Raw genomic sequence first — 115,343 nt, forward strand, 5'->3', positions numbered from 1 at the left:
CCGCGCAAAAAAATCTGGGTAACGCAAAGCTGGGCGTACGCATTGATGACGTCAGCACCCTGACCTTACTGTTTAACAGCGTTCATATCGACGCGCAGGACCCGGGTGGGTTAACGCCTGACCAGTGGCGCGCGAATCCCCGTCAGGTTGTTAGTAATGTCTCACTTTACAACACCCGCAAAACCGTCGATCAAACCCAGGGCGGCCTGCACTATCAGCGTCGGATGAGCGAAAACGACGACCTGAGCGTGATGATGTATGCCGGGATGCGTGAAACGACGCAGTTCCAGTCCATTCCTGCCAACGTGCAGCGAAGCCCATCGCATCCCGGCGGCGTGATCGCGTTGACCCGTCACTATCAGGGCATTGATACCCGCTGGACACACCGTGATGATCTGTTTTCGGTTCCGGTCACGCTGACTGCCGGGCTGGATTACGAAACCATGAGCGAACAGCGCAAAGGTTTTGAGAATTTCACTACGGCCAACGGCGTGACGCAGTTCGGTGAGCAGGGAAATATGCGGCGCAACGAACGTAACCTGATGTGGAATCTTGATCCCTATTTGCAGACCACCTGGCAGCTCAGTCAAAAATGGTCGCTGGATGCAGGCGTCCGTTTCAGTACGGTCAGTTTTGACTCCAACGACTTTTACATCACGCCAGGCAACGGCGATGACAGTGGCGATGCCCGTTATCACAAATGGCTGCCCGCCGCCGCGCTGAAGTATGCGTTTGACGACAGCTGGAATGCCTATTTATCTGCCGGCCGTGGATTTGAAACCCCGACGATTAATGAGCTGTCCTATCGTTCAGACGATCAGTCCGGCCTGAATCTGGGGCTGAAACCCGCGACCAGCGACACGGTTGAGTTAGGCAGCAAAAAACGTCTGGGCAATGGCCTGCTCAGCGCTGCCGTTTTCCAGACCGATACTCAGGATGAAATTGTTGTCGACAGCAATAGCGGCGGACGCACCACATACAAAAATGCCGGAGAAACCCGTCGGCGTGGCCTCGAACTGGCGTTCGATCAGCAGGTTAACTACGACTGGCGACTGAAAATGGCCTATACGCTGCTGGATGCGCGCTATCGCAGTAATGCCTGCGGCAACGCCAGCTGCGACGGCAACCGTATTCCGGGCATTGCGCGCAATATGCTGTATACCGGGCTGGCTTATGCACCTGAAGAAGGCTTTTATGCCGGAGCGGAATGGCGTTATATGAGCAACATCGCAGCGGATGACAGCAATGCGGTCCGTGCGCCTTCCTATGCCATCACCTCGGTCAACAGCGGCTATAAGTGGCTTGTCGATGCCTGGACGCTGGATTTGTTTGGTCGGGTGGATAACCTGTTTGACCGCAACTACGTTGGCTCGGTGATCGTCAATGAAAGCAACGGTCGCTACTTTGAACCCGCTCCGGGGCGCAACTACAGCGTGGGCCTGACGGTCAGTTACGCTTTCCAGTAGTGAACATGGCCGCCGCGTGAGCACAACGCGGCGGCGCAGCGTGGCGACCTCTCAGGTTATTCTCGTCGCGCCTGGCACAATCCCCTGACGCATTACCCTCTTTCGCCGTCAACGTCGGCCTCCAGAATACCTATTTGCGAAAGCGCTCGAATTTTTGTTCAAAACTCGCTCAAACAAAGTCCACGCCCCTAAAATTCATGTAGTAACGACATCATAAGGAGCACGCACGTTGAGCAGCAAAATCTGTTTCAGTCGTGCCTTTAATCAGGATGTTACCAAGGCGAAAAAAAGGGCGGAGGAAGGTCCAGTGTACATCACCGATCACGATAAACCCGCTCATGTCCTGTTAACGGTTGAGGCATATCCGAGGTTAACGGGCGGTAAAAAAATCTGGCCATGACGCTGGCAATGCCTGAAACGGCAGATACTGATTTCGAACCTGAACGGCCTGTCATCACCGGCCGAGATGCCGGCTTCTGATGCGTTATCCGCTGGATAACCCGATCCTTTCTGAGTTGCGTAAGGCAGGCACGCCGCGTGTTGATCCCCATGTCCTGGCATGGGCTAATGCTATTGACCTTGACAGCACGTTCATTTCAGCCCTGACGCGGCTGGAACAGAGACAGGTATTTTGCGTCTTGAAGGGCGGGATGGGTAGCAGGCATAACGTTTGCACCACGAGTATCAGACGCAGGAGCTTGAGGCGGATCGCCAGAGAAGGTTGCCGATGGTCCGTTCGCAGGCCGGTGCGCCATGCTGCACCTGCCCGACTGACGTTCCGCAACCGATGCGCTGATTGCGGCAACGGCGCTACAGCACGATGTCATTCAGGTCACGCGTAACCTGAACGATTTCCAGGGACTGGGCGTGATGCTGCTCAATCCCAGGCCTGCCTGACAGGGTTTACAGCGCGTTCAGTTTGGCAATCACATCATTATAGCTGCCCGTTTCACCCAGGCGGGGAAAGACGCGCTTGATGCTGTTTTCGTGCGTATCACTATTGAGATCGGTCATCGCATCCACTGCAAGCGTGACGTTGTAACCTGATGCGTACGCCTCACGCGCCGTCGATTCCACGCCAATACTGGTGGCAATGCCGCAAATGACCACCTGGGTAATGCCACGCTTTTGCAGTTCATCATGCAGCGCGGTGTCATGAAACGCGCCCCAGGTTTTTTTGGTGATGGTCAGATCGTTATGCTGCGGTGTCATGGCGGGCACCAGGATCGCCCAGTTTGCAGGCAGCTCGCCTTCGTGACGCGGCTGTTCATTGCGACCAGGCGCACCGCCTGCCACGTTGACGAGCACGACGGGCAGATCCTTTTCACGAAAAGCGCTGGCAAGTCGCGCGCAGCGTTCAATCACCGGCTGTGGCTCGTGCACAACTGGCAGCGCAACAATCCCCTCTTGCAGATCGATGACGATCAGAGCGGTTTTCGCATCAAGTGTGGTTATAGCCATAGTCATTCCTCACAAATCGGTAACAGATAAAGCGTCAGTATGGCGCAGACGGCGGGCGTTGAGACAGCCTGCAAAGCGCGCCATACAAGGGAAATGAAGTATACAAATGCCGGTCGGGCCTGAACAGACGCGGCTGGTTTCAATTTGTAAGCTCAGGTTCGGCCCAGATAGTGGATCAGGCTGTGAAACCGCAGGCGGCGGTCAAGGGGATTACGATAGCTGTGAGCGACGTCGGCCCGGAACTGAAAGGCTTCGCCCTGTTTAAGCCGTCGCCAGGTCTCTTCCACGCCTAACAACAGTTCCCCTTCCAGTACCACCACCTGCTCAATCACCCCTTTCTCATGGGCAGTGGAGTCGCTTTGCGCACCCGCTGCCAGCTCAACCGCCAGTAAATCAAAACGCAACCGGGCGTCGTAAGGCAGCAGCGGCGTAACCGCCATCTGCGCATTCTGCTGCCGGTAACAGGTCACCTCGCCTGCGGAATGTGTCCCGGAATGAACAAAAAATGAGAACGGAACGTTGAAGCCGGTCGCTATTTTCCACAAGGTCGCGACCGTGGGGCTGGACTCGCCGCGTTCAATCTGGCCCAGCATCGCCTTACTGACGCCCGTTTTTTCTGCGGTTAAGCTCAGGCTCCAGCCATTGGCCTGGCGCAATTGTTTTAGCCCATCGCCAAGATATTGATGCAAATTTTCCATGTTATCTCCTGCTTTACCGCTTCAGTGTAACACTTGTGCGTTATAACGCCCTGTGCGAGGATGTGCGCTATAACGCACAAGAGGGTTACACCATGTCAGCACGCCGCGCACCCTTTCCCGTTACCCTGCCCATGGCCGTTTCCGGCCTGGTGGCGGTATTAGTCGGCTACAGCAGTACCGGTGCGATTATCTATCAGGTTGCCCTGTCCGCGGGCGCCTCATCCGCGCAAATTGCCGGCTGGCTTTCCGTCATTGGCCTGGCGATGGGCATTGCTTCAGCGGGGCTCTCTCTGGCGTACCGGATGCCGATTTTAGCCGCCTGGTCCACGCCGGGCGCGGCATTACTCGCCACCAGCCTTCAGGGCGCATCGATACACGAAGCCGTCGGCGTATTTGTTTTTGCCAATGCCCTGATTGTGTTGTGCGGGGTGACGGGCCTGTTTGCCCGACTAATGAACTACATCCCTGCCTCGCTGGCCGCCGCCATGCTGGCCGGGATTTTACTGCGCTTTGGCCTGCAGACGTTTAGCGATTTAGCGGTAAATTTTACCCTGGCGGGCGCAATGTGCTGTGTTTGGCTGCTGGCACGCCGGTGGTTGGCTCGCTACGCCATTCTGATCGCGCTGCTGGCAGGTCTGGCTGTCGCATACGGGCAAAACAGCCTCTATTTTCCCGCGCATGCGGCGAGTTTCAGCCTTCCCGGCCCTGTCTGGCCGACCTTTTCATGGCCTGTGCTTATCGGTGTGGGTCTTCCCTATTTTCTGGTGACCATGGCGTCACAAAATGCACCGGGCATCGCCACATTGCACGCCCATGGCTACCGCCCCCCGGTCTCCGCGTTGATGAGCTGGACAGGACTGCTGGCCCTGGTCTTGTCACCGTTTGGCGGGTTTTCGGTTTGTGTGGCGGCGATTACGGCGGCCATTTGCATGGGAGAAGATGTGGATGTCGATCCCCGTCGCCGTTGGATAGCTGCCGCGCTGGCCGGTTTTTTTTATCTGCTGGCTGGCTTTTCCGGCGCGTTAATTGCCGTGTTGTTCAGCGCACTGCCTGCGGTAATGGTGCAGGTGCTGGCGGGGCTGGCACTGCTTGCCACGCTCGGCGGCAGTCTGCAACGGGCGCTTGAGCAGCCCGAGGAGCGGGACAGCGCCCTGATAGCCTTTTTGATCACCGCATCCGGGGTAACACTCTGCGGCATCGGCGCGGCGTTCTGGGGCCTGGTCGGCGGTGTGGTTGCACATCTGTTATTAAAGCGTAAAACAGCGTAACATCATCTGGGCATTGGTTATTTTCCCGCCAGCGGGTCAAAAAACCACGCATTTATCCCCTTTTTCAGCGGTTTGATTTGCCATTGTCCCACGTAAAATCACCGTAATCGACGATAACACGCGATCTTCTGCCTCAGACAACGACCGATAAGGGCTTAACAGGTGGCAAAAACTTTTCTGCGCAGCGGCAATCTGGATGCGGTTCTGGCTTTGGGCGAGAACGGCCAGCCTGTATATGCGTCCGCCCTGCAAATCCGTGAAACCCTGCGTTTGCGCCGTCAGAGCGCGCTGGCAAATTGCCTGGCGATTCCACAAACGAACGAACGTGGCGACCGGCTTGACTGGTACTCGCCCTTCCCGGGCAAGGTTAAGTCCTGGATGGGCGCCAGCGATTATGAACGCCGCCAGGCTTTACAACATCTCACAGCTTGTCAGCAGGATCTGCAAGCCATCAGCGCCAGCGCCAGCGGTGCGGCCAATCCGGCAATGCGCCTGTTCGGCGCGCTGTTAGGCAAAAGCTTGCAGTTTCCCAATCAGCAATATGTTTATCTGGTCAACGGCAAACCCGTCATTACCTTTTGGGGATTTGTTGACGCGCAGGAGCGGAATCGCGACGATGCGCTGGCCTGCCTGCGAGACAGTCTTGAAGAGTCGCTGCCAACCGTGCTGGTTGAACCGCCGCCCGAACCGGTGACGATCCCTGCCGCCTCCGAACCCGAACCTGTTATCGCACCGGAGCCGGAGATCGTGACGCCGCCGGTCCAGGAAAGCGCGGTTCAGGCCCCAGAACCTACGCCCACGGCGACAGCGCGTCGTCGGCCTTTTCGCCTGTGGTATTTACTTCCAACCCTGGCGGTTGCCGCCGCGGCAGCGACCGCTGTGATCTTGCATCTGCCTCAGTCAGAACCGGTGACGGTCACGCAACCGGTCGCGCAAAACACCCCGGTTACCGCCACTAAGCCACCGGCGGTCGTCGCGTCTGCTGAAAAACTGTCTGCCACGCTGCCGCAGAAACCGGCGGCGGTGGTCGCAAATGCATCAACTGCGGCTGCGCCAACTTCCGCTGCGCCCGCGCCCTCATCAACCCTTACAAATGTGGTGGTGCCTGCTGTGCCCGCCAAACCCGACGATCTGGTGGTGACGCCGGATGCCGTGCGCGATGGACAGGTACAGGTCATTGATGGCCGCTGGCGTGTGGATATTGAACAGATCAAAACTCCGACCGGTAAACCGCCGGTGATGCGTTTCCAGTTCAATAAAGGGAAAGGCAGCGTGCAGATCAGTCAGGGCAATACCACCTGTAAGGCCGACGTGACGGCCGCGATGACCAGCGCAGGAAACCTGGTGATTGAGAGCCGCTTTACTGCCCGGTGCGCGGACAAATCCCGTTACCGTATGCCATTGTTAGTGTGTCATTCCAGCATTGGCGCGGCCGTCTGTGAAGCGCAGTACAGTGCGGATCGTGTGTATCCCATTACGATTAAGCGTGAGAGTAAGTAACTATGTTGGCTCCCCTGATCGATGATAAGCAGAAAATTTCTCTGATTGAGAACAGCGGCGTGCAGTTCCTGGATTTTGGTCTGCAGCTTTCCGCGCCTCAAGCGCGTCGCCAGTTTGTGCGCCAGACGGCAAACGGCCCATTGCTGCGACTGAACGTGGACGGCAACAGCGGCAAATTTTTACTTTACCCACAGGACGGTGGCGCGCCTGAAGTGGTTCGCCCTGAAACCGACATCGCCCTGTCAGACTCGCTGACGCTGCTGGAAGCCTGCTGGTTGCCCCTGCCGATGCTGCGTTGCGCATCGGGCCGCCGCTTTATTGGCGGCCCTGAAAACTGGGCGCGCATGCGTCTGGTGGCCCTGGATAAACCCGACAGCACCGGCAATACGCACCGCGTCACGCTGGCTTTCGATACCCGCTGCGTCGCTGATGAAGACGGCGGCGAGCAACTCGGACTCACGCCTTCCGATGCGCAGAACGGCGTGACCTTTGCGCTGGCCTGGCATAACTACGAGCTGGGCGAATTCCTTGACCATACCTGGGTTGATGGCTGGTTGCGTGAGTCCTTCACCGACCGCGTAGCGGATCGCCGGGAGCAGGCCATCAGCCAGGCACTGCGCGAGTTTGAATATCAGGCGCATTACCTTAACCTGCTGGAATTACTGGGCGAGCAGCTTAACCTGACCGAGATCCACATTCAGGCCGCCACGCTGCAAACCCCGGCGGTCAACGTCGATATTATTCTCGACGTAGGGAATTCCCACACCTGCGGCATTCTGGTGGAAGACCATCCGGAAGAGAGCAACGGCCTGAAGCAGACCTATGAACTGCAAATGCGCGACCTGTCTCAGCCGCATCGGGTGTATAACGAACTGTTCGACAGCCGGCTGGAATTTGCCGAAGCGCGTTTTGGTAAAGCCAATTTTTCACTGGAAAGCGGCCGCGAGCAGGCTTTTATGTGGCCCTCGTTAACCCGCGTTGGGCGTGAAGCCAGTCGCCTGGCCCTGCAACGCGCCGGTCTGGAAGGCAGTACCGGCCTGTCCAGTCCACGCCGTTACCTGTGGGATGAAGCACGCTATCAGCCGGGCTGGCGCTTTAATCAGCAGAGCCCGCAGGGGGAACCTCAGGCCTGCGCCGCGCCGTTTACCTCGTTGATGAATGATGAAGGTCAGCCGCTGTACGCCCTGCCCGTGGATGAACGCTTACCGGTGTTCTCCGCCCACTACAGCCGCAGTTCGCTGATGACCTTTATGTTGTGTGAGTTGCTGGCTCAGGCGCTAATGCAAATGAACAGTGCGGCACAGCGCCAACGTATGCCGCAAAGCCATGCCCCGCGTCAGCTGCGCCACGTTATTTTGACCCTGCCGTCTGCCATGCCAAAACCTGAACGGGAGATCTTCCGCCGCCGCATGCAGGAAGCCATCGCGCTGGTGTGGAAAGCCGAGGGCTGGCACCCGGCCGATGAGGATTTTACCGAGCAGAGCCAGGCCCAGAGCAGCAAGCCCGTTCCGGATGTGCAGATGGAGTGGGACGAAGCCACCTGTGGCCAGATGGTGTGGCTGTTTAATGAGACACAGGTGAACTTTGCCGGACGGGCAGAAGATTTCTTTAGCAGCATGGCACGTCCCGACCGCCCGCGTGAGGCGGATGAACTGCCGGGCAAGAGCCTGCGTATTGCCTCTATTGATATAGGCGGCGGCACCACCGATTTAGCGATTACCCAGTATCGTCTTGACGACGGCCAGGGTAATAACGTCAAAATCACCCCGCGCCTGCTGTTTCGTGAAGGCTTTAAAGTCGCCGGTGACGATATTCTGCTGGACGTGATCCAGCTGTGGATTTTACCCGCTCTGCAACAGAGCCTGCAAAAAGCCGGGCTGACCCTGGCGGAGCCGCTGATCAACAAGCTGTTTGGTCACGACAGCCGCATGGACGGACAGGCCACGTTACGCCAGCAGGCGACGCTGCAGCTGTTTATCCCGCTGGCTCAGGCGGTGCTGGAGCGCTACGAAAACTGGGATCCGCTGGAAAGCCACGCCGAGATCAATGCGCTGTTCGGCGAACTGGTCGATCAGCGCCCTGCCGATGCGGTGCTGGCGTTTGTTAACGGTGAAATTCAGCGTGAACTCGGTGGCAACAGCCGTTTTGATCTGCTTGAGGTGCCGCTGGTGGTCAGCATGGCTCAGTTGCACGGTGAGTTTATGCAGCATCGCATGGCGATCATTCCGGCGCTGCGCTCTATGTGTGAAGTGGTGTCACTCTACCAGTGTGACGTCCTGTTGCTGACCGGACGTCCTTCGCGCTTCCCTGGCATTCAGGCGCTGGTACGTCATCTGCAGCCGCTGCCGGGCAGCCGTATTTTATCGCTTGAGGGCTATCACACCAGCGACTGGTATCCGTTTAATAAACATGGTCGCATTGATAACCCCAAATCGACCGCCGCGGTCGGCGCAATGCTGTGCCTGCTGGCGCTGGATTTGCGTCTGAGCAGCTTTTGGTTCCGTGCAGGCGACTTTGAGCCTTATTCAACCATTCGTTATCTCGGTATGCTGGACGAAAATCAGGCGCTGACGGACGAAAACCTGTGCTACAGCGAAATCGACCTCGACGATCAGCAGTTTTCGCTGGATCGCAAAACCAGCTTTCGTATTCGCGGCAACGTGTGCCTGGGATTCCGCCAGTTAGATAATGAGCGCTGGCCTGCCTCGCCACTCTACAGCCTGACGCTCAATGATGCAGCGCTGGCGCGTAAGGTTGCGGGGGAAAGTGTCCTGCGCGTCAAGCTCGCCGTGAAGGCCGGTCCGGGTGCGCCCGGCCCTGAAAATCTGGTGTTAAGCGAGGCTAAACTGGATGATGGCACGCGTGTTCCGCTTGAACATCTGAGCCTCAAACTCAATACTCTCTCCGCCACGGGCAATGCCAATGCGCAATACTGGATTGACAGCGGGAGTGTGTGTAAACGATGAGATCGGTAAAACCCCGCCAGCCGCAGACGCTGGCAAAACGCCTGAGTTTATTGCAGGACGCCCTGAACGGCAGCCTGGCCTGGATTGAGAATACCCGCGAGCAGTCGCCCCGTCTGGCTCTGGAAGCCGAAACCCTGACCCTGCAGCTACGGCAGGCTCGTGTACAGGCCCAGGCCCTGGCGCAGCAGGTTGCGCGCCCGGTGACGCTGGCGCTGTTTGGCCAGTCCCAGGCGGGTAAAGCCTGGCTGTTGACGGAAATGGTGGCCGATGCACAGGGCCAGTTGATCACCGCGTTAAGTGATAAACCGGTGAATTATTTTCAGAATGTGAATCCCGGCAATCTCGACTTCGCCACCGCAACGCGTTTTACCCACCAGCGGGAACCCCTCTCTTCAGAGTGGCCCGTTGAGCTGACGCTGCTAAGCGAGGCCGACGTGCTGCGCCTGGCCATCTCCTGTGGTGGCGGTGTCACCCAGCCCGACACCGCAAAAATTGACAGCGTGTTGCAACGCCTGCAACGCCATCGCTTAACCACGCCACTGCCGGGTCTGGAGAGCGACGCGCTGGTCACGCTCTGGTCCTGGTGCCGTCGTCATCACCTGTATGACGCACAGCTGGATCGCCACTTCTGGCCACAGGCTGTTGAACTGGCACCCTGGCTGAGCGTTGACGACCGCGTGCAGCTGTTTTCACTGCTGTGGCCAGCCGAGCCCGCCCTGAATGAGCTGGTGCGGAGTTTACTGCATCTGCGCCATCAGCTTCGTAACAGCACCCGGGTACTGGCTCCGCTTAGCCTGCTGACGGATAACGCCCTGTTGCCCGCGGAGCAGCTGATTGTTCCCGCCAGCGAGCAGGATCAGTCGCTGCCAATCGAGGTTTGCCCGTTAAACGGTAACCGTCTGGGTAAACCGCAGAACGTGGCGTTGGGATTACTTGCCCTGCTCACGCTTGAGGTCACTATTCCCCTTAGCTCCACCCCGCGCACCGCGCTCTATGATGACGCAGACATGCTGGAGCTGCCCGCACCGGGTACGCCCAGCGATCCGGCCCTGCGTGAAGAGCGCCAGCGCCTGCAGCAGCAGGATGCACTACGCGCACGCCTGCTGGAGCACAAACGTACACTGATACCGGGTATTTATGCCGCCCGCCAGAGTATCGATTTGCTGTTAATCTGCACCGCCGCCAGCCAGCGTCAGGATGTTGACGTCGCCAGTCAGGCGTTACGGGAATGGCAGCGTCACCAGCCAGTCAATGAGGCGGGCGAGAAACCCCGTCTTATTTGGGCTATTACCCCTTACGATGCGCGGCATCAGCAGATCAACGTCGACGAGGCAGTGCAGCGTCAGGTGGGGCAGCCGGGTCAGCAATGGGGTTCCATGCTGGCACTGGATCGCGCAGGCGTGGACCGGATGTCTGACTGGCTACAGGAAGAAATGCAGCCTGAAGCCCGTCGCGATATGCTGATCGCACAACTGGCACAAATTCAGCACACCGTTGTCGAGCGTCGGCTTCAGCCCTGGACGGAAGCGGGTGCATCGCCCGACCAGGCGGCACGCAAGCAAAGCATCGCCGATACACTGCTGAAGTGTTTACAACACCGCACCGGTTTACATGGCGAACTGCTTGAGCGCTTACAGCCCTCCCGCGAGGCCCTGCGTCAGCTCTGGCTCAACCAGTCCACCTCATCCGTTCCGGCGGCGACGTCCAGCATTCAGGCCCCGGAAAATCAGTTTGGTATTGGCTTTGAATTTGATTTGTTCAGCGATAACGAAGTTGAACAGCCCGCCCCGAAGCAGACCAGCTTCGGTCAGGGCTCGGCACAATTCCCGCGTCAGGTGTTTAGCCTGTGGCTTAACCACCTGCGTCAGCTGCCGGAAAATCAGAGCCTGCTGGCTTTACTGAATATTGATAAAGCCACGATGGAGTGGTTGATCGAAGAGTTGATCACGGCCAGCTTTCGTACCGGTATTCTGCAGTCCCTGCAGCAGGCGCTGCATGAACCCGATGCGCAGAGCATGACGCATGAATCACGTGCTGACCGTCAGGTCACGCGCGCGATGACGGTGCTGGGGGATTTTGTGGCCTGGCTGGGCTTCCTGCAGCGTCCGGAATCGGAACGTCCTGGCAGCCGGGTCAATCGCGGGCAGCCTGTTTTCTCGCGCCCGCCGGCACCCAGCGTTAATTTCAGCGCAGGACAGCGCCTGACGAAGCTTTCCGCCGCGCCAGCAAACCATACGGCCTATTATATTTACGACTGGCTGGTGGGGCTTAACACAGTGATTATCGAAAACAATGGCTATACCGGTGGGGGCGACCTGCCGGTTGCAGCGCGAGAGTCACTTACAGCCCTGCTTAAGCCACTGCGCCACTAACCGTAAATCAGGCGCAGCTCGCCCGCCAGCGACTGCGCCGCCTCTTCCAGCAACGCCACCACGGGGGCCAGTTCCTCATTGCGCCGTTCTGCATGCAGCAGATGAATCGTGGCGGGCAACGCCATCCCTCCGGTCAGCCAGTCCCATAGCGCATCCAGATTATTGCCAAATCCGGCAGGACAATCGCTCTGCGCCGCAAACGCATGATAAAAAGCCTCGCGATCGATGAGCTGGCGCAGATCAAAGCTTAAGGTCAGCATGGTTACTGAACCGGCTTAAAGGTGCGATAGTGGTCGGTCGAGAGGAAAACCAGACCATCAGAGGAGTAGACCAGCCTGTCAGCCTCACGGTGACCACAGCGGTAGTTCACATCCGCCTCGAACCACTGGCGATCGGCGCGTTCAGGCAATTTTCGTTCCCGGTTGGAAAAGCGATCGCCGCCGATAGCCCGCCCCGGCAACACCTCACACAAGTCCCCTTTCGCTGGATTCCAGCCAAGGCGACGCGCCTGCTTTTTGGTAATGTAGTAATCGGGCAATTGCTGATGCTGCAGCACCCAACGGGCGACCGTTCGCACATCCGTTAAGGCAGCGATATCCGAGGCCGACGTTTTGGCTGGTGCAGACGTCAGATAAGGTCTTAACCCCACCCAACAGAGAACAAGGATTAGAACCAGTCCAACCCACAGTTTTTTTGACATGATGGCATCCCTTTAAACAGGATGCAGATGATAACAGCTTTAGCGGGCGATAAAAAAGCGCGGGCCAGATTGCCTGGCCCTGGCGGTAAACTGCTTTTACTGCATGGCTGACTGCGAAGGCACAGTGTGACGGCGCCATGCACCCGGGGCAACACCGTACTGACGCTTAAAGCTGCGGTTAAAAGACTGTTGCGAGTCAAATCCCAGCGATATCGCTACATTCAGGATAGGCTCGTTGGTGCTGGTCAGACGGTCGGCCGATTTTTTCAGCTTCTTCATGCGAATGTATTCACCCAGTGGATAGCCGGTGTGCTCTTTAAACATCCGTTGCAGGTGCCATTTTGAATAGCCAGCGCGCTCAGAAACGGTGTCGAGATCGAGACGTGCTTCGATATTGTTATCGATCCAGCTAATCAGGTCGTGAATAAAAGCGTTACTCATCATGTTTATTCTCCCGTCGCGGTGCGAACAGTATTAGTATCAGTTGCAGTTACACTTAAAGCGTGGCTGACAATGCCATTTAATGCAAGTTTAATTAATACATTAAATGCCGCACTTTTTATGGGGCTTATTTTTGGCTGCTGTCATGCACCGATCGCGGCGTTGAAAACCGCACATAAAGTGTATCAGTAATTCTTGCAGTTCTTAGCCGCACAAGCCTACACTCCTCGCGATAAATTGCAACCATAGAAGTTGCAAATATTGGCCTTCGGGCCTTATTTCACTGTCATCGCGGGATCACAAAAATGATTACTCACTGGGTTCGTCAGGGATCTTCCCTGCTGGGAATGGGGCTGCTGGTTAGTCTGCTAAGCGGTTGTGACACGGGCCAGGCTAAAAATGCCCCGCCGCCGCCGCCCGACGTCAGCGTTGCGGATGTGTTGGTGAAGCCTGTCAGTCAATGGGACAGCTTCAACGGGCGCGTGGAAGCCGTAGAAAGCGTGCAGCTCCGGCCTCGCGTTTCGGGTTATATCGACAGCGTTAATTATCATGAAGGCGACGAGGTCAGGAAAGGTCAGGTCCTGTTTACCATCGACGATCGCAGCTACCGTGCCGCACTGGAACAGGCAAAAGCGACGCTGGCCCGCGCGCGCAGTCAGGCCAGCCTGACACGCAGCGAATCGGCACGCACCGAGAAGCTGGTGGGTACACAGGCGGTGTCACGCGAGATGTGGGAACAGCGACGTTCGACAGCCAGTCAGGCTCAGGCTGATGTCCTGGCCGCCGAATCCTCTGTCGACATGGCTCAACTCAATCTGGATTTTACCCGCGTCACCGCGCCGATTGACGGACGGGCCAGCCGGGCCATGATTACTGCCGGTAATCTTGTCACCGCAGGCGACAGCGCCAGCGTACTGACCACACTGGTTTCGCAGGACAAGATGTTCGTCTATTTCGACGTCGATGAGACCACCTTCCTGCACTATCAGGCTATGGCACGTCAGGGACAACAGCGGCATGCCCTGCCCGTTGAAATCGGCCTGGCCGGCGAACAAGGTTATCCACATCGCGGCAACGTCGATTTTCTTGATAACCAACTTAATGCCAGCACCGGTACGATCCGCATGCGCGCCCTTCTGGACAACCGCCAGCGCACCTATACGCCCGGCCTGTTTGCCCGCGTTCGCCTTCCCGGTAGCGCGCAGTTTAATGCCGTGTTAATCGACGACAAAGCCGTGCTGACCGATCAGGACCGCAAGTATGTCTATGTGGTCGATGCACAGGGTAAAGCCCAACGTCGTGATGTTCATCCCGGCGCGATGGCGGACGGATTACGCATCGTTACCACCGGTTTACAGGCGGGCGATCGGGTTATCGTTGCCGGCCTGCAAAAAGTGTTTATGCCTGGTATGCCGGTAACGGCAAAAACCGTCGATATGGCCGCGACTGCCGCGCGATAACCTGAGGTTGTTATGGATTTTTCCCGCTTTTTTATTGATCGGCCTATCTTTGCCGCCGTGCTGTCCGTCTTGATTTTTATGACCGGGCTGATCGCCATCCCGCTGCTGCCCATCAGTGAGTATCCGGACGTGGTGCCGCCCAGCGTGCAGGTGCGTGCCGAATATCCCGGCGCTAACCCGAAAGCCATCGCCGACTCCGTGGCAACGCCGCTGGAAGAGGCGATTAACGGCGTTGAAAACATGATGTACATGAAGTCCGTGGCCGGTTCTGACGGTGTGCTGGTGACCACCGTGACCTTCCGCCCGGGTACCGATCCGGATCAGGCCCAGGTTCAGGTGCAAAACCGCGTAGCCCAGGCCGAGGCGCGGTTGCCGGAGGACGTGCGACGTCTCGGGATCACGACGCAAAAAATGTCGCCGACCCTGACCTTAGTGGTGCATCTGTTTTCCCCTAATAACACCTACGATTCGCTCTATCTGCGTAACTACGCCACGCTGAAAGTCAAAGATGAGCTGGCCCGTCTGCCGGGCGTGGGGCAAATCCAGATTTTTGGCGCGGGTGAATACGCGATGCGCGTCTGGCTCGATCCCAACAAAGTGGCGGCGCGCGGCTTAACCGCCTCGGACGTTGTGAAAGCGATGCAGGAGCAGAACGTACAGGTTTCTGCGGGGCAACTTGGGGCGGAACCGTTAAAAAAACAGAGCGATTTTCTGCTGTCCATTAATATGCAGGGACGGCTGGAAAACGAGCAGCAGTTTGGCGATATCATTCTGAAAACGTCAGAGGACGGCTCACTGGTCCGGCTGCGTGACGTGGCGCGCATTGAAATGGGTTCAGGCAGCTATGCCCTGCGTTCGCAGCTCAATAACAAAGACGCCGTCGGTATTGGTATTTTCCAGGCACCGGGCGCCAATGCTATCGATCTGTCAAACGCGGTGCGTGCCAAAATGGATGAACTGGCCACCCGTTTCCCCAACGATGTGAAGTGGGCTGCGCCTTACGATCCCACCGTGTTTGTTCGCGACTCCATTAAGGCTGTGGTGCAAACCCTGCTGGAAGCGGTGTTTTTAGTGGTGCTGGTGGTGATTCTGTTCCTGCAAACCTGGCGCGCTTCCATTATTCCCCTGCTGGCGGTTCCGGTATCCGTGGTCGGCACCTTTAGCGTGCTGTATCTGCTTGGGTTCTCGCTCAACACGCTAAGCCTGTTCGGACTGGTGCTGGCCATCGGTATCGTGGTGGACGATGCCATCGTGGTGGTGGAAAACGTTGAACGCAATATTGAGATGGGACTGTCACCCAAAGCCGCTGCCCATCAGGCGATGCGTGAGGTATCCGGCCCGATCATTGCCATCGCCCTCGTGCTGTGCGCGGTGTTCGTGCCCATGGCGTTTCTGTCGGGCGTGACCGGCCAGTTTTACAAACAGTTCGCCACCACGATTGCGATTTCAACCGTGATCTCCGCCATCAACTCACTGACCCTTTCTCCCGCACTGGCCGCGATGTTACTGAAGGATCATCAGGCCCCCAAAGATATGCCGACGCGCCTGATCGACAGGCTGTTTGGCTGGATTTTCCGCCCGTTTAACCGCTTCTTTCAGCGTAGCGCGCACGGCTATGAATCGATGGTGGGGAAAACCCTGCGTCGTCGCGGCGCGGTGTTTGGTGTTTACCTGGTGTTACTGGCTGGCGCGGGCTGGATGTTTCATGCGGTGCCGGGCGGGTTTATTCCCACTCAGGACAAGCTTTACCTGATCGGCGGCGTCAAAATGCCGGAAGGCTCGTCGCTGGCGCGCACCGATGAAGTGATTCGTCAGATGAGCGAAATCGGCCTGCAAACGGAAGGCGTGGCCTATGCGGTGGCCTTCCCCGGCCTGAACGCGTTGCAGTTTACGAATACGCCGAACAGCGGCACGGTCTTTTTTGGCCTGAAGCCGTTCAGCGAACGTAAACAAACGGCGGCGCAGATTAACGCGGAGATCAATGCGAAAATTTCCCGCATTCAACAGGGATTTGGCTTTTCAATTATGCCACCGCCTATCCTGGGGCTAGGCCAGGGTTCGGGCTATTCCCTTTACGTTCAGGATCGGGCCGGACTGGGCTATGGCGCACTGCAGACCGCGATTAACACCCTCTCGGGCGCGGTTATGCAGACGCCGGGCATGCACTTCCCGATCTCCTCTTATCAGGCCAACGTGCCACAGCTGGAGGTGCAGGTTGACCGCGATAAGGCGAAAGCACAGGGCGTAGCGTTAACCGATCTGTTCAGTACGCTACAAACTTATCTGGGTTCATCCTACGTTAATGACTTTAACCGTTTTGGGCGCACCTGGCGCGTCATGGCGCAGGCCGACGGGGAATTCCGCGACAGCGTTGAGGACATCGCGAACCTGCGTACCCGTAACGACCGCGGTGAGATGGTGCCGATTGGCAGCATGGTGCACATCACCACGGCCTACGGCCCCGATCCGGTGATTCGTTATAACGGCTATCCGGCGGCTGACTTGATCGGCGATGCCGATCCACGCGTGCTCTCATCGGCCCAGGCGATGCGTCAACTTGAAACGATGTCGGGTCAGCTGCTGCCGAACGGCATGAATATCGAATGGACCGATCTCAGCTATCAGCAGGCGACGCAGGGTAATACGGCCCTGATTGTTTTCCCTGTCGCTGTCCTGTTGGCGTTTTTAGTGCTGGCTGCACTGTATGAGAGCTGGACGCTGCCGCTTGCGGTGATCCTGATTGTGCCGGTGACCATGCTGTCTGCCCTTGTGGGCGTCTGGTTAACCGGTGGGGATAACAACGTATTCGTGCAGGTTGGACTGGTCGTGCTGATGGGGCTGGCCTGTAAGAACGCCATTCTGATTGTGGAGTTCGCCCGCGAACTGGAGATTCAGGGCAAAGGCATTACAGAAGCGGCGCTGGAAGCCTGCCGTCTGCGCCTGCGTCCTATCGTAATGACCTCTATCGCCTTTATTGCCGGCACGATCCCCCTGATTCTGGGTGAAGGTGCGGGTGCTGAAGTGCGTGGCGTTACCGGCGTTACCGTGTTCTCCGGTATGTTAGGCGTTACGCTGTTTGGCCTGTTCCTGACGCCGGTGTTCTACGTGACGCTGCGCAAGCTGGTGACGCGTAAAGCCGCTGAGCAGCGCTTACAGAACGCGCCATAACGGAGTCGACAGCGGGCGATTGAACACCGCCTGCTGTCATCCCTCCGGCTTCATGCTTTCCCACCTGCTTAGCGCACCGCTTTTGCTTTTAAAAATAAAACCCTGTTAATGGGCGAGGCAGAATTTCGCCGTCGCATGCATGACATAGTTATGGCTGATAATGTGACGGACGCGATATCCCGCATGATTGATAATCTGTCGCCCGCTCCTGTGACCTTCAAAAGCAAAAAGCAAAAGGAAATGTTCAGAATGCCGTTTCGTTTTCAGCGCAATATGATGATTCTGTGCCTGCTTGTGATTTCACTTCCTTCCATTAGCTTGCCCCTTTCGCCATACCAGCAATTTGATGGACTGATAAGAGCGCCCCTTACCTTTGAGGTGACGCTGAGCAATGGCCAGTTCGCTGAGCTTGATGCCTTTGTCACCCGACCCAGCGGAACCGGTGCCGCACCGCTGGTCTTGATAACTAACGGGACTGAAGGCTCCCGGGCCTTTGATCGCGGCATCATGAATCCAAACCGTATGTCAGGCACGGCTCTGGCGTTTGCACGCCACGGCTATGCTGCAGTGGTGGTGTTACGCGAAGGCTATGGCCACTCAAGCGGAAACGCAGAATATGCGGGCGGTTCATGTGAACAGCCGCGCCATCAGCTGGCCGGGCAGCGAGATCGTATGGATCTGCTGGCCGCGCTGGCTATACTGCAAAGACAGCCCTGGGCATCGCGGGAAAACGCGATTCTGGCTGGCATGTCTTCCGGCGGCTTTGCCGTTCTGGCAACCAGCGCGGCGAATCCGCCTGGCGTTAGCGCGGTCATTAATTTTGACGGCGGCCGGGGCGCGAATAAAGATAAATCGCTTTGTGATGGACCGGGTCTGCTTACCGAATTCGAACGCTACGGTGCAACGGCACGTCTCCCCTCGCTCTGGCTCTACTCTGCCAACGATCAGGATTTCTCGCCTGACATGGGAAGAACGTTTTATGACGCCTATCGACGTCAGGGCGGCAGCGCTGAATTTCGTGAAATGCCCCCCTTTGGTAAGAATGGGCATGTTTTCATGGATAGTGCGCCTGAAGCATTTTGGTGGCAGACGGTTTCCGCGTTTCTACAGGCGCATCATCTGCCTTACCAAGAGGTTGTCTCTCTTCCCGACACCACCTTGCCCGTGCCTGCGGCGTTAAATAAAGCCGGGGCGGAGGCGTTTAAACATTACACCTCGTCCCGTCTGTATGAAAAAGCCTTCGCGATCGGTCCGGAAGGCGCATGGGGAAGCGCCTATTGGGCCAGAACCGGCGACGATGCGGCCAGCATCGCCCTTGAATATTGCAATACCTTTAACCGTGGTGATAAAGGCAGTTGCAGGCTGTATGCCATCGGTGATGCGGTTGTTTTACGCTAAGCCTGCACGCTAAAAAAATGATGGGCCGGGCAGAAAGGACAGTGCCCTGTAACAGGGGGGATAATCATGGTGACGGCAAAATGTGACGCGCGGCAAAGCGCTGTTTCCTTGAGGGACAATCAACACATAAAAAAAGCCGCATCAGCGGCTTTTTTTGCACTCGCTTTCAGGCTCTGCCACATCCGGTTCCGGTACGGCTGTGCAGTTGCTGGTATCGTGGGTTTTCAGCTCATTTAAGGCATCGGCCACCGTGCGTTTGGCCAGGACCGCGAGTGAGGCCTGCTCGGCTTCTTCTGCGATGGATTTAAAATACCAGCACAGGTTGGCGCTGACCAGGCAACGCGGCGCGACGTCCGGGCGCGCAGCCCAGAGTTTTTTATCATCAGTGACGGAAACATAAATATCACGCAGGGTGATGTCTGCCGCCGGTCGGCCAAGATGAATGGAGCCGGTGCGTCCCAGCGTAGACACAATAATGCCGTCACGCGTTAATGGCACCATCAACTTGCGGATAAAACTCGGGTTTGCTTCAAGCCCGTAAGCGAGAATCGCGCTGGTAGAGCGTTTTCCCATTTGCTCCGCCATCGCCACGCTCAGAACCATTTGCAAAGCTGTCGGGAAGCGATAATCAAGCATCTTTGTATCCTGAATTGCGGTGCGTTTTTGTTGTTGTATTGCCGCATGAGTGAACAATGAATCAGCTGTAAATATAACAAAGGCGGTGGGTTTTTAGAAGCAAGAGGCCCGCGACAAGGCACATATTCACCACACTGAAGCCTTCAACAGCACAAGGTGCTTACCGCCATTCTGCTTGCCGATTCGCTTAAGGCGCTGCGTTGACCGGTGCGGGAAGCCGTTTTTTTAACGCCACCACCAGCAGCAGGTTCAGCACGGCGAGCGTGCAAAGCAGCCATAAGGTGGCATCTGCGCCCAGGGTGGCAAACACATAGCCAAACACCAGCGGCGTTATTGCCTGGCCCATTAGCGCCGGACGCGCCATTCTGCCTGCGAGCACGGCATAGGCTTCCGGTTTGACCATTACCAATGGCAACGTGCCCCGCACTATCGCACGCAGGCCGTTGCCTGCACCGTAAAGGATCATGCTGAACAACGCCGTTTGAGGAAACAGCGCCAGCAGCACCAGGCCCAACGCGACGAATCCAACAGAAAAAAACGTGGTCCAGATGGGATGACTCCCTTTGAAAACCATATCGATAATCCGCGAAGCCACCTGGCACGGCCCCAGTATGGTGCTGATCGCCAGCGCCGATGCCAGGCTGTAACCGCTCGCTTCCAGCAGGGTAATAAGCTGCACGGAGATGGCCGTCATGATGACCGATGCCAGGGTGAAAATGGCACACAGCAGGCGAAACAGTACCACAGGCAAATCGGCCTCAGCGGGAGGCAGGCTTTGACGTTTAACCGCTACGGGCAGACTGCTCTGCGGCAGTGCAAAGAGATAAACGGGCAGAACGCAAACCATTAACAGTCCGGCGATGGCAAAACAGGCGCCGCGCCAGTCAAGCCAGTGGATCAGCAGTGCCGTTCCCGGCCAGACCAGGCTGGTGCAGAAACCGGAAATAAGCGTTATGCCGGTTATCGCGCTGCGCGCATGTCCGCCATAGCGAGTGCCCAGGGTGGCAAAGAGCGCATCGTACAGCCCCATCGCCATGCCCACGCCAATGATGACCCAGGCCAATAAAAACACAGGTAAATGATGGCTGAACCCCATGAGGATCAACCCTGCCGCCATCACAAAGCCATTTAACGCCAGCATCAAACGCCCGCCGGTCCGGGCAATCATGTGCCCACAGCGCGGGGCCAGTAGCCCGGAAACCAGAATGCCTAACGAGAGCCCACCATAAACCCACTGTTGCGACCAACCGGTCTCCGCCACGATGGGCGCGGCCATCACCGCCATCAGATAAAAGGATCCGCCCCAGGAGAGGATCTGAACCAGCCCCATAAGGACAATGCTGAATGAACCGGGCTTTTTGATTACGTCCATGTCGGGAATCCGTTAGCGAGCGAAGCGTTTTTATAACATGTTAATGCAATGGAAAAAACGGGGGCCACTTTTTCCTGCCTGCGCCGAATGGCGGCACGGTTTTAACAACACGACTAATAGTATGTTGTAACTACATTCGCTATTGCAGCGCCTTGCGACTTCTGCCACATTGAGCATGTTGTAACTATGGAGAACAGAATGGCGCGCTACGATTTAGTGACTGATATGCAGCAATGCGTAAAAGATCTTGAGCAGGCGTTAGGTGCCTTGCGGCAGCAGATTGAGTCGCTACCGCTATTGATTGCCCGGGTCTTTCGTTTACCGCCCGTCGAAAAAGGTCATGAGCACGATCCTGTGACGCAACTTGCCGTTGAGCAGCTGCTTGGCATTCAGGCGCGAGACATGGCCATGAATCACTACTGCCGGCTGTTTATGCAACATCAGTCGGAAAAGCTCAGTACTAAAGCCGCCGTGCGCTTGCCAGGTGCGCTTTGTCTTGCGTGCAGCGAACAGGAAGAAACGGAGCTCACTGAGCGCATCGCGGGAATCAATCACCTTAAAGCCCGACTGGAGCACCTGATTACGGTGGAGTCCGGCCTGCCCTCTGAAGCCCGCTTTGAGTTTGTCCATCAGCATTTGCGAGGGCTAATCACCCTGAATGCCTACCGGACCATCACTGCGATCCCGGCACCGGAAAGTGTACGTTTTGGCTGGGCCAATAAGCAGGTGATTAAAAACGTGAAACGGGAAGAGATCGTTGCCCAACTGGAAAGAAGCCTGAAAGCGGGCCGCGCCCAGGCGCCCTGGACACGAGAACAGTGGGCAGAAAAGGTTCAACAGGAGCTGGCAGATGTCCGCGCCCTGCCCGCCTCAGCACGTCTCAAGATTAAACGCCCGGTGAAAGTGCAGCCTATTGCGCGCATCTGGCGCGCAGAAGAGAAAAAGCAAACCCAGCTGGCCTGCCCGTCACCGATTCTGGTGCTGTGCCGCGACCGCAGCCAGGTGCCGCAGTTGGGTGAGCTGCTGAATTATGATGCCGACAATATTACGCATCGTTATAAGCCAGCCGCCGAACCGCTGTCTTTGCTGATCCCCCGGCTGCACTTATGGGTTGATTGTCTGGTGTGATATCAGGGCCGTGAAGGCCCTGACGTGCCTGACTCACTGCTTCATGCTGCCAACCATCTCTTCCGGGCGAACCCAGGCATCAAACTCGTCTTCAGTCAGATAACCCAGTTTCAGCGCCGAGGCTTTGAGCGTTAAGCCTTGCTTGTGAGCCTGCTTGGCAATTTCCGCCGCTTTGTCATAACCAATGTGGGTATTTAACGCGGTAACCAGCATGAGCGATTCGTTGAGTAACTGTTCAATTCGCTCACGCACCGGCTCGATACCGGTCGCGCAGTGGTGGTTAAAGCTGTCCATGCCGTCGGCCAGTAAACGAACCGATTGCAGGAAGTTATGAATAATCATCGGACGATAAACGTTCAGCTCGAAGTTGCCTGACGCACCGCCCATGTTAATCGCTACATCATTTCCCATCACCTGGCAGCACAACATTGTCAGGGCTTCACACTGGGTTGGATTCACTTTGCCCGGCATAATGGAGCTGCCCGGTTCATTTTCCGGAATAGCGATTTCACCGATACCACAACGTGGGCCCGATGACAGCCAGCGCACGTCGTTGGCAATCTTCATCAACGACGCCGCCAGCCCTTTAAGTGCGCCGTGCGCATGCACCAGCGCATCGCAGGTTGCCAGCGCTTCAAATTTATTGGGCGCGGTCACGAAGGGTTGTCCGGTCAGGTCAGCCAGTGCTTTAGCCACGCGAACGGCATATTCAGGATGCGTATTCAACCCGGTTCCTACCGCCGTTCCACCCAGCGCCAGTTCTCCAAGGTGCGGAATGCTCTGTTCGATGTGCCTGAGGTTATGCTCAAGCATGGCAACCCAGCCCGAAATTTCCTGGCCCAGTGTTAACGGCGTGGCGTCCTGGAGATGGGTACGGCCAATTTTAACGATGTCTTTAAACGCCTCAGATTTGGCGCTCAGCGTTTGTTTAAGCACGTTCAGCTGTGGGATCAGATGTTCACGCACCGCAATGACGGCCGCCACGTGCATGGCGGTGGGAAACACATCATTCGAACTCTGGCTCTTGTTGACATCGTCGTTAGGATGCACGAGGCGCGCCATACCGCGCGCTCCGCCGAGCAGCTCACTGGCCCGGTTAGCCAACACTTCATTCATGTTCATGTTGGTCTGGGTACCTGAACCGGTCTGCCAGATTGCCAGGGGGAATTCGTCACTGTGCTTGTCCGCTAACACCTCATCGGCGGCGTTCACGATCGCTTCCGCCCGCTCGGCCGGTAATAAGCCCAGATCCCGGTTAACGCTCGCGGCGGCGCGCTTGGTCATTGCCAGCGCATGAACCAGCGCGACAGGCATTTTTTCTGTCGAGATGCGGAAGTGCTCCAGTGAGCGCTGTGTCTGAGCGCCCCAAAGTTTCTCAGCCGGTACATCAATTGGCCCCATTGAATCTTTTTCAACGCGATTGGCTGCCATGATTCTCTCCTTAGCACAGTTTTAGATAAGACTTAGCGTCATCGGTTGTCGATTAGCCCCTGTCTGACGCGGTTAAACTTACACAATTTTTTAACATCCTCCGAGCTTAGCATCCTTCTTGCGCGGGATATGTATTTTCCATGGCGGTTTCTGGTTTAATAAGCGCAGTCTTTTTCCGCCAGTAAGGCAATTAAAAAAATGAAAAAAATGATTAACTCCCTGCAAAATTATGCATGGGGCAGTAAAACCGCTTTAACCTCGCTGTATGGCATAGCCAATCCAAAGCAGTTACCGATGGCTGAATTGTGGATGGGTGCGCACCCTAAAAGCCCATCGACTGTGGAAGAACATGGCAAGCCCCGTTCGTTACGTGATGTGATTGCGGCCAATCCACAGCAGATGCTGGGCGATGCCGTTGCTAAGCGCTTTGGCGAGCTGCCTTTTTTGTTTAAAGTGCTGTGTGCCGATCAGCCGCTGTCCATTCAGGTGCATCCCAGCAAACGCGCCGCCGAAGAGGGGTTTGCGCGTGAAAATGCCGCGTCAGTCCCTCTCAATTCCGCAGAACGCAATTATAAAGACGCTAATCACAAGCCCGAACTGGTCTATGCGCTGACGCCCTTCAAAGCCATCAACGGCTTTCGCGAACTGAACGAAATGGTTTCGCTGCTGAAGCCGGTAGCCGAGGCACACCCGCAGATCGCCCAGTTCCTGCGCCAGCCCACTTTGGCGAATCTTGCCCAGCTGTTTTCCACCCTGCTTTCCCTTGAGGATGATGAAAAAACGCAGGCGTTGCGCGTACTGATGACCGCCGCACAGCAGCATCATGGCGAGCCATGGCAGACTATCAACGACATTGCGGAAGTGTATCCGCAAGACAGCGGCCTGTTTTCACCGCTGCTGCTTAACGTGATCACGCTGCAACCCGGCGAAGCCATGTTCCTGTTTGCCGAAACCCCGCACGCCTACCTGCACGGCGTCGCGCTGGAAGTCATGGCCAACTCTGATAACGTGTTACGCGCGGGCCTGACGCCGAAATATATCGATATCCCAGAATTGATGGCCAACCTTGCATTTAAAGAAAAGCCGGCCAGTCAACTGCTCACGCAACCCGCGCAGCACGAAAACAGCCTGAATTTCCCCGTACCCGTGGAGGATTTTTCGTTCTCTATTCATGCGCTTACTGATAAGCCGCTTTCTGTCCATCAGGACAGCGCTGCGTTGCTGTTTTGCGTTGAAGGCGAGGCGACGCTCGTCTGTGGTCAGCAGCAGCTGGTGCTCAAACCTGGCGAATCCTGTTTCGTGGCAGCCAGCGATCCGTCTCTGACCATTGCAGGTCACGGCCGTGTTGCACGCGTATTTAATGAGTTAAGCTGAGACGGCTGACGTCACCGCGCTTAACTGCTATTATTTCAATCTATTAGCTAAAAATGCCTGTGGGCGCTTTTTCATCCGCCGTTTGGCGCGGTCTGTCAGGCGGGTGAAATCAAGGATAAGGACGATTCAGCAATGAAAAAGACTCAAGTTGCCGTTGGTGTGGTAGTTGCTCTGGGCGTAGTCTGGACAGGTGCGGCATGGTTTACCGGCAAAAAGCTGGAAAGCAATATGGATCAGATGATCCAGAACGCCAATGCCCAGTTGACGGCGATGGCCCCGAACAGTCGTCTTAAAGTGAGCTATCAGGATTATCAACGCGGCATTTTCAGCAGTAAAATGAATGTGGTTATCCAGGCGAGCTCGCAGACGGAGGACAACCCGCTGCTAAAACCCGGCCAGAGCATCATTCTGAATGAACAGATCGATCACGGTCCTTTCCCGTTTGCCCAGCTGAAAAAATTCAACCTCATTCCCAGCATGGCCTCTGTTCACACCACGCTGGCAAACACCGATGCGGTAAAAAAACTGTTTGAGCTGACCAACAACCAGTCGTTTATCAATGCTGAAACGCGCGTGGGATACAGTGGAAGCACCGATACCGCGGTAAATATTCTGCCCATCGATTATCAAAATGCACAAACGGCGCAGCGCGCGGCCACCAGCGGCGGCACGGTGAATATCAGCGCAGATAACAAAGGCGATAAAGTTTCGCTGGACAGCGACATCGACAGTATTGCGATCACCAGCAAAAACCAGGTCGATCAGCCGGTCATGTTTACGTTAAACGGACTGAAGCTTAAAGCCGATACGCACCTGACCAGCGAAGGCGTTCGCATTGGCGATCAGTCAATCAGCGTGGATAAACTGGCTGCCGCCGTTAACGGACAGGACGCGGTGATCCTGAATAAGATGGTCGGTGATTCTGCTTTTGATAATAAAGCGGGCAAAATCAGTGGCGACATCAACTATAAAATTGATGGCGTGGAAGTGCAGAAACAAAATCTGGGCCAGTTCGCATTAAAAATGAAGCTGTCTCAGTTCGATGCGCAAAGCGTAAAAACCTTCTCTGACAACTACAACGCACAGCTGACCACGCTGATGAATCAGCCGGGCGTGGAAGATGATCCGGTTCGTTTCCAGAACGGTGTTCGTGCCATTCTGCTGAATAATCTGCCTACCCTGTTAAAAGGTGCGCCTACCGTTAGCGTTGCACCGCTGAGCTGGAAGAACGATAAAGGCGAAAGCACCTTTAATCTGAACGTTAATTTTAACGATCCGTCGACGGTAACGGGCGAGCCGCAGACGCTGGCCGCATCGGTTGATCGCGTGCTGAAAACGCTGGATTTAAAACTCTCTGTGAATATGCCAATGGCAACCGAAACCATGCGCCATATTGGCCTGGCTGAGGGCTATCAGGCGGACGACGCGCAGAAGCTGGCGGATCAGCAGGTCAAAGGCCTGGCAGCGATGGGACAGATGTTCCGTCTGACACAAACCCAGGACAACAATATCGTCACCAGCCTGCAGTATGCTAACGGCCAGGTAAATATGAACGGCGACAAAATGACGCTGGAACAGTTTATGTCTCGTTACATGCTGGGCGTGCCAACCAACGAAGGCATGCCAGAATAAGCGTTATCTTCTGGAATCAGGCGGCCTTTGGCCGCCTTTTTTATGCCAATGCCTGGCGGGTGTGCCGCTGCTGGTAAATTCATTCAGTGCCCATCACGCAACTTTGCGCAATTTATCAGCACCTGACTCACTTGTTGCGCAAATTGCTGGCGTTGTTGCGCAAGATATTTTTATAATCCTCTGCACTTTACAGATACCCGGACGAGTGCACTCCATGATTGATTCAAAACTTCCGCTTACCGACATTCATCGCCACCTTGATGGCAACATCCGTGCACAAACCATTCTTGATTTAGGCCGCCAGTTTAACCTGTCCTTGCCCGCCACTACGCTTGAAGCCCTGCGCCCGCATGTGCAGGTAACGGAAACACAGCCGGATCTTGTGAGCTTTCTGCAAAAGCTGGACTGGGGCGTAAAAGTGCTGGGCGATCTTGACGCCTGCCAGCGCGTGGCGCGGGAGAACGTGGAAGATGCCGCCAGAGCAGGCATTCATTACACCGAGCTGCGTTTCTCGCCGGGCTACATGGCGATGACCCATAATCTGCCGATTGCAGGCGTGGTCGAGGCGGTCATTGATGGCATAAAAGCCGGATGCCAGCAGCATGATATTGAGGTGCGTTTAACCGGCATCATGAGCCGCACGTTTGGCGAACAGGCCTGTCTGGATGAGCTCAACGGTTTACTGGCCTTCCGCGACCATATCTCCGCCGTCGACTTAGCCGGTGACGAGCTGGGTGCGCCGGGGAGTCAATTCCTCAGCCACTTTGCCCGCGCGCGTGATGCCGGTTTTCGCATTACAGTTCATGCTGGTGAAGCAGCAGGCCCGGAAAGCATCTGGCAAGCCATTCGCGAATTAGGCGCTGAACGTATCGGTCACGGCGTGAAAGCAATTGAAGATCGCGCGCTGATGGATTACCTGGCTGAACACGCGATCGGCATCGAATCCTGCCTGACCTCCAATATTCAAACCAGTACCGTGTCCTCGCTGGCCCAGCACCCGCTGAAAGTCTTCCTGGAGCACGGCGTTCTGGCTACGATTAACACCGACGATCCTGCGGTACAAGGCATTGAGCTGGCCCATGAATACCTGCATGCTGCCCCGGCGGCAGGGTTAAGCCAGGCTCAGATGCGACAGGCCCAGGAAAATGGCCTGACGATTGCCTTCCTGAATGAGGCGGAAAAAGCGGCCATTCGGGCGAAAGTGCAGTAAACAACAAGGCCGCTGATTCAGCGGCCTTTTTTTTGCGTATTGACTATTTTAAAGACACCGTCTGGCGTTTTTCTGCCGACTGTAGCCCTCGCTCAATCAGCTCCATCACCTGAATTGCCTCTTCAGCAGTGACCGGGTTCGCGCCTCGTCCGTTAATGGCATCACGGATCCCCGCATAGTAGGCCGGATAGTTGCCGGGCTGTGTCAGGCAGGTTTTCTCGGTCATGCTATCACCCTCAACCTGCGTTAGCGTGCCATCGCGCATATCGTAGCCCCACTCTTCGCTCGGCGGAAAATCACCGGCTTTGAGACGATCTTCCTGCGGGTCCAGACCGTATTTCACATAGCTGCCTCGCGTACCGTGAACCGTATAGCGCGGTGATTCTGCCGCCGCTAACATGCTGGCGTGGAGTACCACACGTCGCTGCGGATAGGTTAACGTGGCGTGGAAGTAGTCGGTCGTTTGTGCGCCGGGACGCAGTTCAGCTAAATCCACATTGATCGCCACCGGTGGTCCAAACAGCTGCAGCGCCTGGTCCAACAGATGCGGGCCTAAATCGAACCAGATACCGCTGCCCGGCCCTTTCATTTCACGCCAGCGTTGGCGAACCTCCAGCCGGAAGCGGTCAAAGTGCGATTCAAAATAGCGCACTTCCCCCAGCTCGTCCTCGGCAAGTAAGGCTTTTAGCGTCAGGAAATCGCTGTCCCAGCGGCGGTTGTGGAACACAGACAGCAACAACCCTTTGGCTTTGGCTAGCGCATCCAGCTCGCGCGCCTGTGACAACGTCACGGTAAAGGGCTTATCAACGACCACGTGCTTGCCCGCATTCAGTGCCGCTTTGGCCAGGGGAAAATGCGTATCGTTGGGGGTGGGGATAACAATCAGTTGTAGGGTGGGATCGTCCAACAGCGCCTGAGGATCGGCCACCACCTTTATGGAGGGCCAGTCGGCATTGACTTTGCTGGCATCGCTGCTGGAAATGGCTGCCAGCTCAACATCCGGCGTTCCCGCAATCAGCGGGGCATGAAATGTTTTACTGGCAAAGCCATATCCAATGAGTCCAACTCGCAGTTTCTCGCTCATTCCTTTTCCTCTCTATTCGCTAACCAGACTGATTTAAGACTAATAGTCTCGTCAGGACAAGGAGGATTCCCCTTAAAATCAGGAGACTGTGCTGCGGGCGACCGTCCAGGCGTGCTGACTGGCTAAATTATCGTGCACGTCCTGATTACGTCGACGAAAATCACTGGGGCTGACGCCCACACGTTTACGGAAGACGCGCGAGAAATAAAGCTGATCGTCATAGCCCACTTCGCGACCAATGCTGGCAATCGGCTCCTGCGTGGTCTGCAGCAGCAACTTGGCCCGTATCACCCGCTGATCTTCACGCCAGCGAAGCAAATTCACGCCCATCTGCTCACGGAACAGGTGCGCCAGCCGCGAAGGCGATAAGCAGACGTGGCGAGCCACTTCTTCAATTTTCACCTCGCTGGCGAGATGATTGTTCACATACTGGCAGGCTTCGATGATGCGCGGATCGCGAATTTGCTGGTGATTCCGCGGATCTTCCTCCACCGCACGCAGCAACAGGCGCTCCAGCAAATTCATCGCCAGTTCTTCGGCAAAGCGGCGTGAGGAGTTATGGGTTTGTTCAATGGTGGCAAACAGGCGATCGAATTCGCCACGCAGGGATTCGGGCAACCGCAGGCGCCCTACACCTTCCTGCTCATCCTGCCAGCGCAGCCAGTCATGCCAGTAAGCGCGCGGCCGGAAATAGACCCAGCGGTGAAACCACTGCGGGCTGTCGGGGGCACGACCGTAATAGTGGGCGGTTTTCGGCTGAAACAGCAGCATTTCACCGGGTTCACAATCAAAGGCTTTTTCGCCATCGAATACCCGGCCTTTGCCTTTGATGGTCAGGTTAAGAATATAGCCCTTCATGCCGTGCGGGCGATCGATAAAGAAATCCAGCGGACCATCCGCGGTGATAGGCGTTAACCCCGCCACCAGCCAGGCATTAAACGCGTATCCGGGCAGCAGGGGATTTTGCTGCTCTGCCGGTAATTCACGGTGATACATAATGTCCTCACTTCGTCGTTGAGTGATCACCCGCGGACGCCTTTCGCGTCCGCGGGAAGGTTTCACGCCAAATCAGACTTTATTTTTTTGTTTGTAGCGGTCAAATATCACCGCGGCTAACAGTATCAAACCACGCACAACATACTGTGAGAATGGCGAGATATTTAACAAATTCATCGCATTCTCGACGGTGCCAAGAATAAGCACGCCCGCCACCACGTAGGAAATTTTACCGATTCCGCCCTTAAGGGATACGCCGCCCAGGACGCAGGCAGAAATGACCACCAGCTCATAACCGATGGAGGTCATCGGCTGTCCGCTGGTCATACGGGACGCCAGAATGATGCCCGCCGCGGCGGAAACCAGACCTGAAAGGATAAAAATAATGATACGAGTCCGCACTACCGGTACGCCTGCCAGTCGCGCGGCTTCTTCATTGCCGCCGATAGCCAGCGTGTTGCGTCCAAACGTGGTTTTATTCAGCAGGAAGGCAAAAATCACCATGGTGGCCAGGGTGATCCAGATGGGGGCAGGCACGCCCAGCCAGTTGGCGAAGCCCAGCACAAAGAAGCGCTCGTCTTCGATGCCGACCGCTTTGCCATCGGAGAAAATGTAGGCCAGACCACGCACGATCTGCATTGTCGCCAGGGTCGTAATCAGGGCGTTAATCTTCAGTCGTGCAATCACGAAACCGTTGATAAAGCCGGTCGCCATTCCAAGCAGCAGCCCGGCCCCCACGCCAATCCACAGGCTTTCGGTCATGTTAATGACCACCGCCGTTACTACGCCTGCACAGGCGATAACGGAGGCAACCGAGAGATCGAAATCGCCGGATGCCAGACAGAACAGCATGCCGCAGGCGACCATGCCGGACATCGACATGGCCAGCCCCAGGCCTTTCATATTGATAAAGGAGCCGAAGTTGGGCACAAACACAGCACAGGCAATAAACAGCAGTGCAAAGACCACCAGCATGCCGAAATTGTCCCAGATGCGACCAAAATGCAGACCACGGCGTGGCGCTGCTGGCGGCGTATTAGATGTCGTGGATGAAGTCACGGTACTCTCCTGTCAGGCCACGGCGGCCGCTTGTGTCGTTTTAGGCATAGCCAGGCTCAGCGTCTGCTGCTCCGTAGCCTCGTCATGCAGTATTTCTCCGGCGATAGCCCCTTCACGCATGACCACAATGCGGTCAGCAAGGCCCATCACTTCCGGAAGATCGCTGGAAGCAAACAGCACCGCAATGCCCTTGTTTGCCAGCGCATAAATCAGGTTATAAATTTCGTGCTTGGCCCCAACGTCAATGCCGCGCGTGGGCTCATCCAGCAGGATCACTTTCATCTCCTCTGACAACCAGCGCCCCAGAATGGCTTTTTGCTGGTTGCCGCCAGAGAGGTTCATGATCAGCTGATCGGCACTCGGTGTTTTGATGTTGAGCGAACGAATATGACGGTCAGCGTTCGTGGCTTCCCAGCCGTTTTTAATCAGGCATCCGGCGGTCAGGTTATGGCGACGGGCGCTGATGTTGATATTGTCGCGGACCGAATGTACCGGAATGATGCCTTCGGCTTTGCGATCTTCCGGGCAGAGCATCACGCCAGCACGGATAGCATCGATTGGGGCACTGAGCTTCAGCGGTTTGCCATCCAGCAGCACCTGACCGCCACGCAGTCGCGTTGCGCCAAACAGCCCTTTCAGCAGCTCGCTGCGCCCTGCGCCAACGAGGCCAAATAAGCCGACAATTTCGCCCGCGTGCACATTGAGCGAAATCGGCGTTCTGACGCCCTTCGCTTCCACATTTTGCAGTTCGAGCCGCACGGCGCCTTTTTCACGCGGCGAATACCCATAAATGTCGCCCAGATTACGCCCGACCATCGCCTGAACCAGATCGTCGTGATGCGTGTTGGCCATGTCGGTAAAGGTTCGAACATAGCGGCCATCTTTAAAAACGGTGATGGCGTCGCTGAGGGCAAAGATCTCTTCCATACGATGCGAAACGTAGAGCACCACGCGCCCTTCTGCCCGCAGTTGACGGATAACCCGGAACAGGTTATCGATTTCCCGTGCAGACAGTGAACTTGTGGGCTCATCAAACGCAATGATGCGCGCATTCCGCGCCAGCGCTTTGGCAATTTCCACCATCTGCCATTGCCCCAGAGACAGGTATTTCAGCGGCATGTCGGGATCAACGTCCATTCCTAAGTTTTTCAGTTGCAGTCCGGCTTCGTAACGCAGCAGTTTTCGGTTGACCAGCCCGCGCTTGTGCGGCAACTGACCGAGATAAATATTTTCTGCCACGCTCATTTCGGGGACTAAATGCAGTTCCTGGTAGATAATCGCCACGCCCGCGTCCAGCGCGTCAGTGGTGTGCTGAAAATTAACCGGCTTTCCTTTGATACGAATTTCACCGCCGCTCGGCAGATAGCTACCACTGAGGATTTTAAGCAGTGTCGATTTACCGGCACCGTTTTCTCCCATTAGCGCATGCACCTGACCACCGTGGCACTCAAAAGAGATGTCCTGTAACGCTTTGACGCCGGGAAAGGTTTTACTGATGCCATGAAACGACAGAAAGGCTGAATCAGTGTTCATGGTTTCTCCAAAAAATGGCGTTGATGATTCGGGCCACCGGCAGTTAAGGATTTATCCTGTTACCCCATTGGGTAACGCTGTAAAACCCCTGCTTTCTCTGTGGCCCGATAATGACTTTACCTGTGCTGCCTCAGCAGCCTGTTGTTACATCAACCCTTTCTTCGCCAGCTCGGCTTTAAAGTTGTCGCGGGTGATTAACACCACGTCGGTGACTTCAGTGAATTTCGGCGGTTCCTGACCTTTGCTCACCCAGTTGTAGAGCATCTGGCTGCTCTTATAACCGTGGATATCCGGGCTTGGCAGCAGAGATCCATAGAAGCCGGTTGCGTTGGCCTTCGACAGTTCACTCACCGCATCCACACCGTTAATACCGATACCGATGACGTCAGCGGCTTTAAAGCCCTGTCCTTCGGTTGCGCGCACGCCGCCCAGCACGGTGTTGTCGTTCATGCCGACAATCAACCAGTGTTTCACTTCCGGGTGCTGAACCAGCAGAGAGTTACCCGCATCGAATGCACCAGGGATATCATTGGACTTGGTAGGCACCTGGTAGATCTGTTTTTCCGGGAATCCTGCGGCTTTTAGCGCATCCATCGAACCCCCGGTACGACGACGGGCGGTATCCAGCTCGTTCGCCGTAATCGCCATCACCGCCGTGTCTTTTGCGTCCCAGCCGCGTTTTTGCATTTCTTTATAGAGTTCCTGACCCTGACGCTCACCTATCTTGGTCGCCGCCATCATCACTAACGGCACGTTATCCATGGGTTTGCCTTTGGCGTTGACGAACTGGTCATCCACCGCAATCACTTTCAGTCCGTAGCCCCGTGCTTTTGCCATAATGGCCGAGCCCAGCTTGGGATCCGGTGTACAGATAACAAAACCTTTCGCGCCGCTTGCCGCAAGGCTGTCTATCGCATTGAGGGTTTTCTCACCATCCGGAACGGCAATTTTGATGACCTCGAAGCCCAGATCTTTCCCGGCCTTATCGGCAAATTTCCATTCCGTCTGGAACCACGGCTCCTCGGGTTGCTTGACCAGAAAACCCAGCTTCATGGTCTCGGCGATAGCTGATTGTGACATAACCGCTGCCAGCCCAATGGCTGCCAACGCTTTAGTGAATTTATGCATGATGCTCTCCGGCGCTAGTTGTTTTATCGCTGTTAAAAACGAATTGGTGTAAACGCTACCAGTTAACTTTCTTTTAGGGGTACAGAAGTAAATCAGGACGTTAGCGCGAGCCGCGATGGTAGCCTGCTTAAACGTTGGCCTATTTTTAGCGGGAATGGAGAAGAAAAATGTAGAGCGGTATCACATCTTAAAATCACGACAGAATGATCCATATATTCAGCGAATTTAACCGTCTCTTAACTTTTGCAATGGATCACAATTTCACTGCTGATGGCAGAAAAGTGCATATTCTCAGCCAGCCGTGACTAACCGTTATTTCTTACACATCACAGGATAAGGAGGTTTATTCATAACAGGAGATTCAAATGCGTACTGAAGCCATCACCCTGGGACTGGACTTTGGTAGTGATTCGGTGCGTGCGCTGGCGGTGGATTGTCACTCTGGTCAGGAGCTGCAAAGTGCCGTGGCAAACTATGCACGCTGGCAGCAAGGCCTTTACAGCGATCCTCACAGCAACCGCTTCCGTCACCATCCACAAGACTATATTGATGCCATGGAGCAGGCGATGCTCGAGGTGTTAAATGCGTTGAGTGAAGAACAACGCGCTGCCGTCGTCGGTATCGGCGTTGACAGTACCGGCTCCACACCCGCGCCTGTTGACCGTGACGGCAAGGTTCTGGCGCTGCGGCCTGAATTTGCTGAAAACCCGAACGCGATGTTTGTGCTGTGGAAAGATCATACGGCAATTGAAGAAGCCGAAGAGATCAATCAGCTGTGCCGTAGCGGCCGCTTTACCGACTACAGCCGTTACATTGGCGGTATTTACTCTTCTGAATGGTTTTGGGCAAAAATCCTTCACGTGACGCGTCACGATGCAGCGGTGCGCGAGGCCGCAGTCTCCTGGGTTGAACTGTGCGACTGGGTACCGGCATTGCTCAGCGATACCGTTGCCCCAGAAAAACTGCGCCGTGGACGCTGCGCCGCAGGTCATAAAGCACTGTGGCACGGCGACTGGAACGGCTTGCCGGATGTGGAATTTCTGAATGCGCTCGATCCCCATCTTACTCAGCAGCTTGACTCTCCCCTGTTTAAAGACACCTGGACCGCGGATTTGCCGGTGGGCACGTTGAGTCCCGAGTGGTCACAGCGCCTGGGATTATCCCAGAAGGTGACGATTTCAGGCGGTGCCTTTGACTGTCATATGGGTGCAGTGGGCGCAGGCGCACGGCCCTACACGCTGGTGAAAGTGATTGGCACCTCCACCTGCGACATTCTGATTGCGGATACTGAGAAGGTGGGCGACCGCGCGATCAAAGGCATTTGCGGACAGGTAGATGGCAGCGTGGTGCCGGGCGCCATGGGTCTGGAAGCCGGACAGTCGGCGTTTGGCGATATTTATGCCTGGTTCAGTCGCCTGCTCGGCTGGCCGTTACAGCAGGCGGCGCAGCACCATCCTGAACTAAAACCGCAACTGGCAGAGATGCAAAAGTCGCTGATCAAAAACCTGACTGACGCCTGGGCCGCCAATCCGCAATTGGATCATCTGCCGGTGGTGCTGGACTGGTTCAATGGCCGCCGCACACCGAACGCCAATCAGCGTCTTAAAGGCGTGATCACCGACCTTAATCTCGGCACCGATGCGCCAGCCCTGTTTGGCGGCCTGATTGCGGCGACCGCATTTGGCGCCCGCGCCATCATGGAGTGCTTCGAGCAGCAGGATATTCCGGTTGAGAACATTTTGACCCTCGGCGGCATTGCCCGTAAGTCACCCGCCATTATGCAGGCCTGCTGCGACGTGATGAATCGCCCGCTGGATATCGTCTCTTCAGATGAATGTTGCGCCCTGGGCGCCGCCATCTTCGCCGCCGTGGCCGCCGGTGTTCACCGCGACGTCGAGCAGGCACAGAACGTGATGGCCAGCCCGATTGACGTCACGCTGCAGCCCGATCCGCAGCGCGTCGCGCGCTATCAGGAACTTTATCAACGCTATCAACAATGGTGCGTGACGGCAGAACCTCATTATGCCGCACGTTCCGCTTCCGCTAAGTAAAGGAGTGGTTTATGCAACAGTTCAACGTGTGGTTTGTCATTGGTACACAGCACCTCTACGGAGCGGAAACGTTACGTCAGGTTGAGCAGAATGCCCGTCAGGTGGTGGAAGGTCTGAATCAGGCGGGACTGCCTGTGCGCCTGGCACTCAAACCGCTGGTGAAATCGCCAGATGAAGCGCTGTCGCTGTGCCGTGACGCCAGTCACGATCAAAACTGTGTGGGCATCATTACCTGGCTTCATACTTTTTCGCCGGCCAAAATGTGGATCGGCGGTTTAAACGTATTAACGAAACCGTTATTGCAGTTTCATACCCAGTTTAATGCCGAAATTCCGTGGGACAGCATGGACATGGACTTCATGAACCTGAATCAGACCGCTCACGGCGGTCGTGAGTTTGGCTTTATCGGCGCACGTATGGGCCTGCAGCACAGCGTGGTGACCGGCCACTGGCAGGATAAACACAGCCAACAGCGCGTGGCCAACTGGATGCGCGCCGCGCTGGCCAAACAGGCCAGTCAGCACCTGAAAGTGGCCCGTTTCGGCGATAACATGCGTGAAGTGGCCGTAACGGAAGGCGATAAGGTCGCGGCACAAATCAAATTTGGCTATGCCGTTAACGGCTGGGGCGTGGGCGATTTGGTCGAAGTGATTAACGGCGTCAGCGATGGCGATGTTAATGCACTGGTCGATGAGTATGAGAGCCAGTACCGCTTTACCGATGTCGCCGCCGTCGGCGGTGAAAAGCGGCAAAACGTTCTGGATGCCGCGCGCATTGAGCTGGGCCTTAAGCGTTTTCTGGACGATGAAGGCTGTATGGCATTCACCACCAACTTCCAGACGCTGCATGGCATGACCCAGCTACCCGGCCTGGCGGTACAGCGCCTGATGGGCCAGGGCTATGGTTTTGCAGGCGAAGGCGACTGGAAAACGGCCGCCCTGCTGCGCATTTTCAAAGTGCTGGCGGGCGATCGTCCCGGCGGAACCTCCTTTATGGAGGATTACACTTACCACTTCTCACCGGGCAACGATTTAGTACTGGGTTCACATATGCTGGAGGTGTGCCCGTCCATCGCGCTGGAAGAGAAGCCGCTGATTGACGTTCAGTTCCTGGGCATTGGCAACAAAGCCGATCCGGCACGACTGATCTTCTCAACACCGGCAGGCCGTGCCATCAACGCCAGCGTGATCGATATGGGTGACCGCTTTCGTCTGCTGGTGAACGTAGTGGACGCCATCGAGCAGCCTAAACCTCTGCCAAAACTGCCCGTGGCCCGTGCGCTGTGGAAAGCTCAGCCATCGCTGGCAACGGCCTCTGAAGCCTGGATCCTGGCGGGCGGCGCGCACCATACCGTGTTCAGTCAGGCACTGAGCCTGGATGATATGTATCTGTACGGTGAGATGCACGGCATTGAGGTGCTGGTGATTGACGAACATACCCAGTTGCCTGCGTTTAAGGATGCCCTGCGCTGGAACGATGCGTACTACCATATGAAGCGTTAAGATTGCTGAGACGTTGCGAACGGGTCAGATTGCTGGCCCGTTTTTTTATGGCTTGCCGCCGACCTTATCAACTCAGGCGGTCAACCGTGAATCACCCGAGGTAATACAATCGGATCAGTACGCCTTGAGTCACGGCTTTGCTTCTTCTTTTTTATCTGTTTCGTTATGAGGTTCTGCGTCAATTCGAGCCTGTTTCTGTGCAGTCAGTAGGCTGATGCAAAAGGGTTATCTGGCAGCAGAAATTAACATACGGGCTAGACGTTCTTTGTACAAAGGGCACAGGCCTGGATCACTCATTGCCTGCCACGTTACAGCGGCAGGCAGATCTGGATTTATTTTTTCAATAAACGTGGCAGTTGATTATCAAGCTCAAGAACACAGGCATCCATCATCTTTTGCGTTTCCTGGGTCACTTTAGCGTAATTGTTGGCCTTCCAGTCACTGAGCGGTGCTGTCGCCGGTTTCGGTGCACACTCTGATACCACATAGGCGCTGAGAATATTGCCGCCTTCCGGACGTTTATAGAACAGCACGCGGTAAGTTAAATCGTAGTTGCTGTTATTGGCCGACATATCGCTATAAACCAGTGACCATTGCGCCGCGGCAATGAACAGCGGCTGTGTATAAGCATATCCGTTGCCATTTTTATCGAGCCAGCTTTTTATTTTCACTACGGCTTTTGGGGTAAAATAGTGCGCCGTAGGTTCGGGCAGCGCATCAACAGAGGTGCCTTTATAACTGTTTTTGTCAAAAGAGCCGGTGCTGATTCCCCCACCTAACACTGCCGTTAGCACAGACATGCCCACACCCGCACCGGTACTCACCGGTGTGACTTCGCGCAGTTTTACGTCTGAGTAATGATTGTTATTCATATCCACTGGCGCATAAATCGTCTCAACAGTCAGCGTGCTGCCGTTATCGGCCTTAACGACCTGAGCATTATTTTTACCTGCGCATCCCACCAGAAAGACTAATGACAACGTACCCGTTATTAATAACTTGCTCATATTTATCGCATTCCCTTTACGTAAAAAGCCCTTGTTTCCGATTATCTCTTTAAGGATTTCCAACCGGATTCCAGCTTCTATAACGGGTAAAAGGGAAAAAGCTTTAGGATTTTTTCATTAATTTTTGATGAATACTCATGGCTTAGTGTCGGTCAAGCATGATGGTGCGCGGGAACCTTCAGGCAGCTGACGGGTACCTGTGGTTCAGCAAGCGCCCACGGATGCCCTCACAGAAGAGGCCTGAATATCACCCTTTCCATCACTGAATGGCGGTTTACCACGTCACCGGCTTGCCAAAGCGATCCAGATACTCCAGCCCCGGTCGGCCCCGCTTGTGCTCGATGACGTTCACGATATCAGGCAGGGTTTCCTCAAGGCTAAAGGCCCCCTGCTCACCGCCCAGAGCCGTGCGAATCCAGCCCGGTGCCAGCAGTAATAAAGCCCGGTCCGGATGAGAGCGCGCCTGCCGTGCCGCATAGCTTCGCATATATTGATTCAGCGCGGCTTTAGAGCCGCGATACACTTCTCTTCCCCCTTTCACATTATCCCCCACGCTACCTTGACCGGATGACATGACGCCAATCAGTCCGTTGGCTCTGACTCGATCCTGACAGGTTTCAACAACCCGCATTGGCGAAAGCGCATTCGTTACCATGACGTGAATAAAATCTTCGGTACTGACCTCTCCAATCGTCTCACTCTGGTTGGGATTCGCCGTTCCGGCATTCACAAAAAGCGCGTCATAGCAACGATGCTGCAACCGCGAATTAAGCTGAGAAATTTGATCGGTATCGTTGATGTCCAGTTGTTCAATGGTAAGTGCATGCGGATAACGTGCAGACAAATCCTGCATAGCCTCGGGATGGCTGTTACGCACCGTTGCCGTCACTTCCCAGCCGCGGCTGAGCAGCTCAATGGTCATGGCCAACCCGATACCTCGTGAGGCACCTATTAATAACATTTTGGGCTTGTCGGCCTGAGATGAATAAAGCGTCATAAGAGTTACTCCTGCTGGTTGCGGAAATAACGACTTTAATGCGCAAAGAACAGTTGAGCCAGACGCACAGGATGCAATAATAGATTGCGTCTGATGCAAGGGTCTGACTTTATGCCTGATATTGATCTGAATTTACTCACTGCGCTGGATGCTTTGCTGACAGAGTGCAGCGTGACACGCGCAGCGAAACGGTTGGGGCTCAGTACCTCAGCCATGAGCCGCACGCTAGGCCGCTTACGCCTGGCGACCGGCGATCCGCTACTGGTTCAGGCCGGGCATAATATGGTTCCAACGCCCTATGCCACTGAACTGGCCACGCGCGTCCATGAGACGACTATGGACGCGTTCGCCCTGCTGCGCCCCGCAGATAAACGTCTCGATCTTTCTACAACCGCGCGCAGCATCGTTATACGGGCGAATGAAGGATTTATCGATTTAACCGCCGCCGCGCTGCTTAACGAGCTTCGCCAGACCGCGCCCAGGCTACGACTCATTTTCGTCAATAAATCAGATAAAGCGCCGCAGGCGTTGCGTGAAGGCAAGATTGATCTTGAAATTGGTGTGCTGGGTACAGATGCGCCGGAATTCAAGACCAGGCTGCTATTCAGCGACCACTTTGTGGGCATCTGCCGACGCGATCATCCGCTGCTGGATAACCCAGGCGTGACGGCAGAGCGCTATGCCAGCTTTTCGCATATCGTCATGTCCAGAAATAATGCCCGCTCTGGGCCTGTTGACGCCGCGCTTGATGCGCTTCAACTGCGCCGGGACATTCTGATGTCCGTTCCGACTTACAGCAGCGCCATCAATATTGTTTGTCAGACAGACCTCATTGGGCTGGTACCCTCATCCGCGCTGGTCGGGCCCAATCGGCGCGCCGACCTGGTGCATTTCGACCTGCCGGTAGCTACACCGGTGATAAAGGTGCTGGCTATCTGGCATCCAAGACTGCACGCGGACCCGGTGCACCGCTGGCTTCGTGATACGATCGTCGCCGTTTGCCGCCGGGAACAGGGTAAAACCAGATGAATAGCGCGATGTGATACCGAGTCGACACAGAGACTCGCGATCTTGCAAGCCGGTATCAGACTTTTTTCCTTCCCGGGCTGACGCTTATAGCGCCCCATTCGCCTGGGGGGTGAAAATTCGTTATCATCAGCGCCTGTTCACGCCCCAGGCCCACTGATGTCTACGATCGTTGATACTTTTATTGCCCCGCCGTGCCATGAGAAGATACGCATTCTCTATCAGGACGACCATCTGGTGCTGATCGACAAGCCCAGTGGGCTGTTGAGCCTGTCAGGCAAAAACCCCCAAAACCTGGACTCGGTACACTATCGCCTGGTGACGATCTTCCCCGGCTGCACACTGGTGCACCGGCTGGATTTTGGCACCTCCGGGTTGATGGTTGTGGCGCGTAACAAAACCATTAACGCGGCGCTCAGCCAGCAATTCAGCGCGCGCACGGTGGCTAAGCATTACAGCGCCCTGCTGTGCGGGCATTTACCGGATGAAGAAGGCATCATCGATGCTCCCATCGCGAAAGACCCAGCCCGGTTTCCACGGATGTCTATTTGCGCCGAATGGGGCAAGCCTGCCCGTTCCCGTTATCGGGTTGTTGAGCGTTTTAACTTTAAACGGGATGACGCCAGTGTAATTCCCCTGACGCGCGTGACGCTGATCCCAGAAACCGGTCGCACTCATCAGTTGCGTATTCACTGCCAGCTGCTGGGCCATCCGATTTTAGGCTGTGACCTCTACGGGGGGCTTTTGCTGCCGGGCACGGAACAGACGCCAAGGTTAATGCTTCATGCCAGTGAACTGCAGTTTGTTCATCCCGTTACCGGTGAGCCCTTTCACATCGTCAGCCCCAGTCCGTTTTAACGCAACGCCTTTACATTGGCGCCAGGAACACGGCTGACATTGTTGTGCCAGGCCGCTTCAGCCCGCAAACGCCTCTTGTTGTCACGGCTCACGGCACCGGTTTACTTCAGGTGCAGGTTATTCAGAAAGTCGGTAATAGCCGCAGCGATCGCCAGGCCGTGCGTTTCCAGCGCAAAGTGTCCGGTATCATAGAAGCGAATCTCCGCATCGGGCAGATCCCGTTTCCACGCCTCGGCACCAGCCGGCAGGAAGAAGGGATCGTTTTTCCCCCACACCGCCAGCAAGGGGGGCTGAAACTGACGGAAGTAGTTCTGAAACGCCGGGTACAGCGCCACGTTTGATGCGTAATCCAGCAGCAAATCGAGTTGAATCTCCGCGTTACCCGGCCGAAGAATGTGCAAACCCTCAAGCGTGTAACCATCCGGTGAGACACGACTTTTATCGGGCACGCCCTCAAGATATTGCCATTTGATCGAAGCTGGCGTTGGGAAGTCTCGCAGCGCGTCACGGTTTTCCTGGCTGGGCTCCTGCCAGTAGCGCTGGATCGGTTTCCAGCCCTCACCCAGTCCTTCCTCATAGGCGTTACCGTTTTGAGAAATAATGGCCGTAATCCGTTCCGGATGACTGACGGCAAGCCGCCAGCCGACGGGGGCGCCATAGTCATGAACCATCAGCGCATAGCGCTCCAGCTTAAGCTGTTGCGTTAACTGTTCAATAGTGATTGCCAGCTGGCTGAAGGCGTAAACGTATTCGCCTCGTGCCGAAGATTCCGTGAAGCCAAACGCAGGCAGGTCGGGTGCAATCACGTGGTAGTGCCCGGCAAGATGCGGGATCAGGTCTCTGAACATAAATGAGGATCCCGCAAAGCCATGTAACAGCAGTATTGTCGGCCTGTTGGGATCGCCCGCTTCGCGGTAAAACACATTGACGTCGCCAACCTGTTCGTAGCGGTATTTTACGCCATCCAGTTGCTGTGCATCGTTAACGTCTTGCGTACGCAAACTGTCTGTCGTCGTAATGGATTTTGAAACCGCCATGATGTTTCCTTATGATGTAACCGTTAAATTTGTTATTTGCAGGTTACGATCTTATTTGCTAACCTGTCAAATATATTTTTAACAGTTACAGGCAGCTATGCATCCCGATCTCAACACCCACGACTTCCTTTTCCTGGCGGATAACCTCGCACTGGACTTTATCAATAGTGAATACGGCGTGGACGAGCAGCGACATGACTGTTTCAGCGACGATCGACGCGTGATGCTCTGGCTGGAGATGGCAGGGATCTTGCCGGATGGCGCGCCTTTGCAGGCACCTGATGGGCTGTTACATGAAGCGCGGGCGCTGCGCGACAGTGCACGTGCACTTGTCGATGCTGCGATGAATGGCTTATCTGCGGATCTGACTGTTCTTAACAGGCTCTATAAGGACGGGCGCCCGACGAAGCGACTGGCGTGGGATGATGACGCGCAGCGATACCAGATCGCGGTTAGCCACGAGGAGATAAGCATAGCCATCCTGCTTTGGCCGGTGGTCAACGCACTGGTCGAGCTTGTTGTCAGTGACAGCTTTACGTACGTGCGCCAGTGTGAAGCACATGACTGTATCCTGCTTTTCCATGACCTCAGTAAATCGCACCGCCGCCGCTGGTGCAGCATGGCGACCTGTGGCAATCGCATGAAAGTCGCGGCGTTTCGATCCCGAAAGCGATCGGATCAGGTTTGATTATGGCTGCAAACGGCACGAGCCCTGCGGCGAGAGTGCGCAGCACTTTGCAGCAAGGCTCATCGGTTATCCCGCCTGATTGCAATCATTACCACATCAGATCATCGGGTACTTTGAAATCGGCATAGGGATCGTCTTCATCCTGGGCTTCCTGACTCAGCGCACTGTTTAAGACAATACTGTTGGCATCACGTTGGGCAATTTTATCAGCAACGCTCGCGGGAATAATGGCGTAATGGCTCTCTTCGCTGTTATCCACCTGCAAACGTGCGATCGCCAGACGGCCATTGATAAGTTGTGCCTGGGTGGGCTTATCCACCATGATTTTTTTAATCAGGTTGTTATCTGTGAAGTTAAAACCGATATCACCTCGGGAAATGTCGATTTTGTTCATGTCAATCAGCTGCTTCACCTGCGCCTTGTACTCTTTTGAAAGCACAGCCTGCCGTTGTTGTTCATTGAGCTGCTTGTCACGCTCTTGCTGGGCTTTTTTGTTCTCTTCTACAGCTTCGCGCGCCTCGCGGGCCTGAACACGCGATTTTTTGGCCGTTCTCTGGACCTTGTCCATTTTCTTACTGGTGACTAATCCTGCTTTTAACAGCTGCTCTTGTAAGGTGAGTTTTGCCATCTTGTTCTCTGAATCTGATGAGGAATGGGCGGGATTATACCTGAGGCGATAGCAGATTGCAGACGCTGATGTGGTGCGCACTTAAGATTCGAGCGGACGTTGTATGCGCGATGTCGTGAGGTTCCCACCGTTGGGTCCGGTATCCGTCAGTCGCTCATCCCCGGGTTAGCGTCCTGTAGATGCTGGCTGAGAGGGAGCCGGTGGTTCGCTAACGCAATCGGCTATGCGCAACAGAGACGACGTTGAAGGAAGTCTGTAAGCTCATCAAGACGCGCACTGGAATATAACAAACCTTTTAGTCACAGGCGGGAAGGCGCGAAGAGAGATAAAAAGAAGGCATAAACGCCGCCAGCGCCCTGTCTGGCGAGCACTGGCAGACAGGTCTGATGATGTCAGACCTTGAGCATTTTTACCGTGGCATCAATGTCTATCTCATCTTCAGAGAAGATTAAGGTTGCGCCCTGAAAGGTGGTGATGGCCAGTTTTTTCAACGTACGCATCTCATCGGCCTGGGCTGCGGATTTAGGTTTGATATTGTTCATTAAGATGCCCACAGACAGCACCGTATTTTCTTTATCGATACGGCTGCTGGCAGGCACTTCCTCGCTGAAGACCACATAAGACTTGATGGCAGTGAGCTTGATTCGCTCACCCGCGATAAAAATGTATTTGCTTTCGGGCAGGACTTTCACCGCAAAGGCCGACAGCCCTTTATTGTTGGTGGTGGGTTCAAACGTCACCGCCGCATCTTTCTTAATCAGATCAGGGTTGGCGACCTTAATCACGTGAAAATACCGGTTATCACCGTTTTCATCTTTGATAAAGCCAAAGCCTTTATCCTGAAACCAGGTTGTGATTGTTCCATTCATCGCCATTACCGCCTACCTAATCGTTTATCTACTCAATTTTTTCAGCGCGCAGTGTAAAACACAATGCGGGTGCAAACTACGTCTTTGGGCTAAGTGTGGCCGATAAATTTCTGCTCTGCACCTAAGCTTTTCGGGCAGAGAGGTCGGGAAGACCATGAGGGCGTGGCTGGCGGCAGATGAATAATGCCGCCCCCCACTGTGAATTGAGCAAAAACCACTCCGTTACCGGGTCAATAAGAAATTATCTGTTCGGTCACAGCGATATACTTCTTTAAAACAAATTAAAGAGGTTAATCGCATGATTTATCAGCCAAAATTTATCAGCTTCGACTGCTACGGAACGCTCATAAACTTTGAAATGGGGCCGACCGCTAAGGGGCTTTTTGCCGACCGGATTGCAGAACAGCGAATGCCTGCGTTTCTGGACAGCTTCCGTTTCTACCGGCTTGATGAAGTGCTGGGTGACTGGAAGCCGTTTTTTCAGGTCGTTGAAAACGCTATTCAGCGGGCCTGTAAAGCGCATGATGTGGCGTACCGCGATTCTGATGCACTCACTCTCTATAACGCGGTGCCGACCTGGCAGCCACATCCTCACGTTGTGGAAACGCTGGAATTGATCTCTCAACATATTCCGTTAGTGATTTTGTCGAATTCGATGGTGGATCTTATTCCCCACAGCGTCGCCCATCTTAAAGCGCCTTTTCATGCGGTGTACACCGCTGAAGCGGCTCAGGCTTACAAGCCGCGTGCACAGATTTTCGAATACATGTTTGACCAGTTGGGCTGCGGACCCGAGCAGATGATGCACTGCTCCTCCAGCTTCCGTTATGACCTGATGACGGCATCCGACCTTGGCTTTATGGCCAAAGCGTTTATCGATCGTGGGCATGAACCCGCCTTAGAAGGTTATGGCGTTGATCGGCTCACCGACTTCCGCCAGCTTGCCGGCCTGCTTGGTCTTTAATGCGTCTCTGGGTGCGGAGAAACGAGGAAATATGATGCCTGATGAGCAGAGGCCCAAGGCGGTCGCACTCAGCACAGCTGCGCCAGCGCTTTCGCTGCCGGCTATCCAATCTTTAGTGTCTGAAAAATATGGCATTGAGGGCACCGTCCTGCCGCTGGCCAGTGAGCGCGATCAGAACTGTTGCATCGAGCAGGCCGACGGCACGCGCTATGTGTTAAAGATCAGTAATCCCTCTGAAGCGCTGTCCATCGTGGATTTTCAGATTGCCGCGCTTAATCACATCGCCGAGGCTGCGCCCGGGCTGTCCACGCCGCGCGTCGTGCGAACGCTAGAGGGCTCCCTGCGTGACAACGTCACTCTTGACGGAGGAGAAATAACGACCGTCAGAATGCTGACCTATTTAGACGGTATACAGGTTAAGGATACGGAGAGAACCCCAGCACAGCGTTGCGCGATGGGCACCTGTCTGGCCCGGCTTGACCTGGCTTTACAGGCATTCAGCCATCCCGCTGCCAGCCACGATCTTCTCTGGAACGTTTCAGCCGCGCATCGCCTGATGGATAAGCTGGAAGACCTCGTGGATCCCACCCGTCGCAGGCTGGCTGAAAAATTTATGACGCGTTTTATCACCCATATCCTGCCGCGCCTTCCGGCGCTGAGGGCGCAGGTTATCCATAACGACTTCCATCTCTACAACGTGATGGTTGCGCCAGAGGCGCAGGATCGTATTACGGGCATTATCGATTTTGGCGACATGCTTTATGCCCCCCTGGTCGGCGAAGTCGCAACCGCGGCGGCCTTTCAGATGACAGGCAGCGTCGATCCTTTTGCCGGCGCCGCCCAGTTTGTCGGCGCCTACCACCAGACGCTCCCGCTTACCGATCTGGAGCAGGCGGTCGTGACCGATCTGATGGCGACCCGTCATCTGATTACCGTTTTGATTACCGAGTGGCGCGCGGTTCGCTATCCACACAATCGCGCCTATATCATGCGGCACAACCCAGCCGCGTGGGAGGCGCTGTCTTTAATGGCGGATCTGTCTCGCGATACGGCACGTGACCGACTGCTGGCTGAACTCTGAAACCGGAGAATTGTATGAAAAGCACGACAGATCTCAATATGGTAAACGCCTATATCCCCGGCCAGGTCGACGTGGGACCGGTCACCGCCGCGATGATTCAACGGCGCGATGCGCTGCTCGGCCCGGCCTATCGCCTGATGTACGAGCATCCCTTACATATCGTACGCGGTGAAGGCGTGTGGCTCTTCGATCCTGAGGGCCGTCGCTATCTGGATATTTATAATAATGTCACCTCGCTTGGGCACTGCCATCCTGCCGTCACCGAGGCCATCTGTCAGCAGGTTCAGACGCTGGCAACAAATACCCGCTACCTGCACGACACCATTCTGGAACTGGCCGAACGCCTGCTGGCCACCGTGCCGGAAACCGCGCTTGCGCATCTGATGCTGACCTGCACAGGCAGTGAGGCCAATGACCTGGCTTACCGTATTGCCAAAGTTCGTACCGGGGGCACCGGCATTATTGTGACCGAGACGGCCTATCACGGCATCACGGACGCGGTGTCTCAGTTTTCGCCCTCTTTAGGCACGTCGGTGGATCTTGGCGCCCATGTGCGCCTGATTCCTGCCCCACGGCTTTATCATGCTGAGGGAGCCGATCTTAGCGAGCGCTTCACGCGCGACGTGGAAAACGCAATCGCCGACCTGCAGCGTCACGGCATCAAACCCGCCGCGCTGATCGTCGATTCCTTGTTCACCAGCGATGGCATCTTGCCTGGTCCGGTGGGCTTTATGAAAGGTGCAGTTGAAGCCATCAAGCGGGCCGGTGGCGTGTTTATTGCCGATGAAGTTCAGCCCGGCTTTGGGCGCACAGGCGAGACAATGTGGGGCTTCCAGCGCCACGGCGTTATTCCGGACATGGTGACGCTGGGCAAGCCGATGGGCAACGGTCAGCCGATTGCCGGCCTGCTGGCCACCGCTGACGTGCTTGCGGAGTTTGGTCAACGCTCACGGTATTTCAATACTTTTGCGGGCAATACCGTTTCCTGCGCAGCCGCACTGGCCGTTCTGAAAACCATTGAAAGGGATGGCCTGGTTGCCCATGCGCGCGATGTAGGCAAACAGCTGCTTGATGGCATAACCGCGCTGGGTAAAAAGCATGAGGCGATCGGTGATGTTCGCGGTGCCGGCCTCTTCGTTGGCGTGGAACTGGTTTCCGATCGTCTGTCGCGCACCCCGGATCGCTGGCTGACCAGTCAGGTGGTGAACAGAATGCGTCAAAAAGGCGTGCTGCTGAGCGCATGCGCAATGGGCCACAACGTGCTGAAAATTCGCCCACCGCTGGTCTTGACGGCAGATCAGGCGGGAATGATAATCGATGTCCTCGATCAGTCGCTGACAGAAGCGACGGCCGCCAGGGCTTCCCAGTCTGTTCTGAGGTAATCACCTGACCATGACGCACACTAAACCCCTCGATCGTACCGATATCAGAATACTTGAGCATCTTCAGCGCGAGGGGCGGTGTTCGATAGTGGAACTGGCTGAGGCGATCAGCCTCAGCCCCAGTCCCTGCCTGGCGCGCACCCGACGCCTGGAGCAGAGCGGAATTATTTCGGGTTACGCCGCCAGGGTTACGCTGAATAAACTGGGTAATAACCTGGTTGTGTTCTCCGAAATCACCCTGAACAGTCATTACCCGTCCGATTTTATCAAATTCGAATCCGGCGCCTGTAAGTACCGGGAGATTGTAGAGTGCTACAACATCAGCGGAGGCTATGACTATCTGTTGAAAATCATCGCCCCGAATCTTCACAGGTTTCAGGACCTGATGGATCGTTTGCTGGACGATGAGATCGGTATTGCCAAATTCGCCAGCCGGGTCGTTCTTCGGCAACCCTGGCAGTGGCGCGAAGAGCCACTGAGCGAGATTGCAACCGGGCAGGCAAGCTGGTCGTAGGGACTTATGGAGGCTGACGGCACGTCAAATCACAGGAAATGCGCCTGACCGTTACCCGCCTGTCGATAAGACCCGAGTTCAGGCCAAAAGCGCGATTTGCCCCTCATCAGGGGCGGACATTTCTGTGAGGGGTGCCGACTGTACTGGACGGTTGTTCCCCCTTCCCGGTCCGGCTTTGAAAACATCCTGTATGTCCACGTGCCCCTGGTGTAAGCCGACTGCCAGGCACTGCGAAACAGCGCGCCAGCAGCAGAACGGCGTTGCGACCTGTCCATGTGGTAATGCGATCAAAGACATTGCCGTACGGCGCCTTGAAGCATCCAAACGGACCACCCTGCAACGCATCTTTTCTGACAGCACGCCGATGCATCACACCGTCTCACGAGGCTTAAGGCCAGCATCGCCAACGGGATCACCGCGCCCGGTTTCTACGCCGTTTTTGGCTGATAAGAGCCCCTGTTGGAAGAGGGAGTGCAGTGCTATAGTGCCCTTTACGCTCAGCGCGCAGCAGAGGCTGACGTAAAGGCGCTGATCGGCTTTCTGCACCCTGTTAACCCCGGCTTTTCGACCGTAGCTGAGGGTGACTTTAGGGATGAGCCTGATGCAGCGGTATTATCCGCAATAAACCAGGCCGAACGTTAAGGCTTTGAGCGGTGAAAATGATCATGCGATATCAGATGGCTGTCTTGTTGTTTGCAGGAACAACCGCTGCGCTGGCAGCGCCCCCCGTTGCCAATGTCTGGCAGATCTATCAGGCTGAACTCGCTCGCCAGTGCCCAGCTAAACATCTTGAATGGCTCGCACCGGCTGACATTCGTGATGCGCTTGATGACTATCAATCCCATCTGAGTACCGGTTTACAAAGTGCGATGACGACCGCCGAACGTCACAGCTGCCGCGATGTGTCGGCAGGTGTGACATGTGACAATGTCGGTGACCTGGATATTGCCTGGAAAAACGACTTAATGCCCGCTGTTGCGGCCTCTTTTTGTCGCCGTTTTACGATGTGCCGAAAACAGTCGGACTGCGACAACCTTGCTGCACCTTAGCGCTCGCCTACCCGCCACCGACGCGAAACCTAAGCCCATGCCGGAATCCGCAGAAGCCTTGCGATCCTTTTTAAGACAATCAATAACTGCGCGCAACGGCGCAGACATCAACCGGCGGGGAAAATAGCGCCAGGGGCAGGCAAAAAAGGCCCACCACGCGTCATGCAGCGGCATGAGTTCGCCTGTCTTAACGTGAGGCAGCCGTCCGTTTTCGAACGTCGCGGTCACGCCCTGGCCTTTTAGGGTCAGATCGCTCGCACCAGATACACCGTTAACCCCAATAAACAGTCAGGCGTCCGGGCGCATCCATGCGAACCGTTTCTCCGTTGCGCGCGAACGTGGGGAAATCCTAGATTGATGCCGCCTGCCCCGGCACCGCCATTCAACGCGGGGCGCACTGAGGTCAGGCAAGGATGACAACGTGAGATAACCCAACCGGCTCAGACAAAACGCCATTCAAAGCCGTTTGCCGTTTTATTGATATAACCGGCGGAACTTCGGGCAAAGTGAGCGCTGAACCATAGCGCCTGATTCTCGACAGCCCATTCCATCGCCCAGCGGCGTTGAACTTCAGCCTGCTCTGCATTGGCACAAAAGCGTGAGGCCAGATGAGGCTGCCTGACCTGAAGCTCATTATGCATCAGGTCACCGCTGAATAAGGCATATTCCCCCGCACTGTGCAGGATAATCGACGCATGATCGTGGCTGTGCCCCGGCGTCGGGACAACGCGTAACACTTCTGCGAAATGCGGCGTTTGACTCACATCGAACGTCTCAAGTAAACCGGCATCGATCACCGGGTTAAAGCTGTCTTCTAAAACCGTTTTTCTTGCCGGATCGTTTTGCCAGCTTTTCAGGCCAATAGCGGAACAGTGATAGCGCGCATTTTTGAAAAATGGCGTCCACTTGCCTTCAACCTGATGAGTATTCCAGCCAACATGGTCGCCATGCAGATGGGTGAGCAAAACGATGTCCACCTCATCGGGATCAATGCCTGTCTCGCGAAAACGTTGTTCATAAGGCGTATCCAGTTGGTGGGAAAGCGGAGAGCCGGGACGCTCACGTCCATTACCACTCGCTGTATCAATGACAATGACGTTATCCGGCGTCCGGACAATCCAGCTATGCACCGAAAGCGCGATATTTTCAGGAGAAAGGCCGTCCAGCTGCTGGTCTGGATATAGCATGCTCACAGATAATGACGCCTCAAGTTCAGAAACCTTGAAGACGTCACAGTCACCCACGCGATAGTTCGATTTCTGTTTCACAGTAGCCCCTAAGACAGGATGAAATGATGCTTTTGATGATTATGATTGAATCGTATCAGCTGGAAGAGGTTATCCCTGCAAAAATCTCATCGCCCCGCCCTCTGTGCTAATCAGTCACCAGCCGGGCTATGTTTTCGCCCAAATCTAAAAGAAAGGCCTCTCGCGACGGATGTGAATCGGTTACCTGCGGAGGCAAGGTATTCATGAAGGTAAAATGCCCGGCCTCTTCCATCACACAGAGATAAGTCTGCGTGTAACCCTCCAGTGCCTGTTTAAGAAAGCAGGCCTGGGACGGGGGCGTCAGGCTGTCCTTTTCACCTGCCCAGATGTGAACAGGTACGTTCACCGCTGCCAGCGCAGACGGAACCTGGAAAAAATCGGCGGGCGGTGCCAGTAAAATAAGTCGATGCAACATCCGGTCGCCTGCGAAAACAACCGATTCCCCAGCGCTTGTCATCGCTACAGCCCCGGCATTCAGCAATAAAATCACGCTACCCAGGGAGTGGCCAACACCGGTAACCGACGCATAACCGCTACAAAATTCATTCTGAGCCCGCGCAAGCCGCTGGCAGCGTTCCAGTAATTCAGCTCTGGTGGGCACGGGTGAGGTCAACCGTTCAAAGTGTGGCGCGACAACGGAAACGCCATGGCGGGCAAAGGTCTGGAGAAGTTCAAGATGGCGCAGCGGACTGCCGCCCAGCCCCGCAGCAAAAAGGATACAGCGCGTCGCCTCCTTAACCTGCAATAAGGTGACGCCAAACGCCTCTTCCCCATGTTTGATCCGAGACGTTTCAGTAAGATCACTTTTGTCCATCAAAACGCATCCCGCTTAACCGATTGTCAAAAATATTAACAGGCTCTCGCCACCTTTACGCGTTGGATGCCGTTCTGCCACACAGTAAACCCCGGCTTCGTGAATTATGACTGGTCAGGACATTGGGATGAAACGTCATTGAGCCCCTCTGCATCCTGAGTAAATGATTTGAAGTGCTGGCGATCGTCAATTTTTACCACATAAATTGAATCAAAATCCGCTGACGGCCAGTCAGGTACAAGCCCCGCATCTCCGCCCGTTTTTTCAACAAGTGTCCGGGCAGCAATGACCAGATTTTTATGCTCCCAGGCGATCATGGTCAGCGGAACGCGTTTCTCATTGAGAAGGTCAGAGACCAGTTTACGGGGTTTATCCGCGTGAAAGCGCAGTCTTACAGGCCTGGAAACCTGCACCGCCAGAGGTATCAGCGTGGAGAGTGGCCGCAGCGAACTCCCTGTTTTATCCTCTTTCGGTGCAGAGGCGTAAAGCGCATCCGGGTTTCCATAGCGGCTCAGCAACACTGCAGGAAGTTTCAAGGCCCGATTAAGACCTTTGCAGGTCAGTTGACCACTTGCGTTGTCGGGTTTTTCGCCATGACGAAAAAAAACATAGGTACTGTCGGCCTCAGCACTCAAGGGGACAAGGGCAGTACACGCAAACATTAATGCCAAAAATTTCTTCATCATGACGTCCTGTGAGTCATAAATTCGCCAGTAAGGGCCTGATTTCAGAGCAGTTCACCAACAACAGATTAACGATTGATGAACGAATGAATCCGCTGACTGGCTGCACAAGTGCGCCAGACACAGGCACAATAGCGCTTATGCCCCGTCCGGCGCATCTGTATTCTGTGCGCTGTCACCCAAGCGAGCCGGGTTGCGACCTGGCCTCCTGGCCGTTCATCTCCGAATCGGTCAGCGTCGCTCTGACATGCGGCAAACTCTGCGGATAATGTTGCTGAATAAACTCAATCATTTTCTCACGTACGTAACAGCGTAAATCCCAGGCCGTGGGAGAGTTCTGTGCGGTCATTAACAACCTGATGGTCATGGTTTTTTCGCTGGTATCGGTGACCTGGAGCACCTGCGTCTGCTGATCCCAAAGCCTCGTTTCACTGAGTACTTTTTCAAAATGCTGGCGGAGAGGTTCCAGCGGCATGGAATAATCCACGTAAAGAAAAACCGAGCCGAGTATTTGCGCGTTATTCCGCGTCCAGTTCTGAAAGGCATTTTCGGTAAAGTAGGTAATGGGCAGAACCAGTCGGCGCAGGTCCCAGATACGCACGACAACGTAGGTCAGATTGATCTCCTCAATCCAGCCCCACTCTTTTTCCACGACCACGGCATCGTCAATTTTTATCGGTTGCGTGAAGGCAATTTGGATTCCGGCAAACAGATTCACCAGCGACTTCTGCAGGGCAAAGCCAATGATGATTCCGGCTACGCCAGCACCCGCCAGAATCGTCGTGCCAAATTTACGCACACCCGGAAAGCTCAGCAGAATCATGGACAGACAGAATAACACCAGGATGACGATGGCGACCTTTTTGACATACATTAATTGCGTACGAATCTTGCGGGCGCGAAGGTTATTCGACAGATTAATGTCATAACGGATAAAGAGCATATCCTGCGCCACATTCGTCAACCGAATCAATACCGAGCAGACCGACAGGATAATAAAAATATTGGCGGTGGCGGTGATAAAATTCAGGGATTTTGGGGGGATATTAATATAATTCACCCCGATATTGATGAGCAGTAGGGGAATAAAAAGAAACAGGGATCCACGTAGATGCTTTTCAAGCGATTTGAACAGTTTTCTATCGCGATTTTGCCAGTAGCGAATAAACACAAAAAGAACAAATCGGGACAGAAAGCCCACAATTAACGAAAAGATAACCAGTAAAACCGCAGGCACCCAGGTTGGCACCCCTGAGAACTCATCAAAGATCAACGACATCATTTTCCCTTCTCAAGCAATCGACAGCCTTCGGCTGTATGAAAGGTCACTAAAATCAGTAACCGCTGTTTTCTCGGTTATCTGCGAACGACGTGATTACGTATAGTAGTCTATGAAAAATTTGACCCACTGCCTCTTTAATCGGATAAAAACCGCGTAAGGCGGCCATTTTTAGCGGCGTTGTGTTCATAACCGACTGAAAATAAGACTTATTTACTTTCGGGCAAGTAAGATATCGCCATCGGCTTCACTCAACCGACATGCTCTGCTGGTAGCGGGGGAAATACGCGAAAGCGCAGCAAGGCCTGGCTTCGGTGCAAAAGCATTGCCGAGCGAGACAGGCACGATTGCCGCACAACCGCAACGTCAAACGCAAAGCCGTCATCTTGCAGAAGGCAAACACTCCTACCCGTCAGTGGAAAAAGGGGTTTTCCCGGGGGAAAGCATACTCCCGGCGCATCACTCACGCCTGCGGTGGGCGACGGGCAGAACGATGTCGCTTTGGCAGGGCATATTACGTTGAGCAGGTCCACTTAGGGTGCAGCGGACCTGGCAGAGCAGTGTCGTTATCCCGTTAACGCAGACGAACCTGCTCAAGGTCAGCCAGTAAGCCGGGCCCCTGTGGCTCCCAGTCCAGATCCCTGCGGGTGATTGCAGCCGAAGCAGACATGTCCTCTGCAACAAATTTGCTCAACGCGCCAAAGTGTGCTGATGCTTCACTCGCCTCAATGCGTACCACCGGCACATCAAGCACCTGTCCAATCGTTTCGGCAATGCTGCGCAGGGGAATACCTTCTTCTGCTACGGCATGATAGCGCCTGCCCGCCAGATTTTTTTCAAGGGCGAGGACATAAAGCCGTGCAGCATCACTGATATGTACTGCCGACCAGCGGTTCTGACCCTCGCCCACCCAGGCCGAGACGCCCTTTTGCCGGGCCGTTTCAATCAATGAGGTCACTAGCCCTTGTTTCAAGGGATTATGCACCTGAGAGAGCCGGATGACGGCAACATTGATCCCTTTTTCTAAGACCGCCATTGCGCCCCGTTCTGTCGCCTTACGCGGATTGCGGTGTTCAACGTTAACGTGGTTTTCAACTGCCAGGCTGCCAGGCCCTGCTGAGCCCAGCGCGACGGCGGACGTGACGATCAGCGGCCGCTGCGTTCCCGCCAGGGCTTCACCCAGCGCCTCAACCACCAGCCTGTCTTTTTCGCATTGGGCGACAAACGTGGAAAAATCATGATTAAACGCTGTGTGAATAACCCCGTCGCTTAGTGACGCGCCGCGCCGCAGGCATTGAAGGTCGTTAATGTCGCCAAAAAAGGGTTCGACACCCGCAGCAGCCAGCACTTCCGCGCCTTTTTGGCTTCGGGTCAGCCCTGAAACCTGGTAGCCGGAGGCAATAAGCTGAGCGGCAACCGCGGTGCCGATAAATCCCGTCGCGCCGGTAAGAAAAATTCGCATCCTGTTCGTCCTTACTGTGAATCAGCCATCATTTAACAACCCGATGCAGCTAATTTAGACGGGAGGCGTAATACATTCTATGCTGGAACGTCGCTGTTTTATGTCCGATCGTCCGGAGCAGACTATGGACCCGCTATCACAGTTGTTATCGCTACTCAAAACTGAAAGTTACGTTTCAGGCGGTGTTGTTCTTGATCCTGCACAGGCAGTCCAGTGGCCCGCTCATGACGGGGTCAAATGCTATGCCGTCGTGTTTGGATCCTGCTGGCTGTCCGTTGAGGGACTGGCAGAGCCCGTCAGGCTCACCGCTGGAGAGTGTTATCTTTTACCTCCCGGCCCCCCTTTCAGACTGGCAACAGACTTAACGCAAAAACCGGTCGATTTTCAGACCGTCCGGACTGAAATGATTTCCGATATCGCAACCAAAACGCACGAAACGTCAGGTTGTTTTCTGGTAGGCGGGCATTTTTTACTGGCTGGCCGCGCTGCACGCCTGCTTTTGCATTCCTTATCACCCGTGGTGCATGTTCACAGAGACGCAGATAAAAAGGCGATGTATTGGGCACTTGAACGGATGGCTCAGGAAGTGCGCGCCCCTCAGCCGGGCAGCGAGCTTATCGTGCAGCAACTGGCTTTTATGCTGGTCATACAGGCCCTGCGATTGCACGCCGATGACAGCACAACTCCCCGCACTGGCTGGCTCTTTGCTCTCCGCGATAAAAAGCTGAGCGCGGCGATAGCCTGTATGCACGATGCCCCCGGACAGGGCTGGACAGTGGAAACGCTCGCCACGCAAGTGGGAATGTCACGTTCGGCGTTCGCACAACACTTTAGCCAAACCGTGGGTATGGCTCCTGCTGCCTATCTCACCCAGTGGCGAATGCTGTTGGCCTGCGACCGCTTACAACAGACTGATGACTCTGTACTGCATATTGCCACCTCGCTGGGATACGAGTCAGAAAGTGCATTCAGAAAAGCCTTTAAGCGCGTCATCGGCTGCACACCTGGAAAATTCCCCGCAGGGTAACAGGTTCAAGCCTGCCCTGGCAGACGGCAACAGACGGGAATGTTGGACATGATGCGAGACGATCGTCGCGGTTGGCGATCGTCTCGCGGTTATTTGGCCGGGCAGACAGACGCTTCAAGTTTGCCCCGCCGATCCCACCGGCAGGCAAGCAGCCACAGCAGCGCCGTCACAATCCAGCCGATGATCCACGAGATGTCATTGCCGGCAAAGATCCAGGTCAGCGAACCATGATAAAGCGGGTTATCGATAAACGGCAGTTGCACCAGCACGCCCAGAAAGTAGACCGAAATACCGGCCCCGTTCCAGCGCCCATAGCGCCCGTCTGGCTGCGACAGCGCCGGGATATCTACTTTGCCATGGGTGATGAGATAAAAATCAGTCAGGCTTATCGCACTTCAGGGCACAAAGAAAGCCAGCAGAAACAGCAGGAAGTGCGTAAAGGATTTCAGGAAAGCCGGTTCACTCAGCAGGGCAATCACGCAGGCCAGCGTCACCATTGAGGTGACAAACATAACGCGCCCCGCCTGACTGAGCGAGGTTTGCTGGCGAAAACCCGACACAATGGTCGTCAGAGACATAAAACTGCCATAGGCATTTAACGTGGTGAACGTAATTTTGCCAAAGCAGATGGCGAAATAGATCACCATCGCCATGGTGGCGCTGCTGCCCAGACTCACAATATAGCCAACCTCATTGCCTGAAAAGGCCTTACCGGCGATCGCGGCAACGATCACGCCCAGGGTCATTGATGCCTGGGTGCCGGTCATGCTGCCAAAGAACACCGAGCAGAACAGCGTCTTTGCGGAAACATCGGCGGGAAGATAGCGCGAATAGTCAGAGACATAGGGGCAAAACGCAATTTGCCAGGAGGAAGACAGCGAGACCGCCAGCAGAAAGTTAGCCAGCGTAAAATGGCGATTCTGCCATACCGCCGATAAGTCGTGAGTGGAGAGCAGCGTGATGAATAAATAGGCAAAGGCCAGGACGCCGATCACGCTCGCCAGTTTCCCCAGTTGATGAATCACACGATAGCCCAGCACCGCAATTACCACAATAAGGGCGCTAAACACCACCATTCCGGTCGCGTTGCTGACGTGAATAAGCTTCGCCAGCGCCTGTCCCGCCAGCACCGTACCACTGGCAGAAAAGCCGACGTACATTATACAGACCAGCACCAGGGGAATGACCGCACCGAATACACCAAACTGCATGCGGCTGGTGATCATCTGCGGTAACCCCAGGCGCGGGCCCTGAATGGCATGTAACGACATGATGCCCGCCCCGATGATTTGGCCGACCAGCAGCCCAACCAGCGACCACACCACATCGCCGCCCAGAACCACAGCCAGCGCGCCCGTGACAATGGCGGTGATTTGCAGATTACCGCCAAACCAGAGGGTAAACTGGCTGAAAGGCTGCCCGTGACGTTCGCGCGGCGGGATGTAATCAATCGAACGGGTTTCTGACAGGCGCGGTTTCTCTGCGCCTGAATAATCTGCTGCAGGTGATTCAGCTGGCATAGTTTCCTCACTGGAACACAGCATACGCGGTGCGTTGAGACCTATTGTTGAACGGATGGATGTGTAAACGGTAGTACATGTATATACATGTAACGATACTGTCATGCGAGTTGAGAAGTTACAAGATGACGCGTCATTGGAAAATGTGATGGTGCAGGCAAGCCTGACAGGTGACCGCGCATCGCTTGCAAGCATGTCGGGCGTGAAAACGAACAATCGCACTGGCTCCTGCCCTCAACCCGTCAGATTGACGTATTGAAGGCAAAGCCGAGTACAGGCGAAACGCGCCACATGCCTTACCAGGTGTTAAATCCACAACAGCCAACACGGGAAAATTGCGATATGAATCGCCCTCTGGCTCCGTTCACAAACTGACTGGAGCCCTTATAAGGAGTCAGCCTAAACATAACGTTTGCCCGTTAGCCGCCCACCCAGCACACCGCCTCTGCGTTATTGGCATGCGTAACAGCCCGATGCTCAAAGTCGCTGCCTGGCCTTGAGTTGATGATCCCTTCAATCAATGGCCTTTGGGCGATACTGTTCGTTAAGCGCCTGAGCAATTGCCTCTGTTTCCGCATCAGGTATGCCGTTATCAAGCGCCGGTCTGAAGTGCATTTGAAACGCCTGAATGGTTTTTATAGTCTCCTCGTCCAGCACACCCGTTTGTGGAATAGCATCATATCCATAGGTTTTAAGTAGCACCTGCATTTTATGAACATTCACAGGTGCGGTTGGCAGACGACCGTTGAGATATTTTTTTATTTTCTCTGCTTCCGGCCAGGCCCCGATCCCCTGAGCAGCCAGTTGTTTCCAGGGAAACAGCTTACCGGGGTCTTGTTTTCGCAGGGGGGCGATATCACTATGACCGACTACGTTATCAGGGGTAATATTATAACGCTGGATAATGCGCCTGGACAACGCGACAAGCGCCTTGATTTGTTTTTCATCGTAGGGATACCAGGTTTTATGTCCCAACATATTTTCTGAAAAACCACGATTAACAATCTCAATACCGACAGAAGAATCATTGAGATTGACACGCCCATTCCAGTTACTGACACCGGCGTGCCAGGCGCGCTTATCTTCATGGACCAGTTGATAGATGAGGGGTTTATCTGCTGTATTGTCAGGCGACTCAGGAATAAGGTAATGGGCGCTGACATTATTACCTGTAAGAAGTTTTAACGATGTCGCGTTATCAGCGGCCGTGTAATGAAAAACCAGGAAACGAATACGTTCGTTTTGGGCGAGTGAAGAATAATCATGGCTCAGCGTATAGTCTTGCCTGTTTGCTTTTGACGAAATGCTATGGCTACAACCTGTAAGTGATAACAGTAAAAACAGGCTGGTAAGGATGCATCTTGCATTCTTTTTAATTCCCATATCAATTAAATCCTTTTGCAACATTTACTTTATCCTGATCGCTCTTTTATTCTGACGGAGGATAGAAAATTCAATCTCGCTCCTCTGATAAGAAAGCCTGTTTTCCAAAAACCACATAATGAATTCATTATCATTCTTCACGCCGATTTTTTTCATCACTCTCCGTTTATAATAACTGACTGCTTTCTCCGGCATACTCATCCATTCGGCTATTTGCCTTACTGTCATCCCGGTCATAAAAAACCAGGTAACCGCTACTTCATTTTCAGTAAATGTCAGACAACGTTTTGCATTATCCATAAAAGTCACAACCCCTCCACTGGAGCAATAATTTTTTATCTCTCCACAAACAACCAAAAAAAATATTTAATTAACAATCAACTTCAAATCCCAACCTGTCATTCATCATCCCAACGCCATATAAAAATGCCACCTTCCCTAACCTGGTGGTATTCAGTGAACGACTAGCCAAGATAATTCCGGATTGTACGTACCGGATTAACATGCCCCCCTCAACCCGGCATCATAATTTCTAAAAACGCCGCATTTAATTGATAGAAACCCTAAGCACGAAGCCACACAGAACAGATCTCCATTCTCAGAATATCGGATGTACTGTTTTTTTAGCCTCTCGCTATTTTCATATTCAATAAAGCGTTCATCTCAGAACATTGAGATAACAATTTTAGGACGTTACACAACCAGAAAGGATATTATCTGCGCCTGTCTGTAACTCATCCCCGCCAGTTACAGAAAGGCGCAGAATCCTCCGGCAATATCTTTCCCCCCTACAGCGGCCAAAAGCCCCCTTTTCCTCGCAACGTTTTGCCAGCACCGCCTCCAACGCCATAAACCTTCCCTGCACCTGCCCACTTACATTGCGGAGAGGAAGGCATATCGCCGGCACAGTGCCGAGAGCGTTCGCCAAAATATTCAAACCACGTACACCCGTTGGTTATTAATTGGATGAATCCTCGTTTTGCACTAACCCTCCCTCTCCTCAAGACTAAAAGAGGGACGGTTGGCGATGAACCAGAGAATAAGTTCCTTATTGTTTTTCACACCTAATTTACGCATCACCCTGCGTTTGTGGTAACGAATTTTCAGCACATCCATGCCTGTCCTGCACGCAATCTGCTGTAATTTCATTCCGGTCATGTAAAACCCTATTACGGCAATTTCTTTGTCCGTTAAAAAAACATTTTCTCCATGTTTCCCGATAACCCTAAGCACATGTTATCTCCATAGCGAATCAGAAAATCTCAAACAGCGCGCCTGCAATAAACTACAGGGTGACTTTGTTTGTTTTTAACTCATAATTATAGTCACTGACGCTGGTGATGTTCAGATGCATACCCTTTGAAAGTGGATGAGAAGGTGTAGCGCACAACGTCTCCTGCGGAAGAACATAAGGCTTCGTAAAAGTGATTTTCGATCCACCTTCATCTGTATTAACCAAAGGTGATAAACGGAACACTTTAGCGCTGGGATTACTTATACAGAGATCGCCCCGGACTAACTGATATTGTACGCGCTGCCACATATCTTTTTGCTCGATATCTTTTCTGACGTTAACTACGACCGGCAGATCTTGCCCAATGAGAATTTTCACCTTTCCATCGCTGACCTCATCCTTAGGTGGTAATCCTGTAAATACTACGCGCGCGATATGCTCTTTTACATCCGGCGTATTGGTTCGGTAAATTACCCGAATGCTCTGGATGTCGCCCGGACCTATTACAATAGCCTGAGGTTCAGTATACAGTGTGCCACCGGCAAGATTATCGTCTGGTAGACGCCGGATTTTGCTGTAAAGCAGCACACTTTTATCGCCATTATTCTTAATATCAATAGTCGACTCCTGCTTACCTGACTCGATCAACACCGCTGATGATGAAGGAAGAATTTCGGCACTGGCATCATGAATAAGACCTGTAAATATGAAAACACTCATAGAAACGTTACGAAGCATGGCAGTTGAAAATAACATTTTTAATACTCTCCTGTTGATTCAGACGACGAGATGAAAGTTTACATTGCATATTTAAATGCGTAGGTGACGACATACCTTCTGATTCCAGCTTTCCGATATCTTTTTCATCGATTAAAAGAATATCTTTGTCGATGAAACGGGCAATTAATTTTCCAGAACCGTCATAAAAAAGATCACTCTGATGAATGTCAGAAGGTTTGTGGCTCCATTTCAACAGCATTGAACGGTTATCCGCTATGCCAAATTTAAAGAACGGCACCGAGCCGCGAACAGCTGAAAAATCTCTGACGTTGTTTTTAATGATTACACCTGATGGCAGACCTTCCGGGCTAACGCGAATAAAATCATTTCGTCCTTCAGCGACAGGCGTAATTATGGCTTTTCCATCATGATTGGTGACCGCGCTACTTTGTAATGAGGCGACATCAAGATAATGATGGACGCCTGTGTCGACCACCGCCCAGGTATTGCCAATACGGTTTGGTGAGAAAATAACGCCTTCTTTACTTATGGCAACAGCACCGGATAAATATGCCGCGGTGGTCTGCGATACGCCTCCGGCATCTCGTCCCTGGGAGAGCGAGACATCCGCAGTGGTGTAAGGTGTAATGACGGCATTATCCAGCGAGTAGCTTTCTGAACGACCCGCGCCCAACGTACGCATCTGGCTGGCAGTCACGGTATAGTTTTTAGATACCGGCGCACTGAGCGAATTCGACAGGCGCGCTCTGTTACCGTACGTGTAATACTGACTTCGCCAGTTAGCGCTGTGTTTGTTGAAACTTAGTGGAAGGCTCAAGAAAAGATTGAGGCTGATCTTATCTTTTTGCGTTTGTCCGGGGCTTAATGACATGTAGGAGACACCTACGCCCAACGAAGCTTTTCCCACAGGTAAGTTCAGACTGCCTGACAATGAATTGAAACCAGGCGCATCGTAGAAACGATAATGTGTTAACGAGATACTTCCTGTCACGCCATAGGAAAACTGCTGCGTCTGCGTTAAACCAATGCTGCTCCGCTGTGCATTGTAATTCCCGAGTCGTGCCTGGCCAATATAGCTAAAATGCCGGCTGTTACGACTAAAATTAAGGCTGGTATTTTTATAGCTGCCTGAAACATCCAAACTCAGGCCCTTCTGGTTTTTCTCATTTTGTACGCTTGTCAGGCTGGAGCGAAAGCGAAAATCTTTTTCGAAAGCCGTATTGCTGACCGTAAGCCCGCGATAGCCTGACGTAGTGACCATAGCGACCGATGGGGCGAAGATTGAATTTAGCGTTCTGGAGAAACCGGCGCCGCTTACCGTGCTTCTGCTGCCGCTAACGGTACGTCCCGTAAAAGCATAATAGCCCGCGTTACCATCCTGGTCAGAGGTGATTTGCGCGCGTGAGATGATGCGCGAGTCAACGATCTGCCCGTCTCGCTTAACCAATACCCTGACGTCATCACTAAAGCCAGCTACCGGAATATTACGCAGTTCCGCATGGCCTTTCTGAATGATTTGTTTCCAGAGAAGCAAGTTATTTTGCCAGAACTCGACAGTCAGCGTTTCTGCAGCTTCATAATTAAAGTTCACAAATGCCGTCGCGTTGCCGTTGGCGGAGGAGATGATGGCACCATCAATATAGCCAGTGCCAAACCCACCATCGCTAACGATTGTTCGTCCTGCGCGGACGCGAACATTTTGATAGTCTCGCTCAATATAGCCATCACGTATCGTGTTAACCGCCGTACGTGCGTTACGGTTGCTAAAGGAACTGTAGTAACCATGTGAGCGAATAATCGTATTTTTCATATTAATTCCGGCTTCATAATCTGTATTGATACTGTTGAGGGAGGTTTCTCCTCCTGAAAAGCGATAGGCATAGGTATTGTAATTTATAAATGCCCCGTTCCCGCCACTCAACCTTTGCTTCCCCTCTGGATTAATCAGATATTTTACAGGGACTAATAACCGTAAGGTATTATTAGCCCGATCAAATTTAGCCTGAATCTGTTTATCCAGATAAAAATATTTACTGCCATTTCTGGCTTTGTAGGGCGACCATGCTAACGCTTTTATTCCTGCTTTTGATTTTATGTCTTCCGAATAAACCGCTGCATTTTTAACCGAAAAAACCCTTCCTGATAAAATATATTTTCCATTGATGTAAATATCAGATTCCGTTTCTCGCTCTGGCATTACATGCTGATTAAGTGCATTATCAAGCTGCGCAGAAGTGATACCATTCGCAGCCATCAAATTAGAATCAAAATGTAGCGTTTCACTCCGCACTGGTGCTATAAAAATTAAAAAGAAAATAACAGTAACAACATAATATATTTTTTGCATGTCAAAATCAGGCACCTCATAGGGAGATGCCTGCTGTCGCTCTCAAAAAAATAAATTAGAAATAACGTACGTTAATCTGTGCAGTACCCTGCCAGTCAACCTGTTGTGCATTGGTTATCATATTTCCGGCGTTTAATTGCGGTTCGATGTCAAACACCCATGAAATAACTTTCCCTGAGGCTGGTGCACTAGTCGTTTCATCCCATGGTGTCCAGTCTTCCGTTTTCTTATAACTCCAATTGGCATTTAACACACGACCAAACGCAGTACCACTATGCGAACCACTATTCTGGTAACCGAAAGAGGTCGTATTGGTCACGCCGTCTACCGTTGATGAAACAGGGCTGATGGTAAAATTCCCCAATTTATTTCCCGTTACCGGATCCATCCCTAAACCAAAAATACGCGTACTATCTGCATGCCCACTTCTGTTATTGGTATTCACACCCACCATAGCACTGCTTTCATTGGGGTCGGTCGCCCAGAATGCCACTTTCTGCGCTGAGGGACAACTTACCTGTAATGTCACTTGTTTCGCTGCAAAGGTATTGACCGCGGTTTGATTAAGATCTTCGTGCTGAGTAATCCCCCAGTCAAGAGCCTCACCGCCTACAACATTTGCTGTACAGGCGTTCGGCGCAATGATGCCATGAACATTAATGTCGGTTCCCGCCATGGCTGAATGGCAAAATAATGCACTGGTGGTGAAACTCAACGCTAATACTGTTTTATTAAAAGACACGTTATTCTTCCTTATCTCTGTATAAAAAAATCGACACAAGCCGCTCAGGCTTAATGCGGTGAGAAATATAACGTTAAATATTGAAATCGCCATATGAATTAATCTCTTTTTTTATAAAATAATCTTTTGTTTTTTATTGTTAAAAATCAATAAGATAGACACATACCCTATGCCACATTTAAAGCAATGTTTTTTTGATTGATTTATAAATAAATTCAGAAAAGAACATACACATCAACTCCCAATATTTACTTATCACTGCGTGAAAACCCGTCTTTTAAAGATTGCAATGGACACCTGCCGGATTAGCCTGCCCTTTCCAGTACCTTTTCATACTTTTTTCTGTGTCGAAGCGTCAGTACACACAACGCCATGCCGTCACATCTGATTGACGCTGTTTCATTGCCCTACTAATCACGTTTAAAATAGACAAACGTTCAGCCTGACGCTGTCGTTAGTCACTCAACCTGAATGCATTACTTAAGATGTTTCATTCCTGACCATTTTCATTCCTTTAGTTCATTACTGGTTTACATTGACTCACAGCCATATCTTTTAGTCAGATAGTCGTACCAGAAAAGCTTACCGTTTTATCCTACCTTCCCGTTAAATCAGCAATCTGTTTGAAAAAGAAAGTGCGGTGCAAACCGTGACGCTCTTAGAACATTGGGCCTCAGGCCTGGGTAGCGCACTTTTCGATACTTAACGTCAGGAGATCAGGAAACGACAGACATTCTGTCAGGTCGATGAGAGTGGTGTTTGTTACAGCGGGATATTTATTACATGATATCTACGATGCGTTGCTAAGCCATAATGTCGCAGGTATGGATAAATACAGAATGACACAGGTAAGTGAGGGCAGTTAAAAACATCATCAACGCCCCATTGAAATGCAATACCTTAACGTTAAACGAAGCAACCTAAGATTCTGTGATGCCCACCTGGAATTCTCGCGTGATTTACTTAAACAACGGCTGATGCGTGATCTCAGGCTGCAGTGACGATGAGTATCATTGAGGTAGAGGTTCTTTGAAAATGGAGGGTGTATTCGTTCCGCTCAGTCTGCAATCTGGGCTTAATCTGGTTGGTTTAACAACCCTGCGCATTATTTTCTTGCAGATTTTATCCTCGCCCAACCCCGTGGTCGCATGATGTCTGTCTGCGCGACCTGAGGCTACCTCTGATGTGGATAGCGCTGACGGCTTATTAAAAGACGTATGTATGTGCGTTTTTCATATGAGTGCGTATGCTGACAACAACGTCTGTTTTGAATGATGCCGTGAACGGCAGCAAGCGCGTAAACCAATGAGAGTTCAAATGAATCTGACACCTGCCGCTGACCAGAACGCCTGACTGACAGGGCAAATGAGAATGTATATAATTACTATTAGAGAAATTTTTGAGAAGTTAATTGCGCGTTTTAACATCGTTATCTGCTGTTTTTCGCGTGCGACAGCGGGCTACATAAGAAGCCTAAACCTGCTTCAGGTTCCCTCTAAAAACATTACTATTTTTTATTAAATTAAATTTAAAATTATAAACAATAAAATCAATTACTTACAACTTAAATCATGTATTTTATATTCCACTTAAATTAAAAAAGCCAAAGGCATGCAAATAAAACTCTTTTATTTAATTTGATTTGGAAATTATTCAGCACTATGCTGATGTCGATTCAGATAACAAATTTTTATCTATTAATTCCTTTCAATAGATGGGTATTCATGTCCATTTCTTTTGGTACAGATGGAGAGCACTTTGAGCCGAAAGATTACACTTAATCACTTTCTGGTTTTTGAACCCGAGAAAAAAAGAATTACTGGCAGAGGCAATCCGGCGATCATTAGTGCTTCAGCATCACTATGCTTCGAGTTGCTCATTGAAAATGTCGGTGAGTTAGTCACTCATCAACAGTTTTTTGACTATGCATGGCGTCGTTTTGGCATGGAGCCGACCTCTACGTCCCTCTATCAGAATATATCCAGCCTCAGGCGCGCACTGAGTAAAGCCGGACTGCAGGAAGACATCATTCGAACGATGCCCCGGCGTGGTTTTATCCTGTCACCACAAACCGTGGTGATGAAAGAAAATACCGTTACAGCCTCTTCAGCAGCTGTCTTGAGTGAGAAAAATTATGAACCTCTTTCGTCAGAAGAAAACACAGAATCCCACGAGGGAGCATCTCCAGCCGTGTTACAGCACGCAGATGTCGAAGATGATAAAGATCATAAGACGGTTTTACCCTCAACTCGTCAACGTGATCACTCGCCATGGTTACCCAAAACAGAAATGTTGTTAGCACGACTCTCTTTTAAAAATGTGTTTTTTACCGCCATCACTTTCGTTTCTTTTTGCTGTATTTTTATTTTTATCAAAGTCGAACCGCAATCGGCAGAGCCCGTTTTCGCTCACAGCATGGACTATAAAGGCTGCGTGATTTTTAATAACTCAGACGCCTGGCTCAATAGCGCTGAGTTAAAAAAACGCGTAGATGATTTGGATATCAATTGTAAAGACAGTCAATATATCTATATGACATCTTTTAAAAATGCTGACAGACTCTCTTACTTTCAATGCCAGCACCCCTTGCACGCTACAATTCGAGCAAACTGTCTCTCTCATTATTATGTTAAGAATTTCAACGATGAATAAAATTCTGGTTCTGACAGGGCTATGCTTTATCGCTCTTTTATTGTATCCATTTAGTGGAAACCGGGAACACCGTATATCATGTAAAGCGGATATTTCTTATCAGTGGCAAGATAGCACGCTAAATTTATTCATTTCTCAAAACATCCAGAATGGCAAAGGGATACTGGCTCTCTCTGGTACGCTTCATGAAAAAAATAAAGCCGATGGTTATTTAAGTAAAACCATATCTTTCTCCTATCGAGAACAGGGCTATTATTATCACCTTAACTCAGATTTGGTCATCAACTCGCCACAAATGACCATGAGCGTTCAGGATCAAAGAAAATGGTTACCTGATTTCTTTATTGAAAAAGGGAAGCCTCTGCTGCTGAAAATCAGGCCTTACGGTGATAAAGCCTGGCTTTTTTACTCTGAGACTACGCCACTTTTCGTCTGTGAAAGAAGTAGTTAGCTTTTTTAACGATTTTTCACCCTTGTCCACTGCACGACGCTGAGATCTCAATGTTGATAATCTTGACGTCGTGCAGTGCATTTTTTTAAGACGAAATCAGTTTACTTCTGGCAGAAACAACTCTGTTTCGCCCCTCATGCTTTGCCTGGTACAACCATTGGTCAACGGAAAGCAATGTTTCCTCAATATCGTTGTTATGGTGAGCTAAACTCTCCACGCCAGCTGATATTGTCATTTTTCCTACTTCGCTAAATTGCGCACATGCGATATGTTCACGGATACGATTTGCAATAGATTCAGCCTCTGAGATTTGTGTATTCGGAAAGAAAACAACAAATTCTTCGCCACCAAACCGACAAACAATATCGTTAGTGCGGCAGCCTTTTTTTAAAAACATCGCGACGGCCACTAACGTTTTATCACCGATATCATGCCCATAGTGATCATTAATGCGCTTAAAGTAATCGATATCGAAAGAGGCAAGACTATGTTCGTTTTTAGCAGAGAGGTAAGGCGCGGTAAGTTGCTCAAATCCACGTCGGTTATACAGTTTGGTCAGATGATCGGTTATTGCATCATCACGTAATATGGCCAACGTTTTATTAATTGTGTTCGAATAAGCCAAAAAAGATTTTTTCAGCCGGTCAGATTCTTTATACCACGTTTTTATACCCTTGATTTTGGGAGGCAAATCCTTCGTTGTAGTAGACCGGGTCAGGCCAGCGAGTCTTTCGAGCGGTTTGGAAATCTGCGTGGAAACAAAGATGCTCACACCGACCAATAGCAATGCTATCACCAGTCCATAAACCAACACATCTTTAGCGATAAGCGTGAGTGTCGTGCTGACCACGTCAGGCGAAACGCATACGAATACGTGCCAGTTGGTTTTGATAACGTCTGAATAGCCTAACAGGCAGTCGCGTTGTTCTAACGTTGTCTTTAATCCACCGCTGCTGGCCTGATTCAGCCGCGTCGTCAGGCTGGTAGTCAAAGGATTGTTTTTTCCTGTAAGCATCTCATCAGGTGAATAAATGACTTCTCCAGTATCTGAAACAATGCTGATCGTTGTTTTATCAGTGTAAAAATGATGGCTCATGAGGCGGCTTAAAATACTTTTTCTTTTCAGGTAGATAGATCCTGCAATATAACCCAGATACGCCCCCGAAGAGGAATAGATCGGGTTCGACAAAAAAATGAGATAGTTACCTGTGGAAGGTGTAAAGGGTTCTGATACGAACGCCCCCTTTTTTACCGCCATCAACTGTTCAGGGGCAACATTCAAAGACGTACCAACAGGCAGTAAACCTGGTGGAGAGGATGCCGCAACGTAACCGTCTGGCGTTAGCATCACGACTGAACTGAACATATCCGATTGCAGTCTTAATCTGTCAGCTTCTTGCTGTAGTGCCTGTTTGTCTTCAAAACGTTTAATCTGAGTGGCACTGTATGCAAGCTCTTTTTGTGCCGTTCTGAATGTACTGTCGGTCATATCAGCAAGCTTACGGGCATAGGCGGTGTTAGATTCAATAATTCTTTTTTCAGTCAGAACCTTAAGAACAACGCCCACCACCAATATCAGCATGAGTGCAGTAATGACTATGCAACCAACAGAATGCAGGCACAGAAGCCCTTTTAACGAGGGTTTATAGGTTTTATTCATTCCCACAGCAGGTCTCTGTTATTTGCCATCATTATTTCAAAGATATTAGCACTGCCTGGAAAAAACAAAGCGTTTCACGGCTAAACGTCACCCTCTTACTCTCGCTAATCAGCGACATCGCGCTGATAAAGGCGTAAATCCAGCGCTTGCCAGACTGGCAATCCGGTGACGCAGTTATACCGCTGGCACCCTCTTCTCCATCATTAACCTTATTCTGCCGTGAAAAAGAGGCGGGCCGTCGTTAACGTCTTCTGAAACAGGCCAAATACGTACAGGACAGGCATTCATTGCAAATGCGTTATGACCTGCTAGCAATAATAAACCGACATAACGCAGAGGGAATGGACATGCTTTATCCGTGATTGAGAAAGCATGCAGGCTGGCATGATGTGATACAACGCATGCACCCGCACGATGAATAATCCCTGTTCAGGCAATGCTTATTAACTCACGCTCTCTCACCTACCATTACCGATTATGGGTTGCGCCACCTGCTACTCAAAAAAGCGGCGCATCAGCGCCGCCCTTAGCTTATTGAATCAGCCGTTTCACCGGCGCGTTCCGTTGACGATCCCACATCACCGTCAGCAGGCGCTGTAACGCGATAAACGCAAACAGCAAAATGCCAATAGCAATCTTGGTCCACCAGGAACTGAGCGTGCCGTCAAAGTTGATCCAGGTTTGAATAAGCCCCTGAATTAACACGCCGAACAAGGTGCCCAGCACCGTGCCTACGCCACCCGAGAGTAAGGTTCCGCCAATCACTACAGAGGCAATCGCATCCAGTTCCACGCCCAATCCAGCCAGGGCATAGCCCGCCGAGGTATAGATGGAAAACACAATGCCGGCCAGCGTCGCCAGGGTAGTCGACAGCATGTAGATCTTAATGGTGGTGGCGCGGGTTGAAACGCCCATGAGTTGCGCGGAGGTCAGGCTGCCGCCAATCGCATAAACCTGATTACCAAAGCGAGTGCGGTGCGCCAGAATGATCCCGCCCGCCACCACCACCAGCATGATCAACGCCAGCAAACTGAGCCGCCCGCCCCCCGGAACCTTCCATGCCATGCTGGACAGCGTGGCGTAAAGAGGATGATCGATCGGAATAGAATTCTCAGAGACCAGGTAACTGCAGCCGCGCAGAAAAAACATGCCCGCCAGGGTGATAATAAATGCGGGAATTTTCAGCGCATCAATCAGCCAGCCCATCATGGCACCAAACATCGCTCCCATACCCAGGATGAGGGCAAACGCCAGGACGGGGTTGAGGTGATAGTCACCGATAACCTTTGCCAAAAATACACCCGAAAACGCAATGACGGCCCCCACCGAAAGATCGATGCCGCCCGATAAAATCACAAAGGTCATACCGACAGCGATAATGCCGAGGAAGGCGTTATCCGTCAAAATGTTACAGATCACCCGCGTGGAAGCAAAGCCGGGAAACTGGCTCAGGCAAAACAGATAGCCCATGACGAACACCAGTAGGGTGATCATTAGAGGCAGATGACGTTTAATCATGATGGACGTCTCCGTTTAAACATCGCAATAAAGCGCGGGGATTGCAGAAGCAGAACGCACATGACCACTATCGCCTTCACCACCTGATTCAACTCTGGCGGAAAGCCAGAGAGTAGAATACCGGTGTTCATCGACTGAATAATCAGCGCACCTATCAATGACAGCACGATGTTAAACCGGCCGCCCATCAGGGATGCTCCGCCGATGACCACGGCGAGAATCGCATCCAGTTCCAGCCACAATCCGGCATTGTTAGCATCTGCGCCACGAATATCCGCCGCCACAATCAGGCCGGCTACCGCCGCGCAAAGGCCGCTGATGGCATAGGTGGACATCACCACCAGCCAGCCATTTACGCCTGCATTGCGCGCGGCGCGCAGGTTAATGCCCACGGCTTCGATAAACAGCCCCAGGGCGGTTTTGCGCGCCAGTAGCCAGACCAGCAACGCAACCGCCACCGTGATCCAGACCGGCACCGGTAACAACCACAGCGCCCCATTCCCAAACCAGCCAAGGCTGTCATTATTAAAGGTTACGATTTGCCCCTGAGTAATAAGCTGAGCAATACCGCGTCCGGCGACCATTAAAATCAGCGTGGCAACAAACGGCTGGATACGGAGTAAGGCCACCAGAATGCCGTTCCATATGCCGCAGGCCAGACCGCTGGCCAGCGTCACCATAATGATAAAGGGTACACCGTGCCCGGCGACGGTCAGCGTAGCGGCGGTGGCGCCGGCAATCGCCATCACGGCGCCGACCGACAGGTCGATCCCGCGGGTGGCGATGACCAGCGTCATGCCGATGGCCAGTAAAGCAACGGGCGCGGCGCGGTTGATAATGTCGATCGGACTGCCAAACAGCCGTCCGTCCTGAAGATGAATCGCAAAAAAGTTATTCGCGACCAGGCTGTCAACTAACAGCACCAGCAACAGGGCAATAATCTGCGGCATGCCGGGCGGCAGCCTGAACTTGCGACGTTGAGGTTTGGTCGCGGTGACCGGGGATTCAAGCATGCTGCGTACCTCCGTCAGCAATAGCGTTAACGATTGCCGCCACTGAAAGCTGCTCCAGTGGAATTTCAGCCACCTGTTTCAGATCACGCATGATCAATACACGATCGGCGTAGCCGACCAGCTCTTCCAGCTCTGAAGAGATAACCAGCAGCGCCAGACCATCGGCACACAGCGACTCGATGAGGCGGATAATTTCCGCATGCGCGCCCACATCAATGCCGCGCGTCGGTTCATCCAGGATCAGGAACTGCGGTTTTGTCACCAGCCAGCGTGACAGCAGAACCTTTTGCTGATTGCCGCCCGATAACAGCTCAACGGGCTGCTCTGCATGCGGCGTGCGAATACCCAGACTTTTAATAAAACGTTCGGCAATCGCCTGCTGTTCCCGTTTTTTAATCGGCCGTAACCAGCCGCGCTGCGCCTGCAGGGCCAGAATAATGTTTTCCCGCACCGAGGCCGCACCAATGATACCGTCGGTTTTGCGGTCTTCCGGACAGAACCCCATGCCCAGGCGTGAAGCCTGAGCGGGCGTGCGAATGTGTTCAACTTTGCCTTTGATCTTTGCCGTACCGCGATCGGCGCGACGAATACCAAATAACACTTCGGCCGTTTCAGTGCGTCCGGACCCCAGCAGTCCGGCCAGCCCCACCACTTCGCCGGGCCTGACCTGCAGGCTGAAAGGCTCGATGGTGCCTTTCTTGCCGTAATCTTCAAAAGACACGACAGGCTGATTACTGCGTAGCGTGCTGCCCTGACGCTGCAGCGCGGTCGCCATCAGCTCACGGCCAATCATCAGTTTCACCAGATCAATCTGCGGCAGCGTTGCCGTGTCATGCGTGGCGATGAATTTACCATTGCGCAGTACGGTGATGCGGTCGGTGATGCGATAAACCTGATCCAGAAAATGCGTGACGAAAATCAGGCTCATGCCGCGATTTTTCAGCTGCGTCATGAGGGTAAACAGCATTTCAACTTCGCTGGCATCCAGGCTGGCAGTAGGTTCATCCAGAATCAGGACCTGCGCAGAAAGATCGACAGCCCGGCAGATGGCAATGATCTGCTGCATGGCGACTGAATAGTGGCCAAGGGGCCGGGTGACATCAAGGGCAAAACCGTAATTACGCATCAGGGCATCGGCATCGCGAACCATGCGCTTACGATCGATCATGCCAAAACGACGCGGTTCACGCCCGATATACAGGTTATCTGCCACCGACATGTTGGGCAGCAGGTTAACTTCCTGATAAACCGTACCGATACCGATATCCTGGGCTTCGGCGGTGCTGTGCGGCGAAATCGCCTGGCCGTTTAACGTTACGGTGCCGCTGTCCCGGGTGTAAACGCCGGTCAGGACTTTTATGAGTGTGGATTTTCCGGCGCCGTTTTCACCTAACAGCGCCATGATCTCGCCTTTACGCAGGCTGAAAGACACATCGTCCAGCGCTTTGACGCCGGGGAAGCCTTTACTGACGCCGCTGATGGCTAAAAGAGGTTGTTCGTTGTGTGTGGTCATGCTGTCAACTCCGCCCTACATCATGGAAAACCGCCCCGAAGGGCGGCCTGCGGCTTAGTAACCCATGTTCTTTTTCTTATCTAACTCGGCCTGCGCGTCAGCAGGTAAAAAGAGTTTTGATTGCGTTCTGATAATTTTTGGCGGCAGCGTGCCGTCTTTTTTGAATTTTTCCAGCGCGTCAAACGCCGGGCCTGCCATGTTTGGCGTTAATTCCACGTTTGCGTTGGCTTCGCCTGCCAGCATGGCTTTATAGATATCAGGTACACCGTCAATCGAACCGGTCAGGATGTCTTTACCCGGTTTCAGGCCGGCCTCTTTGATGGCCTGAATGGCACCGATGGCCATGTCATCGTTATGGGCGTAAACCATGCAAATGTTTTTGCCGTTATTCTCTGCTTTGATAAAGCTTTCCATGACTTCTTTACCTTTACTGCGGGTGAAGTCGCCAGACTGAGAACGGATGATTTTGATATTAGGATGACCGCTAATCGCTTCGGCAAAGCCTTTTTTGCGGTCGATGGCGACGCTGGCGCCTACCGTGCCTTGAAGTTCAACGACGTTACACTTCTTGTCGCCTACCGTTTTCACCAGCCAGTCACCGATAAGCTTACCTTCCAGCACGTTATCTGCCGTTACGACAGCCTGGTACAGCGAGTTGTCTTTCACCACAATGGCGCGATCCAGCAGGTAAACCGGGATTTTCGCGTCTTTAGCTTCTTCTAATACCGGCTCCCAGCCCGTCTGAACCACTGGTGCGATAAAGATGGCATCAACGCCCTGCGCAATAAATGAACGCACGGCCTTGATTTGGTTCTCTTGTTTTTGTTGTCCATCGGCAATCTTCAGATTGATGCCGCGTTTTTTGGCTTCGCTTTTTGCCACATTGGTTTCAGCCGAGCGCCAGCCGGATTCCGAACCTACCTGTGAGAATCCCACTGTCATTTCCGCCGCTAACACTGAGCCACTTAATGCGGCGCTGACCAGCGTGGTCAGGAGTAAACGTTTCCACATAGTTTTTATTCCTCTGAAGGGCGTTTGCTGTATAGGGTAAAGTGCCCATTAAGACTGACGTAAAAAAAAGTAAATTAGGGCGACACGCTTCACAAAATCGAGCGATTTAAAGGAGTTACGCGTTTCATGAGGACGAGTTTCATCAGGGGTTATGGACAAAACGCCTGTGTGTTTTTTCAACTTATGATAAATAAATGTAATAAACAGAATCGTTTAAGTGTAGGCCAGTTGAAAACGATTACAGGGAGGCGTACAGAATGAGTTACGGCAATTATTCGGCGACAAAAAGTGCATTTTGTGATTTCCAGCACATCCCTACAGGGCCCTGTATATCGAATGAAACGATTCCGCTATAAGCCTTTGTTGAGGGTTTACTGACGTTCTCTTCATCTGACGCGGGAAACGGGAATTAATGGCAGTCGATTCGTACATATAAACAAATAAAAAGTTACCTGGTCTGATCAACCCAAACAACATGCGCCCTGTACAGCACCTGACCTGATAACGGCGGCGACGTTTACTGTGCACGAAAATGATGAAAAGGGTTGTTTAGCGATCAATCTCTCGTGATTGTCTGATTTTCGCTTTTTTTAAGTGGCAGAACTGGACACGGCCGGGTGTCTCCCTATACTTGGCATTCTTTCCCATCCATCCGTTACGATAAAAATGACTGCGCACGATTATCTTTTAAAATTCCGCAAAGTGAATAACCTCGACAGTCTGGAAAAACTCTACGACCATCTGAATTATTCCCTTTCTGACAACACCGATATCATCAATATGTACCGGGCTGCAGATCATCGTCGCGCAGAGCTGGTATCCGGTGGTCGTCTGTTTGATCTGGGCTGCGTACCTAAATCGGTATGGCGCTACGTGGTATAATTCTGAGGTTCAGAATATTGTCTGAAAGCGCTTAGCCATAATGTTTCCCTTCTGTCTTAACATGCTATTCTGAGCCGCTTCTGACATTGAGACAGGATTAACCGCAATGAACACACAGGATGCCGCACCCCGAATTGGTGGCTGGCTTTTAGTGCCGCTGGCATGGTTGCTGATGACGCTGCTCACCACGGCGCTGGTGATGGCCATGTATCTGACACCGCTGTTTGATACACAATGGCGCGCCACCCTGTTTAATCACAGTTCGCTCGTCACCACCTACTGGGCCATTTCGCTTTTCACCGCCACCGCGCTGTGGGCTTACAGCATGTGGGTTGTGTGGATTTTCTTTAAGCGCTCTTCCCGGCTGCCCCGCCATTATATTGTCTGGTTGCTGATTACCGTGCTGCTGGCCCTGAAAACGTTTGCCTTTACGCCGGTTTCTGACGCCCGGGCGATTCAGACGTTACTGCTGTCTCTGGCGGCAGCGGCAATTTTTGTGCCTTATTTCAAGCGTTCAGCACGGGTAAAAGCGACGTTTACTCAGCGGTGAGGCCAAAATTATCGCCAACAGTTTAATCCTGAGTGCGGTTGTCCGTAGACAATGTTGTGTCACAGTTGTGATACAGCGTTTTATCAATGATAATAAGCCGCTTTCTGGTATTCAGGCGAAAAAATGACCGATTATCTCCTTCTCTTTGTGGGTACTGTGCTGGTGAATAACTTCGTTTTGGTGAAGTTCCTCGGCCTGTGTCCCTTTATGGGCGTTTCCAAAAAGCTGGAAACGGCGATTGGCATGGGCCTCGCCACCACATTTGTTATCACACTGGCCTCTATTTGTGCATGGCTGGTGAACCATCTTATTCTGGTGCCACTGGACTTAGTGTACCTGCGCACCATGGCCTATATTCTGGTGATCGCCGTGGTTGTGCAGTTCACCGAAATGGTGGTGCGCAAAACCAGCCCGTCGCTTTACCGACTGCTGGGTATTTTCCTGCCGCTGATTACCACCAACTGCGCGGTGCTGGGCGTTCCCTTGTTGAGTGTTAACCTCAACCACACCTTCCTGCAGGCGGCGCTGTATGGATTCAGCGCCTCGCTGGGCTTCTCGCTTGTCATGGTGCTGTTTGCCGGTATGCGTGAGCGCCTGGTTCTGGCAAACGTGCCTGCCCCGTTCAAAGGAAACTCGATTGCGCTGATCACCGCAGGCCTGATGGCACTGGCGTTTATGGGCTTTACCGGTTTGGTGAAATTCTGATGAGTGCGATTTGGATAGCGGTTGCGGTATTAAGCGCCCTGAGCCTTGTGTTTGGCGCCCTGCTGGGTTACGCCTCACGACGCTTTGAGGTTGAAGAAGATCCCATTGTTGAGCAGATCGACGCTGTTCTTCCGCAAAGCCAGTGCGGCCAGTGCGGTTATCCTGGCTGTCGTCCTTATGCCGATGCGGTGGGCAATAACGGTGAAGCCATCAACAAATGTGCGCCCGGTGGCGAACAGACCATGCTGAAGCTGGCGGCCCTGCTCAACGTTGAGCCGCAGCCGATTGATGGTGACGAAGAAGCCAAAGCGCCCGTGCGCACCGTGGCATGGATAGATGAAGCGAACTGTATTGGCTGCACGAAATGTATTCAGGCCTGCCCGGTTGATGCCATCGTTGGCGCAACACGCGCCATGCACACCGTGCTGAGCGACGTGTGTACGGGCTGCGACCTGTGTGTCGCGCCTTGTCCTACCGATTGTATTGAGATGCGTCCGGTTGCCACCACCACGGCCAACTGGAAATGGGATCTTGAAACCATTCCTGTTCGGGTGATCCCGGTAGAGAGTCATGCTTAATCTGCTAAATTTTTTTAAAAAAGAGAAAACCTGGGATTTTCAGGGCGGCATTCATCCGCCTGAAATGAAAACCCAGTCTAACGGTACGCCACTGGCCGAGCTGCCGCTGCCGCACCGGTTTATTATTCCGCTGAAACAGCATATTGGTCATGAAGGTGAGATCTGCGTATCGCCGGGCGATCGCGTACTGCGCGGTCAGCCACTGACGTTTGGCCAGGGCAGAATGCTGCCGGTGCACGCACCGACGTCCGGCGTCATCGAGGATATTGCCCAGCACATGACGGCTCACCCTTCGGGCCTGTCAGAGCTGTGTATTTTCCTGACGCCGGATGGTGAGGACCGCTGGATGCCGCTGGAACCGCTGCCGGACTACCGCCAGCATGAACGAGCCGCCATCCTGAAACGCATTCACGATGCCGGCATCGCCGGCCTGGGCGGCGCAGGCTTCCCGACCGCCACTAAGCTGAAAGGCGGCCTGCGGGGCGTTAAAACGCTGATTATCAATGCCGCCGAGTGTGAGCCCTATATCACCGCTGACGATCGGCTGATGCAGGATTACGCAGCCGAAGTGCTGGAAGGCAGCCGGATTCTGGCCTGGGTCTTACAGGCAGATCGCGTTTTAATTGGCATCGAAGATAACAAACCTGAAGCCATCGCCGCTCTGAAGCAGGCGCTGGGCGGTGAGCGCGATCTCCAGATTCGCGTCATTCCCACCAAGTATCCTTCGGGCGGTGCCAAACAGCTCACCAAAATTCTTACCGGTATGGAAGTGCCGCACGGCGGACGCTCGACGGACATTGGCGTGCTGATGCAAAACGTCGGCACGGCCTGGGCGGTTAAGCGCGCCATCATTAATGGCGAGCCCATCACCGAGCGCGTGGTCACGCTGACAGGTGAAGCCATCGCCCAGCCACGTAATGTGTGGAGCCGGTTGGGTACGCCAATCAGTCATCTGCTTCATCAGGTCGGTTTTCATCCCTCGCCACGCCAGATGGTGATTATGGGCGGCCCGCTGATGGGCTTTACCCTGCCGTCACTGGATGTCCCGGTGGTTAAAATCACCAACTGTATTCTGGCACCGTCCAGCACGGAAATGGGCAACGACGAGCAGGAGCAGTCCTGTATTCGCTGCTCTGCCTGTGCTGATGCCTGCCCGGCTAAGCTGCTGCCGCAGCAGCTTTACTGGTACAGCAAGGGCGGCGATCATGATAAAGCCCGTGCGCACCATATTGATGACTGTATTGAATGCGGTGCCTGCGCCTATGTTTGCCCCAGCAACATCCCGCTGGTGCAGTATTACCGCCAGGAAAAAGCCGAGTTGCGGGCTATCGATCTGGAAGCCAAACGGACGCTGGAAGCGAAAGCACGGTTTGAAGCGCGTCAGGCACGACTCGAACGGGAAAAACAGGCACGTGAAGCACGCCATGCAGAGGCGAAGCAGCGCGTAGCGCGCAGCGACAGTGCTGAACTGGCTGCGGCTCAGGCACGCGCGAAAGCAAAACCTGGTGGAAACGAAGAGGCCGTCGCCGAGGCTCGCCATGCTCAGGCTCGCCTGCGCCAGGCTGAAGCCCAGTCGGAAACCCAGGCACTGAGCCGCCAGACGACCGATCCGCGCAAAGCGGCGGTTGAAGCCGCTATTGCGCGTGCTAAAGCAAAAAAATCAGCCGTTCCGGACGCGTCTGAAGAGGTGGCGGAGGATCCACGCAAGGCCGCCGTAGCCGCCGCCGTGGAGCGCGCCAAAGCGAAGAAAGCCGCGCAGGCCGCCAGCGCTGAAGGTACTGAGGATGTGCAGCCCGCCCCACCGGAGGATCCACGCAAGGCCGCCGTAGCCGCCGCCGTGGAGCGCGCCAAAGCGAAGAAAGCCGCGCAGGCCGCCAGCGCTGAAGGTACTGAGGATGTGCAGCCCGCCCCACCGGAGGATCCACGCAAGGCCGCCGTGGCCGCCGCCGTGGAACGTGCCAGAGCGAAGAAAGCCGCGCAGGCCGCCAGCGCTGAAAGTACTGAGGATGTGCCGCCCGCCCCGCCGGAAGACCCGCGCAAGGCCGCCGTGGCCGCCGCCGTGGAACGCGCCAGAGCGAAGAAAGCCGCGCAGGCCGCCGTCGCTGAAAGTACTGAGGATGTGCAGCCCGCTCCGCCGGAAGACCCGCGCAAGGCCGCCGTGGCCGCCGCCGTGGAACGCGCCAAAGCGAAGAAAGCCGCGCAGGCCGCCGTCACTGAAAGTACTGAGGATGTGCAGCCCGCTCCGCCGGAAGACCCGCGCAAGGCCGCCGTGGCCGCCGCTGTGGAACGCGCCAAAGCGAAGAAAGCCGCGCAGGCCGCCGTCGCTGAAAGTACCGAGGATGTGCAGCCCGCTCCGCCGGAAGACCCACGCAAGGCCGCCGTGGCCGCCGCCGTGGAGCGTGCCAAAGCGAAGAAAGCCGCCGCCGCCCTGGCTCGCGCGGAGGACGCTTCTCGCGATGCTGCACTGGCTGCAACAGAGGCGCACCGTGACGTCGAGCAGGCGGAAATGGTGCAAGAACAAGCCAATAATGCGAATGCTGAAGCCGAACAGGCGCCGGAACTTGAGCACCCTACTGACGCGCGCAAAGCCGCTATTGCGGCTGCTATCGAACGTGCCAAAGCGCGTAAAGCGCAATCGACATTGACACCTGAGGACTAAATGGCTTTTCGTATAGCAAGTTCACCTTATACCCACAACCGGCGCAGCACCGGCAACATCATGATGCTGGTGGTGCTGGCTGCACTGCCGGGCTTTGCAGCGCAGTGTTATTTCTTTGGCGTGGGCACGCTGTTGCAGGTGATTCTGGCCTCGGTAACGGCGTTGCTTACCGAAGCGGCCATCCTGCGTTTACGCAAAAGCCCGGTTGCTGCCAACCTTGCGGATAATTCAGCCCTCTTGACGGCCATTCTGCTGGGAATCAGCATCCCCTCTCTGGCGCCCTGGTGGCTGGTAGTGATCGGTACAGTCTTTGCGATCGTGATCGCCAAGCAGCTTTACGGTGGACTGGGACAAAATCCCTTTAATCCGGCGATGGTAGGCTATGTGGTGCTACTGATCTCGTTTCCGGTACAGATGACCAGTTGGATGCCGCCGGACGCGTTACAGATGATTAAACCGGGGATGCTCGATTCACTCAGTATGATTTTTACCGGCCATACTCTTGCGGGCGACACGATGCAGCAGCTGCAGCTCGGTGCCGATGGCGTCAGCCAGGCCACGCCGCTCGATACATTTAAAACCGGCCTGCGCGCGGGCCACAGCGCCGCGCAACTTCTGGCCCAGCCCATTTACAGTGGTGTGCTCGCGGGTCTCGGCTGGCAGTGGGTTAACCTGGGTTATCTGGTGGGCGGTCTGTTCCTGCTATGGAAAAACGCCATTCGCTGGCATATCCCGGCTGCCATTTTGCTGTCGCTGGCCTTCTGCGCAACGCTGGGCTGGCTGTTCTCGCCCGCTACGCTCAACAGCCCAGTGATTCATCTGTTCTCAGGTGCCACTATGCTTGGGGCATTTTTTATTGCTACCGATCCGGTCACCGCTTCCACGACCGACCGTGGTCGTTTACTCTACGGTGCGCTGATTGGGCTGCTGATCTGGTTAATTCGCAGCTTCGGCGGATATCCGGACGGCGTTGCTTTCGCTGTATTGCTGGCTAATATATGCGTACCGCTGATTGACTATTACACTCAGCCGCGTGTTTACGGCCATCAAAAGGATTAAATGATGCTGGACACGATACGCAAAAATGGCGTGACGCTGGCGCTGTTTGCCGCCATTACGACCGGCGTGACGGCCATAGTGAATACGGTCACTAAGCCAACCGTTGAGCATCAGACGCAACTGCAGCAGAAAAATTTGCTGGACCAGGTGGTGCCGACCGATATGTACGACAACCACATTCAGCAGGAATGTTACGTTGTCACTGATCCGGCGCTGGGTAACGCCAATCCACACCATCTTTATCTGGCACGTAAAGGCAACCAGCCTGTTGCCGCGGCGCTGGAAACGACGGCACCGGACGGCTATTCCGGCGCGATACAGATGCTGGTCGGGGCTGACTTTAACGGTAAGGTGCTGGGCGTCCGCGTGATTGAACATCATGAAACGCCCGGTTTGGGCGATAAAATAGAACTGCGCATTTCTGACTGGATTAACAGCTTTAATGGCAAAGTGGTAACAGGTCCGGATGATAAAGCGTTTGCCGTTAAAAAAGACGGTGGCGAATTCGATCAGTTCACCGGCGCCACGATTACCCCACGAGCCGTCGTGAATGCCACCAAACGTACGGCATTATTAATTGAATCCCTGAAAGGGAAACTCTCTTCGTTACCCGAATGTGGAGACGCAAATGAGTGAAGCTAAAAACCTGCTGGTAGGCGGGCTGTGGAAAAATAACTCGGCGCTGGTGCAGCTGCTGGGCCTGTGTCCGCTGCTGGCGGTGACCGCCACCGCCACCAATGCGTTGGGGCTGGGGCTGGCCACCACGCTGGTGCTGACCCTGACCAACAGCTTTATTTCCGCCTCGCGCCGTTGGGTGCCCTCGGAGATTCGCATCCCCATTTACGTGATGATCATCGCGTCCGTGGTGAGCTGTGTACAGATGCTGATTAATGCTTATGCCTATGGCCTGTATCAGTCGTTGGGTATTTTTATTCCGCTTATCGTGACCAACTGTATCGTGGTAGGCCGTGCCGAGGCCGTCGCATCGAAAAGCAGCATCCCTCTTGCAGCCCTTGATGGTTTTGCCATTGGGATGGGCGCAACCTGCGCAATGGTGGTGTTGGGTTCCCTCCGTGAAATTATTGGCAGCGGGACGCTGTTTAACGGTGCAGACCAGCTGTTAGGCCCGTGGGCAAAAGCATTAAAAATTGAGGTGATTCATCTGGATTCACCGATGCTGCTGGCGATGTTACCACCTGGCGCCTTTATTGGTCTGGGCATGATGCTGGCGGGTAAATACCTGATCGATCAAAAAATGAAGCAGCGTGCTGTGCGCCGTGCTGAAGAGCAGGCGCTGGCTGCACCGCAAGGCAATACCGGAAAAGCCGTGTGAACCAGACAAAGCGTACCGAGATCCTCAGCCGTTTGCAGCAGGCTAATCCTCATCCTACGACCGAGCTGCAGTTTAGCTCGCCGTTTGAATTATTGATTGCGGTTCTGCTCTCTGCCCAGGCCACCGACGTCAGCGTGAATAAAGCCACCGCAAAGCTCTACCCGGTCGCGAATACGCCCGCTGCGATGCTGGCGCTGGGCGTGGACGGTGTGAAGGAATACATTAAAACGATCGGACTGTTCAACAGCAAGGCAGAAAATGTCATCAAAACCTGCCGCATTCTGCTGGAACAGCACGGCGGAGTGGTACCCGAAGATCGTGCAGCCCTGGAAGCGCTGCCCGGTGTGGGCCGTAAAACGGCAAACGTGGTACTCAACACCGCCTTTGGCTGGCCCACCATCGCAGTGGATACCCATATTTTTCGCGTCTGCAACCGGACAAATTTCGCCCCCGGCAAGAATGTCGAGCAGGTCGAAGAAAAACTGTTAAAGGTTGTGCCCAAGGCATTCAAAGTGGACTGCCACCACTGGCTGATTCTGCACGGTCGCTATACCTGTGTGGCCCGTAAGCCGCGCTGTGGCGCCTGTCTGATTGAGGACCTGTGCGAATACCCGGATAAAGTGGAATAACGCGAAGGTGTTGTCTGATAAAGCCTGTGAACACACAGGCTTTTTATTTTCTGATCTAACGCTGATCCAGAGCCGCCTGCATCCAGGCAATCACCAGCGGAGAATCCTTATCCTGTAAGGCTGCACGCTCGGACTGGAAGAGCGTGGCAACGTAAAAAGGATGATCGGTCAGTTCTATGCCGCGTACATCGCCATTGAGATCCCAGGCGGTGATACGCAAATTGTTGCCTTCCAGCGCTGCACTGAAGTCCGGGTTAACGCCAAAGTTGCAGTGATAGCCTTCATCGCTGGAGAGGCTGTCGTAGGCGGTGGCAATACGTGAACCGGGTTCAAATGTCACCTCACCGCGCTGCTCCACCAGCGAGCAACTTAACGGCGCAATCACCATCCGCCCTTCATCGCTGGTTTCTGCATGATTCGCATCATGCCAGCCCAGTACGTGACGTGCATAGTCGATCACGGCATACTGAAAACCGCCACAGGAACCCAGAAAAGGTTTTTCCCCTTCCTGTACCCAGCGCAGCATACTGAAGACGCCCTCATCATTTTTATAGGGACTTCCCGGCACCAGCCATACGGCATGGCTTTGCCTGATGGCGGTTAAATCGCCCAGCTCAGGTGTTGGGATCCACTCAGGTTCAATATCGATAGCAAGATGGGCAGCGGCACGGGAAAGCGCCAGGGGAATAGCCTGATGCGCAACGGCTTCCGGACGATAGTCGCCGACTAACGCGAGACGTAAAGGTAACGGCATAGCAAAATTCCTCTTAACGAAATAAGGATGCTACGGTAGGGGGCAACGGATGTCGAGTCCCGAAGTGCGGCTCTGTCGTGTCTCCCACCCGATACAGCGAAGCGCTACGGGCACGCCGTCCCCAGATAAGCTTTTTTCTCTGCCTGAATTAACAGGCAAAAATGTGACCTTAATCAACCTTTTTACGCCTTTGGTGGAGATTAACGTCATAATACGCAGACTATTTCATCAAATCGGCGTCAAAACCTGCTTTATAGCCAGATTGTCCTGAGAAAATATCACTTTCCGTTGTAAAGCTCGGCGTAACGCCGTTTTAGTAGTTAATGTCATTATTAACACTCCTGCAACCCTAACGTGACGCCATTACTTCACAGTAACGCTTAAAATCAGAATTAAATTCCAACTAATAATATTTATTTAGGTTTTCACGCCACACGATCGCTTTCCAGCAGAAGGTAGAAAACGCTTGCCCTGTCGCCTTTATTCAGCCAAATTAGTCGCCGTTTTTCCCATCTAATAAAAATCTGGCCCATGGTCTGATCACATGGCGCGGACTTAATTCCTGTCGCGACACAGGATATGAAATAACAGAGGTACAAGTGTCAACTGCAAACAAACACACCGACGAGGCCGTCAGCCTTAACGCGTTCAAACAGCCCAAAGCGTTTTACCTGATCTTTTCTATCGAATTATGGGAACGTTTTGGTTACTACGGCCTGCAGGCCATTATGGCGGTTTACCTGGTGAGACAACTGGGGATGTCGGAGTCCGACTCTATTACCCTGTTCTCCTCATTTAGCGCCCTGGTATATGGCCTTGTCGCCATCGGTGGCTGGCTGGGTGACAAAGTCCTCGGGACCAAACGCGTTATCGTTCTTGGCGTGCTGGTTCTGGCAATAGGTTATGCCCTGGTGGCCTTCTCGGGCCACAACGTCAGTATCGTTTATATTGGTATGGCGACCATTGCCGTGGGAAGTGGCTTGTTTAAAGCTAACCCCTCTTCGCTGCTCTCGACGTGCTATGACAAAGACGATCCCCGTATTGATGGGGCCTTCACCATGTTCTACATGTCCATCAATATCGGTTCGCTGTTTTCAATGATGCTGACTCCGTGGTTAGCGGAGAAGTACGGCTACAACGTGGCGTTTTCGCTCTCGGTTGTCGGCCTGGTCATCACGCTGCTTAACTTCCTGTTCTGCAAACGCCTGGTGAAAGACTTCGGCTCTAAACCGGACTTTGCCCCACTTCAGTTCGGCAAACTGTTGATGACTCTGGTGGGAATTGTCGTCCTGGTCGCCCTGGCAAACTGGATGCTGCACCACCAGTCAATCGCCCGCGTGCTGTTAGGCGTGATAGCGTTCGGTATCTTTGTCATCTTTGCCAAAGAAGCCTTTGCCCTTCACGGCGCAGCCCGTCGTCGTATGATTGTTGCGTTCCTGCTGATGGTGGAAGCCATCGTGTTCTTCGTGCTCTATATGCAGATGCCAACGTCGCTTAACTTCTTTGCGATTCGCAACGTTGAGCACAGCATTTTGGGTATCACCTTTGCCCCTGAGCAATTCCAGGCGCTGAACCCGTTCTGGATCATGCTTGCCAGCCCGATTCTGGCAGCCGTCTACAACAAGCTGGGCGATAAACTGCCCATGCCGCACAAGTTCGCCATCGGTATGGTGCTGTGTTCCGCAGCCTTCCTGGTGTTACCGGTCGGCGCGAAGTTTGCCAGCGATGCGGGGATTGTGTCTGTTAACTGGCTGATTCTCAGCTATGGCCTGCAGAGCATTGGTGAACTGATGATTTCCGGTCTTGGCCTGGCCATGGTGGCGCAGCTGGTTCCGCAGCGTCTGATGGGCTTTATCATGGGTTCATGGTTCCTGACGACGGCGGGCGCTGCGGTCATTGCCGGTAAAGTGGCAAACCTGATGGCCGTTCCTGAAAACGTTACCGATCCGCTGATCTCCCTGGCCACCTACGGCAGAGTTTTCCAGCAGATTGGTATCGCGACGGCGGTCATCGCCGTGCTGATGCTGATTACCGCCCCTCTGCTGAACCGCATGACTCAAGATACGGCAGCAGACAAAGCCTGACTGACGTCATGACTTTCCACGAAAACCGGGCCTGCCCGGTTTTTTTGTTTTTGTCGCCGATCAATGCCTCGCACATTCCTGCGCCTTATTACTGGCAATTCCGCGCCATGAGATTACTATGCAAACACGATTCGCAACATGGTGGCCTCATTATGAAACTGTTTTGTAAAGCTGGTGCCTGTTCCCTTTCACCGCATATCGTCATGCGTGAATGTGGTCTGGACTTTACGCAGGTTAATGTTGATCTGCAGACTAAGCTCACCGAGCGCGGTGAAGATTTTCGCCAGATCAACCCCAAAGGTCAGGTGCCGGCCCTGCAGCTGAGCGATGGGAATGTATTAACGGAAGGCGCGGCGATTGTGCAGTATCTGGCCGATCTTAAACCCGATCGTCACCTCCTGGCCCCGGTGGGGAGCCTGACGCGTTATCACACCATTGAGTGGCTCGGCTATATCAGCAGCGAGTTACACAAAAGCTTCTCTCCCCTGTTTCGCAACGATGCGCCTGAGGAGTACAAAGCGTTGGTGCGCCGCCAGCTGGAGGCGAAATTTGCCTGGGTAAACGATGAGCTTAAAGACAAACAGTGGCTGATGGGCGTGCACTTCAGCGTCGCGGATGCCTATTTATTTGTGGTTACCCGCTGGGCAAAAGCGCTGAACCTGGATTTGGCCGCGCGGGACCACCTGCAACACTGGTTTGAACGCGTTGCAGAGCGGCCGTCGGTTCAGGCCGCGCTCAAAGCGGAAGGACTTAACTGATACGATGAGGGCCGTAACCGGCCCTTTTTTACAGCTTCTCAGCGGGGAAGACGTGCGTTGGTCGGACAATGGCATCCTGAGCGGCAACCAGTTGCAGTTCATACTCGCCCATCTCATGCGTTTTCAGCATCACTTCATAGACCGCAGCAGTGACGTGTTCCAGCGCCGCCTGCAGCGACAGCCCGTGCAGCAGATCGACCAGCAACAAGCCACTGGTCAGATCGCCCACGCCCACCGGTTGACGAACGCCAAAATCCACCAGCGGACGACTGATGTGCCAGGCTTCACCGGCGGTCACCAGCAGCATCTCAAACCGATCGCTGCGGCGCCCCGCGCGCGCCAGGTGCTTAATCAGCACGACTTTAGGCCCCTGGCTAATCAGCATACGTGCCGCGTCAACCGCCGTTTCTACGCTGGTTACGCTGCGTTCGCTGAGCATTTCCAGCTCCAGCAGGTTGGGGGCGATGATATCGCTGGCGGGAAGCGCCAGTTTGCAGTGGAACTCCGCCACGCCGGGTGCAACGATGCAGCCCTTCTCCGGGTGCCCCATAACCGGATCGCAGAAATACCAGGCTTCCGGGTTCGCGGCTTTTACCTGGCGCACGATTTCCAGAATGTTTTCGCCCTGCTCGGCCGAGCCCAGATAACCGCTGAGTACCGCATCACAGGTTTTCAGGCGGTCAATATCGGCAATGCCTTTGACGATATCGGTTAAGTGCGTGGCCGGCATCACGGTACCGGTCCAGTGGCCATATTGCGTATGGTTAGAAAACTGCACGGTATTCAGCGGCCAGACGTTCACACCCATACGGCGCATCGGGAACTCTGCCGCCGCGTTGCCCGCGTGACCAAACACCACGTGCGACTGAATTGCTAAAACGTTTTTCACTTTTTTGCCCTGTAGTGCCTTGCCATAAAAAAGGGCCGGAAACCGGCCCTGAAAGGTTACTGCCAGTTAATCAGGCAGTAATGCTTTTTACCACGACGCAGCAGCGTGAAGCGGTTGAACAGCTTATCGCTGTCACTGAAACGGTACTCAGCATCAGACTGCTTTTCACCGTTCAGCGATACGGCATTCGAACCAATCATGGTGCGAGCCTGACCACGTGAAGGCACCAGCTCAGCTTTGACCAGAGCCTGTTGCAGATCGTCTTCGGCACTTAGCGTGATGGTCGGCATACCATCCTGCGCCAGCTGTTCGAAGTCGGCCTCTGTCATATCGCTCAGCGCGCCAGAGAACAGGCTCTCGGTGATTCGTTTCGCGGCAGCCAGCCCCTCTTCGCCGTGCACCAGGCGCGTGACCTGCTCGGCCAGCACGTACTGCGCGCGCGGCGCGGTTCCGCTGTTTTTATCTTCTTCTTCCAGGGCATGAATCTCTTCAATGCTCAGGAAAGTGAAGAACTTCAGGAAGCGGTAAACATCCGCATCTGCGGTGTTGATCCAGAACTGGTAAAACTTGTAGGGACTGGTTTTCTTCGCATCCAGCCAGACCGCGCCGCCTTCGGTTTTACCGAACTTGGTGCCGTCCGATTTGGTGATCAGCGGAACGGTCAGACCAAATACCTGGTTCTGGTGCAGACGACGCGTCAGATCGATACCGGAGGTGATGTTACCCCACTGGTCAGATCCGCCAATCTGCAGGGACACGCCGTGCAGCGCATTCAGACAGGCGAAGTCGTAACCCTGCAGCAGGTTATAGGAGAATTCGGTGAACGAGATCCCCTGGTCGTCACGGTTCAGGCGCTGTTTAACGGCTTCCTTGTTGATCATCTGGTTAACAGAGAAGTGTTTACCGATGTCACGCAGGAAAGTCAGCACGTTCATATTGCCAAACCAGTCATAGTTATTGGCCGCAATCGCGCTGTTGGCACCACAGTCAAAGTCCAGAAAGGGTGCGACCTGCGTCCGGATTTTTTCTACCCACTCACCGACGGTTTCGCTGGTGTTGAGTTTACGCTCTGCAGCTTTGAAACTGGGATCGCCAATTAAGCCCGTGGCGCCGCCTACCAGCGCAACCGGCTTGTGCCCGGCATCCTGAAAACGTTTGAGGCAGAGCAGTGGAACCAGATGGCCCAAATGCAAGCTGTCAGCAGTGGGGTCAAAGCCGCAATAGAGCGAAATTGGCCCTTGCGCCAGTTTCTCTACTAACGCGTCTTCATCCGTCACCTGGGCGATCAGGCCCCTCTCTTGCAATTGTTGTATCAGGTTACTGCTGGTCATCACTGACTCCAAATTGATCAGGCTGCACCTATGCTGGTACACAGCTTTCCGCTGAGTTGCGGAAGGAAAAATTAAGGGCTATAGCATAAAGCGCTGACGCCTTCTGTGCCAGCGCTGATGAGGGGGAAAACGCAGTTTTACGGCGCGAGTCGGTCAATTTTCCAGCCGTCGTTATCTCGCTGATAGAGGAAACGATCGTGAAGACGATGTTCGCCCCCCTGCCAGAACTCCATCGTATTAAATTTCACCCGATAACCGCCCCAGAAACTGGGCAGCGGCACGTCACCCTGCTGAAATTTTTGCTTCAGCTCCAGAAACTTGCCTTCCAGAACGCCGCGGGCAGAGATCCGGCTCGACTGTCGGGAAACCCAGGCGCCAATCTGGCTGTCACGGGGACGGCTGCTGAAATATTTCAATACCTCCAGCGGCGACAGCTTCTCGACGTCGCCCAACACCATCACCTGACGCTCTAAAAAGTGCCAGGGAAAATGGAGGGAAATACGCGGGTTGTGACCCAGCTGCTGTGCTTTACGGCTGCCGAGGTTGGTGTAAAACACCATGCCCTGCTCATCGTAGTGCTTGAGCAGCACGATACGTTGATAAGGCTGCCCTTGCTCGTCCACCGTGGCCACCGTCATGGCGGTGGGATCGGGCAGTTGCGCCTCACAGGCCTGCTTTAGCCAGCTTTCGAACAGCGCCAGCGGATTATCGGGTAGATCCTTGCGACGCAGCCCACCTCGCGTATATTCACGGCGCAGATGGGCAATAGTTTGTAGCATGTCACTGTCACTCATGATGCACATTCACTCCGGTAACGTTAACGGGCAGGTTGCAACTCGCAATCGTTTACAACGATCTTATCATTGCGCTCAATAAAGGCGCCGTTTCCTTTGGACCAGAAAACATAGTGACCGTCGCTGTAGCGAGCGCCGGAAGCGGAAACCGTTTGTGTCAGGGTCAGCGGCTTGCCGTCCATGATAAAGCTTACCTGCTGTTTGGCATTATCCAGCGTCACGGTGAGCGGCAATGTGCCACAGCGGTAGTGTAACGTTTCTGGCGCGGGCGACGACTTGTGCATCAGGCTACAGCCCGACAGCACTAACACAGCAGCCACGGTTAATCCTTTTAACATCAGTGATTCTCCTGTACGGAAAGCAGGGCATGGGGCGTTCTGCTTGATTAGGTGTCATTGACCTTCGCCGGAGAGCCACGCGGGCGCACCGGCCTGTCAGGGCAATTTAACCGATGATAGCCTGGGCATCAGCAAAAGTGTTTAAATAAGGCAGTGGAATAAAGACGAATACGGCGGGCGCGTTCCGCCACCCTGCAGGAGACGCAGGGCGGCAGGTAGAGGGTCAGCAGCGGTATGCTGCCTACGCGAAGTGCCCCTCACTGGGCCGGCAGTGCCTCTGAGCAGTGACGCTGCCGGGTGAAATTAGTTACCGCGATAGGTTGAATAGCCATAGGGACTCAGCAGTAACGGAATATGGTAATGAGGCTCGCTGCTTTCCATGTGGAATATCACCGGAATTTCCGGGAAAAAGGATTTGTGCTGAACTTTCTGGTAATAATCGCCTGTTTTAAAGACGACTTTGTAATCGCCTGTTTCAACTTTTTTCCCTTCGGGAAACAGCGCGCTAATTCTGCCGTTTTTATCGGTAACACCGGAGGAAAGTTTTACCCACTTATCCTGCTCTTTATGTTCAAGGTCAACGGAAATACCCGGCGTTGGCGTGCCCGACTCCAGATTTAATACATGAACGCTCAGGGGATTTTTCATGCTGTCTGATTGCGCTGCATAAGCACTCACTGAACCCATTAATAACGCTGCGACTGCACTCATTTGCCATTTCATTGTCGATTCCTTTATTTAGTTAACCTGTTACCAAGGTTACAGAGCGCCCGATGAAATACCTAACGACAGGCGTTAAATGTGAATTTTCTGAGAGACAGGATGCTTTCCTGCTCTGTTTTAGCTATTCGCGCTATTTTCTTTTCATCATTTATGTCGTTTCGCGCTTTGGTCTGCAAAAATCTCAAAAGCGTCTATGCTGTTTAATTCAAGGTCCACTTCAAGGAGATGAAATGCATACTAAATCCTTCTCAGCCGCCGTTTTACTTGCTCTGTCCCTGGCAACGTTAGTAGGTTGCTCTTCAAACCAATCTATTAAAACATCAGACGGCCGCACGATAGTGACCGACGGTAAGCCTCAAATTGACAGCGATACGGGGCTGGTTTCTTATCGTGATGCACAAACAGGCAAAACCGAACAAATTAATCGCGATCAGATCAGCAACATGAGTGAACTTGATAACTAATTAATTCCATCATGGATATAAGGTGAAGACTATGAAGAAGACGCTGATTTTACCGCTGGCCGTTTTGATCGGCATGGCCGCATTAAGTGGCTGTACTCGTACCAGCTATGCCATTCACACTAACGATGGCCGTACCATTATTAGTGACGGCAAACCTTCTGAATCTGACGCCGGTTTACTGGGCTACACCGATGCAAACGGTGTGAAACAGCAGATTAATAAAACCGACGTTAAAGCCGTTTCAGAAGTTCCAAACTAATAAATGTGCCGCCCCGAACAGGGCGGCTTTTTTTATTGCCCGCAGCCCTGTTCTGTTTCCCCTCGCCTTATCGTCTCCCCTGCTCGTTAATACGCCGCTCACGCTCCGGTTTATTCTGATGTCAGAATCGAATGTAAACAGGGTGACGTCAGACCCGTTCTGTTTTCTGTTTTCTGCTATCTGCTATCTGCTTAAGGTGACTTTTCATCTTGCGTCTGACTTTTCGCCGTTCTGGCGATCTTTTTTTAACGCTTTTAGGGCCTCATAACAGGTTTATTTTACCTGCTACGATCCGAATAGTGCCGCAATTTCGGCCTTTAACTGTCAAGCACCTATCTTAATTTCAGGCCAATGACCGCGTATCTAGTGCTTTAATCACTTCAATTTCTTTCTGGAAAACCTCTCTGATTGCGCTTTTTCCCTGCTTTTTAAGAGCTTAGCGCGCTTATCACAAAGTTCACTTTTTTCACGGCTTTCTTTGATAGGTAATGCCTAATGAAATTAGGCTTTCACTATGCATTTCTTTTACTAGACTAATTACTGGGTCGACGACATTCTCACTCACTCAGGAGGTGCATATGTATTTTCACGATGAAGCTACCGGCCATAAGATTATTGGTGAAGCTGCGGTGAACCTGGCCCTACAGGATGAGGAGATAACTGTGGTTTCGCTGATCCGTCAGCTGAGCGTTATGGCGGATAATGAAATCGACGACGAGCGGGTCATTCAAATCGCGGATGCCCGTAAATGGCTGAAGAGCTTTATTAACGTCGCGACACGGGAGCGGGCAGAGCTCAACTGGATGGCCGTTACTGGCCAGGTGCCTGCCAACCTGACCGAACACTAACCCTCCGGTCAGGGGTTATCCCTCCACGCGGGCGCGCTGTGCGTCCGCGTTACCCTTGTCCGGCCCTGCTCTCTTCTTTGTTTTCCCTTGTCAACGGGCTGTTGCAGCCTGCTTTTTCCCTCTCCGCCAGCAACCGTTCATTTTTACATCGAAATAGCTGTACAAGTTTTATTTTATTGTATAACTTTATGCTACTTTCAACTGACGACTTTTGGACCACTGCGAGAGCACCTATGCAACACAATCATCGCCTACCTCAGAGCGCCGACGATATCTCACGTTATTTTTCTGCGGCGAACCTGCCTTCACAGCAAGAGCTGCTGGGACAGATCGTTGTTGATATTTTACGCGCAGGTCAGAACGTAAACCGTAAATCTATCTGTACTAAACTGCTGCGCCGCCTTGAGCTGTCGGCAAGTCAGGAAGAAGAGCGTCTTTGTCGTGAATTGATTGGGTTGCTGTTTGGGCGGTGACACGGCAACTGACTGCCGTTATTCGGGCGGGTCATCTTTGTCAGAGCAGTAGCGGCATAACCGCTGTTACTGCTTCTGGTGCTGTTACTGTTTCTGTTGTTTCTACTACTTTTACTGTTTCTGTTGCTTCCGCTGCTTTGCAGAACCCTGTCCGGCAAATGATCCTCACACGCTAGTGAAGTTTATGCGCCAGGATGCGGATGGCCTGTTCGCAAGTCAGCCTGGTCTTTTCGCACGCCGTCTGAAGACTTTGCTGGTGCAGCGCGCTGATAATGTCCTGTACCGTCACCGCTTCTCCGGGCTGAAGAATACCTGACACAATCCTTCCTAAAAGCGCGTGTATTTCTTCACCGATCTCTGTCCTGTTTTGTTTCACGCATTTTCCTCAAACTTTACTTTTCATTTAATATTCATTCGTTTATCAAAATGGCGCTTTTCCATTCGTCCTGTTAGCGCATCAGATCTCATGCGTTAGCTGTCATCTTCGCGCTATAATTTAGGAAATATTCGCTTCCTAAATAGACAAATGTTAATCCAGTATTTTCAAGGCCAGGGCGATGGTCGCTTGCTCATTGGCAACATCGGCGACCTTGCCCGTGACGCGCATGCCAAATGCGATACGCAAAATCAGGCCTGCGGCCGTTTCAATATCAAGATCGGCGGATATTGAGCCATCGTGCTGCCCTTCTTCCAGTAATGACATCAGAAAGTGCTTATTGCGGTTGATCACCTGGGCAACCAACTGCGACAGCTCTGCGTCGAGCACCTGTAGCTCAATGGCGCTGCCGACCACGAGACAGCCGGTGCGCCCTTCACCACCACGAGAGGAGTCCAGATAAAACTGCAACAGCTCGCTTAGCTTCGCGCGGCCGGTGGCGTATTGAGCCAGCCGCTCCCGCAAATCCGCATTGCGAACGGCGATATAGCGCTGAAAGACCAGCAAAAACAATGAACGCTTATCCTGGAAAGCCTTGTAGATGCTGCCGACAGAGAGGTTCATTGCTTCACCGAGATCGGCCAGCGATGCGGCATGATAGCCTTTTTGCCGAAACACAATCATTGCCTTGTCCAGAGCCTGTTCCATATTGAACTCTCTGGGCCGACCGCGTTCTCTGTGTTTACAGGCTGTAGATAGCTGGCTGTTCATGACGACCAATGTGAAAGGCGACATCTTCGGCACTGGCCGAAAACGATATGCACCCGTGATTGTATCTCAGGCGTGGATCACAAGTATACCCCGAATCCCAGCCCTGATGCAGAAGCCTGCACGAAGGCATTGCAGGCGACCGCTCAGGGCGCAGGTGCGAGCCTTTAGCGGTTAGCGTTAAGTAATGCTTCTGCAGCCAGTTTACCCAACGCATTGGCGGCAAACGGGCTGTCGCCGGTTAATACCCGACGGTCTTTATGTACGGTGCCTTTGATATCACTGTTGACCAGCGTGAGCCCCATTGCCTGAAGCTTCTCGCCAAAATACCAGGTTAAATGCCCCGGCATATAGCCGATATCGGGCGTTTGCTTATCCGCTGAATCCGGGAATGCGCAGATAGCGTAGCCGTTAAGCGGGTTTTCCCCTTTACCCAGCGCAAGAAACGCTGCCGGGCCATGGCATAGCGATATCAGATGACGATCGTTTGCCAGCGTCCAGCGAATCGCCTCTGCGACCGCCTCACTTTCTGGCAACCCAATCAACGCACCGTGCCCCCCCGGAATAAACACACCGGCATAGTCTGAATGAGGCGTAAGTGATGCCACCACGTCGCTTAGCGTTAAAGGTGAACGGAACAGCGCCAGGCAATGGTTGTAAAATCCGACCACCACCTCATCCTGCTGGGGCATTGCCCAGTGTTCAAACTTCACCATCTGTCCGGACAGCGTGGCCACGTCAAACTGAAAGCCGGCCTGATACAGGTGGTACAGCGGCAGCAGGGTTTCAATGGGATGATTCCCGGTTGAAAACAGCGTGTCGTTATCCAGCGGCAGATAGCGCTCGTCAGCGCAGATGACCAGAATTTTTTTGTGCCCTGAGTACGGTTGCGCGTATTCAGCATCGCTCAGATCGGATTTAGGGCTGGTGAACTGGTCAAGAGAATAGGCTGACGGGAAAAACGCGTTATGTTCAGCCTGATCGGCCACTGGAGATTTACTGAGTTCTGACATGACAATGCTCTCCTTAAGGGCGAATGAATACCTGTTTCATCCTAGACCAGAAAGCCTGGTTTACGCAGAGCGGCAGCACAAAACGGACCCTTTATGAGAGCATTCCGTCTTATGACCGCGCCTGAAACCGATGTCACGACGGCCGCCGTCACTTCACCACGGGCAAATCGTTCAGGCGGGTGGTGTAAGCCGGCGACAGCATCTCGCGCTTCATAGCCCAGCGTTTTTCCGTCCCCTGCCCGGCAAACCACATCTTTCCTTTGCCCTCTTTGTGAATCAAATCGATCACCTGCATCAGATCGTTACGGCCGGGGTTAACCGATCGTTCGTCGAACAGATCCAGCTGCGTTACGCCATGGTCGAAAAAATCACTCAGGACAATGCCGGCCTTGATATAGCGATGCCCTTCTATCCAGATATAGTCGAGCATCTCGGTCGCCACCCGGATGATGTCGCGCGTATCGTGAGACGGCGTCAGGAGTAGCCCCGTGGCCTGATTACCGTAAAAATTTTCGCCGGGCGCGTGTGGACTGGTGCGCAAAAACACACCGATCTGTCTGCAGTACTGTTTTTCTTTGCGAAGTTTTTCGGCCGCACGTTCGGCGTAGGTGCAGACGGCCTGCCGCACCTGCGTATAGTCTGACAGGCGACTGCTGAAGGAGCGTGAGCACATAATCTGTTGTTTGGTGGGTTCGAGCGCCTCCAGATCCTGACAGGGTTCGCCGCGCAACTCTCTTACGGTGCGCTCCAGCACCACGCTGAAATTTTTACGAATCAGGCTGGTGCTCTGGCAGGCTAAATCATCTGCCGTTTTAATCCCCATTTCCTCAAGTCGCTGGCTGAGCCGTCTGCCAACGCCCCATATATCGGCGACCGGCACAAGTGAAAGCAACTTTTTCTGTCGATCTCTGTTGGACAAATCCAGAACACCGCCTGTCTTACTCCACTTTTTTGCGGCATGGTTAGCCAGCTTTGCCAGCGTCTTGGTGGGGGCAATGCCGACGCACACATTGAGATGAACTTCTTTTTTTATTCGGGTTTTGATCTCGCGGCCGAAGGTGTCGAGCGACATACAGTGACTGACGCCCGTCAGATCCAGAAAGGCTTCGTCAATGGAATAAATCTCTACCGAGGGCGCCATTTCCTCCAGCAGCGTCATCACTCTGGTACTCATATCCGCATAAAGGGCGTAGTTGGAACTAAAAACCTGCACGTTGTGACGGGCAATAATCTCCCGCATTTTGAAAAAGGGCACGGCCATCGTAATGCCCAGGGCTTTTGCCTCCGCATTGCGTGCAATCACACAGCCATCGTTGTTAGATAACACAATAATGGGCTTTCCTTTTAGATCGGGCCGAAACACCGTTTCACAGGAGGCATAAAAGTTGTTCACGTCTACCAGCGCAAACATGATTAATAAACCGACTTGATCACATAGGTCACCACACCAAACACTTCCAGCGCATCCTCCGTGCTAATCGCAATCGGTTTAAACTGCCGGTTCATCGGCATCAGTTGCAGACAGGGCTGAAGCTGAAGACGCTTAACGGTAAATTCCCCCTCGACAGAGGCGACCACGATATCGCCATGCGAGGCTCTTAGCGCGCTGTCCACCACCAGCATATCGCCGTCATTAATGCCTGCGCCGGTCATCGACTCTCCACTTACCCGTACAAAATAGGTCGAACTGGGGTGCTGAACGATCAGCTTGTTCAAATCAATACGTTGCTCTACGTAGTCCTGAGCCGGCGATGGAAAACCACATGGCACCCGCTCCATAAACAGCGGCAACGCGAGTAACGCACTGACGTTTGCTGGCCTGATAAGCTCCACATTTACCTCCCTTCCAAAATAACTGTATATAATTACAGTAATCGCGATCAACGGGTTTGATCAAGTGAAATGGCAAGGGTTTATATGAAGCGGTTGATGTGGATACAGATTTTTTTGCAGCCGCGCCGGGCAGGTTTTACGCAACTGTTCAGCAATCCTGCATTCAGGTCATTCTTTCACCTGCGGCTTTCTCTGCGCCTGAACCTGTTCGTTCGTGGCGCGCTTTTTGTCTGACGCCGTGGCTGCGTCATGTTCACGACCCTGAAACGGTCACACGCACGGTATTTCAGTGGGCCGTTCACCTGCATGTTTCCCGTTAATTAACGCGCTTTTCTGTTTGGTCCCGATGAACGGAAGCGTAAACATCGACAGCATTTGTATTCTGGCGCTGACTGATTTAATTTTCTGCCAATAATAAACTGCAAATAATGATTGTCGTTATGCCTTATATTAATACCGACGTATCGCTATTCAGATAGCGATTTGATGAAAGACACAACATGAAAGACACAAGGCGCCGCCTGTTGCGTTAACCTCCGGCCGTTTTTATTATTCTTCCCGGCCTGATGCCAGGACAGGGTATTTATCCCCGCACGCACAGCACACCGTTCGATAAAGCGGAATCACAGAAACCTGGCCCGTCAGTGATAAGCCGTTTCAGCTGGCCCCCGGCGGGGCGCGCCCGATATCGCGGTGCGGTAAGAGATGCTTTTCCTGACTGCTTCTGATCATGCCTGCGTAGATCAGATCTGATGAAGACATATAAACATCTGATTTAACTGTTAATATAATTATTAAGATAAGTAAAGAATACGTGAAGTGTTCTCACCGCCGCCCGGCGCTATGATGCGCCCTGACCTGACAGCCTTATAAGGGAAAGGAGCACAGCATGGAATTAAAAAACCGTCACGGACAGAAAGTATCTTTAACAACCGATGAAATTTCATTAACGTGGTTTTTTATGACGGGAATGGAAATGAATAAAATAGCAGACTGGATGGCGCTTCCCGTGCACGCTGCATATTATATTAAGCAACGTGTCATGAAAAAGCTTGGCGTGAAAAATAACAGTGAGTTTATCATCTGGTTTCTTAATTACCGGGAAACCAGCGAAAATGAAAAAGCGGCGCAGAGCATTCCTGAACGCAGAATGGGCATAATAAAATGAATCCCTGTTTTTTTACGCCTGTGACGAAGGGGGCCAGTGAAAAAACCGCTGGCGGCTCACAGGCCGCCTTGCTGTCTTAATCCGGTTAACGCGGGTTACCTCGACCCGAGTAATGTTATTCACAACAGGCTGTCGGGCTTATCCGGCTATTCGCCTTCGCCTGTTGCCCGCCGCCCTATCCATTCACGAAATATTTCCATCGATGGCGTCATCTTCTTTGAACGGAGCCAGGTTAGCCAGTAGCTGCCGACATCAATCTCTAGCGCAAAAGGACGGGCCAGCGTACCGGCATCCAGTTCACGCTGGAACATGCACGCCGGCACCAGCGCAACGCCGCCCGTATGAAACGCGGCCTCAATCATCAGACGTGACGAGTCAAATATCGGGCCGGTGATCCTGGGCGGTGTGATCCCCGCTGCCGTAAACCAGCTGTCCCACTCATCAGCCCGGTAGGAACGTAACAGATTTTCCCGTAACAGGCAGGCGGGTTGTTGCAGGCGGCGGGCAACGTCGGGGCGACAGAGCACCGTAAGCGGAGCCGTAAACAGCCGTTCATTCTGCGTGGCGGGCCAGGCGCCAGAGCCAAACCGAATCGCATAGTCCACGCCCTCGCCCGCCAGGTTGACCACGTTATTGTTGGTGCGTACGTTCAGTTCCAGCGCCGGATGCTGCTGACGGAACGCCTCAAGCCGGGGTAACAGCCAGCCCAATGCAAAAGTCCCCACGCAGGCGACAGTCACCACCTCTCGGTATTCGCCCCCTTCGAAACGACGCCAGGCGTTTTCAAGCTGCGTGAAGGCTTCTGACACTTCAGCAAACAGCAGCCTGGACTCATCCGTCATCTCCAGACCGCGCGGCAACCGGCGGAATAAGACGACGCCCAGTCGTTCTTCCAGCAGTCTGACCTGCTGACTGACGGCGGCCTGAGAGACAAACAGCTCCAGGCCCGCGCGGGTAAAATTCAGGTGGCGGGCGGAGGCTTCGAAAGCCCGAAGTGCGTTAAGCGGAACATCATGTTTCACATTTACCCCCAGAAATTCTTTTGGCTCCTCTCAAATTATCTCGCTTGTCGGAATTTTGAAATCCCCTACCATCTCCTCCGCTAATGCTTTTCTTCAGAAAAAACGTGCTATAGCAGGATGCAGGCCTCAGCGAACAGCTTCCCTGGCGCGAGACATCTTTTAAAGCGACATAAGTTTAACGAGGGGCTGAAGGGCAACTTTTCGTTTAATCCTGACCGCGCAACGATGCGGCTAACCGTTATGCCTTGCCTCTGTTCAGCGAGGCGGGCATTCATCAGTGGAGATTGACTATGACTCATCTGTTCAGACGACGCGCCAGCACGGCCGTTACCCTGCTGGCACTCGCGATGCCGCTTGCCGCCCAGGCCGGCTTTGACGAGGCCGCACTGCAACGCGGCATCCAACAGCTGGAAAAAAATGCGGGCGGACGATTGGGTGTGGCGGTAACCGACACCGCCGATGGCGCCGTTTTCACCTACCGGGGAGATGCGCGCTTTCCGCTATGCAGCACCAGTAAAGTTTTCGCCGTTGCGGCCATCCTGAAAAAAAGCGAAAGCGCGGACGGATTGATGAGTGAAAAAATCGCCATTCATAAAGCCGACCTGGTTAACTATAACCCCATCACTGAAAAACACGTCGGCGCCACCATGACGGTAGCAGAATTCAGCGCGGCGGCGCTGCAATACAGCGATAATACCGCCATGAACGCACTGCTGATCCGCCTGGGTGGCCCGCAACAGGTCAATGCGTTTGCACGTAGCATTGGCGACAGCACCTTTCGGCTCGATCGCAAAGAACCGGAGCTGAATACTGCTATCCCGGGTGATAAGCGTGATACGACATCGCCTGATGCCATGATGCAAAGCCTGAAAAAGCTGGTGCTGGGCAAGGCGCTGGCACCCGCGCAACGTCAGCAACTGACCGACTGGATGAAAGGCAATACAACGGGTGCTAACAGCATACGCGCTGGCCTGCCCGCCAGCTGGACGGTTGCAGATAAAACCGGAAGCGGTGATTACGGCACCACCAATGATATTGCCGTCATCTGGCCACCGCATCATGCACCGCTGGTGCTGGTAACCTATTACACCCAGCCTGATAAGCACGCCGCTGCGCGTAAAGATGTGCTGGCGGGTGCAGCGAAAATTGTCGCCTCAGGGTACAACAAATAAGGGCGTTCAGCGCGCGACTGCGCACACCGCCACCCCGCTGGCGGCGGTGTGCTCAAGCGTCTCGTCGGCCAAAAGGGTTAGTGCGGGATAATCACCGCCCTGAATTGAGCAGTTGCTCAAGAACATCAGATTGCGGTATGTTGATGTCGGCCTGGCACGCTGCCTGAGCCCACCTGCTTTCCGTTGCGGCAGCAGCCGTTACGGAAATCGTCTCTTTCTTTGTCTGACAGGAAATGCAACATGCGCCTCGCTTCTGACGCATCACAACGTGTCCGCTATCGACGCGGGATTTTCACCGCGATGCTGTTTGCATTGAGCGTCGCATCCGGCGTTAGCCTGGCGGCACAAACTCCGCTAAACGTTGCCGTTTATCGCGGTGCGGCAGGCTGTGAGGGCTGTTCTGAAATGGTGGTGAAAGCGCTTCGTGGCGTCGCGATGCCACTCAGCATTGCCTATATCGGTGAGCACGAAAAACGAAAGCTGAATGCACAGAACCTGCGCCAGTTTGATCTTTATATCCAGCCCGGCGGCGGCCAGGACATCCCCGCTGCCTATGACGCGCTCGGTGATGAAGGGGCCCGTGCCGTGCGCGATTTTGTCCGCAGTGGCAAAGGCTATCTCGGTCTGTGCATGGGAGCCTACCTGGCGGACAGTAACTGGCTGGGGCTCATCGCCTCGCCCCTTGACTCTGAAGTGGGACGTCCGGGCTCACACATCGCGGATGAGGGTGATTACACGATCGCGGTGACCTGGGATCACAGGCAAGAAATCTTTTATTATCAGGATGGCCCTTATCTTGTTGGTCAGACACAGCAGGACGGTTTTACACCTGTGGCTTTTTACCGTAATGGCGATGTGGCGATGGCGCGTTACGTCTACGGCAAAGGGACAGTTGTGTTAACCGGGCCGCATCCGGAAGCGGATGAGCGCTGGATGGGCGACGTCAGCGACAGTGGCGTAACTGACACCTCACCCCAGCAAAAGATGACGCGCCTGCTGGCTTATTTCTCCACACAACGCGCGGCGCAATAATGCGGATCGCTTCGTCAACGCCTGACGGGCTGCGCCGCCCGGACAACCTGAGCCCCGGCGGCTAATCCAGGGGCCGGACGCTGCCCTGACGACAGCGCACTGACACCGTTATACTTCGCTATCGGACTCCAGCGCGTCCTGAATCGCATCGGCCAGATTGGCGATTTCGTTTGCCACGGCCTGCAGATCCCACGCCGCTTTCGAGCCATTCGCAGACGTTGAAGCGCTGACGGACTCTTTTGCCACCGCCAGTGCCGCCGCAACCGCCACCGTACGTTTATGCTGTTCCTGTGTCATGCCTGCCGGCGGCAGCGAAAAATAGTCGTTAACCATTATCATTTCCTTCTGATTCGAGAGGCGTAAACCTTAACGCCCTGCGGGGGCAGAAGGAAGTGAATTATTGCAACGCCGCCCACAAAGCCAGCGTCAGGCCCCTGTAACGCACAAACAGGGTTGTTACTGCCCTCTTTCTGATTTCTGACGCGCATGCAACATGGACGTCATCTCTGACGCTATCTCGCCACCCGGCAGCGCAGCGCCATCCTGTCGCTTTGACAGATTATCTCACCTGCCAGCGGACAGGGATCGGGCTCAACGCGGCTTTATCAGCGTTATGTTGTACAGATTTTTCCTGGCGGGCAGCGTTTTGATGCCGTTTTATCCCAGGTTATACAGCTTGATCTGTACAACTTTGTACAGTCTTGTACAACAGCGAGGAGGAAACCGAAACGCGGAAAAATGAAAAAAAAACCTTATAAATCAGAGTAAAATACCGAGCAGAGCCATTACACAGCGTTGCTGATGGTGAAAAAACTCCTCCGACCACCGATTTTTTTTCGCAAAAAATTGTACAAAGGTATTTTTTTTGTATAACTTTACGGCGTGATGTTAAGTCACTTGTAACGAAAGGTGCCTTGCACCGCATCTGAAGGTGAGTGGATTTCCACCTTCAGATGCAAAATTTTTCTCTGCCACGGGCAGAAACGGTTTCCACGATTTTGAGGCTACTATGCAAACGACAACCAATACCGAGTCTCAGATTTCTGAATATTTCATGAATGCGGGTGAGCATTTCACCAGTGAAAAAGATGTGATTGCAGAGACCTGGTCAGAACTCGCGGCCTTTAAAGCACACGTTTCTGAAAAAGATATGGTGCTGGGCTTAATCCATAAACTGGAAAGCGAAACCGACGCGACCAAACAGGATATCTATCGTCAGGCCCTGGAGATTGTGCTTCAGCGTACGCCGGGCGAGGCTCGTTTTTAATTTTGTTGTGATGACACGCTACTTAGCAAGGACGCTTTGCCTTCCCTAAAAATTTGCCCCTGATTCAGGGGCTTTTTTATGCCTGTCTGGCAATCTTTTCACGACAATAGTTGAGCAAGAGGGCGTGATAACCCTGCTCGTCGCGCGTTAGCTTTCGCCCGTTTCTGTGAATTTTCCTGCCGTTGGGTTTAATCACGTCCGGGAGAAGCATGTTTCGTCACTCATCAAGCTGTACGAAGAGGAACCGCCACCTTCCTTAGGCTGTCAGCCGGGAAACGCCAGCGAAGGACACACTGGCTGGCGGCAGAAACCCATCCCGGATCCTCTCATCGGCCCTGCCCGTCAAGGCGAACGGCAGGCCTTTTGATATGCGCCCTTAGCCAATGGGATTTGCTGGCAAAGGTCATCGCCGAAGCAACAGGTCAGATGCTGGCTACGCGGCGTTATCCCCAGACAAAGGATACCGGCCTGAACGATTTCCTGGCATTCCCGATCGCGCTGCGACCGTCGCGATCAAAGCGCAACAGCCACTACGGGCTGCTGGCCGGGTAAGCCGGTGCCCGCCGCTGACGTCACTTCAGACCCGCAACGGGCACGTCTCAGGTAATCAGGCTATTACGCCTGCCCCAGTCATACAGTTGTTCACGCGCCAGGTTTTTCATTTTTACCTCACACATGATATCGAAGTCGCCGAAGGACAAAGCCCAGCCGTTGAGCGTGGCATTGAAATAGTAATCAGAATGCGCACGCAGTTTGGTTTTCGGCACACTGAGATCCTGCTGGTCCGGAAAGCCTTCGGCCGGAATAATTCCCTCCTGCGAAATCGAGTAGTGCATCACCGGGCGTACGCCGCGCCAGGAGTCGATAATCTGCGCCATCCTTGCATCACTGGCCTGAATAAACTGATTCTCTTTAACCCAGTGATGATGAATATCCAGCACCACAGGGCAAAGCGCCCGGGCCTGCAGCACATCATCCAGCGAACACGATATCTCATCGTTCTCCACCGTCAGCATCAGCCGGGCTTCGGGGCTGAGCCGCTGAAATGCCTGCCTGAACCCTTCAAACCCGAGTTTGCCATTCATATGAATGTTGATTTTAAAATCCTGAAAGGTTTTGCCGTAGCCCATCAGGCAGGCACACAGAGCATGATATTCCACATCCTCTAAGGCACGTGACACGACATCAGGATTATCCGACGCCAGCACGCTGTACTGTCCTGGGTGGAATGACAGCCGGATATGATGCGTCCGCGCCAGCTCGCCGCAGCGGGCGAACAGCGGATACAGCTCGGGTAAAAACGTTGCAAATAACGGCTTAGCCTGCGGCACCGTATACAGCGGCAGTAAATCACTGCCAATGCGCATCATCCTTAACGCCTCTGGCAGTGCCGCAATAGCTTCCAGCGTCAGATACAGGTTCTGCAAATTTGTCTTTGAAATCTCGTAAATCAGCGCGGTGCGCTGGGCCTCATCCAGACCGAGAAAACGGGTACGCGTGGTCGCACGGAAGGGAAAATATTGCTTGCCCTGTTCGTTTAAGTACTTACATGCAAAGCCTAATTTCATAAACACTCCTGAACGGTATTCAGAAAGTGTAACAGCTAATTCAAATTTCGCTATTTAGAGCATAACTATCAATAAGTTAATGCTTGATTTTACCAATAATTTCGCACTGACGGGCAGAGTGTAACGGATGACGTATAACAGCACATTGTGGCGCCCGACCTGTTCAGCCTGCGGGCAGAATTTATTCACTGATTTTACAAGTAAATACCCTTACATTTCGTCCAGGAACAAGGGATGACAAAGTGGCATAATTTCGTATCAGAACTAAACTTACCGCTGTGACTAGCTAGTCCTTCTTATCTAAGGAACCCTGATATGAGGTCTTGTCTATGACACAACAGAAATACAGAGGTGGTGCCGGTAATTTTGCCAACGATCCTGAGCGAGCCAGTGAAGCGGGCAGTGCAGGAGGCAAAGCCAGCGGAGGTAATTTCAAAAACGATCCTGAAAGAGCCAGGGAGGCCGGTCGGAAAGGAGGCAAAAACAGCCGTCGCACCTCTAAGTAGATCTGAGTAAGGCGCCTTAAGGAGGTAATACGCCATGGACTGGCGATTTTCACTCTTTCTCACCCCTGCCTGTTATTCCCGTTAAGGATAACGATCCCCATGTTTAAATACCGATTGCTCACGGATAATATCGGCTTCGCTTGTGCGTTAATAAGCGCAACGGAAAAAATAAAACTCAGCCGACTTTAGCGAAGCGTAACCGACTTAATCCCCGCATTTTCAGAAAAGGCCTGGTTTGATAAAACAGCCTCACGCCATCAATACACAATAACCTCCCCGACTAATAAATAACAAACCGATAAATATCAATAGATTAAATAACCACCGCCACGCTTAAATAACCATTTAGTTTCATCATTAAATTATTTTCTCCTTTCTTAATATCTCCCTGATTTTGCGTTACGCCATCCGATAATTATTTTACCAGCGCCATTAAACGCAATATTTATAAGCTTATTAATTAAGTTGTTCTATATTTACTGGCACCTCAAGTAGTAAAAAAAAGCTGGAGCAACGTGTCATGTCGAATGAGAAAAAGAATAATCCTCTGAATCACCCAGCCCCCACAACGGGTCCGGAATCCTCACAACCCGGACTGGGCTCGCTGGCACCTAAAGAGGGTTCACATCAACCCCCAGCCGAACCGACGCCGCCGGGTAAAAAACCCACCGCGCCGGGTAGCCTTAAAGCACCCGACACGCACAGCACGAAACTCGATCAACTGGAAGCGAACCGTAAAAACGGAACGGACAGCCCGCTGACGACCAATCAGGGCACCCGTATTGCAAATGATCAGAACACATTACGCGCCGGCTCACGTGGGCCGACGCTGCTTGAAGACTTCATCATGCGGGAGAAAATCACGCATTTTGACCATGAGCGCATTCCGGAGCGCATCGTGCATGCGCGCGGTTCAGCCGCCCACGGCTACTTTCAGCCCTACTGCTCACTAAAGGATGTAACTAAGGCGCACTTCCTGAGTGAGCCAGAGCAGATCACGCCAGTATTTGTGCGCTTCTCGACGGTCCAGGGCGGCGCGGGGTCAGCGGATACGGTGCGTGATATTCGTGGTTTTGCTACCAAGTTCTACACCGATGAAGGCGTTTTCGACCTGGTTGGTAACAACACGCCGGTGTTCTTTATACAGGACGCCCACAAGTTTCCCGATTTTGTACATGCGGTAAAGCCTGAGCCGCATAATGAAATCCCTCAGGGACAGAGTGCTCACGACACGTTTTGGGACTATGTGTCGCTACAGCCTGAAACTCTGCACAACGTGATCTGGGCGATGTCTGACCGGGGTATTCCGCGCAGCTACCGCACGATGGAGGGGTTTGGCATTCATACCTTCCGCCTGATTAACGATGAAGGCAAAGCGACATTTGTTCGTTTCCACTGGAAACCGCTGGCAGGCAAAGCCTCGCTGCTGTGGGATGAATCCCAGAAGCTGACCGGTCGCGACCCCGACTTCCACCGCCGCGATCTGTGGGAAGCGATTGAAGCGGGAGATTTTCCGGAATTTGAGCTTGGCCTGCAGATGATCCCGGAAGAAGATGAGTTCCGGTTCGACTTCGATATTCTGGACGCCACCAAGCTGATTCCGGAAGCGCTGGTGCCCGTCGTGCGCGTCGGCAAAATGGTGCTGAACCGCAATCCGGATAACTTCTTTGCTGAAACGGAACAGGTTGCCTTTCATCCGGGACATCTCGTCCCGGGACTCGATTTTTCTAACGATCCGCTGTTACAGGGCCGTCTGTTCTCCTACACCGATACGCAAATCAGCCGCCTCGGTGGGCCAAACTTCCACGAAATCCCGATCAACCGCCCGGTTTGCCCGTACCACAATTTCCAGCGCCAGGGCATGCACCGGATGGATATTGATACGAATCCGGCCAACTACGAACCCAACTCCATCAACGACAACTGGCCACGGGAAACACCGCCTGCCGCAAAAGGGGGCGGTTTCGAAAGCTATCAGGAGCGCGTTGAAGGACACAAAGTTCGCGAACGTAGCCCCTCGTTTGGTGAGTATTATGCCCAGCCGCGTTTGTTCTGGAACAGCCAGACTGACATTGAACAGCAGCACATCATTGCCGCCTACTCTTTTGAGCTGAGTAAGGTGGCCCGCCCTTACATCCGTGAACGCGTGGTGGACCATCTGTTGCGCATCGATGTCAAACTGGCCCAAGGGGTGGCCGCCAACCTCGGGATTGATCTCAGCGATGAGCAGCTCAACACCGCCCCGCCAAAAGACGTCAATGGCCTGCAGCGCGATGACAGCCTGAGCCTGTATGCCATTCCCGATGCCGACATCAAAGGCCGTCAGGTCGCGCTGCTGCTGAGCGAAGGCGTAAAAGCCGACGACGTATTGGCTATTCTGCAGCATCTCACCGCTGCTGGCGTGCACACCAAACTGCTGGCGGCGCATATGGGCCAGGTCAGCGCGGACGATGGTTCTTTGTTGCCGATCGATGCCACGTTTAACGGGCTACCTTCGCTGACCTTTGATGCGGTGATCGTCCCCGACGGTAACGTTGATGCCCTGCTGAAAAGCGGAGATGCACGCTACTTCCTGCTGGAGGCTTACAAACATTTGAAAGTCATTGGCCTGAGTGGTGAAGCACGCCGTTTCAAAGCGCAGTTTGATCTGGATGAAAATCAGCAGGAGGAAGGCATCGTGGAAGCCGATAATGCTGAAATCGCGCTGATGAATGATTTTACTGCTGCGATGGCAGAACACCGCGTCTGGTCGCGTAGCCAGAAGGCCGAATCCATTCCGGCCTGATGACAGGAGCAGCCCGCCCTGCCACGGGAGGGCTGACACCTTAAACGCACGCAGAATGGGCGTCCACCTGGTCTGTTTGCGTCAAAACCGCTGTTAAAGGCGGTTTTTTTCTGCCTGATGCCCGTGCTCTTTTTCTGATTTCCCCTGTGCAGAGGCAAATGGAGGCCGGGCTCATCGGACAGCCCGGCCTCGCTGGGGGGAAAAGCCACAGGGTACATTGCGCGCGGCGGCAGTAAATGTTGGAACCTGGTCTATGATTATTTGTTGAGAGTGTTGTGTGAAGCAGGCACTGCCGGGTGCCTCATGCGGTATTACACATAACAATATCTGAATAATGGCACGGGGAAAGGCTGTTAAGGCGCACCGACCTCCCGGGCTCCTGATCTCGCTAACATCATTTTGCATTCGCATCATCGGCTTACCGATAGCGTGGTGGTGCTTATTGCGTACTTTCTGGTTAAAGAGGCAACGGAATGGTATCTACATCTTTTTTTAAGAGTTGGGGAAGCGAATATCTGGCCGATGGCAACGTGCGTTTCCGCGTCTGGGCAACGGGTCAACAGCAGGTTAGTTTACGACTTTCGGATAAAGATCTTGCCATGACGCCCGCCGGAGACGGCTGGTTTGAGCTGCAGGTCAGCGATGTACAGGCGGGGGCAACCTATAACTTTGTGCTGAACGATGGCACGGTGATTCCCGATCCCGCTTCACGCGCGCAACAGAATGACGTTAACGGCCCGTCTCTGGTCGTCGATCCTGCTCACTACCGCTGGCAGAACACCACCTGGCAAGGCCGCCCGTGGCAGGAAAGCGTGGTTTATGAAATGCATATGGGCACCTTCACCGAAGAAGGCACGTTCCAGGCTGCGATAAAGAAACTGCCTTATCTGGCGGAAACCGGCATTACCATGATTGAAGTCATGCCCGTTTCTCAGTTTGGCGGGCAGCGCGGTTGGGGCTACGATGGCGTGCTCCTGTACGCGCCACATGCCGCTTACGGAACGCCCGATGACTTTAAAGCGTTTATTGACGCGGCTCATGGCTATGGCATGGCGGTTGTTCTGGACATCGTGCTTAACCACTTCGGCCCGGAAGGGAATTATCTGCCCTTGCTGTCACCAGACTTCTTCCATAAAGACCGGATGACGCCATGGGGCGCCGGCATTGCCTATGATGTGGATGCGGTGCGACGTTATATTGTTGAAGCCCCGCTCTACTGGCTGCAGGAATACCACCTGGACGGCCTGCGCTTCGATGCCATCGACCAGATTGAAGACGTTTCCGACACGCCTGTTTTGATCGACATCGCTGAACGCATTCGCGCAGATATTCCCGAGCGCCAGATCCATCTCACCACCGAAGACTGTCGCAACGTGATTTTCCTGCATCCCAGAGCGGAAGATGGCACCGCCCCACTGTTCACCGGCGAATGGAATGATGACTTTCATAATGCCGTTCATGTGTTTGCCACAGGTGAAACGCATGCCTATTACAAAGATTTTGCCGATCGGCCGGAAAAACGTGTGGCACGCGCGCTGGCTGAAGGGTTTGTCTACCAGGGCGAGGTCTCAGTGCAGTCTGGTGAAGCGCGCGGTGTTGACAGTACCGGACAGCCGCCGGTGGCCTTCGTGGACTTTATCCAGAACCACGATCAGACTGGCAACCGTGCGCAGGGAGAAAGGCTGATTTCTCTGGCCGGTGCCGAACGTACTCAGGTGCTGCTGGCAACGTTGCTGCTGTCGCCCCATATCCCTTTGTTGTTCATGGGGGAAGAGTACGGCGAAACCCATCCTTTCCTGTTCTTTACCGATTTCCATGGCGATCTGGCGAAAGCCGTGCGGGAAGGCCGGGCGAAAGAGTTTGAAGGACATGCCGGTCATGAGGGCGAGAGCGTTCCCGATCCTAACGATGAAGCGACCTTTACCCGTTCAAAACTGGACTGGAGCAAGCTGGAGAGCGAAGAAGGAAAACGCTGGCTGAAGTTGACCCGCTCACTGCTGGCACTCCGGCAGCAGCATATTGTGCCGCTGCTGGCGACGGCGGGTGGAAACAGCGGAAAGGTGCTGGACACCGCAGAGGGATTTGTTGCCGTGAGCTGGCGTTTCCCGGCGGGCACGTTATCAATGGCATTCAACATCGGTGAACAGGATCGCGCCCTGCCGGCGATGCCGGGCGAGACAATCTTCGCCTGGCCAGAATCAACCGATGCGCTCCCTCAAAACGCGATCGTTGTTCGTCTGGCTGCCGGAGAACCTAAATGAGCATTCCAACCGCCACCTACCGTATTCAGTTCCGCAATGGCATGACCTTCGATCGCGCTGCAGCGCTGGTGCCCTATCTGAAAAAAATGGGGATCAGCCATCTCTATGCCTCACCGATCTTTACCGCCACCCGTGACTCCACTCACGGTTATGACGTGACCGATGTTAATGAAATCGACCCGGCGATTGGCGGACGCGCGGGGTTTGATCGTCTGGTCAGCACGTTAAAACAGGCCGGACTGGGGCTTATCATTGATATCGTCCCCAACCACATGGCGGCATCGCTGGAGAACGGCTGGTGGCACGACGTGCTTGAACAGGGTAAAGACAGTCGCTATGCCGACTACTTCGACATCGACTGGTCACGCCGTCTGACGCTGCCGTTTCTGGGTGATGATATTGATACCGTTCTGGAGAATGGCGACCTTGCCGTTAAACGCGATCCCCAGACCGGCAAGCCTGCGCTGGCCTATTTTGAAAGTTACTATCCGCTTACGCCGGAAAGCTGGCAGGGACAGGAAGAAGCCGTGCTCCAGCTGCGCAGCAAAGCCGGGCTGGATGCATTGCATCAACAGCAGCCCTGGCGGCTGATGTCGTGGCGCGATGCCGCACGGGACCTCTCCTACCGCCGCTTTTTTGAGGTGACCGGGCTGGTTGGCGTACGGGTTGAAGATCCCACCGTCTTCAGGGATGCACACCGGCTTATTCTGGAACTGGTCCACAGCGGCGCGGTTGACGGCCTGCGCGTCGATCACGTTGACGGACTGGCCGATCCTAAAGGTTATCTGACGCAGTTGCGTCGCGAGGCCGGCGAGGCATGTTATATCACCGTTGAGAAAATCCTGGGTGAAGGCGAGCAGATCCCCAGCGACTGGCCAATTTCCGGCACCACAGGCTATGAGTTTATCGCCGCGCTGTCGCATGTGCTGGTTGATAATCACTCTCTCAACGCCCTCCGCCAGGCCTGTGAAAGCGTCAGCGGCCAGGTCGTGCAGATGGACGACGAACTTCGTAAGGCAAAATGCCTGATGGCAGATCGCAATTTTGCCGGGGAATTTTCGCGCCTGATGGACCTGGCCAGCGCCATTGCCGAGGGGGAACACATCGCGATTGATCCCGAGCGGCTCCGCAGCGCACTGCGCGAACTGCTGGTGGCGTTCCCGGTCTATCGAACCTACGGCAATGCGCACGGCCTGCCTGCCAACGACCAACAACGTCTTCAGGCCGTCGCTGACGGCGTCAGGGCGTCGGAACATGCACCTGACAGCCACATGCTCGATTTCCTGCTGCAGATCATGCAGGGCGACGTCGCCAGCCAGTCCACCGCGCTGGCGAACAGCTTCCGGACCCGCTTCCAGCAACTCACCGGTCCGCTGATGGCGAAATCCATCGAAGACACGCTGTTTTACCGACAGAACAGCGCGCTGGCGTTAAATGAGGTGGGCGCGGAACCCTTACAGACGCAGTTTTCCCCGCAGCAGTTTCACCATGAGATGGCCACGCGTCTTGCACGCCAGCCGGACGCCCTTTCCGCCAGCTCGACGCATGATACCAAGCGAGGCGAAGACGCGCGCGCGCGGCTTTACACGTTGACGGAAGCCCCCCAGCGCTGGGCCGAGAACGTGGCGCGCTGGCGCGAACTCAATCGCCAGGCCGTGGGTGCCCTAGAGGACGGCCCTGCGCCGGAACCGTCCGTGGAGTGGATGCTGTATCAGGCGCTCGCCGGTGTCTGGCCGCCCACCTTAGATCCCCGGGACAGTGCAGGGCTGGATGCCCTTGCCGAACGCTTCGCAGGCTATGTCGAAAAAGCCCTGCGTGAAGCCAAACTGCGCACTGACTGGACCGAGAACAACACCGCGTACGAGCAGGCCGTGCTGGGCTACGCGCGTCACCTGCTCTCACCTGCAAATCAGCCTTTCCTGCAGGATTTCGTTAAGGCGCTGCAACCCTTTATCCGTGCCGGCCTGGTGAACAGCCTGAGCCAGAGAGTCATTAAGCTGACCGCGCCCGGGGTGCCGGATGTGTATCAGGGAAGCGAAGCACTGGACTTCAGCCTGGTCGATCCTGATAACCGACGCGAACCGGATTATGCCGCCCTGGAAGCGATGTTACGTTCTGCGACGACGGCCCTGCCCGGTAGCCATGATAGCTGGCTCAGCGGTCAGGTTAACCAGCTTGCCACCCTGGCGCTGCTCAATTTACGCCGGGACAGGCCTGAACTCTTTGCCCGGGGCAGTTATCTGCCGCTTACGGCTGAGGGCGCGCAGTCCGACAGGCTGCTGGCGTTTGCGCGAACCCAGGGCAGTGAGGCCATTATTGTGGTGACATCCCGACTTGTGTTCGACGCGCAGCTCAAGCTGGAAGCGCCCCCAGCGACGCACTGGGCCGCCACCGAGATCGTGCTGCCAGATGAACTGGCACATCGCCGTTATCGCAATGTGCTGAGCGGCGAAACGATCAGCCTGACCGACCGTATTTCGTTGGAAACGTTAAATAACTACTGGGCACTGGCATTGTTAGCTTGCTGAAAGCAGGTCAGTACATGGATTGAAACACCGTAACGGGGTTCGTTAATTGAGAGGGACAGATGTCAAATCATCGTTTTGAAATTACGTCGGGATCGGGCCAGCAACTTGGGGCGAACTTTGATGGCAAAGGCGTAAACTTTGCGCTGTTTTCTGCCCATGCAGAACGCGTGGAGCTGTGTCTTTATGACCCAAGCGGAAAAAATGAAATAGCCAGACTGGATTTGCCCGAGTTCACACATGAGATTTGGCACGGTTACGTGCCCGGCTTGCAGCCCGGCGCGCTCTATGGCTATCGCGTTTACGGTCCTTACGATCCGGAAAACGGCCATCGGTTTAACCCGAATAAACTCCTTGTCGATCCCTATGCCCGCGAACTGGCCGGGGACATCGCATGGAATGAGGCGCACTTCGCTTATGACCTGTATCACGAAGACAAAGATCTGACGTTCGACGATCGCGACAGCGCCCCTTTCACGCCAAAATGTCGCGTGATCGACCCCAACGAATTTGACTGGCAGGACCAAAACCGCCCGCAGGTTCCCTGGTCTGAAACGATCGTCTATGAAACGCATGTGAAAGGCTTTACCCAGTTGAACATGGCGCTGCCGCCTGAAATGCGCGGGACTTACGACGGCATGAGTCATCAGTCCACGGTGGGCTATATCAAGAGCCTGGGTATTACCTCCGTCGAACTGTTACCGGTGCACTGGTTTCCGGACGATCAGCACCTGCTGGATAAAGGGCTGAAAAATTTCTGGGGTTATAACTCGCTGAACTTTTTTTCTCCGGCGACACGCTATTTTGGTCCGCGAGGCATTCAGGGTTTCCGGGATATGGTCCGCGCCTTCCACGACGCGGGCATTGAGGTGATCCTTGACGTGGTTTATAACCATACCGCGGAAGGCAATGAACTGGGGCCAACGCTGTCCTTTAAAGGTATTGATAACTTCTCTTATTACCGCACCTTACCCGATCAGCATCGCTATTACATTAACGATACCGGCACAGGAAACACCGTAAACACCTCTCATCCGCGTGTGTTACAGATGGTGACGGATTCACTGCGCTACTGGGCGGACTCCATGCATATCGATGGTTTCCGTTTCGATCTTGGCACCATTCTGGGCCGCGAACCGGAAGGCTTCGATCCCCGCGGCGGCTTCTTTGACGCCATTACGCAGGATCCCCTGCTTTCACGCTTAAAACTGATCGGTGAGCCCTGGGACATTGGCCCTGGTGGTTATCAGGTCGGCGGCTTTCCACCGGGCTGGGCGGAGTGGAACGATCAGTATCGCGATACCGTGCGCGATTACTGGAAAGGAAACAATGTCCCGACCGATTTTGCCGCCCGTCTGCTTGGCTCTGGCGATCTGTACGATCAGCGCGGACGTCGTCCCTGGGCCAGCGTTAACTTTATCACCGCGCACGATGGCTTTACGTTGAACGACCTGGTGTCCTACAACGAGAAGCACAACGCCGACAATGGTGAAGACAACAACGACGGTCACAACGATAACCGGTCTTATAACTATGGCGTGGAAGGCCCCACTGACGACGAAGGCATTAACGCCGTTCGCGAGCGCCAGAAACGTAACTTCCTGGCCACGCTGTTTTTCTCCCACGGAACCCCGATGCTGCTGGCAGGCGATGAGTTTGGCCGCAGCCAGATGGGAAATAACAACGGGTACTGCCAGGACAGTGAAATTTCATGGGTTCACTGGGATAACCTGCCCGCTTCGGCCGAAGCCCTGCGTGAATTCACCCGTCATGTGATTTCACTGCGCAAAACCCAGCCGCTGTTACGGCGTGAAAGCTGGCGCGACGGGATGGAAATCAAGTGGTTCAATGCCGGCGGCGGCCTGCAGCAGGCTGAGCAGTGGGACGAAGGTTCAACGCTCGGTGTCTACATCGGCCGACCCGATCTGCAACATCAGGATGGCGTCTGGTATGACGTGCTGATGCTCATCAACCCGTTTGAAGGTAATGTGCCCTTCCAGATCCCTCAGTTCGGTGAGGGCGGCTGGGTGCTGGAACTGACCACCAGCGATACCAGCAAACACGGGATGGTGATCACCAAAGAGAAGGACTTTGAACTGGAAGGCCGCAGTATGGCGCTGTTCAGAAGGCCTTAAGGACGCCCGGCGCGGCGCGAACCGGATGCGTAACGGTTAAACAATACGCATCCGGTACCGTTGCGCTTGACCTGGGCCGCAGGGCTGCCAGGCTGAACAGGGTTAAAACAGTAAGCGACGCCATTAAGGAGGCAAAATGTCCAGATTTACAGGTAAAATCGTTGTAGTGACAGGAGCCGGATCAGGAATTGGTGAAGCAAGCGCCAAACGCTTCGCACAAGAAGGCGCATCTGTCGTGTTGGTTGGCCGTACTCAGGATAAGCTGCAAAAAGTCCTGGCACAGTTGCCCGGCGATGGCCATATGGCAGCGGCCTGCGACGTGGCTGAGGCCGATCAGGTAAAAGCGCTGGCCGCCCGCGTTGAAGAAAAATATGGCCGCATGGACGTGCTGGTTAACAATGCCGGGATTATCGTTCAGGGACGCATCCACGAGATCGAACCCGCTGACTGGAAGAAGCTGATGAGCGTCGATCTCGACGGCGTATTCCACTGTGTGCACTTCTTTATGCCTGCCCTGCTGAAATCGAAAGGCAACGTAGTGAATATTTCGTCGGTATCAGGATTAGGTGGCGACTGGGGCATGAGCGTCTATAACGCGGCCAAAGGCGCCGTTACCAACTTCACCCGGTCACTGGCCATGGATTATGGCGCGGACGGCGTGAGAGTGAATGCGATTTGCCCGGGCTTTACCTTCACCGAGCTGACGGAAGCGGTGAAAAACGATCAGGCCCTGCTTGAGCGTTTCTATGACCGCATTCCGCTTAAACGCGCAGGTGAGCCTGAAGATATTGCTGATGCCATTGCCTTTATCGCCAGCGATGACGCTCGTTATATTACCGGCGCAAATCTGCCGGTTGATGGCGGCCTGACCGCTTCGAACGGACAGCCTAAACAGGCGTAATCATCACAGCGCTGTAGTTTTCGGCGTTAAGCTGTAGTTTTCGGCGTTAATATTAACAGGCGTGAGCGTCACGCCTGTTAACCAGGTAATAATGTGCACCCTTCTTCGCGGTTATTATTATTTCACCTTCACACATTATTTCTTTATATCGCGCTCACGCCTCATGCGCAGTAAACCGATATCTCCGCCGCGCGTAACGTCGGCGCTGACGTCCGTAATATTCAGGAAGACTTAGGTGTATGTCGCGTCGGCATGGCCCGATTGCGCGATGCCAGACTCCGCCCGGCAGTGGGACAGACGAAAGGGCTAAGGCAGGCGGTGCAGAGAATCGCATCCGGATGATGGATTTTCGCGACCGTTAAGGCCTGTTGCCGGGTGTAGAGTGAACCGATAAATTCACGTCCACGGCTGTTATCCAGCTGGCTACAACCTTCTTTATGAATTATCCATCCGCCTCGGGTAAAAGGACATACGTAATAGTAGCTTGATTTAAGCATAGGACTGCCCCTGCTGGTCGCTGTGTCAATCAGGACGATAAAAAGAGTGATGTAAGGTTTTATTTAATAATGTAGCGTTGTTAACCCTAGCTGAGAATTATCCCTAAAACCACAGGGATAATGACAAAACAGCGGTTTTGAGATTTATTCGCAACGGGGTCACTGACTTACGTTAGTATCTTATCAGACTCTGGCTGCTGAAAAAGGCGCCAGGTGCAAGATCAGATTTGATACTTTAATCATTGTGTTTACCTCTCTCCTTCGACGTTTTGGTTAAAAACACATGCCAAATCAGGCTACTGCTGTTTTCTTTTCAAGAGTAGCAGTCAGGGAACGAGGATAATTTGATTACCCCAGGTAACCTGAGAATAATACTCATCGGTGTCATTTATTAACGGACCATAACCTGCAAAAAAGATACGTCTATTCAATACCTAACCACTGAAGTGCTGATATAATAGAAACAATGCGTAACACGCTGGTAATGAACAGAATAATAAAAAACCTGTTTGCCCCCGCCATGGTCTGTTATCCACCCCATGGATCGATCGTGTTAAACCTTCTGTGACAACGGAACATCACAGGTAAGCGCCCCCTGTGCCGTGCTGGAGAAATGCACGGCAAGGACACATTTTGCGATGGTATTACAGCAGGATTAGGCTCCGCCTGATAAGCGATCTGGCAATGTGTGCGGTAAAAAAACAAAAATCTGGAAGACTTTATGTTGTCTACAATTATCTATCGCAGTCACATCGCTGACCATGTTCCGCTTAAGATGCTGGAGGGATTAGTCACCAAGGCTAACGAAATTAATGAATCATCCAGCGTCACCGGTATTTTATTGTTTAATGGCACCCACTTTTTTCAGCTCCTTGAAGGTCCTGAACGTGATGTGCTGGCGGTTTACGAACGTATTTGCCGCGATACCAGCCATCATAATATTGTGGAATTA

At 53.6% G+C, this 115,343-nt stretch carries 102 protein-coding genes and 1 pseudogene (2 of these 103 cut by a window edge); 53 read left to right on the forward strand and 50 right to left on the reverse strand.

Annotated elements, in window-relative coordinates:
* Positions 1-1,466: the 3' portion of a TonB-dependent receptor PqqU gene (gene pqqU, locus P9J57_RS10980; protein WP_300963952.1), read on the forward strand. The gene continues 661 nt to the left of window position 1, outside the view; 1,466 of the gene's 2,127 nt are visible here — the last part of the coding sequence; its start codon lies off the left edge, out of view; it ends in the stop codon at positions 1,464-1,466.
* Between the two features lie 307 nt (positions 1,467-1,773).
* The gene (locus P9J57_RS10985; RefSeq protein WP_336246565.1) at positions 1,774-1,866 is read left to right on the forward strand and encodes a hypothetical protein; all 93 of its coding nucleotides are present in this window, start codon (positions 1,774-1,776) and stop codon (positions 1,864-1,866) included.
* A 503-nt stretch (positions 1,867-2,369) separates the two neighbouring features.
* Here the strand turns inward: P9J57_RS10985 and P9J57_RS10990 are convergent.
* Entirely contained in the window at positions 2,370-2,927 is a 558-nt protein-coding gene (locus tag P9J57_RS10990) for an isochorismatase family protein (protein ID WP_015700340.1), read from the reverse strand.
* Between the two features lie 152 nt (positions 2,928-3,079).
* The gene (locus tag P9J57_RS10995) at positions 3,080-3,625 is read right to left on the reverse strand and encodes a helix-turn-helix domain-containing protein (RefSeq protein WP_014605881.1); all 546 of its coding nucleotides are present in this window, start codon (positions 3,623-3,625) and stop codon (positions 3,080-3,082) included.
* A 92-nt stretch (positions 3,626-3,717) separates the two neighbouring features.
* On the opposite strand from P9J57_RS10995, the gene P9J57_RS11000 reads away from it, so the two are divergent.
* From P9J57_RS11000 to P9J57_RS11015, 4 genes are all read left to right on the forward strand, one after another.
* Positions 3,718-4,893, forward strand: a complete 1,176-nt coding sequence (locus tag P9J57_RS11000; RefSeq protein ID WP_300963951.1) for a benzoate/H(+) symporter BenE family transporter — start codon at positions 3,718-3,720, stop codon at positions 4,891-4,893.
* A gap of 162 nt (positions 4,894-5,055) precedes the next feature.
* Positions 5,056-6,393 carry an SrfA family protein gene (locus P9J57_RS11005; RefSeq protein ID WP_263751522.1) on the forward strand — a complete coding sequence of 446 codons (1,338 nt, stop codon included), beginning with the start codon at positions 5,056-5,058 and terminating at the stop codon, positions 6,391-6,393.
* Positions 6,394-6,395: 2 nt separating this feature from the next.
* Positions 6,396-9,359: a virulence factor SrfB gene (locus P9J57_RS11010; protein WP_014593666.1), complete on the forward strand. Its 2,964-nt coding sequence runs from the start codon at positions 6,396-6,398 to the stop codon at positions 9,357-9,359.
* Complete coding sequence (locus tag P9J57_RS11015) at positions 9,356-11,731, forward strand: virulence factor SrfC family protein (RefSeq protein ID WP_014605884.1); 2,376 nt, start codon at positions 9,356-9,358, stop codon at positions 11,729-11,731. Before P9J57_RS11010 ends, P9J57_RS11015 begins: the two co-directional genes overlap by 4 nt.
* Here P9J57_RS11015 and P9J57_RS11020 read toward each other — a convergent pair.
* From P9J57_RS11020 to P9J57_RS11030, 3 genes are all read right to left on the reverse strand, one after another.
* Complete coding sequence (locus P9J57_RS11020; RefSeq protein WP_014605885.1) at positions 11,728-11,991, reverse strand: barstar family protein; 264 nt, start codon at positions 11,989-11,991, stop codon at positions 11,728-11,730. The genes P9J57_RS11015 and P9J57_RS11020 overlap by 4 nt on opposite strands.
* 2 nt (positions 11,992-11,993) lie before the next feature.
* On the reverse strand, positions 11,994-12,431 hold the full coding sequence (locus P9J57_RS11025) for a ribonuclease domain-containing protein (RefSeq protein ID WP_014605886.1): 438 nt from the start codon (positions 12,429-12,431) through the stop codon (positions 11,994-11,996).
* A gap of 96 nt (positions 12,432-12,527) precedes the next feature.
* Positions 12,528-12,875, reverse strand: coding sequence for a helix-turn-helix domain-containing protein (locus tag P9J57_RS11030; protein WP_013025716.1), 348 nt, complete (start codon positions 12,873-12,875; stop codon positions 12,528-12,530).
* Positions 12,876-13,177: 302 nt separating this feature from the next.
* Here P9J57_RS11030 and P9J57_RS11035 point away from each other — a divergent pair, with 302 nt between their 5' ends.
* From P9J57_RS11035 to P9J57_RS11045, 3 genes are all read left to right on the forward strand, one after another.
* Complete coding sequence (locus tag P9J57_RS11035; RefSeq protein ID WP_013025715.1) at positions 13,178-14,332, forward strand: efflux RND transporter periplasmic adaptor subunit; 1,155 nt, start codon at positions 13,178-13,180, stop codon at positions 14,330-14,332.
* Between the two features lie 12 nt (positions 14,333-14,344).
* Complete coding sequence (oqxB, locus tag P9J57_RS11040; RefSeq protein WP_014605887.1) at positions 14,345-17,500, forward strand: multidrug efflux RND transporter permease subunit OqxB; 3,156 nt, start codon at positions 14,345-14,347, stop codon at positions 17,498-17,500.
* Positions 17,501-17,608: 108 nt separating this feature from the next.
* Positions 17,609-18,898 carry a dienelactone hydrolase family protein gene (locus tag P9J57_RS11045; RefSeq protein WP_031283791.1) on the forward strand — a complete coding sequence of 430 codons (1,290 nt, stop codon included), beginning with the start codon at positions 17,609-17,611 and terminating at the stop codon, positions 18,896-18,898.
* A gap of 141 nt (positions 18,899-19,039) precedes the next feature.
* On the opposite strand, the gene P9J57_RS11050 is transcribed toward P9J57_RS11045, so the two are convergent.
* Together P9J57_RS11050 and P9J57_RS11055 are read right to left on the reverse strand one after the other, a co-directional pair.
* The gene (locus tag P9J57_RS11050; RefSeq protein WP_014605889.1) at positions 19,040-19,534 is read right to left on the reverse strand and encodes an RrF2 family transcriptional regulator; all 495 of its coding nucleotides are present in this window, start codon (positions 19,532-19,534) and stop codon (positions 19,040-19,042) included.
* A gap of 187 nt (positions 19,535-19,721) precedes the next feature.
* A complete protein-coding gene (locus tag P9J57_RS11055) occupies positions 19,722-20,906 on the reverse strand; it encodes an MFS transporter (protein ID WP_116584519.1) in 1,185 nt (394 codons plus the stop codon).
* A 198-nt stretch (positions 20,907-21,104) separates the two neighbouring features.
* Here P9J57_RS11055 and tus point away from each other — a divergent pair, with 198 nt between their 5' ends.
* A complete protein-coding gene (gene tus / locus P9J57_RS11060) occupies positions 21,105-22,034 on the forward strand; it encodes a DNA replication terminus site-binding protein (RefSeq protein ID WP_014605891.1) in 930 nt (309 codons plus the stop codon).
* 33 nt (positions 22,035-22,067) lie between these two features.
* Here tus and fumC read toward each other — a convergent pair whose 3' ends face one another.
* Positions 22,068-23,465 (reverse strand): class II fumarate hydratase, encoded by a 1,398-nt coding sequence (gene fumC, locus P9J57_RS11065; RefSeq protein ID WP_014593659.1) that lies wholly within the window; start codon positions 23,463-23,465, stop codon positions 22,068-22,070.
* Between the two features lie 198 nt (positions 23,466-23,663).
* Between fumC and manA the strand changes: the two genes are divergently transcribed.
* The 3 genes from manA to add all read left to right on the forward strand — a co-directional run bounded on the left by manA (position 23,664) and on the right by add (position 27,681).
* Positions 23,664-24,839, forward strand: a complete 1,176-nt coding sequence (manA, locus tag P9J57_RS11070) for a mannose-6-phosphate isomerase (protein ID WP_483279207.1) — start codon at positions 23,664-23,666, stop codon at positions 24,837-24,839.
* Between the two features lie 132 nt (positions 24,840-24,971).
* Positions 24,972-26,471, forward strand: coding sequence for a YdgA family protein (locus P9J57_RS11075; protein WP_013025708.1), 1,500 nt, complete (start codon positions 24,972-24,974; stop codon positions 26,469-26,471).
* Between the two features lie 214 nt (positions 26,472-26,685).
* Positions 26,686-27,681, forward strand: coding sequence for an adenosine deaminase (gene add / locus P9J57_RS11080; protein WP_483279208.1), 996 nt, complete (start codon positions 26,686-26,688; stop codon positions 27,679-27,681).
* A gap of 43 nt (positions 27,682-27,724) precedes the next feature.
* On the opposite strand, the gene P9J57_RS11085 is transcribed toward add, so the two are convergent.
* From P9J57_RS11085 to P9J57_RS11105, 5 genes are all read right to left on the reverse strand, one after another.
* A complete protein-coding gene (locus P9J57_RS11085) occupies positions 27,725-28,765 on the reverse strand; it encodes an oxidoreductase (RefSeq protein WP_483279209.1) in 1,041 nt (346 codons plus the stop codon).
* 78 nt (positions 28,766-28,843) lie between these two features.
* Positions 28,844-29,761, reverse strand: a complete 918-nt coding sequence (gene araC / locus P9J57_RS11090; protein WP_014593654.1) for an arabinose operon transcriptional regulator AraC — start codon at positions 29,759-29,761, stop codon at positions 28,844-28,846.
* 72 nt (positions 29,762-29,833) lie between these two features.
* Positions 29,834-30,820, reverse strand: coding sequence for an L-arabinose ABC transporter permease AraH (gene araH / locus P9J57_RS11095; protein ID WP_013025704.1), 987 nt, complete (start codon positions 30,818-30,820; stop codon positions 29,834-29,836).
* Between the two features lie 12 nt (positions 30,821-30,832).
* Positions 30,833-32,353 carry an L-arabinose ABC transporter ATP-binding protein AraG gene (gene araG / locus P9J57_RS11100; RefSeq protein WP_024471580.1) on the reverse strand — a complete coding sequence of 507 codons (1,521 nt, stop codon included), beginning with the start codon at positions 32,351-32,353 and terminating at the stop codon, positions 30,833-30,835.
* Positions 32,354-32,497: 144 nt separating this feature from the next.
* Positions 32,498-33,481 (reverse strand): arabinose ABC transporter substrate-binding protein, encoded by a 984-nt coding sequence (locus P9J57_RS11105; RefSeq protein ID WP_014593651.1) that lies wholly within the window; start codon positions 33,479-33,481, stop codon positions 32,498-32,500.
* Positions 33,482-33,846: 365 nt separating this feature from the next.
* Between P9J57_RS11105 and P9J57_RS11110 the strand changes: the two genes are divergently transcribed.
* Together P9J57_RS11110 and araA are read left to right on the forward strand one after the other, a co-directional pair.
* A complete protein-coding gene (locus P9J57_RS11110; protein WP_013025701.1) occupies positions 33,847-35,532 on the forward strand; it encodes a ribulokinase in 1,686 nt (561 codons plus the stop codon).
* Between the two features lie 11 nt (positions 35,533-35,543).
* A complete protein-coding gene (araA, locus tag P9J57_RS11115) occupies positions 35,544-37,034 on the forward strand; it encodes an L-arabinose isomerase (protein WP_014593649.1) in 1,491 nt (496 codons plus the stop codon).
* Between the two features lie 332 nt (positions 37,035-37,366).
* Here the strand turns inward: araA and P9J57_RS11120 are convergent, their stop codons facing one another.
* On the reverse strand, positions 37,367-38,104 hold the full coding sequence (locus P9J57_RS11120) for a hypothetical protein (RefSeq protein ID WP_081091682.1): 738 nt from the start codon (positions 38,102-38,104) through the stop codon (positions 37,367-37,369).
* 211 nt (positions 38,105-38,315) lie between these two features.
* Positions 38,316-39,038 carry an SDR family NAD(P)-dependent oxidoreductase gene (locus P9J57_RS11125; protein WP_078828659.1) on the reverse strand — a complete coding sequence of 241 codons (723 nt, stop codon included), beginning with the start codon at positions 39,036-39,038 and terminating at the stop codon, positions 38,316-38,318.
* Positions 39,039-39,149: 111 nt separating this feature from the next.
* Between P9J57_RS11125 and P9J57_RS11130 the strand changes: the two genes are divergently transcribed.
* A complete protein-coding gene (locus P9J57_RS11130) occupies positions 39,150-40,067 on the forward strand; it encodes a LysR family transcriptional regulator (RefSeq protein WP_483279210.1) in 918 nt (305 codons plus the stop codon).
* A gap of 156 nt (positions 40,068-40,223) precedes the next feature.
* Positions 40,224-40,922, forward strand: coding sequence for an RluA family pseudouridine synthase (locus P9J57_RS11135; RefSeq protein ID WP_078828657.1), 699 nt, complete (start codon positions 40,224-40,226; stop codon positions 40,920-40,922).
* Positions 40,923-41,023: 101 nt separating this feature from the next.
* On the opposite strand, the gene P9J57_RS11140 is transcribed toward P9J57_RS11135, so the two are convergent.
* On the reverse strand, positions 41,024-41,959 hold the full coding sequence (locus P9J57_RS11140; RefSeq protein WP_483279211.1) for an alpha/beta fold hydrolase: 936 nt from the start codon (positions 41,957-41,959) through the stop codon (positions 41,024-41,026).
* Positions 41,960-42,056: 97 nt separating this feature from the next.
* Here P9J57_RS11140 and P9J57_RS11145 point away from each other — a divergent pair, with 97 nt between their 5' ends.
* Positions 42,057-42,647: a CGNR zinc finger domain-containing protein gene (locus P9J57_RS11145; RefSeq protein ID WP_483279212.1), complete on the forward strand. Its 591-nt coding sequence runs from the start codon at positions 42,057-42,059 to the stop codon at positions 42,645-42,647.
* A gap of 88 nt (positions 42,648-42,735) precedes the next feature.
* Here P9J57_RS11145 and P9J57_RS11150 read toward each other — a convergent pair whose 3' ends face one another.
* Together P9J57_RS11150 and P9J57_RS11155 are read right to left on the reverse strand one after the other, a co-directional pair.
* Positions 42,736-43,275, reverse strand: a complete 540-nt coding sequence (locus P9J57_RS11150; protein ID WP_014593642.1) for a DUF2058 domain-containing protein — start codon at positions 43,273-43,275, stop codon at positions 42,736-42,738.
* Positions 43,276-43,667: 392 nt separating this feature from the next.
* On the reverse strand, positions 43,668-44,150 hold the full coding sequence (locus tag P9J57_RS11155) for a cold-shock protein (protein ID WP_013025692.1): 483 nt from the start codon (positions 44,148-44,150) through the stop codon (positions 43,668-43,670).
* A 292-nt stretch (positions 44,151-44,442) separates the two neighbouring features.
* Here P9J57_RS11155 and P9J57_RS11160 point away from each other — a divergent pair, with 292 nt between their 5' ends.
* The 5 genes from P9J57_RS11160 to P9J57_RS11180 all read left to right on the forward strand — a co-directional run bounded on the left by P9J57_RS11160 (position 44,443) and on the right by P9J57_RS11180 (position 49,134).
* On the forward strand, positions 44,443-45,108 hold the full coding sequence (locus P9J57_RS11160) for a haloacid dehalogenase type II (RefSeq protein WP_013025691.1): 666 nt from the start codon (positions 44,443-44,445) through the stop codon (positions 45,106-45,108).
* Between the two features lie 115 nt (positions 45,109-45,223).
* A complete protein-coding gene (locus tag P9J57_RS11165; RefSeq protein ID WP_230957748.1) occupies positions 45,224-46,189 on the forward strand; it encodes a phosphotransferase in 966 nt (321 codons plus the stop codon).
* 14 nt (positions 46,190-46,203) lie between these two features.
* Positions 46,204-47,571 (forward strand): aspartate aminotransferase family protein, encoded by a 1,368-nt coding sequence (locus P9J57_RS11170; RefSeq protein ID WP_078828655.1) that lies wholly within the window; start codon positions 46,204-46,206, stop codon positions 47,569-47,571.
* A gap of 10 nt (positions 47,572-47,581) precedes the next feature.
* Positions 47,582-48,085 carry an Lrp/AsnC family transcriptional regulator gene (locus P9J57_RS11175; protein ID WP_014605903.1) on the forward strand — a complete coding sequence of 168 codons (504 nt, stop codon included), beginning with the start codon at positions 47,582-47,584 and terminating at the stop codon, positions 48,083-48,085.
* A 665-nt stretch (positions 48,086-48,750) separates the two neighbouring features.
* Positions 48,751-49,134 (forward strand): hypothetical protein, encoded by a 384-nt coding sequence (locus P9J57_RS11180; RefSeq protein ID WP_015700368.1) that lies wholly within the window; start codon positions 48,751-48,753, stop codon positions 49,132-49,134.
* Between the two features lie 440 nt (positions 49,135-49,574).
* Here the strand turns inward: P9J57_RS11180 and P9J57_RS11185 are convergent, their stop codons facing one another.
* The 5 genes from P9J57_RS11185 to P9J57_RS11205 all read right to left on the reverse strand — a co-directional run bounded on the left by P9J57_RS11185 (position 49,575) and on the right by P9J57_RS11205 (position 54,640).
* Complete coding sequence (locus P9J57_RS11185) at positions 49,575-50,402, reverse strand: MBL fold metallo-hydrolase (protein WP_013025685.1); 828 nt, start codon at positions 50,400-50,402, stop codon at positions 49,575-49,577.
* Between the two features lie 106 nt (positions 50,403-50,508).
* Positions 50,509-51,216 carry an alpha/beta hydrolase gene (locus tag P9J57_RS11190; RefSeq protein WP_483279213.1) on the reverse strand — a complete coding sequence of 236 codons (708 nt, stop codon included), beginning with the start codon at positions 51,214-51,216 and terminating at the stop codon, positions 50,509-50,511.
* A 104-nt stretch (positions 51,217-51,320) separates the two neighbouring features.
* The gene (locus P9J57_RS11195) at positions 51,321-51,902 is read right to left on the reverse strand and encodes a histidine phosphatase family protein (RefSeq protein ID WP_483279214.1); all 582 of its coding nucleotides are present in this window, start codon (positions 51,900-51,902) and stop codon (positions 51,321-51,323) included.
* Between the two features lie 172 nt (positions 51,903-52,074).
* Complete coding sequence (locus P9J57_RS11200; RefSeq protein ID WP_015700371.1) at positions 52,075-53,178, reverse strand: mechanosensitive ion channel family protein; 1,104 nt, start codon at positions 53,176-53,178, stop codon at positions 52,075-52,077.
* Between the two features lie 574 nt (positions 53,179-53,752).
* Positions 53,753-54,640 (reverse strand): SDR family oxidoreductase, encoded by an 888-nt coding sequence (locus P9J57_RS11205; protein ID WP_174260741.1) that lies wholly within the window; start codon positions 54,638-54,640, stop codon positions 53,753-53,755.
* Positions 54,641-54,764: 124 nt separating this feature from the next.
* Between P9J57_RS11205 and P9J57_RS11210 the strand changes: the two genes are divergently transcribed.
* Complete coding sequence (locus P9J57_RS11210; RefSeq protein ID WP_420916628.1) at positions 54,765-55,667, forward strand: AraC family transcriptional regulator; 903 nt, start codon at positions 54,765-54,767, stop codon at positions 55,665-55,667.
* 89 nt (positions 55,668-55,756) lie between these two features.
* Here the strand turns inward: P9J57_RS11210 and P9J57_RS11215 are convergent.
* From P9J57_RS11215 to P9J57_RS11245, 7 genes and pseudogenes are all read right to left on the reverse strand, one after another.
* Positions 55,757-57,187, reverse strand: a pseudogene (locus tag P9J57_RS11215) (purine-cytosine permease family protein).
* A gap of 513 nt (positions 57,188-57,700) precedes the next feature.
* A complete protein-coding gene (locus P9J57_RS11220; protein WP_041931002.1) occupies positions 57,701-58,570 on the reverse strand; it encodes an N-acetylmuramoyl-L-alanine amidase in 870 nt (289 codons plus the stop codon).
* A gap of 24 nt (positions 58,571-58,594) precedes the next feature.
* A complete protein-coding gene (locus tag P9J57_RS11225) occupies positions 58,595-58,870 on the reverse strand; it encodes a helix-turn-helix transcriptional regulator (protein WP_104933353.1) in 276 nt (91 codons plus the stop codon).
* A gap of 684 nt (positions 58,871-59,554) precedes the next feature.
* A complete protein-coding gene (locus P9J57_RS11230) occupies positions 59,555-59,803 on the reverse strand; it encodes a helix-turn-helix transcriptional regulator (RefSeq protein WP_013025676.1) in 249 nt (82 codons plus the stop codon).
* Positions 59,804-59,855: 52 nt separating this feature from the next.
* The gene (locus P9J57_RS11235) at positions 59,856-60,560 is read right to left on the reverse strand and encodes a fimbria/pilus periplasmic chaperone (protein ID WP_105080206.1); all 705 of its coding nucleotides are present in this window, start codon (positions 60,558-60,560) and stop codon (positions 59,856-59,858) included.
* Positions 60,532-62,892, reverse strand: coding sequence for a fimbria/pilus outer membrane usher protein (locus P9J57_RS11240; protein ID WP_105080205.1), 2,361 nt, complete (start codon positions 62,890-62,892; stop codon positions 60,532-60,534). The genes P9J57_RS11235 and P9J57_RS11240 overlap by 29 nt, the downstream gene beginning before the upstream one ends.
* A gap of 55 nt (positions 62,893-62,947) precedes the next feature.
* Positions 62,948-63,634 (reverse strand): DUF1120 domain-containing protein, encoded by a 687-nt coding sequence (locus P9J57_RS11245; RefSeq protein ID WP_231858583.1) that lies wholly within the window; start codon positions 63,632-63,634, stop codon positions 62,948-62,950.
* Positions 63,635-65,392: 1,758 nt separating this feature from the next.
* Between P9J57_RS11245 and P9J57_RS11250 the strand changes: the two genes are divergently transcribed.
* Together P9J57_RS11250 and P9J57_RS11255 are read left to right on the forward strand one after the other, a co-directional pair.
* Complete coding sequence (locus P9J57_RS11250) at positions 65,393-66,286, forward strand: winged helix-turn-helix domain-containing protein (RefSeq protein WP_063879466.1); 894 nt, start codon at positions 65,393-65,395, stop codon at positions 66,284-66,286.
* Positions 66,279-66,737 carry a hypothetical protein gene (locus P9J57_RS11255; RefSeq protein WP_019105277.1) on the forward strand — a complete coding sequence of 153 codons (459 nt, stop codon included), beginning with the start codon at positions 66,279-66,281 and terminating at the stop codon, positions 66,735-66,737. The genes P9J57_RS11250 and P9J57_RS11255 overlap by 8 nt, the downstream gene beginning before the upstream one ends.
* Before the next feature lie 85 nt (positions 66,738-66,822).
* Here P9J57_RS11255 and P9J57_RS11260 read toward each other — a convergent pair whose 3' ends face one another.
* The 5 genes from P9J57_RS11260 to ytfQ all read right to left on the reverse strand — a co-directional run bounded on the left by P9J57_RS11260 (position 66,823) and on the right by ytfQ (position 73,452).
* Positions 66,823-68,403, reverse strand: a complete 1,581-nt coding sequence (locus P9J57_RS11260) for a sensor domain-containing diguanylate cyclase (RefSeq protein WP_014605916.1) — start codon at positions 68,401-68,403, stop codon at positions 66,823-66,825.
* 525 nt (positions 68,404-68,928) lie between these two features.
* Entirely contained in the window at positions 68,929-69,915 is a 987-nt protein-coding gene (yjfF, locus tag P9J57_RS11265; protein WP_013025669.1) for a galactofuranose ABC transporter, permease protein YjfF, read from the reverse strand.
* On the reverse strand, positions 69,912-70,928 hold the full coding sequence (ytfT, locus tag P9J57_RS11270; protein ID WP_483279215.1) for a galactofuranose ABC transporter, ATP-binding protein YtfT: 1,017 nt from the start codon (positions 70,926-70,928) through the stop codon (positions 69,912-69,914). The genes yjfF and ytfT overlap by 4 nt, the downstream gene beginning before the upstream one ends.
* Positions 70,921-72,441 carry a sugar ABC transporter ATP-binding protein gene (locus P9J57_RS11275; RefSeq protein WP_022622728.1) on the reverse strand — a complete coding sequence of 507 codons (1,521 nt, stop codon included), beginning with the start codon at positions 72,439-72,441 and terminating at the stop codon, positions 70,921-70,923. The genes ytfT and P9J57_RS11275 overlap by 8 nt, the downstream gene beginning before the upstream one ends.
* Before the next feature lie 54 nt (positions 72,442-72,495).
* On the reverse strand, positions 72,496-73,452 hold the full coding sequence (gene ytfQ / locus P9J57_RS11280; RefSeq protein WP_013025666.1) for a galactofuranose ABC transporter, galactofuranose-binding protein YtfQ: 957 nt from the start codon (positions 73,450-73,452) through the stop codon (positions 72,496-72,498).
* A gap of 666 nt (positions 73,453-74,118) precedes the next feature.
* Here ytfQ and ydgT point away from each other — a divergent pair.
* The 9 genes from ydgT (at position 74,119) to nth (ending at position 81,847) form a co-directional block, all read left to right on the forward strand.
* On the forward strand, positions 74,119-74,334 hold the full coding sequence (gene ydgT, locus P9J57_RS11285; protein WP_014605919.1) for a transcription modulator YdgT: 216 nt from the start codon (positions 74,119-74,121) through the stop codon (positions 74,332-74,334).
* A 106-nt stretch (positions 74,335-74,440) separates the two neighbouring features.
* A complete protein-coding gene (locus tag P9J57_RS11290; RefSeq protein WP_013025664.1) occupies positions 74,441-74,884 on the forward strand; it encodes a DUF2569 domain-containing protein in 444 nt (147 codons plus the stop codon).
* A 123-nt stretch (positions 74,885-75,007) separates the two neighbouring features.
* Positions 75,008-75,589 (forward strand): electron transport complex subunit RsxA, encoded by a 582-nt coding sequence (gene rsxA / locus P9J57_RS11295; protein ID WP_013025663.1) that lies wholly within the window; start codon positions 75,008-75,010, stop codon positions 75,587-75,589.
* Complete coding sequence (gene rsxB, locus P9J57_RS11300; RefSeq protein ID WP_013025662.1) at positions 75,589-76,167, forward strand: electron transport complex subunit RsxB; 579 nt, start codon at positions 75,589-75,591, stop codon at positions 76,165-76,167. Before rsxA ends, rsxB begins: the two co-directional genes overlap by 1 nt.
* Positions 76,160-78,826 carry an electron transport complex subunit RsxC gene (gene rsxC / locus P9J57_RS11305; protein ID WP_483279216.1) on the forward strand — a complete coding sequence of 889 codons (2,667 nt, stop codon included), beginning with the start codon at positions 76,160-76,162 and terminating at the stop codon, positions 78,824-78,826. The genes rsxB and rsxC overlap by 8 nt, the downstream gene beginning before the upstream one ends.
* Positions 78,827-79,885 carry an electron transport complex subunit RsxD gene (gene rsxD, locus P9J57_RS11310; protein ID WP_013025660.1) on the forward strand — a complete coding sequence of 353 codons (1,059 nt, stop codon included), beginning with the start codon at positions 78,827-78,829 and terminating at the stop codon, positions 79,883-79,885.
* Between the two features lie 3 nt (positions 79,886-79,888).
* Positions 79,889-80,521 carry an electron transport complex subunit RsxG gene (rsxG, locus tag P9J57_RS11315; RefSeq protein ID WP_165836191.1) on the forward strand — a complete coding sequence of 211 codons (633 nt, stop codon included), beginning with the start codon at positions 79,889-79,891 and terminating at the stop codon, positions 80,519-80,521.
* On the forward strand, positions 80,514-81,218 hold the full coding sequence (locus P9J57_RS11320) for an electron transport complex subunit E (protein WP_014605923.1): 705 nt from the start codon (positions 80,514-80,516) through the stop codon (positions 81,216-81,218). Before rsxG ends, P9J57_RS11320 begins: the two co-directional genes overlap by 8 nt.
* The gene (gene nth, locus P9J57_RS11325; RefSeq protein WP_013025657.1) at positions 81,215-81,847 is read left to right on the forward strand and encodes an endonuclease III; all 633 of its coding nucleotides are present in this window, start codon (positions 81,215-81,217) and stop codon (positions 81,845-81,847) included. The genes P9J57_RS11320 and nth overlap by 4 nt, the downstream gene beginning before the upstream one ends.
* Before the next feature lie 55 nt (positions 81,848-81,902).
* On the opposite strand, the gene P9J57_RS11330 is transcribed toward nth, so the two are convergent.
* The gene (locus tag P9J57_RS11330) at positions 81,903-82,601 is read right to left on the reverse strand and encodes a CTP synthase C-terminal region-related (seleno)protein (RefSeq protein ID WP_105077458.1); all 699 of its coding nucleotides are present in this window, start codon (positions 82,599-82,601) and stop codon (positions 81,903-81,905) included.
* A 599-nt stretch (positions 82,602-83,200) separates the two neighbouring features.
* Here P9J57_RS11330 and dtpA point away from each other — a divergent pair.
* Together dtpA and gstA are read left to right on the forward strand one after the other, a co-directional pair.
* Positions 83,201-84,685: a dipeptide/tripeptide permease DtpA gene (gene dtpA, locus P9J57_RS11335; protein ID WP_014605925.1), complete on the forward strand. Its 1,485-nt coding sequence runs from the start codon at positions 83,201-83,203 to the stop codon at positions 84,683-84,685.
* 152 nt (positions 84,686-84,837) lie between these two features.
* Entirely contained in the window at positions 84,838-85,443 is a 606-nt protein-coding gene (gene gstA, locus P9J57_RS11340) for a glutathione transferase GstA (protein ID WP_014605926.1), read from the forward strand.
* Between the two features lie 28 nt (positions 85,444-85,471).
* On the opposite strand, the gene pdxY is transcribed toward gstA, so the two are convergent.
* The 5 genes from pdxY to uraH all read right to left on the reverse strand — a co-directional run bounded on the left by pdxY (position 85,472) and on the right by uraH (position 89,518).
* Positions 85,472-86,332, reverse strand: a complete 861-nt coding sequence (gene pdxY / locus P9J57_RS11345) for a pyridoxal kinase PdxY (protein ID WP_013025653.1) — start codon at positions 86,330-86,332, stop codon at positions 85,472-85,474.
* A gap of 56 nt (positions 86,333-86,388) precedes the next feature.
* Entirely contained in the window at positions 86,389-87,663 is a 1,275-nt protein-coding gene (gene tyrS, locus P9J57_RS11350) for a tyrosine--tRNA ligase (protein ID WP_014605927.1), read from the reverse strand.
* A gap of 137 nt (positions 87,664-87,800) precedes the next feature.
* A complete protein-coding gene (gene pdxH / locus P9J57_RS11355) occupies positions 87,801-88,457 on the reverse strand; it encodes a pyridoxamine 5'-phosphate oxidase (protein ID WP_088900357.1) in 657 nt (218 codons plus the stop codon).
* A gap of 23 nt (positions 88,458-88,480) precedes the next feature.
* Positions 88,481-88,795, reverse strand: a complete 315-nt coding sequence (locus tag P9J57_RS11360; RefSeq protein ID WP_013025650.1) for an MliC family protein — start codon at positions 88,793-88,795, stop codon at positions 88,481-88,483.
* A 303-nt stretch (positions 88,796-89,098) separates the two neighbouring features.
* On the reverse strand, positions 89,099-89,518 hold the full coding sequence (gene uraH / locus P9J57_RS11365; protein WP_013025649.1) for a hydroxyisourate hydrolase: 420 nt from the start codon (positions 89,516-89,518) through the stop codon (positions 89,099-89,101).
* A gap of 230 nt (positions 89,519-89,748) precedes the next feature.
* Between uraH and P9J57_RS11370 the strand changes: the two genes are divergently transcribed.
* The 4 genes from P9J57_RS11370 to ycgZ all read left to right on the forward strand — a co-directional run bounded on the left by P9J57_RS11370 (position 89,749) and on the right by ycgZ (position 91,562).
* Positions 89,749-89,982 (forward strand): YgdI/YgdR family lipoprotein, encoded by a 234-nt coding sequence (locus P9J57_RS11370; protein WP_014605928.1) that lies wholly within the window; start codon positions 89,749-89,751, stop codon positions 89,980-89,982.
* A 31-nt stretch (positions 89,983-90,013) separates the two neighbouring features.
* Positions 90,014-90,241 carry a YgdI/YgdR family lipoprotein gene (locus P9J57_RS11375; RefSeq protein WP_014605929.1) on the forward strand — a complete coding sequence of 76 codons (228 nt, stop codon included), beginning with the start codon at positions 90,014-90,016 and terminating at the stop codon, positions 90,239-90,241.
* 578 nt (positions 90,242-90,819) lie between these two features.
* Complete coding sequence (locus P9J57_RS11380) at positions 90,820-91,089, forward strand: hypothetical protein (protein ID WP_014605930.1); 270 nt, start codon at positions 90,820-90,822, stop codon at positions 91,087-91,089.
* Positions 91,090-91,322: 233 nt separating this feature from the next.
* Positions 91,323-91,562, forward strand: coding sequence for a regulatory protein YcgZ (gene ycgZ, locus P9J57_RS11385; RefSeq protein WP_014605931.1), 240 nt, complete (start codon positions 91,323-91,325; stop codon positions 91,560-91,562).
* Between the two features lie 172 nt (positions 91,563-91,734).
* Here ycgZ and P9J57_RS11390 read toward each other — a convergent pair whose 3' ends face one another.
* The 5 genes from P9J57_RS11390 to umuD form a co-directional block, all read right to left on the reverse strand.
* Complete coding sequence (locus P9J57_RS11390) at positions 91,735-91,938, reverse strand: hypothetical protein (protein WP_013025644.1); 204 nt, start codon at positions 91,936-91,938, stop codon at positions 91,735-91,737.
* Between the two features lie 153 nt (positions 91,939-92,091).
* Positions 92,092-92,733 (reverse strand): TetR/AcrR family transcriptional regulator, encoded by a 642-nt coding sequence (locus P9J57_RS11395; protein ID WP_014593623.1) that lies wholly within the window; start codon positions 92,731-92,733, stop codon positions 92,092-92,094.
* A 140-nt stretch (positions 92,734-92,873) separates the two neighbouring features.
* Positions 92,874-93,719, reverse strand: a complete 846-nt coding sequence (gene hchA, locus P9J57_RS11400; RefSeq protein ID WP_015700389.1) for a glyoxalase III HchA — start codon at positions 93,717-93,719, stop codon at positions 92,874-92,876.
* A gap of 148 nt (positions 93,720-93,867) precedes the next feature.
* Positions 93,868-95,130: a translesion error-prone DNA polymerase V subunit UmuC gene (gene umuC, locus P9J57_RS11405; protein WP_483279217.1), complete on the reverse strand. Its 1,263-nt coding sequence runs from the start codon at positions 95,128-95,130 to the stop codon at positions 93,868-93,870.
* Between the two features lie 2 nt (positions 95,131-95,132).
* Entirely contained in the window at positions 95,133-95,552 is a 420-nt protein-coding gene (gene umuD / locus P9J57_RS11410; protein WP_014605933.1) for a translesion error-prone DNA polymerase V autoproteolytic subunit, read from the reverse strand.
* Positions 95,553-96,441: 889 nt separating this feature from the next.
* Here umuD and P9J57_RS11415 point away from each other — a divergent pair.
* On the forward strand, positions 96,442-96,720 hold the full coding sequence (locus tag P9J57_RS11415; protein ID WP_042678238.1) for a helix-turn-helix transcriptional regulator: 279 nt from the start codon (positions 96,442-96,444) through the stop codon (positions 96,718-96,720).
* 146 nt (positions 96,721-96,866) lie between these two features.
* On the opposite strand, the gene P9J57_RS11420 is transcribed toward P9J57_RS11415, so the two are convergent.
* On the reverse strand, positions 96,867-97,754 hold the full coding sequence (locus P9J57_RS11420) for a LysR family transcriptional regulator (protein ID WP_210509644.1): 888 nt from the start codon (positions 97,752-97,754) through the stop codon (positions 96,867-96,869).
* 278 nt (positions 97,755-98,032) lie between these two features.
* On the opposite strand from P9J57_RS11420, the gene bla reads away from it, so the two are divergent.
* On the forward strand, positions 98,033-98,914 hold the full coding sequence (bla, locus tag P9J57_RS11425; RefSeq protein ID WP_483279218.1) for a class A beta-lactamase: 882 nt from the start codon (positions 98,033-98,035) through the stop codon (positions 98,912-98,914).
* A gap of 240 nt (positions 98,915-99,154) precedes the next feature.
* Positions 99,155-99,946 carry a BPL-N domain-containing protein gene (locus P9J57_RS11430; protein ID WP_455935261.1) on the forward strand — a complete coding sequence of 264 codons (792 nt, stop codon included), beginning with the start codon at positions 99,155-99,157 and terminating at the stop codon, positions 99,944-99,946.
* A gap of 108 nt (positions 99,947-100,054) precedes the next feature.
* Here the strand turns inward: P9J57_RS11430 and P9J57_RS11435 are convergent, their stop codons facing one another.
* On the reverse strand, positions 100,055-100,279 hold the full coding sequence (locus P9J57_RS11435; protein ID WP_088900244.1) for a hypothetical protein: 225 nt from the start codon (positions 100,277-100,279) through the stop codon (positions 100,055-100,057).
* Between the two features lie 676 nt (positions 100,280-100,955).
* Between P9J57_RS11435 and P9J57_RS11440 the strand changes: the two genes are divergently transcribed.
* Positions 100,956-101,213, forward strand: coding sequence for a biofilm development regulator YmgB/AriR family protein (locus tag P9J57_RS11440; protein WP_014605938.1), 258 nt, complete (start codon positions 100,956-100,958; stop codon positions 101,211-101,213).
* Between the two features lie 363 nt (positions 101,214-101,576).
* Positions 101,577-101,765 (forward strand): ferritin family protein, encoded by a 189-nt coding sequence (locus tag P9J57_RS11445; RefSeq protein WP_126842993.1) that lies wholly within the window; start codon positions 101,577-101,579, stop codon positions 101,763-101,765.
* A gap of 47 nt (positions 101,766-101,812) precedes the next feature.
* On the opposite strand, the gene P9J57_RS11450 is transcribed toward P9J57_RS11445, so the two are convergent.
* Positions 101,813-102,781 carry an apurinic/apyrimidinic endonuclease family protein gene (locus tag P9J57_RS11450; RefSeq protein ID WP_014593620.1) on the reverse strand — a complete coding sequence of 323 codons (969 nt, stop codon included), beginning with the start codon at positions 102,779-102,781 and terminating at the stop codon, positions 101,813-101,815.
* 329 nt (positions 102,782-103,110) lie between these two features.
* On the opposite strand from P9J57_RS11450, the gene P9J57_RS11455 reads away from it, so the two are divergent.
* The 6 genes from P9J57_RS11455 (at position 103,111) to budC (ending at position 113,894) form a co-directional block, all read left to right on the forward strand.
* Entirely contained in the window at positions 103,111-103,287 is a 177-nt protein-coding gene (locus tag P9J57_RS11455; RefSeq protein ID WP_014605940.1) for a con-10 family general stress protein, read from the forward strand.
* A gap of 520 nt (positions 103,288-103,807) precedes the next feature.
* Positions 103,808-106,072 carry a catalase HPII gene (katE, locus tag P9J57_RS11460; protein WP_013025630.1) on the forward strand — a complete coding sequence of 755 codons (2,265 nt, stop codon included), beginning with the start codon at positions 103,808-103,810 and terminating at the stop codon, positions 106,070-106,072.
* Positions 106,073-106,545: 473 nt separating this feature from the next.
* The gene (treZ, locus tag P9J57_RS11465; protein ID WP_014593619.1) at positions 106,546-108,333 is read left to right on the forward strand and encodes a malto-oligosyltrehalose trehalohydrolase; all 1,788 of its coding nucleotides are present in this window, start codon (positions 106,546-106,548) and stop codon (positions 108,331-108,333) included.
* Entirely contained in the window at positions 108,330-110,861 is a 2,532-nt protein-coding gene (gene treY, locus P9J57_RS11470; protein ID WP_483279219.1) for a malto-oligosyltrehalose synthase, read from the forward strand. Before treZ ends, treY begins: the two co-directional genes overlap by 4 nt.
* Positions 110,862-110,920: 59 nt before the next feature.
* On the forward strand, positions 110,921-112,993 hold the full coding sequence (glgX, locus tag P9J57_RS11475; protein ID WP_013025627.1) for a glycogen debranching protein GlgX: 2,073 nt from the start codon (positions 110,921-110,923) through the stop codon (positions 112,991-112,993).
* 136 nt (positions 112,994-113,129) lie between these two features.
* Positions 113,130-113,894 (forward strand): meso-2,3-butanediol dehydrogenase, encoded by a 765-nt coding sequence (gene budC / locus P9J57_RS11480; protein WP_105083121.1) that lies wholly within the window; start codon positions 113,130-113,132, stop codon positions 113,892-113,894.
* A 221-nt stretch (positions 113,895-114,115) separates the two neighbouring features.
* Here budC and P9J57_RS11485 read toward each other — a convergent pair whose 3' ends face one another.
* On the reverse strand, positions 114,116-114,391 hold the full coding sequence (locus P9J57_RS11485) for a hypothetical protein (RefSeq protein WP_071785157.1): 276 nt from the start codon (positions 114,389-114,391) through the stop codon (positions 114,116-114,118).
* Between the two features lie 721 nt (positions 114,392-115,112).
* Between P9J57_RS11485 and P9J57_RS11490 the strand changes: the two genes are divergently transcribed.
* Positions 115,113-115,343 carry the 5' portion of a diguanylate phosphodiesterase gene (locus tag P9J57_RS11490; protein WP_483279220.1) on the forward strand. The gene runs 981 nt beyond the window's last position, so only the first 231 of its 1,212 coding nucleotides appear in the window; it begins with the start codon at positions 115,113-115,115; its stop codon lies beyond the right edge, outside the window.

This window comes from Pantoea sp. nfd-35 (genome assembly GCF_056892255.1).

Excerpts from the sequence above, each read along its gene's own strand:
- P9J57_RS11140 (WP_483279211.1), bottom strand. The coding sequence starts at position 41,959 with ATGGCGGTTTCAAAATCCATTACGACGACAGACAGTTTGCGTACGCAA.
- P9J57_RS11020 (WP_014605885.1), bottom strand. The coding sequence starts at position 11,991 with ATGCTGACCTTAAGCTTTGATCTGCGCCAGCTCATCGATCGCGAGGCT.
- P9J57_RS11015 (WP_014605884.1), top strand. The coding sequence starts at position 9,356 with ATGAGATCGGTAAAACCCCGCCAGCCGCAGACGCTGGCAAAACGCCTG.
- P9J57_RS11125 (WP_078828659.1), bottom strand. The coding sequence starts at position 39,038 with ATGACGCTTTATTCATCTCAGGCCGACAAGCCCAAAATGTTATTAATA.
- P9J57_RS11235 (WP_105080206.1), bottom strand. The coding sequence starts at position 60,560 with ATGTTATTTTCAACTGCCATGCTTCGTAACGTTTCTATGAGTGTTTTC.
- P9J57_RS11055 (WP_116584519.1), bottom strand. The coding sequence starts at position 20,906 with ATGGACGTAATCAAAAAGCCCGGTTCATTCAGCATTGTCCTTATGGGG.
- P9J57_RS11030 (WP_013025716.1), bottom strand. The coding sequence starts at position 12,875 with ATGATGAGTAACGCTTTTATTCACGACCTGATTAGCTGGATCGATAAC.
- P9J57_RS11035 (WP_013025715.1), top strand. The coding sequence starts at position 13,178 with ATGATTACTCACTGGGTTCGTCAGGGATCTTCCCTGCTGGGAATGGGG.
- P9J57_RS11000 (WP_300963951.1), top strand. The coding sequence starts at position 3,718 with ATGTCAGCACGCCGCGCACCCTTTCCCGTTACCCTGCCCATGGCCGTT.
- uraH (WP_013025649.1), bottom strand. The coding sequence starts at position 89,518 with ATGAAATGGCAAATGAGTGCAGTCGCAGCGTTATTAATGGGTTCAGTG.
- P9J57_RS11275 (WP_022622728.1), bottom strand. The coding sequence starts at position 72,441 with ATGACCACACACAACGAACAACCTCTTTTAGCCATCAGCGGCGTCAGT.
- budC (WP_105083121.1), top strand. The coding sequence starts at position 113,130 with ATGTCCAGATTTACAGGTAAAATCGTTGTAGTGACAGGAGCCGGATCA.
- P9J57_RS11415 (WP_042678238.1), top strand. The coding sequence starts at position 96,442 with ATGGAATTAAAAAACCGTCACGGACAGAAAGTATCTTTAACAACCGAT.
- P9J57_RS11025 (WP_014605886.1), bottom strand. The coding sequence starts at position 12,431 with ATGTCAAAAAAACTGTGGGTTGGACTGGTTCTAATCCTTGTTCTCTGT.
- add (WP_483279208.1), top strand. The coding sequence starts at position 26,686 with ATGATTGATTCAAAACTTCCGCTTACCGACATTCATCGCCACCTTGAT.
- rsxD (WP_013025660.1), top strand. The coding sequence starts at position 78,827 with ATGGCTTTTCGTATAGCAAGTTCACCTTATACCCACAACCGGCGCAGC.
- tus (WP_014605891.1), top strand. The coding sequence starts at position 21,105 with ATGGCGCGCTACGATTTAGTGACTGATATGCAGCAATGCGTAAAAGAT.
- P9J57_RS11170 (WP_078828655.1), top strand. The coding sequence starts at position 46,204 with ATGAAAAGCACGACAGATCTCAATATGGTAAACGCCTATATCCCCGGC.
- P9J57_RS11360 (WP_013025650.1), bottom strand. The coding sequence starts at position 88,795 with ATGTTAAAAGGATTAACCGTGGCTGCTGTGTTAGTGCTGTCGGGCTGT.
- ytfQ (WP_013025666.1), bottom strand. The coding sequence starts at position 73,452 with ATGTGGAAACGTTTACTCCTGACCACGCTGGTCAGCGCCGCATTAAGT.
- treZ (WP_014593619.1), top strand. The coding sequence starts at position 106,546 with ATGGTATCTACATCTTTTTTTAAGAGTTGGGGAAGCGAATATCTGGCC.
- P9J57_RS11435 (WP_088900244.1), bottom strand. The coding sequence starts at position 100,279 with ATGGTTAACGACTATTTTTCGCTGCCGCCGGCAGGCATGACACAGGAA.
- P9J57_RS11190 (WP_483279213.1), bottom strand. The coding sequence starts at position 51,216 with ATGGACAAAAGTGATCTTACTGAAACGTCTCGGATCAAACATGGGGAA.
- rsxA (WP_013025663.1), top strand. The coding sequence starts at position 75,008 with ATGACCGATTATCTCCTTCTCTTTGTGGGTACTGTGCTGGTGAATAAC.
- P9J57_RS11050 (WP_014605889.1), bottom strand. The coding sequence starts at position 19,534 with ATGCTTGATTATCGCTTCCCGACAGCTTTGCAAATGGTTCTGAGCGTG.
- P9J57_RS11225 (WP_104933353.1), bottom strand. The coding sequence starts at position 58,870 with ATGGATAATGCAAAACGTTGTCTGACATTTACTGAAAATGAAGTAGCG.
- P9J57_RS10995 (WP_014605881.1), bottom strand. The coding sequence starts at position 3,625 with ATGGAAAATTTGCATCAATATCTTGGCGATGGGCTAAAACAATTGCGC.
- P9J57_RS11395 (WP_014593623.1), bottom strand. The coding sequence starts at position 92,733 with ATGTCGCCTTTCACATTGGTCGTCATGAACAGCCAGCTATCTACAGCC.
- ycgZ (WP_014605931.1), top strand. The coding sequence starts at position 91,323 with ATGCAACACAATCATCGCCTACCTCAGAGCGCCGACGATATCTCACGT.
- yjfF (WP_013025669.1), bottom strand. The coding sequence starts at position 69,915 with ATGATTAAACGTCATCTGCCTCTAATGATCACCCTACTGGTGTTCGTC.
- P9J57_RS11130 (WP_483279210.1), top strand. The coding sequence starts at position 39,150 with ATGCCTGATATTGATCTGAATTTACTCACTGCGCTGGATGCTTTGCTG.
- P9J57_RS11155 (WP_013025692.1), bottom strand. The coding sequence starts at position 44,150 with ATGGCGATGAATGGAACAATCACAACCTGGTTTCAGGATAAAGGCTTT.
- P9J57_RS11150 (WP_014593642.1), bottom strand. The coding sequence starts at position 43,275 with ATGGCAAAACTCACCTTACAAGAGCAGCTGTTAAAAGCAGGATTAGTC.
- bla (WP_483279218.1), top strand. The coding sequence starts at position 98,033 with ATGACTCATCTGTTCAGACGACGCGCCAGCACGGCCGTTACCCTGCTG.
- rsxG (WP_165836191.1), top strand. The coding sequence starts at position 79,889 with ATGCTGGACACGATACGCAAAAATGGCGTGACGCTGGCGCTGTTTGCC.
- P9J57_RS11430 (WP_455935261.1), top strand. The coding sequence starts at position 99,155 with ATGCGCCTCGCTTCTGACGCATCACAACGTGTCCGCTATCGACGCGGG.
- P9J57_RS11485 (WP_071785157.1), bottom strand. The coding sequence starts at position 114,391 with ATGCTTAAATCAAGCTACTATTACGTATGTCCTTTTACCCGAGGCGGA.
- gstA (WP_014605926.1), top strand. The coding sequence starts at position 84,838 with ATGAAACTGTTTTGTAAAGCTGGTGCCTGTTCCCTTTCACCGCATATC.
- P9J57_RS11240 (WP_105080205.1), bottom strand. The coding sequence starts at position 62,892 with ATGCAAAAAATATATTATGTTGTTACTGTTATTTTCTTTTTAATTTTT.
- P9J57_RS11370 (WP_014605928.1), top strand. The coding sequence starts at position 89,749 with ATGCATACTAAATCCTTCTCAGCCGCCGTTTTACTTGCTCTGTCCCTG.
- P9J57_RS11200 (WP_015700371.1), bottom strand. The coding sequence starts at position 53,178 with ATGTCGTTGATCTTTGATGAGTTCTCAGGGGTGCCAACCTGGGTGCCT.
- P9J57_RS11195 (WP_483279214.1), bottom strand. The coding sequence starts at position 51,902 with ATGATGAAGAAATTTTTGGCATTAATGTTTGCGTGTACTGCCCTTGTC.
- P9J57_RS11290 (WP_013025664.1), top strand. The coding sequence starts at position 74,441 with ATGAACACACAGGATGCCGCACCCCGAATTGGTGGCTGGCTTTTAGTG.
- fumC (WP_014593659.1), bottom strand. The coding sequence starts at position 23,465 with ATGGCAGCCAATCGCGTTGAAAAAGATTCAATGGGGCCAATTGATGTA.
- P9J57_RS10990 (WP_015700340.1), bottom strand. The coding sequence starts at position 2,927 with ATGGCTATAACCACACTTGATGCGAAAACCGCTCTGATCGTCATCGAT.
- P9J57_RS11145 (WP_483279212.1), top strand. The coding sequence starts at position 42,057 with ATGCATCCCGATCTCAACACCCACGACTTCCTTTTCCTGGCGGATAAC.
- P9J57_RS11320 (WP_014605923.1), top strand. The coding sequence starts at position 80,514 with ATGAGTGAAGCTAAAAACCTGCTGGTAGGCGGGCTGTGGAAAAATAAC.
- P9J57_RS11220 (WP_041931002.1), bottom strand. The coding sequence starts at position 58,570 with ATGGGAATTAAAAAGAATGCAAGATGCATCCTTACCAGCCTGTTTTTA.
- P9J57_RS11135 (WP_078828657.1), top strand. The coding sequence starts at position 40,224 with ATGTCTACGATCGTTGATACTTTTATTGCCCCGCCGTGCCATGAGAAG.
- P9J57_RS11110 (WP_013025701.1), top strand. The coding sequence starts at position 33,847 with ATGCGTACTGAAGCCATCACCCTGGGACTGGACTTTGGTAGTGATTCG.
- P9J57_RS11175 (WP_014605903.1), top strand. The coding sequence starts at position 47,582 with ATGACGCACACTAAACCCCTCGATCGTACCGATATCAGAATACTTGAG.
- oqxB (WP_014605887.1), top strand. The coding sequence starts at position 14,345 with ATGGATTTTTCCCGCTTTTTTATTGATCGGCCTATCTTTGCCGCCGTG.
- tyrS (WP_014605927.1), bottom strand. The coding sequence starts at position 87,663 with ATGACCAGCAGTAACCTGATACAACAATTGCAAGAGAGGGGCCTGATC.
- rsxC (WP_483279216.1), top strand. The coding sequence starts at position 76,160 with ATGCTTAATCTGCTAAATTTTTTTAAAAAAGAGAAAACCTGGGATTTT.
- P9J57_RS11450 (WP_014593620.1), bottom strand. The coding sequence starts at position 102,781 with ATGAAATTAGGCTTTGCATGTAAGTACTTAAACGAACAGGGCAAGCAA.
- P9J57_RS11205 (WP_174260741.1), bottom strand. The coding sequence starts at position 54,640 with ATGCGAATTTTTCTTACCGGCGCGACGGGATTTATCGGCACCGCGGTT.
- P9J57_RS11105 (WP_014593651.1), bottom strand. The coding sequence starts at position 33,481 with ATGCATAAATTCACTAAAGCGTTGGCAGCCATTGGGCTGGCAGCGGTT.
- ydgT (WP_014605919.1), top strand. The coding sequence starts at position 74,119 with ATGACTGCGCACGATTATCTTTTAAAATTCCGCAAAGTGAATAACCTC.
- pdxH (WP_088900357.1), bottom strand. The coding sequence starts at position 88,457 with ATGAGTGACAGTGACATGCTACAAACTATTGCCCATCTGCGCCGTGAA.
- katE (WP_013025630.1), top strand. The coding sequence starts at position 103,808 with ATGTCGAATGAGAAAAAGAATAATCCTCTGAATCACCCAGCCCCCACA.
- P9J57_RS11180 (WP_015700368.1), top strand. The coding sequence starts at position 48,751 with ATGCGATATCAGATGGCTGTCTTGTTGTTTGCAGGAACAACCGCTGCG.
- P9J57_RS11085 (WP_483279209.1), bottom strand. The coding sequence starts at position 28,765 with ATGAGCGAGAAACTGCGAGTTGGACTCATTGGATATGGCTTTGCCAGT.
- P9J57_RS11160 (WP_013025691.1), top strand. The coding sequence starts at position 44,443 with ATGATTTATCAGCCAAAATTTATCAGCTTCGACTGCTACGGAACGCTC.
- glgX (WP_013025627.1), top strand. The coding sequence starts at position 110,921 with ATGTCAAATCATCGTTTTGAAATTACGTCGGGATCGGGCCAGCAACTT.
- P9J57_RS11045 (WP_031283791.1), top strand. The coding sequence starts at position 17,609 with ATGGGCGAGGCAGAATTTCGCCGTCGCATGCATGACATAGTTATGGCT.
- P9J57_RS11010 (WP_014593666.1), top strand. The coding sequence starts at position 6,396 with ATGTTGGCTCCCCTGATCGATGATAAGCAGAAAATTTCTCTGATTGAG.
- umuC (WP_483279217.1), bottom strand. The coding sequence starts at position 95,130 with ATGTTTGCGCTGGTAGACGTGAACAACTTTTATGCCTCCTGTGAAACG.
- araG (WP_024471580.1), bottom strand. The coding sequence starts at position 32,353 with ATGAACACTGATTCAGCCTTTCTGTCGTTTCATGGCATCAGTAAAACC.
- P9J57_RS11075 (WP_013025708.1), top strand. The coding sequence starts at position 24,972 with ATGAAAAAGACTCAAGTTGCCGTTGGTGTGGTAGTTGCTCTGGGCGTA.
- araC (WP_014593654.1), bottom strand. The coding sequence starts at position 29,761 with ATGTATCACCGTGAATTACCGGCAGAGCAGCAAAATCCCCTGCTGCCC.
- P9J57_RS11380 (WP_014605930.1), top strand. The coding sequence starts at position 90,820 with ATGTATTTTCACGATGAAGCTACCGGCCATAAGATTATTGGTGAAGCT.
- treY (WP_483279219.1), top strand. The coding sequence starts at position 108,330 with ATGAGCATTCCAACCGCCACCTACCGTATTCAGTTCCGCAATGGCATG.
- P9J57_RS11440 (WP_014605938.1), top strand. The coding sequence starts at position 100,956 with ATGCAAACGACAACCAATACCGAGTCTCAGATTTCTGAATATTTCATG.
- P9J57_RS11255 (WP_019105277.1), top strand. The coding sequence starts at position 66,279 with ATGAATAAAATTCTGGTTCTGACAGGGCTATGCTTTATCGCTCTTTTA.
- P9J57_RS11330 (WP_105077458.1), bottom strand. The coding sequence starts at position 82,601 with ATGCCGTTACCTTTACGTCTCGCGTTAGTCGGCGACTATCGTCCGGAA.
- rsxB (WP_013025662.1), top strand. The coding sequence starts at position 75,589 with ATGAGTGCGATTTGGATAGCGGTTGCGGTATTAAGCGCCCTGAGCCTT.
- hchA (WP_015700389.1), bottom strand. The coding sequence starts at position 93,719 with ATGTCAGAACTCAGTAAATCTCCAGTGGCCGATCAGGCTGAACATAAC.
- P9J57_RS11375 (WP_014605929.1), top strand. The coding sequence starts at position 90,014 with ATGAAGAAGACGCTGATTTTACCGCTGGCCGTTTTGATCGGCATGGCC.
- araA (WP_014593649.1), top strand. The coding sequence starts at position 35,544 with ATGCAACAGTTCAACGTGTGGTTTGTCATTGGTACACAGCACCTCTAC.
- manA (WP_483279207.1), top strand. The coding sequence starts at position 23,664 with ATGAAAAAAATGATTAACTCCCTGCAAAATTATGCATGGGGCAGTAAA.
- P9J57_RS11210 (WP_420916628.1), top strand. The coding sequence starts at position 54,765 with ATGGACCCGCTATCACAGTTGTTATCGCTACTCAAAACTGAAAGTTAC.
- P9J57_RS11455 (WP_014605940.1), top strand. The coding sequence starts at position 103,111 with ATGACACAACAGAAATACAGAGGTGGTGCCGGTAATTTTGCCAACGAT.
- ytfT (WP_483279215.1), bottom strand. The coding sequence starts at position 70,928 with ATGCTTGAATCCCCGGTCACCGCGACCAAACCTCAACGTCGCAAGTTC.